99 protein-coding genes, 1 tRNA gene and 3 pseudogenes (2 of these 103 running past the window's edge) are annotated in these 115,343 nt (G+C 50.9%); 38 read left to right on the top strand and 65 right to left on the bottom strand.

The features are described 5' to 3' along the window. Positions 1–1,002: the 3' portion of a GntP family transporter gene (locus AACU94_RS02440; protein ID WP_130221535.1), read on the top strand. The gene continues 363 nt to the left of window position 1, outside the view; only the last 1,002 of its 1,365 coding nucleotides appear in the window; its start codon lies off the left edge, out of view; the stop codon is at positions 1,000–1,002. 38 nt (positions 1,003–1,040) lie between these two features. On the opposite strand, the gene AACU94_RS02435 is transcribed toward AACU94_RS02440, so the two are convergent. From AACU94_RS02435 to AACU94_RS02425, 3 genes are read right to left on the bottom strand one after another with little or no spacing between them, the layout of a single operon-like run. After that, positions 1,041–1,277 (bottom strand): non-oxidative hydroxyarylic acid decarboxylases subunit D, encoded by a 237-nt coding sequence (locus AACU94_RS02435; RefSeq protein WP_130221534.1) that lies wholly within the window; start codon positions 1,275–1,277, stop codon positions 1,041–1,043. Positions 1,278–1,287: 10 nt separating this feature from the next. Further along, on the bottom strand, positions 1,288–2,715 hold the full coding sequence (locus AACU94_RS02430; RefSeq protein WP_000863229.1) for a non-oxidative hydroxyarylic acid decarboxylases subunit C: 1,428 nt from the start codon (positions 2,713–2,715) through the stop codon (positions 1,288–1,290). Further along, on the bottom strand, positions 2,715–3,308 hold the full coding sequence (locus AACU94_RS02425) for a non-oxidative hydroxyarylic acid decarboxylases subunit B (protein WP_130221533.1): 594 nt from the start codon (positions 3,306–3,308) through the stop codon (positions 2,715–2,717). Before AACU94_RS02425 ends, AACU94_RS02430 begins: the two co-directional genes overlap by 1 nt. Positions 3,309–3,454: 146 nt before the next feature. On the opposite strand from AACU94_RS02425, the gene AACU94_RS02420 reads away from it, so the two are divergent. Next, positions 3,455–3,862 carry a MarR family winged helix-turn-helix transcriptional regulator gene (locus AACU94_RS02420; protein WP_135488869.1) on the top strand — a complete coding sequence of 136 codons (408 nt, stop codon included), beginning with the start codon at positions 3,455–3,457 and terminating at the stop codon, positions 3,860–3,862. Positions 3,863–3,981: 119 nt separating this feature from the next. Here AACU94_RS02420 and rpoS read toward each other — a convergent pair whose 3' ends face one another. The 12 genes from rpoS to cysD all read right to left on the bottom strand — a co-directional run bounded on the left by rpoS (position 3,982) and on the right by cysD (position 13,755). Continuing rightward, complete coding sequence (gene rpoS, locus AACU94_RS02415) at positions 3,982–4,974, bottom strand: RNA polymerase sigma factor RpoS (RefSeq protein WP_000081550.1); 993 nt, start codon at positions 4,972–4,974, stop codon at positions 3,982–3,984. Positions 4,975–5,036: 62 nt separating this feature from the next. Continuing rightward, positions 5,037–6,125, bottom strand: a complete 1,089-nt coding sequence (gene nlpD, locus AACU94_RS02410; protein ID WP_240726424.1) for a murein hydrolase activator NlpD — start codon at positions 6,123–6,125, stop codon at positions 5,037–5,039. A 193-nt stretch (positions 6,126–6,318) separates the two neighbouring features. Continuing rightward, positions 6,319–6,945, bottom strand: coding sequence for a protein-L-isoaspartate O-methyltransferase (gene pcm / locus AACU94_RS02405; protein ID WP_000254703.1), 627 nt, complete (start codon positions 6,943–6,945; stop codon positions 6,319–6,321). Then, positions 6,939–7,700, bottom strand: coding sequence for a 5'/3'-nucleotidase SurE (surE, locus tag AACU94_RS02400; RefSeq protein ID WP_001516955.1), 762 nt, complete (start codon positions 7,698–7,700; stop codon positions 6,939–6,941). The genes pcm and surE overlap by 7 nt, the downstream gene beginning before the upstream one ends. Further along, complete coding sequence (truD, locus tag AACU94_RS02395) at positions 7,681–8,730, bottom strand: tRNA pseudouridine(13) synthase TruD (RefSeq protein ID WP_130259329.1); 1,050 nt, start codon at positions 8,728–8,730, stop codon at positions 7,681–7,683. The genes surE and truD overlap by 20 nt, the downstream gene beginning before the upstream one ends. Continuing rightward, complete coding sequence (gene ispF / locus AACU94_RS02390; RefSeq protein WP_001219242.1) at positions 8,727–9,206, bottom strand: 2-C-methyl-D-erythritol 2,4-cyclodiphosphate synthase; 480 nt, start codon at positions 9,204–9,206, stop codon at positions 8,727–8,729. Before ispF ends, truD begins: the two co-directional genes overlap by 4 nt. Next, a complete protein-coding gene (ispD, locus tag AACU94_RS02385) occupies positions 9,206–9,916 on the bottom strand; it encodes a 2-C-methyl-D-erythritol 4-phosphate cytidylyltransferase (RefSeq protein WP_135488867.1) in 711 nt (236 codons plus the stop codon). The genes ispF and ispD overlap by 1 nt, the downstream gene beginning before the upstream one ends. A gap of 18 nt (positions 9,917–9,934) precedes the next feature. Beyond that, entirely contained in the window at positions 9,935–10,246 is a 312-nt protein-coding gene (ftsB, locus tag AACU94_RS02380) for a cell division protein FtsB (protein WP_000517476.1), read from the bottom strand. 193 nt (positions 10,247–10,439) lie between these two features. Then, positions 10,440–10,763, bottom strand: coding sequence for a DUF3561 family protein (locus AACU94_RS02375; RefSeq protein WP_064528120.1), 324 nt, complete (start codon positions 10,761–10,763; stop codon positions 10,440–10,442). A 49-nt stretch (positions 10,764–10,812) separates the two neighbouring features. Further along, positions 10,813–11,418 (bottom strand): adenylyl-sulfate kinase, encoded by a 606-nt coding sequence (gene cysC, locus AACU94_RS02370; protein ID WP_130221586.1) that lies wholly within the window; start codon positions 11,416–11,418, stop codon positions 10,813–10,815. After that, on the bottom strand, positions 11,418–12,845 hold the full coding sequence (gene cysN / locus AACU94_RS02365; protein WP_135488866.1) for a sulfate adenylyltransferase subunit CysN: 1,428 nt from the start codon (positions 12,843–12,845) through the stop codon (positions 11,418–11,420). Before cysN ends, cysC begins: the two co-directional genes overlap by 1 nt. A gap of 1 nt (position 12,846) precedes the next feature. Further along, a complete protein-coding gene (cysD, locus tag AACU94_RS02360; RefSeq protein ID WP_130214490.1) occupies positions 12,847–13,755 on the bottom strand; it encodes a sulfate adenylyltransferase subunit CysD in 909 nt (302 codons plus the stop codon). 250 nt (positions 13,756–14,005) lie between these two features. On the opposite strand from cysD, the gene iap reads away from it, so the two are divergent. Then, entirely contained in the window at positions 14,006–15,043 is a 1,038-nt protein-coding gene (iap, locus tag AACU94_RS02355) for an alkaline phosphatase isozyme conversion aminopeptidase (protein ID WP_135488865.1), read from the top strand. A gap of 167 nt (positions 15,044–15,210) precedes the next feature. Next, positions 15,211–15,447, top strand: coding sequence for a hypothetical protein (locus tag AACU94_RS02350; RefSeq protein ID WP_135488864.1), 237 nt, complete (start codon positions 15,211–15,213; stop codon positions 15,445–15,447). 35 nt (positions 15,448–15,482) lie between these two features. Here AACU94_RS02350 and AACU94_RS02345 read toward each other — a convergent pair whose 3' ends face one another. Beyond that, the gene (locus AACU94_RS02345) at positions 15,483–15,851 is read right to left on the bottom strand and encodes a hypothetical protein (RefSeq protein WP_135488863.1); all 369 of its coding nucleotides are present in this window, start codon (positions 15,849–15,851) and stop codon (positions 15,483–15,485) included. Positions 15,852–15,966: 115 nt separating this feature from the next. Here AACU94_RS02345 and cas3 point away from each other — a divergent pair. Beyond that, positions 15,967–17,022 (top strand): annotated as a pseudogene (cas3, locus tag AACU94_RS02340) (CRISPR-associated helicase Cas3'); the annotation flags it as partial. A 63-nt stretch (positions 17,023–17,085) separates the two neighbouring features. On the opposite strand, the gene AACU94_RS02335 reads toward cas3, so the two are convergent. The 4 genes from AACU94_RS02335 to cysJ form a co-directional block, all read right to left on the bottom strand. Beyond that, on the bottom strand, positions 17,086–17,238 hold the full coding sequence (locus AACU94_RS02335) for a Hok/Gef family protein (RefSeq protein ID WP_130214493.1): 153 nt from the start codon (positions 17,236–17,238) through the stop codon (positions 17,086–17,088). A gap of 263 nt (positions 17,239–17,501) precedes the next feature. Continuing rightward, positions 17,502–18,236 (bottom strand): phosphoadenosine phosphosulfate reductase, encoded by a 735-nt coding sequence (gene cysH, locus AACU94_RS02330; RefSeq protein ID WP_130214495.1) that lies wholly within the window; start codon positions 18,234–18,236, stop codon positions 17,502–17,504. Positions 18,237–18,309: 73 nt separating this feature from the next. Then, positions 18,310–20,022: an assimilatory sulfite reductase (NADPH) hemoprotein subunit gene (gene cysI / locus AACU94_RS02325; RefSeq protein WP_135488862.1), complete on the bottom strand. Its 1,713-nt coding sequence runs from the start codon at positions 20,020–20,022 to the stop codon at positions 18,310–18,312. After that, positions 20,022–21,821: an NADPH-dependent assimilatory sulfite reductase flavoprotein subunit gene (gene cysJ, locus AACU94_RS02320; RefSeq protein WP_135488861.1), complete on the bottom strand. Its 1,800-nt coding sequence runs from the start codon at positions 21,819–21,821 to the stop codon at positions 20,022–20,024. Before cysJ ends, cysI begins: the two co-directional genes overlap by 1 nt. A 315-nt stretch (positions 21,822–22,136) precedes the next feature. On the opposite strand from cysJ, the gene queD reads away from it, so the two are divergent. From queD to AACU94_RS02300, 4 genes are all read left to right on the top strand, one after another. Then, positions 22,137–22,502 (top strand): 6-carboxytetrahydropterin synthase QueD, encoded by a 366-nt coding sequence (gene queD / locus AACU94_RS02315; RefSeq protein ID WP_001329795.1) that lies wholly within the window; start codon positions 22,137–22,139, stop codon positions 22,500–22,502. A gap of 77 nt (positions 22,503–22,579) precedes the next feature. Next, complete coding sequence (locus AACU94_RS02310; protein ID WP_135488860.1) at positions 22,580–23,851, top strand: FAD-dependent oxidoreductase; 1,272 nt, start codon at positions 22,580–22,582, stop codon at positions 23,849–23,851. Further along, on the top strand, positions 23,842–24,102 hold the full coding sequence (locus tag AACU94_RS02305; protein WP_135488859.1) for a ferredoxin family protein: 261 nt from the start codon (positions 23,842–23,844) through the stop codon (positions 24,100–24,102). Before AACU94_RS02310 ends, AACU94_RS02305 begins: the two co-directional genes overlap by 10 nt. A gap of 16 nt (positions 24,103–24,118) precedes the next feature. Beyond that, entirely contained in the window at positions 24,119–24,694 is a 576-nt protein-coding gene (locus AACU94_RS02300) for a glycerol-3-phosphate responsive antiterminator (protein WP_130214505.1), read from the top strand. Positions 24,695–24,833: 139 nt separating this feature from the next. Here the strand turns inward: AACU94_RS02300 and AACU94_RS02295 are convergent, their stop codons facing one another. The 5 genes from AACU94_RS02295 to AACU94_RS02275 all read right to left on the bottom strand — a co-directional run bounded on the left by AACU94_RS02295 (position 24,834) and on the right by AACU94_RS02275 (position 30,188). Continuing rightward, entirely contained in the window at positions 24,834–25,694 is an 861-nt protein-coding gene (locus AACU94_RS02295) for an electron transfer flavoprotein subunit alpha/FixB family protein (protein WP_135488858.1), read from the bottom strand. Further along, positions 25,691–26,470, bottom strand: coding sequence for an electron transfer flavoprotein subunit beta/FixA family protein (locus AACU94_RS02290; RefSeq protein ID WP_135488857.1), 780 nt, complete (start codon positions 26,468–26,470; stop codon positions 25,691–25,693). Before AACU94_RS02290 ends, AACU94_RS02295 begins: the two co-directional genes overlap by 4 nt. Further along, positions 26,448–27,857: an MFS transporter gene (locus tag AACU94_RS02285; protein ID WP_167856176.1), complete on the bottom strand. Its 1,410-nt coding sequence runs from the start codon at positions 27,855–27,857 to the stop codon at positions 26,448–26,450. Before AACU94_RS02285 ends, AACU94_RS02290 begins: the two co-directional genes overlap by 23 nt. Positions 27,858–27,878: 21 nt before the next feature. Further along, complete coding sequence (locus AACU94_RS02280) at positions 27,879–29,333, bottom strand: FAD-binding oxidoreductase (RefSeq protein ID WP_000059300.1); 1,455 nt, start codon at positions 29,331–29,333, stop codon at positions 27,879–27,881. A gap of 69 nt (positions 29,334–29,402) precedes the next feature. Then, positions 29,403–30,188: an SDR family oxidoreductase gene (locus AACU94_RS02275; protein WP_000021321.1), complete on the bottom strand. Its 786-nt coding sequence runs from the start codon at positions 30,186–30,188 to the stop codon at positions 29,403–29,405. Positions 30,189–30,507: 319 nt separating this feature from the next. Between AACU94_RS02275 and AACU94_RS02270 the strand changes: the two genes are divergently transcribed. The 7 genes from AACU94_RS02270 (at position 30,508) to AACU94_RS02240 (ending at position 39,933) form a co-directional block, all read left to right on the top strand. After that, a complete protein-coding gene (locus AACU94_RS02270; protein ID WP_135128632.1) occupies positions 30,508–31,785 on the top strand; it encodes an MFS transporter in 1,278 nt (425 codons plus the stop codon). A gap of 26 nt (positions 31,786–31,811) precedes the next feature. Further along, complete coding sequence (locus AACU94_RS02265) at positions 31,812–33,290, top strand: FGGY-family carbohydrate kinase (protein WP_135488856.1); 1,479 nt, start codon at positions 31,812–31,814, stop codon at positions 33,288–33,290. Positions 33,291–33,454: 164 nt separating this feature from the next. Next, positions 33,455–34,372 (top strand): aminoimidazole riboside kinase, encoded by a 918-nt coding sequence (locus AACU94_RS02260; protein WP_130221518.1) that lies wholly within the window; start codon positions 33,455–33,457, stop codon positions 34,370–34,372. A gap of 170 nt (positions 34,373–34,542) precedes the next feature. Further along, positions 34,543–36,060, top strand: coding sequence for a carbohydrate porin (locus AACU94_RS02255; protein WP_130221517.1), 1,518 nt, complete (start codon positions 34,543–34,545; stop codon positions 36,058–36,060). A 60-nt stretch (positions 36,061–36,120) separates the two neighbouring features. Continuing rightward, the gene (locus AACU94_RS02250) at positions 36,121–37,491 is read left to right on the top strand and encodes a sucrose-specific PTS transporter subunit IIBC (RefSeq protein WP_130214525.1); all 1,371 of its coding nucleotides are present in this window, start codon (positions 36,121–36,123) and stop codon (positions 37,489–37,491) included. After that, complete coding sequence (locus AACU94_RS02245) at positions 37,491–38,900, top strand: sucrose-6-phosphate hydrolase (protein WP_135488855.1); 1,410 nt, start codon at positions 37,491–37,493, stop codon at positions 38,898–38,900. Before AACU94_RS02250 ends, AACU94_RS02245 begins: the two co-directional genes overlap by 1 nt. Before the next feature lie 25 nt (positions 38,901–38,925). Beyond that, positions 38,926–39,933, top strand: coding sequence for a LacI family DNA-binding transcriptional regulator (locus AACU94_RS02240; protein ID WP_001232702.1), 1,008 nt, complete (start codon positions 38,926–38,928; stop codon positions 39,931–39,933). A gap of 85 nt (positions 39,934–40,018) precedes the next feature. Here the strand turns inward: AACU94_RS02240 and queE are convergent, their stop codons facing one another. Continuing rightward, complete coding sequence (queE, locus tag AACU94_RS02235; protein WP_130214529.1) at positions 40,019–40,690, bottom strand: 7-carboxy-7-deazaguanine synthase QueE; 672 nt, start codon at positions 40,688–40,690, stop codon at positions 40,019–40,021. Positions 40,691–40,862: 172 nt separating this feature from the next. Here queE and AACU94_RS02230 point away from each other — a divergent pair, with 172 nt between their 5' ends. The 3 genes and pseudogenes from AACU94_RS02230 to AACU94_RS02220 all read left to right on the top strand — a co-directional run bounded on the left by AACU94_RS02230 (position 40,863) and on the right by AACU94_RS02220 (position 43,303). Then, positions 40,863–41,465, top strand: coding sequence for a LemA family protein (locus AACU94_RS02230; protein WP_130221515.1), 603 nt, complete (start codon positions 40,863–40,865; stop codon positions 41,463–41,465). A gap of 13 nt (positions 41,466–41,478) precedes the next feature. Continuing rightward, positions 41,479–42,150: pseudogene (locus AACU94_RS02225) on the top strand (TPM domain-containing protein); the annotation flags it as partial. Positions 42,151–42,383: 233 nt separating this feature from the next. Continuing rightward, positions 42,384–43,303 (top strand): annotated as a pseudogene (locus AACU94_RS02220) (TPM domain-containing protein). Positions 43,304–43,362: 59 nt separating this feature from the next. Here the strand turns inward: AACU94_RS02220 and eno are convergent. From eno to rlmD, 5 genes are all read right to left on the bottom strand, one after another. After that, positions 43,363–44,661 (bottom strand): phosphopyruvate hydratase, encoded by a 1,299-nt coding sequence (gene eno, locus AACU94_RS02215; protein WP_064528183.1) that lies wholly within the window; start codon positions 44,659–44,661, stop codon positions 43,363–43,365. 87 nt (positions 44,662–44,748) lie between these two features. Further along, positions 44,749–46,386: a glutamine hydrolyzing CTP synthase gene (gene pyrG / locus AACU94_RS02210; RefSeq protein WP_130207680.1), complete on the bottom strand. Its 1,638-nt coding sequence runs from the start codon at positions 46,384–46,386 to the stop codon at positions 44,749–44,751. A gap of 227 nt (positions 46,387–46,613) precedes the next feature. Continuing rightward, positions 46,614–47,405 carry a nucleoside triphosphate pyrophosphohydrolase gene (gene mazG / locus AACU94_RS02205; RefSeq protein WP_112912024.1) on the bottom strand — a complete coding sequence of 264 codons (792 nt, stop codon included), beginning with the start codon at positions 47,403–47,405 and terminating at the stop codon, positions 46,614–46,616. 95 nt (positions 47,406–47,500) lie between these two features. Continuing rightward, positions 47,501–49,735: a GTP diphosphokinase gene (gene relA, locus AACU94_RS02200; protein ID WP_130207682.1), complete on the bottom strand. Its 2,235-nt coding sequence runs from the start codon at positions 49,733–49,735 to the stop codon at positions 47,501–47,503. A gap of 47 nt (positions 49,736–49,782) precedes the next feature. Next, positions 49,783–51,084, bottom strand: a complete 1,302-nt coding sequence (gene rlmD / locus AACU94_RS02195; RefSeq protein ID WP_130214539.1) for a 23S rRNA (uracil(1939)-C(5))-methyltransferase RlmD — start codon at positions 51,082–51,084, stop codon at positions 49,783–49,785. Positions 51,085–51,140: 56 nt separating this feature from the next. On the opposite strand from rlmD, the gene barA reads away from it, so the two are divergent. Beyond that, a complete protein-coding gene (gene barA / locus AACU94_RS02190; RefSeq protein ID WP_130207684.1) occupies positions 51,141–53,897 on the top strand; it encodes a two-component sensor histidine kinase BarA in 2,757 nt (918 codons plus the stop codon). Between the two features lie 231 nt (positions 53,898–54,128). Here barA and gudD read toward each other — a convergent pair whose 3' ends face one another. The 7 genes from gudD to syd all read right to left on the bottom strand — a co-directional run bounded on the left by gudD (position 54,129) and on the right by syd (position 61,364). After that, positions 54,129–55,469, bottom strand: a complete 1,341-nt coding sequence (gene gudD, locus AACU94_RS02185; protein ID WP_135488853.1) for a glucarate dehydratase — start codon at positions 55,467–55,469, stop codon at positions 54,129–54,131. A 20-nt stretch (positions 55,470–55,489) separates the two neighbouring features. Further along, positions 55,490–56,830 carry an enolase C-terminal domain-like protein gene (locus tag AACU94_RS02180; protein ID WP_135488852.1) on the bottom strand — a complete coding sequence of 447 codons (1,341 nt, stop codon included), beginning with the start codon at positions 56,828–56,830 and terminating at the stop codon, positions 55,490–55,492. Position 56,831: 1 nt separating this feature from the next. Further along, positions 56,832–58,184, bottom strand: a complete 1,353-nt coding sequence (gene gudP, locus AACU94_RS02175; protein WP_042096643.1) for a galactarate/glucarate/glycerate transporter GudP — start codon at positions 58,182–58,184, stop codon at positions 56,832–56,834. 434 nt (positions 58,185–58,618) lie between these two features. Then, positions 58,619–59,068, bottom strand: a complete 450-nt coding sequence (locus AACU94_RS02170) for a flavodoxin (protein ID WP_130207688.1) — start codon at positions 59,066–59,068, stop codon at positions 58,619–58,621. Positions 59,069–59,085: 17 nt separating this feature from the next. After that, positions 59,086–59,868, bottom strand: coding sequence for a tRNA pseudouridine(65) synthase TruC (gene truC / locus AACU94_RS02165; RefSeq protein ID WP_135488851.1), 783 nt, complete (start codon positions 59,866–59,868; stop codon positions 59,086–59,088). Beyond that, a complete protein-coding gene (locus AACU94_RS02160; RefSeq protein ID WP_135405613.1) occupies positions 59,868–60,197 on the bottom strand; it encodes a YqcC family protein in 330 nt (109 codons plus the stop codon). The genes truC and AACU94_RS02160 overlap by 1 nt, the downstream gene beginning before the upstream one ends. 621 nt (positions 60,198–60,818) lie before the next feature. Further along, positions 60,819–61,364, bottom strand: coding sequence for a SecY-interacting protein (gene syd / locus AACU94_RS02155; protein WP_130214549.1), 546 nt, complete (start codon positions 61,362–61,364; stop codon positions 60,819–60,821). Positions 61,365–61,431: 67 nt separating this feature from the next. On the opposite strand from syd, the gene queF reads away from it, so the two are divergent. From queF to xni, 5 genes are all read left to right on the top strand, one after another. Further along, entirely contained in the window at positions 61,432–62,280 is an 849-nt protein-coding gene (gene queF / locus AACU94_RS02150) for an NADPH-dependent 7-cyano-7-deazaguanine reductase QueF (protein ID WP_135488850.1), read from the top strand. A gap of 111 nt (positions 62,281–62,391) precedes the next feature. Then, positions 62,392–63,756 (top strand): nucleotide 5'-monophosphate nucleosidase PpnN, encoded by a 1,365-nt coding sequence (gene ppnN / locus AACU94_RS02145; RefSeq protein ID WP_130214553.1) that lies wholly within the window; start codon positions 62,392–62,394, stop codon positions 63,754–63,756. Between the two features lie 557 nt (positions 63,757–64,313). Continuing rightward, positions 64,314–65,603, top strand: coding sequence for an HAAAP family serine/threonine permease SdaC (sdaC, locus tag AACU94_RS02140; protein ID WP_064528228.1), 1,290 nt, complete (start codon positions 64,314–64,316; stop codon positions 65,601–65,603). A gap of 57 nt (positions 65,604–65,660) precedes the next feature. After that, the gene (gene sdaB / locus AACU94_RS02135; protein WP_130207700.1) at positions 65,661–67,028 is read left to right on the top strand and encodes an L-serine ammonia-lyase II; all 1,368 of its coding nucleotides are present in this window, start codon (positions 65,661–65,663) and stop codon (positions 67,026–67,028) included. Between the two features lie 284 nt (positions 67,029–67,312). Then, positions 67,313–68,068 (top strand): flap endonuclease Xni, encoded by a 756-nt coding sequence (xni, locus tag AACU94_RS02130; RefSeq protein WP_135488849.1) that lies wholly within the window; start codon positions 67,313–67,315, stop codon positions 68,066–68,068. A 104-nt stretch (positions 68,069–68,172) separates the two neighbouring features. Here xni and fucO read toward each other — a convergent pair whose 3' ends face one another. The 7 genes from fucO to AACU94_RS02095 all read right to left on the bottom strand — a co-directional run bounded on the left by fucO (position 68,173) and on the right by AACU94_RS02095 (position 76,337). Beyond that, the gene (gene fucO, locus AACU94_RS02125; RefSeq protein ID WP_135488892.1) at positions 68,173–69,321 is read right to left on the bottom strand and encodes a lactaldehyde reductase; all 1,149 of its coding nucleotides are present in this window, start codon (positions 69,319–69,321) and stop codon (positions 68,173–68,175) included. Between the two features lie 27 nt (positions 69,322–69,348). Beyond that, on the bottom strand, positions 69,349–69,996 hold the full coding sequence (fucA, locus tag AACU94_RS02120) for an L-fuculose-phosphate aldolase (RefSeq protein WP_130221505.1): 648 nt from the start codon (positions 69,994–69,996) through the stop codon (positions 69,349–69,351). Positions 69,997–70,129: 133 nt separating this feature from the next. Next, complete coding sequence (locus tag AACU94_RS02115; protein ID WP_130221504.1) at positions 70,130–71,128, bottom strand: LacI family DNA-binding transcriptional regulator; 999 nt, start codon at positions 71,126–71,128, stop codon at positions 70,130–70,132. A gap of 64 nt (positions 71,129–71,192) precedes the next feature. Further along, positions 71,193–72,773 carry an FGGY-family carbohydrate kinase gene (locus AACU94_RS02110; protein ID WP_130258138.1) on the bottom strand — a complete coding sequence of 527 codons (1,581 nt, stop codon included), beginning with the start codon at positions 72,771–72,773 and terminating at the stop codon, positions 71,193–71,195. 53 nt (positions 72,774–72,826) lie between these two features. Continuing rightward, positions 72,827–73,777, bottom strand: coding sequence for an ABC transporter substrate-binding protein (locus tag AACU94_RS02105; RefSeq protein ID WP_135488848.1), 951 nt, complete (start codon positions 73,775–73,777; stop codon positions 72,827–72,829). 73 nt (positions 73,778–73,850) lie between these two features. Continuing rightward, the gene (locus AACU94_RS02100) at positions 73,851–74,834 is read right to left on the bottom strand and encodes an ABC transporter permease (protein ID WP_135488847.1); all 984 of its coding nucleotides are present in this window, start codon (positions 74,832–74,834) and stop codon (positions 73,851–73,853) included. 3 nt (positions 74,835–74,837) lie between these two features. Continuing rightward, positions 74,838–76,337 carry a sugar ABC transporter ATP-binding protein gene (locus AACU94_RS02095; RefSeq protein ID WP_135488846.1) on the bottom strand — a complete coding sequence of 500 codons (1,500 nt, stop codon included), beginning with the start codon at positions 76,335–76,337 and terminating at the stop codon, positions 74,838–74,840. Between the two features lie 468 nt (positions 76,338–76,805). Between AACU94_RS02095 and fucI the strand changes: the two genes are divergently transcribed. From fucI to fucR, 4 genes are all read left to right on the top strand, one after another. Then, the gene (gene fucI / locus AACU94_RS02090) at positions 76,806–78,581 is read left to right on the top strand and encodes an L-fucose isomerase (protein WP_135488845.1); all 1,776 of its coding nucleotides are present in this window, start codon (positions 76,806–76,808) and stop codon (positions 78,579–78,581) included. Between the two features lie 107 nt (positions 78,582–78,688). Beyond that, complete coding sequence (fucK, locus tag AACU94_RS02085; protein ID WP_135488844.1) at positions 78,689–80,107, top strand: L-fuculokinase; 1,419 nt, start codon at positions 78,689–78,691, stop codon at positions 80,105–80,107. A gap of 1 nt (position 80,108) precedes the next feature. Then, a complete protein-coding gene (fucU, locus tag AACU94_RS02080) occupies positions 80,109–80,531 on the top strand; it encodes an L-fucose mutarotase (RefSeq protein WP_130221499.1) in 423 nt (140 codons plus the stop codon). A 57-nt stretch (positions 80,532–80,588) separates the two neighbouring features. Beyond that, the gene (fucR, locus tag AACU94_RS02075) at positions 80,589–81,332 is read left to right on the top strand and encodes an L-fucose operon activator (protein WP_130221498.1); all 744 of its coding nucleotides are present in this window, start codon (positions 80,589–80,591) and stop codon (positions 81,330–81,332) included. A 31-nt stretch (positions 81,333–81,363) separates the two neighbouring features. Here the strand turns inward: fucR and rlmM are convergent, their stop codons facing one another. The 4 genes from rlmM to AACU94_RS02055 all read right to left on the bottom strand — a co-directional run bounded on the left by rlmM (position 81,364) and on the right by AACU94_RS02055 (position 84,366). Then, positions 81,364–82,464, bottom strand: coding sequence for a 23S rRNA (cytidine(2498)-2'-O)-methyltransferase RlmM (gene rlmM, locus AACU94_RS02070; protein ID WP_130214557.1), 1,101 nt, complete (start codon positions 82,462–82,464; stop codon positions 81,364–81,366). After that, on the bottom strand, positions 82,457–82,852 hold the full coding sequence (locus tag AACU94_RS02065) for a DUF423 domain-containing protein (protein WP_000203905.1): 396 nt from the start codon (positions 82,850–82,852) through the stop codon (positions 82,457–82,459). The genes rlmM and AACU94_RS02065 overlap by 8 nt, the downstream gene beginning before the upstream one ends. 18 nt (positions 82,853–82,870) lie before the next feature. After that, positions 82,871–83,788 (bottom strand): glycine cleavage system transcriptional regulator GcvA, encoded by a 918-nt coding sequence (gene gcvA / locus AACU94_RS02060; protein ID WP_130207706.1) that lies wholly within the window; start codon positions 83,786–83,788, stop codon positions 82,871–82,873. Positions 83,789–84,138: 350 nt separating this feature from the next. Continuing rightward, positions 84,139–84,366 carry a YgdI/YgdR family lipoprotein gene (locus AACU94_RS02055; RefSeq protein ID WP_000750396.1) on the bottom strand — a complete coding sequence of 76 codons (228 nt, stop codon included), beginning with the start codon at positions 84,364–84,366 and terminating at the stop codon, positions 84,139–84,141. A 192-nt stretch (positions 84,367–84,558) separates the two neighbouring features. Here AACU94_RS02055 and csdA point away from each other — a divergent pair, with 192 nt between their 5' ends. Beyond that, positions 84,559–85,764 (top strand): cysteine desulfurase CsdA, encoded by a 1,206-nt coding sequence (gene csdA, locus AACU94_RS02050; protein ID WP_130214559.1) that lies wholly within the window; start codon positions 84,559–84,561, stop codon positions 85,762–85,764. Then, positions 85,764–86,207: a cysteine desulfurase sulfur acceptor subunit CsdE gene (gene csdE / locus AACU94_RS02045; RefSeq protein ID WP_130221497.1), complete on the top strand. Its 444-nt coding sequence runs from the start codon at positions 85,764–85,766 to the stop codon at positions 86,205–86,207. The genes csdA and csdE overlap by 1 nt, the downstream gene beginning before the upstream one ends. A 56-nt stretch (positions 86,208–86,263) precedes the next feature. On the opposite strand, the gene tcdA is transcribed toward csdE, so the two are convergent. Together tcdA and mltA are read right to left on the bottom strand one after the other, a co-directional pair. Further along, on the bottom strand, positions 86,264–87,070 hold the full coding sequence (tcdA, locus tag AACU94_RS02040) for a tRNA cyclic N6-threonylcarbamoyladenosine(37) synthase TcdA (protein WP_000117724.1): 807 nt from the start codon (positions 87,068–87,070) through the stop codon (positions 86,264–86,266). Positions 87,071–87,308: 238 nt separating this feature from the next. After that, on the bottom strand, positions 87,309–88,406 hold the full coding sequence (gene mltA, locus AACU94_RS02035; protein WP_130214565.1) for a murein transglycosylase A: 1,098 nt from the start codon (positions 88,404–88,406) through the stop codon (positions 87,309–87,311). 208 nt (positions 88,407–88,614) lie between these two features. Here mltA and AACU94_RS02030 point away from each other — a divergent pair. Continuing rightward, a tRNA-Met gene (locus AACU94_RS02030) sits at positions 88,615–88,691 on the top strand. A gap of 74 nt (positions 88,692–88,765) precedes the next feature. On the opposite strand, the gene amiC is transcribed toward AACU94_RS02030, so the two are convergent. Then, on the bottom strand, positions 88,766–90,019 hold the full coding sequence (gene amiC / locus AACU94_RS02025) for an N-acetylmuramoyl-L-alanine amidase AmiC (RefSeq protein ID WP_044189882.1): 1,254 nt from the start codon (positions 90,017–90,019) through the stop codon (positions 88,766–88,768). Between the two features lie 231 nt (positions 90,020–90,250). Between amiC and argA the strand changes: the two genes are divergently transcribed. Beyond that, the gene (gene argA, locus AACU94_RS02020) at positions 90,251–91,582 is read left to right on the top strand and encodes an amino-acid N-acetyltransferase (protein ID WP_135488843.1); all 1,332 of its coding nucleotides are present in this window, start codon (positions 90,251–90,253) and stop codon (positions 91,580–91,582) included. A gap of 233 nt (positions 91,583–91,815) precedes the next feature. On the opposite strand, the gene recD is transcribed toward argA, so the two are convergent. The 13 genes from recD to AACU94_RS01955 all read right to left on the bottom strand — a co-directional run bounded on the left by recD (position 91,816) and on the right by AACU94_RS01955 (position 110,658). Beyond that, positions 91,816–93,642, bottom strand: coding sequence for an exodeoxyribonuclease V subunit alpha (gene recD, locus AACU94_RS02015; RefSeq protein ID WP_135488842.1), 1,827 nt, complete (start codon positions 93,640–93,642; stop codon positions 91,816–91,818). Then, positions 93,642–97,184, bottom strand: a complete 3,543-nt coding sequence (gene recB / locus AACU94_RS02010; RefSeq protein WP_135488841.1) for an exodeoxyribonuclease V subunit beta — start codon at positions 97,182–97,184, stop codon at positions 93,642–93,644. Before recB ends, recD begins: the two co-directional genes overlap by 1 nt. Next, positions 97,177–100,065: a pitrilysin gene (ptrA, locus tag AACU94_RS02005; RefSeq protein ID WP_135488840.1), complete on the bottom strand. Its 2,889-nt coding sequence runs from the start codon at positions 100,063–100,065 to the stop codon at positions 97,177–97,179. Before ptrA ends, recB begins: the two co-directional genes overlap by 8 nt. Positions 100,066–100,240: 175 nt before the next feature. Then, complete coding sequence (recC, locus tag AACU94_RS02000) at positions 100,241–103,609, bottom strand: exodeoxyribonuclease V subunit gamma (protein WP_135488839.1); 3,369 nt, start codon at positions 103,607–103,609, stop codon at positions 100,241–100,243. A gap of 12 nt (positions 103,610–103,621) precedes the next feature. Beyond that, positions 103,622–103,945, bottom strand: a complete 324-nt coding sequence (locus AACU94_RS01995; protein WP_130207726.1) for a prepilin-type N-terminal cleavage/methylation domain-containing protein — start codon at positions 103,943–103,945, stop codon at positions 103,622–103,624. After that, the gene (locus AACU94_RS01990) at positions 103,930–104,337 is read right to left on the bottom strand and encodes a DUF2509 family protein (protein WP_135488838.1); all 408 of its coding nucleotides are present in this window, start codon (positions 104,335–104,337) and stop codon (positions 103,930–103,932) included. The genes AACU94_RS01995 and AACU94_RS01990 overlap by 16 nt, the downstream gene beginning before the upstream one ends. Next, positions 104,334–104,897, bottom strand: coding sequence for a prepilin peptidase-dependent protein (locus tag AACU94_RS01985; RefSeq protein WP_135488837.1), 564 nt, complete (start codon positions 104,895–104,897; stop codon positions 104,334–104,336). Before AACU94_RS01985 ends, AACU94_RS01990 begins: the two co-directional genes overlap by 4 nt. Continuing rightward, positions 104,888–105,358 carry a prepilin peptidase-dependent protein gene (locus AACU94_RS01980; protein ID WP_130217877.1) on the bottom strand — a complete coding sequence of 157 codons (471 nt, stop codon included), beginning with the start codon at positions 105,356–105,358 and terminating at the stop codon, positions 104,888–104,890. Before AACU94_RS01980 ends, AACU94_RS01985 begins: the two co-directional genes overlap by 10 nt. Positions 105,359–105,542: 184 nt before the next feature. After that, positions 105,543–106,337, bottom strand: a complete 795-nt coding sequence (gene thyA, locus AACU94_RS01975; protein WP_000816232.1) for a thymidylate synthase — start codon at positions 106,335–106,337, stop codon at positions 105,543–105,545. A gap of 6 nt (positions 106,338–106,343) precedes the next feature. Continuing rightward, a complete protein-coding gene (gene lgt / locus AACU94_RS01970; protein ID WP_032239304.1) occupies positions 106,344–107,219 on the bottom strand; it encodes a prolipoprotein diacylglyceryl transferase in 876 nt (291 codons plus the stop codon). A 150-nt stretch (positions 107,220–107,369) separates the two neighbouring features. Next, positions 107,370–109,616: a phosphoenolpyruvate--protein phosphotransferase gene (gene ptsP, locus AACU94_RS01965; protein ID WP_135488836.1), complete on the bottom strand. Its 2,247-nt coding sequence runs from the start codon at positions 109,614–109,616 to the stop codon at positions 107,370–107,372. Between the two features lie 12 nt (positions 109,617–109,628). Continuing rightward, positions 109,629–110,159 carry an RNA pyrophosphohydrolase gene (gene rppH, locus AACU94_RS01960; RefSeq protein ID WP_130207736.1) on the bottom strand — a complete coding sequence of 177 codons (531 nt, stop codon included), beginning with the start codon at positions 110,157–110,159 and terminating at the stop codon, positions 109,629–109,631. Between the two features lie 352 nt (positions 110,160–110,511). Continuing rightward, on the bottom strand, positions 110,512–110,658 hold the full coding sequence (locus AACU94_RS01955) for a hypothetical protein (protein ID WP_276319965.1): 147 nt from the start codon (positions 110,656–110,658) through the stop codon (positions 110,512–110,514). A gap of 185 nt (positions 110,659–110,843) precedes the next feature. On the opposite strand from AACU94_RS01955, the gene mutH reads away from it, so the two are divergent. From mutH to AACU94_RS01930, 5 genes are all read left to right on the top strand, one after another. Next, positions 110,844–111,545: a DNA mismatch repair endonuclease MutH gene (gene mutH / locus AACU94_RS01950; protein ID WP_130221488.1), complete on the top strand. Its 702-nt coding sequence runs from the start codon at positions 110,844–110,846 to the stop codon at positions 111,543–111,545. A 57-nt stretch (positions 111,546–111,602) separates the two neighbouring features. Next, a complete protein-coding gene (locus tag AACU94_RS01945; RefSeq protein WP_064529833.1) occupies positions 111,603–112,316 on the top strand; it encodes a TerC family protein in 714 nt (237 codons plus the stop codon). 141 nt (positions 112,317–112,457) lie between these two features. Then, a complete protein-coding gene (gene ygdR / locus AACU94_RS01940) occupies positions 112,458–112,676 on the top strand; it encodes a lipoprotein YgdR (RefSeq protein WP_000758660.1) in 219 nt (72 codons plus the stop codon). A 107-nt stretch (positions 112,677–112,783) separates the two neighbouring features. Beyond that, positions 112,784–113,824, top strand: coding sequence for an NADP(H)-dependent aldo-keto reductase (locus AACU94_RS01935; RefSeq protein ID WP_130217886.1), 1,041 nt, complete (start codon positions 112,784–112,786; stop codon positions 113,822–113,824). Between the two features lie 147 nt (positions 113,825–113,971). Beyond that, positions 113,972–115,343, top strand: partial view of a DUF4139 domain-containing protein gene (locus tag AACU94_RS01930; RefSeq protein WP_135488835.1) — the 5' portion only. Its footprint extends 293 nt past the window's final position; 1,372 of the gene's 1,665 nt are visible here — the first part of the coding sequence; the start codon lies at positions 113,972–113,974; the stop codon falls past the right edge of the window.

Raw genomic sequence — 115,343 nt, 5'->3', positions numbered from 1 at the left:
TTTATTATTCTTGCGCCAATCATTTACGGTTTTGCCAAGGTTGCCAAAATATCGCCGCTTAAATTTGGCCTGCCGGTCGCCGGGATAATGCTTACTGTTCACGTGGCAGTACCGCCGCATCCAGGCCCCGTTGCCGCTGCCGGGCTACTCCACGCAGACATCGGCTGGCTGACCATAATCGGTATCGCAATTTCTATTCCTGTAGGCATTGTCGGCTATTTTGCAGCGAAAATAATCAATAAGCGCCAATATGCGATGTCGGTGGAAGTACTGGAACAGATGCAGCTGGCACCAGCCAGTGAGGAAGGCGAGACAAAATTAAGCGATAAAATAAATCCGCCGGGCGTCGCGCTGGTCACCTCATTAATTGTTATTCCTATCGCGATTATTATGGCGGGTACGGTTTCCGCAACGCTAATGCCAGCCTCGCATCCCCTGCTTGGTACGCTGCAACTGCTCGGCTCACCGATGGTGGCTCTGATGATTGCGCTGGTGCTGGCATTCTGGTTACTGGCCTTACGTCGCGGCTGGAGCTTACAACACACCAGCGACATTATGGGCTCAGCCCTTCCCACTGCGGCGGTAGTGATTCTGGTTACTGGTGCCGGTGGGGTATTTGGCAAAGTGCTGGTGGAGTCTGGCGTCGGTAAAGCCCTTGCCAATATGTTACAAATGATTGACCTGCCTCTGTTGCCTGCGGCATTTATTATTTCTCTGGCGCTGCGCGCATCGCAGGGTTCAGCCACCGTAGCAATCCTGACAACCGGTGGATTACTCTCGGAAGCGGTGATGGGATTGAATCCGATTCAGTGCGTACTGGTGACACTGGCGGCCTGCTTTGGTGGGCTTGGCGCGTCACATATTAATGACTCAGGGTTCTGGATTGTGACCAAATATCTGGGGTTGTCGGTAGCAGACGGTCTGAAAACCTGGACAGTGTTAACGACCATTCTCGGTTTTACCGGATTCTTAATTACCTGGTGCGTATGGGCGGTAATTTGACCTTAATAAAAAGGTCCGATGGGCATCGGACCTTTTATTTAGCGCTTATCTTCCGCCAGCAGCGGCGGAATGCTCGGCACCATCGGCGCGTCATCAATATCTTTTTGCGTCATGTGGAACGCTTCCGGATAATGTTCACGGCTGGTGCGGCGTAGCGGTTCTGTATCGCGCCAGGTATAAAGGCAATGCTGGCACTGGTAGACCGTCCAGACATCTTTCACCGGCGATTTTGCCATCACTTCAATCTGTTCATCGGCACAACGTGGACAAATCATCTTGTTCTCCTTATTTGCGTGCGGCCAGCATAGCGGTCAGTTTTTCAGCCCAGGCTTTGGTTTCCGGTAAATCCACCACCGGCTGGCTGTAGTGACCACGGTTGTCCGGGGCGACAGGCGTGGTTGCGTCGATAATCAGCTTGTCGGTGATCCCCGCCGGGCTTGAGCCTGGGTCGAGCTCCAGCACGGACATATTCGGCAACTGCACCAGGTCCCCTGCCGGGTTCACTTTCGAGGAGAGCGCCCACATCACCTGCGGCAGGTTGAACGGGTCAACGTCTTCATCGACCATAATCACCATCTTCACGTAGCCCAGACCGTGCGGCGTGGTCATCGCACGCAGGCCCACCGCGCGGGCAAAGCCGCCGTAGCGTTTTTTGGTGGAGATAATCGCCAGCAGGCCGTGGGTGTACATGGCGTTTACCGCCTGTACTTCCGGGAACTCAGCTTTCAGTTGCTGATACAGCGGCACACAGGTGGCTGGCCCCATCAGGTAGTCGATTTCGGTCCACGGCATACCGAGATAGAGCGATTCGAAAATCGGTTTCGTGCGGTAAGAGACTTTATCGATGCGCACCACGGTCATGTTGCGCCCGCCGGAGTAGTGGCCGGTAAACTCACCGAACGGCCCTTCAATCTCGCGTTTACGGCTTTCGATAACCCCTTCGAGGATTACTTCCGAGCCCCACGGCACATCAAAACCGGTCAGCGGGGCGGTAGCGATCGGGTATGGGCTTTCGCGCAGTGCGCCCGCCATTTCGTACTCAGACTGATCGTATTTCAGCGGTGTAGCGCCCATCAGCGTGATGATCGGATCATTACCAAGGGTGATGGCTATCGGCAAATCTTCGCCGCGCTCTTCCGCTTTATGCAGATGCAGGGCGATATCGTGCATTGGCACCGGTTGCAGGCCGAGCTTACGCTTGCCCTTCACTTCCATACGGTAGATGCCGACATTCTGCTTGCCGAAGTTATCCGAGTCGAGCGGATCGCGGGAAACCACGCAGGCTTTATCGAGATAGAAACCGCCATCGCCATCGTTCAGGCGAAACAGCGGCAGAATATCGAACAGGTTGATCTCGTCGCCATCGACGGTGTTCTGCGCCCAGGCTGGATTTGCGCGGCGCTCCGGGGCAATCGGGAAGTTATCCCAGCGGCGGATAAACTCATCAATCTGTTTTTTAACCGGCGTGTTCGGCGGCAGGCCGAGGGAAATCGCGTGGTTCTGCCAGGACCCAATGGTGTTCATCGCCACGCGGGCATCGGTAAAGCCGCGAATATTATCAAACCACAGCGCGGGTGCGCCGTCGCCGATACGCCCGGTGGCGTTGGCAGCAGCGGCCAGATCTGGCTCGGCGTTAACCTCTTCACTGATTTTCAGCAATTGCCCCTGGTCGTCAAGTGCCTGTAAAAAGCTGCGTAAATCATCAAAAGCCATTATTCATTCTCCAGAGAAAAACTCCCGGACTGCGGCAATCCTTGCCAGCGCCTGGCTTGAGGATGTTCGAGGCCAAACTGATCCATCACGCGGGCAACCACGTGGTGAACAATGTCATCTACCGTTTCGGGATGGTTATAGAAGGCAGGCATGGGCGGTATCATCGCCACGCCCATACGGGAAAGCGCGAGCATATTTTCAAGGTGGATAGTACTGAGAGGCATTTCACGCGGCACCAGCACCAGCTTGCGCCCTTCTTTGAGAACAACATCAGCAGCGCGCCCCACCAGCCCATCGGCATAGCCAGCACGGATACCAGCCAGCGTCTTCATGCTGCACGGAATAACGATCATGCCATCGGTACGAAAGGAACCTGAAGAGATAGTCGCCGCCTGATCCGCCGGGTTATGGCAATAGTCTGCCAGGGCAGCGACATCGTGGACGCTGTAGGGCGTTTCCAGTTCAATGGTAGTTTTCGCCCACTTCGACATCACGAGATGTGTTTCAACACCGGGCATCTTCTTTAGTGCTTGCAGTAATGCCACACCAAGAGGCGCACCTGTAGCCCCAGTCATCCCGACAATCAGTCTCATTTTTTATTTCCTTAATTGTTCGTACACGAACGTTATTATTAACATACCCTTCTATTCACGTAGCGGCAAGTGCAGAAAAGTAACAACATCCCCTTCGTCACTGAAAAACAGCTATGATAGCGACAGAAAGTTAGCCCGGAGTTTACATGGCGTTACGAAATAAAGCGTTCCATCAGTTACGACAGCTTTTTCAGCAACACACGTCTCGCTGGCAGCATGAGCTACCTGACCTGACTAAACCGCAGTACGCGGTAATGCGCGCTATTGCTGAACAACCCGGTATAGAGCAGGTTGCGCTGATAGAAGCAGCTGTCAGCACTAAGGCTACGCTGGCGGAAATTCTGGCAAGAATGGAAAATCGTGGCCTGGTCAGACGAGAGCATGACACCGTCGATAAGCGGCGTCGCTTTGTCTGGCTGACTGCCGAAGGAGAAAAGGTACTTGCTGCGGCGATACCGATTGGTGACGGCGTGGATGAAGAATTTTTGGGGCGTTTGAGTGCAGAAGAGCAGGAGCTGTTTATGCAGCTGGTGCGCAAGATGATGAACACATAGGGTGCAAATTGCCGGATGCGACGCTATCGCGTCTTATCCAGCCTGCAAACACACCGACTCACCAACCAAAAGAAAAAGGCCAGCCTCATATGAGACTGGCCTTTCTGACAGATGCTTGCTTATTCGCGGAACAGCGCTTCGATATTCAGCCCCTGAGTCTGCAAAATCTCACGCAGACGGCGCAGGCCTTCAACCTGAATCTGGCGAACACGTTCACGGGTTAGGCCAATTTCACGCCCTACATCTTCCAGTGTTGCCGCTTCGTACCCCAGCAAACCGAATCGACGTGCCAGCACTTCACGCTGCTTGGCGTTCAGTTCGAACAGCCATTTGACGATGCTTTGTTTCATATCGTCATCTTGCGTGGTGTCTTCCGGACCGTTCTCTTTTTCATCGGCCAGGATATCCAGCAACGCTTTTTCGGAATCACCACCCAGCGGGGTGTCTACCGAGGTAATGCGCTCGTTAAGACGAAGCATACGGCTGACGTCATCAACTGGCTTATCCAGTTGCTCTGCGATCTCTTCCGCGCTCGGTTCGTGGTCCAGCTTATGGGACAACTCACGTGCGGTTCGCAGGTAAACGTTCAGCTCCTTTACGATGTGAATCGGCAAACGAATAGTACGGGTTTGGTTCATAATGGCCCGTTCGATCGTCTGGCGAATCCACCAGGTTGCGTAAGTTGAGAAGCGGAAACCACGTTCCGGGTCAAACTTCTCAACCGCGCGGATCAGCCCCAGGTTACCCTCTTCGATAAGGTCCAGCAGCGCCAGACCACGATTGCCATAACGGCGGGCAATTTTTACCACCAGACGCAAGTTACTCTCGATCATCCGGCGGCGAGAGGCGACATCACCACGCAGTGCGCGACGCGCAAAATAAACTTCTTCTTCGGCCGTTAACAGTGGCGAATAACCAATCTCACCAAGATAAAGCTGAGTCGCGTCCAGCACACGCTGTGTTGCGCCCTGCGATAACAGCTCCTCTTCGGCCAAATCGTTATCACTGGGTTCCTCTTCAACTAAGGCCTTTTCGTCAAAAACCTCAACTCCATTCTCATCAAATTCCGCGTCTTCATTTAAATCATGAACTTTCAGCGTATTCTGACTCATAAGGTGACTCCTACCCGTGATCCCTTGACGGAACATTCAAGCAAAAGCCTGGCTCCGCCGATTTATCGCTGCGGCAAATAACGCAGCGGGTTTACGGATTTCCCCTTGTAACGAATTTCAAAATGCAAGCGTGTTGAACTGGTTCCGGTGCTACCCATGGTCGCTATTTTTTGCCCCGCCTTAACTTCTTGTTGTTCCCGGACCAGCATTGTGTCGTTATGGGCGTAGGCACTCAGGTAATCATCATTATGTTTGATGATAATCAGATTACCGTAGCCGCGCAGCGCATTACCGGCATAAACAACGCGGCCATCTGCGGTCGCGATAATTGCCTGTCCTTTGCTACCTGCGATATCAATCCCCTTGTTGCCTCCCTCAGAAGCACCAAAGGTTTCAATCACTTTGCCCTCAGTCGGCCAGCGCCAGGTGGAGATCGGCGTACTGGTTGTTGTACTGCTGACAGTTGGCTCGGTTGTGCTTGCTGTTGGTACCGTTACAGGCGCTGTGACCGTGGTCGCAGTTGGCTTGTTGTTCGGCAACATTTTGTTAGCACTCTGTTCACCCGAAGACTCAGAATACGTAATTGTCGGTTGCGACGCAACAGCAACGGTGGAATTTTGTGCAGGCTTGATCACAACTCCTTGCTCTGCTGCGTCGGCCTGGGTAATGGCATTTCCGCCAGTGATTGGCGTACCGGAAGCATTCCCCACCTGTAAGGTCTGACCTACGTTCAGAGCGTAAGGCGCCTGAATATTATTGCGTTGGGCAAGGTCACGGAAATCGTTGCCGGTAATCCAGGCGATATAGAAAAGCGTGTCGCCTTTTTTCACGGTGTAAGTACTGCCGCTATAACTGCCTTTCGGAATATTCCCGTACTGACGGTTATAGACGATGCGTCCGTTTTCCATTTGCACAGGTTGTTGGGCAACAGGCTGTACCGGTTGGATTTGCGGCTGTTGAGCCGATTGAATTTGTGGCTGTTGTACCGGCTGAATTTGCGGTTTCTGCGTTGTAGACGTCGTCCCCATTTTCGGTGGCGGCGTAATCAACATACCAGAATTGGTATTTGCAGGCGCATTGCCATTGACAGAGCTGACCGGTGCCGGTGGATTTGAAGTGTCAGAACAGCCAGCCAACCATAGCGAAACCAGTGACAAAGCCGCAATACGGCGAACGGTGAATTTTGGGCTTCCCGCGCTCATTTATCCCCCAGGAAAAAAATTGGTTAATAACCAGTGACATAATTACCGTGCAAGGCACCCTACTGAACACTGGAAAAGATGTTCACGATACGCTGACCTGCTGCAAAATAACCAGGAAAATTCCAGGTATTTTCCTCACGCGCTAAGCCAGCTCCCCCTTTACTAAGGGAACAAAGCGCACAGCCTCCACGGTGTCGATAATAAATTCGCCTCCCCGACGACGCACCCGCTTTAAATACTGGTGCTCTTCCCCTACGGGTAAGACGAGAATGCCGCCTTCATCCAGTTGCGTCATTAACGCTGTCGGAATTTCGGGCGGAGCAGCCGTTACAATGATAGCGTCAAACGGCGCACGTGCTTGCCAACCTTGCCATCCATCGCCGTGACGGGTTGAAACATTGTGTAAATCAAGATTTTTCAGACGTCTGCGCGCCTGCCACTGCAATCCTTTAATCCGCTCGACCGAGCATACATGCTGGACAAGATGTGCCAGAATTGCTGTTTGATATCCTGAACCAGTGCCGATCTCCAGCACTCGCGACTGCGGCGTCAGTTCGAGTAATTCAGTCATTCGCGCCACCATATACGGCTGCGAAATTGTCTGCCCCTGACCTATCGGCAACGCGATATTGTCCCAGGCTTTTTGTTCAAACGCTTCATCGATGAATTTTTCACGCGGCACGGCAGCAAGTGCATTAAGCACCTGCTCATCCTGAATACCTTGCGCACGTAATTGATCCAGAAGTGCTTGTACGCGTCTGCTTACCATTGCGTGCCAACTCCCACGCTGTTTAACCAGTCTGAAACCACATCTTGCGCGTTGTGCGCGGTTAAATCTACATGCAGCGGCGTGATGGAGACGTAGCCTTCATCTACCGCAGCAAAATCGGTCCCCGGACCGGCATCACACTTACCGCCCGGCGGGCCAATCCAGTACAGCGTATTACCGCGCGGATCCTGCTGCGGAATCACTTGATCTGCCGGATGTCGTGTACCGCAGCGAGTCACGCGGATACCTTTAATCTGATCCAGCGGTAAATCAGGTACGTTGATATTGAGAATACGTCCGGTACGCAGCGGCTCTTTACACAGTGCGCGCAAAATGGAACAGGTGACCGCTGCAGCAGTGTCGTAATGTTTATGCCCGTCAAGTGAAACGGCCAGCGCCGGAAAGCCTAAATGACGGCCCTCCATCGCGGCGGCTACCGTGCCGGAATAAATAACATCATCACCCAGATTCGGCCCGGCGTTAATACCCGAAACCACAATATCCGGGCGCGGACGCATCAGAGCATTCACGCCAAGATAGACACAATCGGTCGGGGTTCCCATTTGCACGGCAATATCACCATTTTCAAAGGTAAACGTGCGCAGGGAGGATTCCAGCGTCAGGGAATTTGAAGCGCCGCTGCGATTACGATCGGGGGCGACCACCTGAACGTCAGCAAACTCACGCAGAGCTTTCGCCAGCGTTTGTATACCGGGCGCATGTACCCCGTCATCATTACTCAGCAATATGCGCATAATCACCTGTTGTGTTGATAAGTTCCCTGACAACGCTGGTTGCAAAGCTTCCTGCCGGAAGCCAGAAACGGATTTCGACGGTGACGTCATCCCACCAGTTCCAGCTTAATTGTTGCGGATATAACAGCATCGCTCTGCGCGCTGCCTCAACTTTTTCGCGCAGCAGTAAGGCTTGTAATTCAGTTTCTTCGGCGACAGCTGCTTGTTCGAATGCTAGCGCCTCACGCTGGGTTCCCCATTCGCCGCTACCCGGCATTGCAGCTGTAATTAACAGCTCTTTATCGTTCACGCGACGCTGTAATTCCGCCAGTTCTTCGTTAGTGGCAACAAACCAGCTGCCGCGCCCGGCTAATTGTAGCGCATCACCGTCAACAACCTGATTAACTTCTGCTTTTTTGAGACGCTCAGCAACAATCTGATTAAACAACGCACTACGAGCTGCCGACAACCAAAAACTACGCTTATTGCGATCGCGCACCGGAGTATTGGTTTGCGCCCAGCGCAACGCGCCCTGCAAATTACTACCACCAATACCAAAACGTTGCGCGCCAAAGTAATTCGGTACACCTTTCACGCAAATATCGATCAATCGCTGTTCAACGTCATCACGATTGCTCACTTCTCGCAGCACCAGGGTAAAGGCATTACCTTTCAGCGCCCCTAAACGCAGTTTACGTTTGTGGCGCGCATACTCCAGTACCTGGCAGCCTTCCAGTTGAAACGCGCTCAGATCAGGCATCTCTTTACCCGGTACCCGAGCGCATAACCACTGTTCCGTAACGGCATGTTTGTCTTTCTGCCCAGCGAAGCTGACTTCACGGGCATGAATTTTCAGGAATTTCGCCAGTGCGTCGGCCACAAAACGGGTATTGCAACCGTTTTTGAGGATTCGCACCAGGATATGCTCACCTTCACCATCAGGCTCAAAGCCTAAATCTTCCACCACCACAAAGTCTTCCGGGTTGGCTTTCAGCAGCCCGGTTCCTTGCGGTTTGCCGTGGAGGTAAGTGAGATTATCAAATTCAATCATTTTGTTGCCTTAATGAGTAGCGCCACCGCTTCACAGGCAATCCCTTCCCCACGTCCGGTAAATCCGAGTTTTTCCGTAGTAGTGGCTTTCACGTTAACATCATCCATATGGCAGCCGAGATCTTCGGCAATAAACACGCGCATTTGTGGAATATGTGGCAGCATCTTCGGTGCCTGAGCGATGATAGTGACATCGACGTTGCCGAGGGTATAGCCCTTCGCCTGAATGCGTCGCCAGGCTTCGCGTAGCAGCTCGCGGCTGTCAGCGCCTTTAAATGCCGGATCTGTATCCGGGAATAGCTTGCCAATATCCCCCAGCGCCGCTGCACCAAGTAATGCATCGGTCAGCGCGTGCAGCGCCACGTCGCCATCAGAATGTGCCAGCAGCCCTTTTTCATAAGGGATGCGCACGCCACCAATGATAATTGGGCCTTCGCCGCCAAAGGCGTGAACATCAAAACCGTGTCCAATTCGCATTATGTATTCTCCTGATGGATGGTTCGGGTGAGGTAAAATTCGGCAAGCGCCAAATCTTCCGGGCGCGTGACTTTAATGTTATCCGCTCGGCCTTCGACAAGCTGCGGATGAAAACCGCAGTATTCCAGCGCTGAGGCTTCGTCGGTAATGGTAGCGCCTTCATTTAGAGCGCGCGTCAGGCAGTCATGTAACAGCTCACGAGGGAAAAATTGCGGCGTAAGCGCGTGCCACAAACCGTTGCGATCAACGGTATGAGCAATGGCATTTTTGCCTGGCTCGGCGCGTTTCATCGTATCGCGCACCGGCGCGGCGAGGATCCCTCCCGTGCGGCTGGTTTCGCTCAACGCCAACAGGCGCGCGAGGTCATCCTGATGCAGACAAGGGCGAGCGGCGTCATGCACCAGTACCCACTGCACATCGCCAGCGGCTTTCAGACCTGCCAGCACGGAATTAGCACGCTCTTCACCACCATCAACAACGGTGATTTGCGGATGATTCGCCAGAGGAAGTTGAGCAAAGCGGTTATCGCCAGGGCTTATTGCAATGACGACACGCGTCACCCGGGGATGCGCCAGCAGCGCATGCACCGAGTGTTCAAGAATGGTTTGATTACCGATTGAGAGATATTGCTTAGGACATTCCGTTTGCATTCGGCGGCCAAATCCGGCCGCCGGAACCACGGCGCAAACATCCAAATGAGTGGTTGCCATGTTAATTCCTGGGCTGATTTATCGATTGTTTTGCCCCGCAGACTGCGCGCGCTTCGACGCGTCAGGCACCAGACGATAAAAAGTTTCGCCCGGCCTGGTCATGCTGAGTTCATTACGCGCACGTTCTTCGAGCGCCTCCTGGCCGCCATTGAGATCGTCAATTTCGGCAAAAAGCTGATCGTTTCGCGCTTTAAGTTTCGCGTTTGTAGCTTGCTGTGCCGCCACATCATCATTGACGCGGGTATAGTCATGTATACCGTTCTTACCGAACCACAGCGAATACTGTAGCCAGACCAGAATAGCCAGCAACAGCAGCGTTAGTTTACCCATCCTGCCCCCTGAAAAACGGCATCCTCATCCCATGCATCCGAAGACGACTCTACATCCTCTGTTGGGGATACCGCGACAACGCGGGCAAATGTACCACATTTGTCCACTGTTACGTATACCCAGGGCGCGCAGAACATAATCTCATTATTGGTTACGGTTTGAATTATGGACAGAATGAACAGGAAAGAACAGATTAGCCCAACAACCACATAAACAGTGCACCAAACATAATGCCAACGGTGATAAAAGTGAAAACAATACTGTAGCGTAATTTCCCGTCCATCAAGGAATGCAGCGCAATACCTACCACCACCGCAACAGGCATCAGCGCCAGAAAGAAAGGCCAGGTGTAGATAAAGAAAAACAGCGTGTTAGAGCCATAAATCAACATCGGAATCGCCAGTGCACACAGCCAGGACACAAAACCGACCACGGCCCCTGGTAGCGACCATGTGGTTTCTTCATCCTCGGTAAGGCTATCACTATTTGTTAGTGTAATGTTATGGCTATTACGCATATCAGATCCTGTTACTTTGACGAACCGGGCATGAAAACCCGGTGGTGTCTCAGGATCTGATAATATCGTTCTGTCTCAGTAGATCTAATAATTGCTGAACCAAATTTGTTACTAATTGTTCACCATTGAGATGAATTTCTGCCGATTCAGGCGCTTCGTAAACGGAATCTATTCCGGTAAAGTTACGCAGTTCACCAGCGCGTGCTTTTTTATATAAGCCTTTTGGATCGCGAGACTCACAAATCGCCAGCGGCGTATCGACAAACACTTCGATAAACCGCCCTTCTCCTACACGTTCGCGAACCATCTGCCGTTCGGCGCGGTGTGGTGAGATAAACGCCGTCAGCACCACCAGTCCGGCTTCGACCATTAAATTCGCCACCTCACCGACCCGACGGATATTTTCTTTGCGATCGGCATCGCTAAAACCGAGATCGCTGCATAAACCGTGGCGGACATTGTCGCCATCCAGTAAATATGTACTGACGCCAAGTTTATGTAACGCCTCCTCCAGCGCCCCCGCGACCGTTGATTTACCGGAACCAGAGAGGCCGGTAAACCACAGCACAACACCTCGATGACCGTGGTGTTGTTCACGCTGTTGCGGAGTTACTGGGTGGCTATGCCAGACGACGTTTTCGTCATGCAGCGCCATCATTTACCTCCCAGTAAATCGCGCACGCCCCAGTGCGGGAAGTGGCGGCGTACTAACGCATTTAGTTCCAGCTCGAACGCGCTAAATTCCGACGGCGCAACGGCGGCCTCGTTTTTCGGCTCATGCACCATACCGGCACCCACGGTCACATTGCTCAGGCGATCGATAAAAATCAGCCCACCCGTCACCGGATTTTGTTGATAACGATCTAACACCAGCGGCTCGTCAAAGGTGAGATCCACGAGGCCGATCCCATTCAGTGGCAGGTTTTCAACTTCGCGTTGGGTAAGGTTATTAATATCAACCTGATAGTGAATACCATCAACGCGGGCGCGCGTCTTCTTACCGGCGATTTTGATGTCGTAACTCTGCCCAGGGGAAAGCGGTTGCTCCGCCATCCATACCACATCCACCGACGCGCTCTGCACTGCCGGTAACGCTTCATCTGCTGTCAGCAGCAGATCGCCACGGCTGATATCGATCTCGTCCGTCAGCACCAGGGTGATCGCTTCTCCAGCAAAAGCTTCTTCGCGATCGCCATCAAAAGTGACGATCCGCGCGATGCTTGACTCCACACCAGAGGGCAGCACTTTGACACGTTGCCCGACTTGCACGCTGCCGGAAGCCAGCGTTCCGGCGTAGCCACGAAAATCGAGATTAGGGCGGTTAACGTACTGAACCGGGAAGCGCATCGGCTGGGCATCAACCACTCGCTGAATCTCCACGGTTTCCAGCACTTCAAGTAATGTTGGGCCGCTGTACCACGGCATTCTTTCACTTTGCGAAGCTACATTGTCGCCTTCCAGCGCAGAGAGCGGCACAAAGCGAATATCCAGATTGCCCGGCAATTGTTCGGCAAAAGTCAGGTAGTCTTCACGAATGCGGGTGAATGTCTCTTCACTGTAATCCACCAGATCCATTTTGTTGATCGCTACGACCAGATGTTTGATCCCCAACAGCGTGGAGATAAAACTGTGACGACGGGTTTGATCGAGCACGCCTTTACGGGCGTCGATCAATAAGATCGCCAGCTCACACGTTGACGCGCCAGTCGCCATATTGCGGGTGTACTGCTCGTGCCCAGGGGTATCGGCGATAATAAATTTACGCTTCTCGGTGGAGAAATAGCGATAAGCCACATCGATTGTGATGCCCTGTTCGCGTTCCGCTTGCAGGCCGTCCACCAGCAGCGCCAGATCCAGTTTTTCGCCCTGGGTGCCGTGACGTTTACTGTCGTTATGCAGCGATGAGAGCTGATCTTCGTAGATTTGGCGGGTATCGTGCAGCAGGCGACCAATCAGGGTACTTTTGCCGTCATCGACGCTACCACAGGTCAGAAAACGCAGCAGGCTTTTATGTTGTTGCGCAATCATCCAGGCTTCGACGCCGCCTTCATTGGCGATTTGTTGTGCAAGTGCGGTGTTCATCTTAAAAATACCCCTGACGTTTTTTCAGCTCCATAGAGCCTGCCTGGTCGCGGTCAATCACGCGCCCCTGACGTTCACTGGTGGTGGAAACCAGCATCTCTTCGATGATCTCCGGCAGCGTTTGTGCATTTGACTCCACCGCACCGGTCAGCGGCCAGCAGCCCAGCGTGCGGAAGCGAACCATCCGTTTTTTAATCACTTCACCCGGTTGCAGGTCGATACGGTCGTCATCAATCATCATCAACATACCGTCGCGTTCCAGAACCGGACGTTCCGCAGCGAGATACAGCGGAACAATGTCGATATTTTCCAGCCAGATGTATTGCCAGATATCCTGCTCGGTCCAGTTAGAGAGCGGGAAGACGCGGATACTTTCGCCTTTGTTGATCTGCCCGTTATAGTTGTGCCACAACTCCGGACGCTGGTTTTTCGGATCCCAGCGATGAAATCGGTCACGGAAAGAGTAGATTCGTTCTTTGGCGCGGGACTTCTCTTCATCGCGACGTGCGCCACCGAAAGCGGCATCAAAACCGTATTTATTCAGTGCCTGTTTCAAACCTTCGGTTTTCATAATGTCGGTATGTTTGGCGCTGCCGTGCACGAATGGATTAATCCCCATCGCCACGCCTTCCGGGTTTTTATGCACCAGCAGCTCGCAGCCGTAAGCTTTAGCCGTACGATCGCGGAACTCATACATCTCGCGGAATTTCCAGCCGGTATCGACATGCAGCAGTGGGAACGGCAGCGTACCTGGATAAAACGCCTTGCGCGCCAGATGCAGCATGACGCTGGAATCTTTACCGATAGAGTAGAGCATCACCGGATTTGAGAATTCTGCCGCCACCTCGCGAATGATGTGGATGCTTTCCGCCTCCAGTTGCCGCAGGTGGGTAAGTCGTTTTTGATCCATAACCGTTCCTTTGCAATACCGCTATTTTCTTGCCATCAGATGTTTCGACTATAGGGAGCCCAGGAGAACGAATGAAATTACCAATTGGAATGAGTAGTTCCTTAACGGAATAACGCTTTGGCAAAGCAAATATCAAAAAGTGCTTAAGCTACCGAATTTCGGGCGTTTAGGAAGATTTGAAATTGTTTTAGCGCAGCGGCAGTTTCATACTATGGCGGTAAAAATTTTGCATGGTATTTAAGGACTCACTATGTTTTCCGCATTGCGCCACCGTACCGCTGCCCTGGCGCTCGGCGTATGCTTTATTCTCCCCGTTCACGCCTCATCACCTAAACCTGGTGATTTTGCCAATACACAGGCGCGACATATTGCCACTTTCTTTCCGGGACGAATGACCGGAACACCCGCAGAAATGTTATCTGCCGATTATATTCGGCAACAGTTTCAGCAAATGGGTTACCGCAGTGATATTCGAACATTTAATAGCCGATATATTTATACCGCACGCGATAACCGCAAAAACTGGCACAACGTGACGGGAAGTACGGTGATTGCCGCTCATGAAGGCAAAGCGTCGCAGCAGATCATCATTATGGCGCATCTGGATACCTATGCCCCGCAGAGCGACGCAGATGCAGATGCCAATCTCGGCGGGCTGACGTTACAAGGAATGGATGATAATGCCGCAGGTTTAGGTGTCATGCTGGAGCTGGCTGAACGCCTGAAAGATATTCCGACTGAGTATGGGATTCGTTTTATTGCCACCAGTGGTGAAGAGGAAGGGAAATTAGGCGCTGAGAATTTACTCAAGCGCATGAGTGATACCGAAAAGAAAAATACTTTATTGGTGATTAACCTCGATAATCTGATTGTTGGCGATAAGCTGTATTTCAACAGTGGCGTAAAAACACCTGAAGCAGTAAGGAAATTAACGCGCGACCGGGCGCTGGCAATTGCCCGCAGTCATGGAATTGCCGCCACCACAAATCCAGGTTTGAATAAAAACTATCCGAAAGGCACCGGGTGTTGTAATGACGCAGAAATATTCGACAAAGCGGGAATTGCTGTACTTTCGGTGGAAGCGACAAACTGGAATCTTGGGAATAAGGATGGTTATCAGCAACGAGCAAAAACAGCCGCATTCCCTGCAGGAAATAGCTGGCATGACGTAAGACTGGATAATCAACAGCATATAGATAAGGCACTTCCTGGAAGAATAGAACGCCGCTGCCGTGATGTTATGCGGATAATGTTACCGTTGGTGAAGGAGCTGGCGAAGGCGTCTTGATGGGATTGAAAATGGGAGTTGGGAGTTCCCCGCTGGCGCGGGGAACTCAATCGAACATGGTCACGATAGCTGCGCAAGTTCTTCTCGCCAGCGTCGGATCTGGTGTGCTGATTTGGTTCTCTGCAAAAATAGCCTAGGCATTAGGCGGCGCGGCGGTTCAAGCGACGATGCAAGCTATCTCAAAAGCTGGCCTCAGTACTGCGGCATCCGCCGGAGTAGCCGCCGGAGGGGCTGCCATCAAAGCAGTGACACCGCACGTCGTAGCCGCAGGGAAAGATGCAATGAAGGCCGCCGGTGCGGCGTACTCGTCAATTGGTAATACGATGGCGATGTGGCGAGTTAATCCAGCATGGGGACGTAGAGCAGCATCAATTCAGAACATGCAGCGCATAAGTAAATTTTGAAGAAAAGACCGGAGTGGTACCCGGTCTTTAGTCACTTATTCCTGCTCTGTTTGACTCTGCTTCGAATGAGCGAAGTACAAATAGATTAGACCAACAGGAGCAATACAAAACGCAAAAAACCAACATGCCAGCATCATTCCCAGCTTGACGCTCAACATGAATATGGCGTTTATATAGAAAACATTGTCCCCCATGATAAATGAAACAATGCTCTCATACACGAACCTCGAATATGGATAGATAAAAGCATTTGCCACAATAATCATTATTGTTGGAATATTTATCCCATGATTAGTTTGGGTGCCAAGCCAAATCAAAAATGCTGCTATAGCACCGCCAAATACGAGTTGGCGGAAGTAGTATGACGAGTTTAGTCCACCAAATGTTTTTCTAAAAAAATCCATTTCCCATCCTCTGTATAACTGAAAGCTGAATATATAGATTACACACCGTGTTTGTTTAAAGGAATCCGAAATGAAATATAACATCCTTTTGACCTTATGCGCGTTAGCGCATGGGAGGCGCGGGGAACTCTTTGAGATTATACATCGCGCAGTGGCTGCCGGGCAGTGTATTTGTTGGATTCGTAACACGGTGGATGATGCTTTGGAAATATTCCAGACACTCATTCAACAGGGGCAAATTGCTGAAGATGATATTCTGTTATTTCACAGCCGTTTTGCCTTTGCCGATCGCATGTCGATAGAAGAGAAGACATTGGATTGGTTTGGCAAAAATGCCAACTCATCCACTCGAGGAGGAAAAATATTAATCGCCACCCAGGTTGTTGAGCAAAGCCTCGATCTTGACTTCGACTGGATGATCTCGGATCTCGCACCTATAGATTTACTTATCCAACGTGCCGGTAGACTCCAGCGTCATATCCGCAATGCTCAGGGCGATCGTAAGGACTTTCTTCCCGACGAACGCCAACCGCCGCTACTGTATATATTAGCCCCCGAATGGCAATCTGATGCCAAAGCGGGATGGCTTGGAGCTGAACTAAAAGGTACAGGCTATGTTTATCCTGATCATGCCACCCTTTGGCGAACACAAACATTATTACGGCAGTACGGTGAAATAAGAATGCCTGATCTTGCCCGTACTTTAGTAGATGGCGTCTATGAATCAAAAATCACAGCGCCGGCGAGTTTAGAGACAATATCTGATCTGGCTTTCGGTAAAGTACTGTGTCAGCGTTCCGTTGCTGGTCAAAATTTATTGCGTCACGAAAAAGGTTACGACCGGGAAGCCAGCGATTTTTTATGGGATACCGAAAGGGAGTTTTCGACACGATTGGGGGAAGAAAGCGTGGATGTCTATCTTGCCTGGAAAGACCAGCACAGTGAACTACATCCCATTGTTACGACAGGATATTTTCGTTGGGAAATAAGTCGTCTTTCCGTAAGGCTTTCGTGGTGGAAAAAGATGTCATCCAAATTTCAGCTTCTGAATGACGAAGAACTGGAGCTATTTCGCACAAAACAACATCGCCCAACGGGGCAAGTTATTCTGGTGTCTGAAGCAGGTGAGTCACCTTATTACAACAAACACATCGGTTTAACAGGGTCTTAAAAAAGGGTGCAGGAGACCAAACCATCACAATTCAATACGCGGGGTTTTACCCCCGCGTGGTGGCTACTTCTTCGATTCGTAAGCGAGAACAGCCTTAAACTCCATACCACGTTCTCTGATACTCAACTCACACAACGAGTCGCCTACCATCAGCGTGAATCCCAGTACTGTACAACACAGTACGATGATTGCCGCAAGGGCATATTTTGTCAGCATGTCTTGCCTCCCTGCAAAGAAGAGACTAACATTCGAATTGTTGGGTTCGAACGTAAGCCTCAGGTTGATAGAAATATCGCCTGGGGCTTTTGTCCATCTGGAACCTCGCGAATGCTTAACGCCAGACAGCCTCAAGCACCCAACGCCATTCTATACCTGTTAATTCTTCCAGCGGCGTTCACGTTTAAAATCAGGAATGCTGCTCGCAAAATAAAAACGCCCCCATCATTTCTGACAGAGGCGTTTATTTTATCCGGCAATATTTACCCTTCGTGTAACCCACATTCTCTTTTTAAGCCAAAGAAACGCGTTTCTTCTTCCGCCATGCCGGGTTCCCATTTACGGGTTGTATGGGTATCGCCCACCGATAAATATCCTTCGTCCCATAATGGGTGATATTTCAGGCCATGTTTTTGCAGGTACTGATAAATAGTTCGGTTATCCCAGTCGATAATCGGCAGCACTTTAAATACGCCACGCTGAATTGCCAGCACCGGTAAATTGGCACGGCTGCCAGATTGTTCACGCCGCAGGCCAGCAAACCACGTTTGCGCATTCAGCTCTTTCAGCGCCCGGTTCATCGGTTCGACTTTGTTGATGTCATTGTATTTTTCAATGCCTTCAACGCCCTGCTCCCACAGTTTGCCGTAGCGTGCTTCCTGCCAGGCGGCGCTTTCGGTAGCGCGGTAAACTTTCAGGTTGAGCTTGAGTTTGTCCGTTAACTCGTCAATAAAGCGGTAAGTTTCCGGGAACAAGTAACCCGTATCAGTGAGGATCACCGGAATATCCGGGCGAATCAGATTCACCAGATGCAGGCTCACCGCCGCCTGAATGCCAAAGCTGGAAGAAAGCACATATTCACCGGGCAGATTATCCAGCGCCCAGGCAACGCGGCCTTCAGCGTCCAGTTTTTCCAGTTCGGCGTTAGTTTCCGCCAGCGCCAGAATCCGGTCTACCTTTGGCAGTTCGTTCAGGGCGTTTAGATCGAGTTTGGACATAAGTTCCTCACTGTTTGCCTTGCCGGATGCGACGCTTATGCGTCTTATCAGGCCTACAAGACCGGGCTGATGGTTAATCCCACAGATCCCGCGCCGGGTCGAGCACCGGGCGAATGATGCCCGCACGCACCGTAAAGTCGCCGAAGCCTTCTCCCGCTTCACGCTCTTTCGCCCAGCGCCCTATCAGTTCATCAAGCGACGCCAGGATTTCCGGCTCGGTGATGTTTTCTTTATACATCCGTGGGATACGTGTCCCAATGCGGTTGCCGCCAAGATGCAGGTTGTAGCGACCCGGCGCTTTACCCACCAGGCCCACTTCCGCCAGCATCGCGCGGCCACAACCGTTCGGGCAGCCTGTTACACGCATCACGATATGCTCATCGCTGACACCATGTTTCGCCATTAAATTATCGATGTTGTCGATAAAAGACGGCAGGAAACGCTCCGCTTCCGCCATCGCCAGCGGGCAAGTCGGGAATGACACGCAGGCCATTGAGTTTTCACGCTGCGGCGTGACGGCATTCATTAACCCGCTCTCTTTGGCGATCTTCTCGATCTTCGCTTTCTCGCTTTCCGGCACACCGGCGATGATCAGATTCTGGTTCGCCGTAATGCGGAAATCACCTTTGTGGATCTTCGCGATCTCCAGCAGGCCGGTTTTCAGCGGACGCCCCGGATAATCAAGGATGCGACCATTTTCGATAAACAGCGTCAGGTGCCAGTTATCATCAATGCCCTTAACCCAGCCAATACGATCGCCTCGTCCGGTGAACTCATATGGACGGATCGGTTCAAATTTGATCCCCGCGCGACGCTCCACTTCCGCTTTAAACGTCTCAACACCCACGCGCTCCAGCGTGTATTTGGTTTTGGCATTTTTACGATCGGTTCGGTTACCCCAGTCACGCTGAGTTGTCACGACGGCTTCCGCCACCGCCAGCGTATGCTCCAGCGGCAGATAGCCAAACTCGCTCGCCGTGCGGGCGTAGGTTTTCTTGTTGCCGTGTTCGATAGAAAGCCCACCGCCCACCAGCAGGTTAAAACCTACCAGCTTGCCGTTTTCGGCGATCGCCACGAAGTTCATGTCGTTGGCGTGCAGATCGATATCGTTCTGCGGCGGGATCACTACCGTGGTTTTGAACTTACGCGGCAGGTAAGTCTGACCGAGGATCGGTTCTTCATCAGTGGTGGCGACTTTCTCCTGATCGAGCCAGATCTCCGCGTAAGCGCGAGTACGCGGCAGCAGATGTTCAGAAATTTTCTTCGCCCATTCATACGCTTCCGCATGCAGTTGCGACTCGAACGGGTTCGAGGTGCACAGCACGTTACGGTTCATGTCGTTGGCGGTGGCTAACGCATCCAGACCGACCGAGTGCAGCATCTGGTGCGCAGGTTTGACGTTCTTTTTCAGAATACCGTGGAACTGGAACGTCTGACGGTTGGTCAGACGGATGCTACCGTAAATGGTGTTTTCCACCGCAAATTTGTCGATCGCCTGCCACTGTTTGGTGGTAATAACGCCTCCCGGCAAGCGACAGCGGAGCATCATGGCGTGACGCGGTTCCAGCTTCTGTTCAGCACGTTCGGCGCGAATGTCACGGTCATCCTGCTGATACATACCGTGGAAACGGATCAGCAGAAAGTTATCGCCCTTAAACCCACCGGTCAGGCCGTCATTTAAATCTTCAGCAATCGTGCCGCGCAGATAGTTGCTTTCAAGCTTCATGCGCTCGGCGTCTGCCAGTTTACCTTCGACCACTAAAGGCCCTGGATGTTTTTCGCTCATTAGTAGACATCTCGCTGATAACGGCGCTCTACGCGCAGCTCACTTAAAAATTCATCCGCCGCTTCGGTGTCCATGCCACCAAATTCGGCAATCACTTCCAGAAGTGCCTGTTCAACGTCTTTCGCCATGCGATTAGCGTCGCCGCAGACATAAATGTGGGCACCGTCATTGATCCAGCGCCACAGTTCTGCGCCCTGTTCGCGCAGTTTGTCTTGTACGTAAATTTTTTCTTTTTGATCGCGCGACCAGGCAAGATCGATACGTGTCAGCACGCCTTCTTTCACGTAACGCTGCCATTCCACCTGGTAGAGGAAATCTTCCGTAAAGTGTGGGTTGCCGAAGAAAAGCCAGTTTTTGCCCGGCGCTTCGTCGGCGGCACGTTGCTGCATAAAGGCGCGGAACGGCGCAATACCTGTACCTGGGCCAATCATAATCACCGGGGTTTCCGGGTTAGCGGGCAGGCGGAAGTTGTCGTTATGTTCGATAAAGACGCGGACTTCGCCCTCTTCTTCCACGCGGTCCGCGAGGAAGCTGGAGGCACCACCGGCACGGGCGCGGCCTTCCACGTCGTAACGCACCACGCCAACGGTGACGTGTACTTCGTTCTCGACTTCAGCCTGCGAGGAGGCGATGGAATACAGGCGCGGGGTCAGCGGGCGCAGCAGGTTAATCAGCGCTTCGGCATCCAGCTGTGCGGGAGAGAAACGCACCATGTCGACAATCGGCGTGGTCGCGGCGTAATGCTGCAACTTCGCTTTATCGCCCACCAGCGGCAGCAGCGTTTCGCTGCGGGTAAGCGTGGCATAGTTCTCAACGATATTGGCGGTGTTGACGGTCAGTTCGAAGTGCCACTGTAGCGCCTCGTTCAACGGCAGGGTTTTGCCCTCAACGGTGACAGGTTCATCGCCTTTCAGCCACAGCAGTTCGACAAGTTCTTTCACCAGTGCCGGATCGTTCTGATACCAGACGCCCAGCGCGTCACCCGGCTGGTAACGCAGGCCCGAGTCACCTAAGTCAATTTCGATATGGCGAACGTCTTTTTCAGAGTTACGCCCGGTAATTTTCTGGTTAACCGAAAGGCTCGCCACCAGCGGCGCGTCTTTGCTGTACGGGCTGGTGTGGATTTCATTTACCGCGCCAGTAGCGACGGATTGTGAAGGTGCTGTGACAGGCGCGCGCGATTTAAGCGCATCAACCACGCGGGCGCGCCACTCGCTGGCAGCGGCCTGGTATTCCACATCCGCATCAACGCGATCGAGCAGGCATTCACCGCCCAGTTCCGCCAGCTTGCTGTCAAAATCTTTCCCGGACTGGCAGAAAAATTCATAAGAGCTATCGCCAAGGCTAAACACGGCAAACGCGGTGTTTTCCAGCTTCGGCGCTTTTTTGGAGAACAGAAACTTATGCAGCGCGACGGCTTCTTCCGGCGGTTCCCCTTCCCCTTGTGTTGACGTCACCACGATAAGCAGTTTTTCACTGGCGATTTGTTTGAATTTATAGTCGCCCGCGTTCACCAGCTTAACGTTCAGTTTTACCGCTAATAAGTCATCGCGTAACGCTTCGGCGACCCGACGCGCATTGCCGGTTTGCGAAGCGGAGATAATAGTAATACCCGGCATTTCTGCGGCGGGCGCTGGCGTCGCTGCAAGCGTAGCAGGCTGCTGATTGAGCACGCCCCAGAAATAGCCAGAAACCCAGGCAAGCTGGGCGGGCGTTAAATCGGTAGTGGCCGCCTGAAGGCGTGCCAGTTGCTCCGGGTTCAACGGAAGCAACGCGGAAGGTGGGACCTGTGTCGTCATGCGTCGTTATGTTCCAGTAAGCAAAGCTGTTTATCGGCCCTGTCAGCGCCCATAAAACAGAAGAGAAGGTAAGGTTAACGGCGCGAAGGGGGTGGATTAAAGACGGGATAGCGATAACTAATAACCAAATCGACTAACCTGTTTTAGCAATAGTCTTTAACAACAAAATAGATTTATTAACTCAATGAAAAATAAATAAATATCGACCGCAATTAAGTTAAATCGGTCATTTTGCGCAACAAACCCGTTTTTAGTAATGCGAAAAAACAGGCTTTCCGGTACTCTACGGCGGTTTTATCGTCCTGTAGAGAAATTATGATGTCCACCACGTTATTTAAAGATTTCACCTTCGAAGCCGCTCACCGTCTGCCGCACGTCCCAGAGGGACATAAGTGCGGGCGCTTACACGGGCATTCTTTTATGGTGCGCCTGGAAATTACAGGGGAAGTCGATCCGCATACGGGCTGGATTATCGATTTCGCTGAACTGAAAGCGGCGTTTAAACCGACCTACGATCGCCTCGACCACTATTACCTCAATGATATACCCGGTCTGGAAAACCCAACCAGCGAAGTTTTAGCAAAATGGATTTGGGATCAAGTTAAACCCGTTGTGCCGCTATTAAGTGCAGTGATGGTGAAAGAAACCTGCACTGCAGGCTGTATCTATCGCGGCGAATGATAAGAGTGTGTCGGCGGTCAATTTCCCTTAAGTAACGCTATGTTAGGGTGTTGTGTTCTGGATATCTGGGGCATGACATGGAAGACGACTGCGACATTATTATTATTGGTGCCGGTATTGCAGGCACCGCTTGCGCGTTACGCTGCGCGCGAGCGGGTTTATCCGTTCTGTTACTGGAACGCGCTGAAATTCCCGGCAGTAAAAACCTTTCCGGCGGGCGTTTATATACCCATGCGCTCGCGGAACTCCTCCCTCAGTTTCACCTGACCGCGCCTCTTGAACGACGCATCACTCACGAAAGTCTTTCTTTATTAACACCAGATGGTGCCACGACATTTTCCAGCTTACTGCCCAGCGGTGAATCATGGAGCGTGTTACGCCCGCGATTCGATCCGTGGCTGGTTGCCGAAGCCGAAAAAGAAGGTGTCGAGTGTATCCCTGGTGCGACGGTAGATGCGCTGTATGAAGAAAACGGCAGAGTATGTGGCGTTATCTGTGGTGACGATATTCTCCGCGCCCGTTATGTCGTCCTGGCAGAAGGTGCCAATAGCCTCCTGGCAGAACGCCATGGATTAGTTACCCGCCCTGCTGGCGAATCAATGGCGTTAGGAATCAAAGAAGTGCTGTCGCTGGAAACATCCGCTATTGAAGAACGTTTTCATCTGGAGAATAACGAAGGCGCAGCGTTGCTGTTCAGCGGCGAAATCTGTGATGACTTGCCCGGCGGCGCATTTCTTTATACTAATCAACAAACGCTCTCGTTAGGGATTGTTTGCCCGCTCTCTTCCCTTACGCAAAGTCGTGTTCCGACAAGCGAGCTGCTGGCTCGCTTTAAAACGCATCCAGCAGTGCGCCCGCTTATCAAAAACACGGAATCGCTGGAGTATGGCGCGCATCTGGTGCCAGAAGGTGGCCTGCACAGTATGCCGGTGCAATACGCCGGTAACGGCTGGCTACTGGTGGGCGATGCGTTACGCAGTTGCGTCAATACCGGAATTTCCGTACGCGGCATGGATATGGCGCTGACTGGCGCACAGGCGGCGGCACAAACGCTGATAAGCGCCTGCCAGCACCGCGAGCCGCAAAATCTGTTTCCGCTTTATCATCAAAACATAGAACGCAGTCAGCTGTGGGATGTTCTACAACGTTATCAGCATGTTCCGGCGCTTTTGCAACGCCCAGGATGGTACCGTGCGTGGCCTGCGTTAATGCAGGATATTTCCCGTGATTTATGGGATCAGGGTGATAAACCTGTTCCGCCGCTGCGCCAGTTACTCTGGCGTCATTTACGTCGTCACGGCTTGTGGCATCTGGCGGGCGATGTTATCAGGAGTCTGCGATGTCTGTAGCCCGTAATCTCTGGCGCGTTGCTGATGCGCCGCACATTGTTCCGGCTGACTCCGTTGAGCGTCAGACGGCAGAACGGTTGATTAACGCCTGTCCGGCAGGTCTTTTTTCGCTCACACCAGAAGGTGACTTATGTATTAATTATCGCAGTTGCCTTGAGTGCGGAACCTGCCGTTTGCTGTGCGACGAAAAAACACTACAACAGTGGCGCTATCCACCTTCCGGATTCGGCATCACCTACCGCTTTGGATAAATAACAAGGATAATTTATGTCCCTCTTACACCTGCTCCGCCAGAATCCGGTGATTGCTGCCGTTAAAGACAATGCCAGCCTGCAACTGGCAATCGACTCTGAATGCCGGTTTATTTCCGTGTTGTACGGCAATATCTGCACCATCAGTCATATCGTCAAAAAGATTAAAAATGCCGGGAAATATGCTTTTATTCATGTTGATTTGCTGGAAGGCGCATCGAACAAAGAAGTGGTGATTCAGTTTCTGAAACTGGTGACCGAAGCGGACGGCATTATCAGCACGAAAGCATCGATGCTGAAAGCGGCAAGAGCGGAAGGTTTTTTCTGTATTCATCGCCTGTTTATTGTCGATTCGATTTCGTTTCACAACATTGATAAGCAGGTTGCGCAATCGAACCCAGATTGTATTGAGATCCTCCCAGGCTGCATGCCCAAAGTGCTGGGCTGGGTAACGGAGAAAATCCGCCAACCGCTGATTGCTGGCGGGCTGGTGTGCGATGAAGAAGATGCGCGTAATGCGATTAACGCAGGTGTCGTGGCGCTTTCCACCACGAATACCGGGGTCTGGACGTTAGCGAAAAAATTGCTTTGACGGGATAATCGTAACGAATTGAATTTGTGCGATTTGTAGGCTGCACGCCAAATCTGGCATTCAGCGCCTGATGCGACGCTTGACGCGTCTTATCAGGCCTACAAGCCCGAAAGCCGTCCACGCAGCATCCGGCTGTACGTTATTGGCAATCTGCGTGAATGTTTGTCACCAGTGCCTCCAGCACGGCTTTCCAGTCATCTACCACGCCAACATCTGCCTGCGAAAATACCGCCGCGCTGGCGTCATGATTAATCGCCACCACAAACTTACTATTACGTACGCCCGCCATTAACGCTGCCGCACCGGATGCGCCCGCCACAATGCAAACATCTGGCGCCAACAAATGCCCGGAAATACCAATGACCTTTTCGGCTTCAAAGCCACCGTTCATCACTCGCGCCCGACTGTAGCCCACTTCTGCCCCCAGCTTTTCAGCCAGCGTAGCGATGTCATGGCTATCTGCCTCGCCGCCCTGCCCCACTACCAGTACTCGTCTGGCCTCAGCTAATGGGTCACGGGTAACATTTTTCAGGTTTTCTATGTTAACCAGCCACTCGGGAAGCGCTCCGGGAACAATATTCAGTTGTTGCATACCAGAGGGCAACGTGACGTTTTTCGCCGCTCCAACCTGGCGCGCCAGGGAAAGACATAGCGGGCGTTTTTCTGTTTGCAGCGTCGCCGTTAGCGCATTTCCCCAGTGGGATTTGCGCACGCTTGCGGTCGGTATATCTAATGAAATCACCTGGCAGACACAGGCTCCATGTAAACGCCAGGCCAGCCGGGTCGACAGTTCATCACCAAACGTTCCCGGCGGAAAGAGAACAACGTCCACAGGCGTTCGCTGCCACTGTTCTACCAGCGCATCCAGCACCTGTTCCGCGACCATCGGCTGCGGCTCGATTTGCCAGTGCGTTAGTGTGCTGCCGCTGAAATCCTGCTCCGCCAGCCAGCCCGCTATTGCGGCATGTTCCTGATTTATTGTCACAATTGCGATATTCATGGCTGCATCCTTTGGCGTAAATAGTCCTGCCATAGCTTTTGCGCTTTTTCTGCTACCGTTTGCCCATCAATCAGCGTCGCTCTGCGTCGTTGCTCTGGCCTTGCCAGTTGCAGGCACTGCATCGCTGGCGATTCAGCAGCAACTGTTTTGCGGATAATTTCCGCTTTCCCCGCCGCCATTCGCTGGCGCATTCCCGGTACTGGCAAGGCCACTTCGCCACACTGGCGCACAGCAATCACCGCGGGCAAGCGGACACGACAACAGCGCACCCCATTTTCAGTACGCTGTTCGAGGGTGATAAACGGCGCGTCGAATGTGAAACGCTCCACCTGGGTGAAGCAGGGCCAGCCCAGCATTTCCGCCAGCAAAAATGGCGTTTGTCCATTCTGCCCTTCGCTGCTTTGGCAGCCGGTAATGATCAGATCCAGCGGATTCTGGTACTGCCATTCGGCAATATGGCGAGCGACAAATTCCGGCGCAAAGCGCAGATCTGCCGCCGTCTCCAGCAATATAGCTTCCTCAAACCCAAGAGCCATGAGATAGCGCAGCCAGTGCAACGCCCGTTCATCGCCTATGCTCAACGCGGTTAAAGTCATCGGCGTGCCATTTTTTCTCTGCGCCAACAGCAGCGCGGCAGCGGCCTGTTCATCAGCACCGAGTAAACTTCGCAGTAGCGAAACATCCGGTCCGCTATTACCCTGAGCCGCCGCCAGCCACTCTTTTTCCGCCAGCATCCCGGCATCCGGTTCGGCTTTAAACGCTAACAGTATGTTCATTCGCACCTCCTACATTTCCCGCCGCCACCAGCGGGAGGGCTTTAGTTTCTGGTGCCCATAGCCAGGTCACGACAAAGCCAACTAACAACACTGCCGCCAGGATCAATAAGGTGACTTGCATCCCCCACTGCGCCAGAATCCACGGCAGCAGGCCAGTACTTACCGCCGCGCCAAGTCGACTCATGGCGGTGGCAAAACCGACGCCCAGCGAGCGAATGTCAGTAGGAAAACTTTCCGCAGGCAAAATGCCCACCAGATTACTGACCGCCGAAATGGTGGTGCTGAAGAGAACAAAAAGCAGCAGCGTTAATGAACTGCCGGAAGGCAAACAGGCCATCACTACCAGCGTTGCCGCCAGCAGCAAAAAACTTCCCAGCAAAAATTTGCGATGTGCCAGCAGGTGCGTCAGAACTAATCCCAGCAGCGCGCCAACAATTAACAACGCATTAAGCATCAGACTGGCGGTCAGCGCATCTTCCAGACCAATAGTTTGGGCAATGGTCGGCAGCCAGGTATAAATCACAAACCATGGGATTACGAGGCAGACAAAGAAGACGCTGTTAAACGCTGTGCGCCGCCAGTAGCGCGAAGAGAACAAGGTTTTGATGTGTTTATGGGTCGCCGTTGCCACTTCATCGCCCAGTAAAACATGGGGACCAAAATAGCGATGCACGATAGCGTGAGCTTCTGCAAAACGCCCCTGGCGCAGTAGCCAGCGTGGCGATTCTGGCGTTCCCCAGCGTAATAACGTAATCAACAACGCGGGCAGAGCTGCCGATGCCAGCAGCCAGCGCCAGGCTTCCGGGTTTTCGGAAATAAAGTGATGTCCGGCAATACTTGCCAGCACATAGCCTACGGTCCACACCACGCTGAATGCGCCCAGCAAAATACCGCGGTGGCGGCGCGGGGAAAATTCAGCCAGCAAGGTGTGACCGACTGAGTAATCGCCTCCCAGACCAATGCCGATCAAAATGCGCAGTCCAATAAGATGCTCTGGCGTGGTGGCAAAAAATTGTAAAAACGAAGCAAGCGTAATCAGCAAAAAGCTGAAGGTGAAGATTTTTTGTCGCCCAATATGGTCGGAGATCCAGCCCAGAACCAGGCTGCCAAGAAACAAACCAAGGAGTGCTGAGCCACCAATCATTCCCGCCATAAACGGCGTCAGTTGCATGGCTGGAGTAAGCTGAATAATGGCGTAACCAATGACGCCGAGGACATAACCGTCAGTCAGGTGCGCACCGAAAGTGAGCGCAGCAATGCGGCAGTGAAAACGGTTAAGTGGTAAATCATCCATTCGCACCGGTGAAGTGTTCATCTTTACCCCTTCATTGTCCGGTAATAAGAACGGCTTCTCGCCTGAGAAGCCGAAAAGGCAACGCCCCTTCATCGCGGAACGCTGCCTGATACATTATTTTTCAATCGGATAGATAGTACCCGTATTCATAATGCCATTAGGATCGAACTGCTTTTTCAGCCCTTCCAGCAACGCCCACGCGCTGCCGTGTTCCAGTTTGCTCCAGTGAACGCGATGTTTACCGATACCGTGGTGGTGCACCATCGAACCGCCGAGGCGAATGGTTTCTTCGCAGATGATTTTGTTGAGCGGATTGTGGTACTTGTCGATTTCCTCTTCCGGCTTACAGTCAACGACGTTGTAGTCGTAGACGAAGTACATGTTGGTGCCGTTCTGGTAGCTATGAGAGGAGTGACCGCCCAGCATGGTAATGTCGTCGGCGTGCGGGAACTCGGTACGAATACGGTTAATAACGCTTTCGTAGATTTCGTGGATGCAGCTCCAGCAGCCGGAGACTTCGGTGGTAAAGCCCATGTTGCCGGTTTTGAGGATCTGTACACGTTCGGCGGCAACTTTATCTGGTCCCCAGTTCAGATTGTTAAACCAGGTTTCAATCAGTTTGCTGTCTACACGCTGGCATTGCGGGTAGCGGGCAACGATTTCCGCAATCCCTTCGCCCGTCGCCTTCGCAATGCGAGGGTTACCTTCAGCCATAAAGATCAGCACGCATTTTCCGTCGGCAAAATGGGTGAAGTGTTGGGTGCCATCTTCGGCGTCATACAAACGAGCGATCGACGGACGATACCCTTCCACCATGATTTCACGCAGGATGTTGAAGCCGGTTTTCATGTCTTCCAGGATATAGCCGTAGAAGAGGTTGTTTTCTGGGGTGAATTTAAAGATTTTCACTGTTACTTCAGTGATATAGCACAATGCACCTTCGTTGCCGATGATGATGTGACGAATGTCCGGGCCAGCCGCGCGACGTGGCACGTTTTTAATGCGTGTCACGGTGCCATCAGCCAATACTGCTTCCAGACCAACGACCATATCTTCGATTGCGCCGTAGAGTGTGGAGAACTGCCCAATACTGCGGGTTGCTACCAGGCCGCCCATCTGCGCCAGCGGTTTTGATTGCGGAGAATGCCCTGTGGTGTAACCTTTTTCACGCAACGCGTTTTCCAGCACTTCCAACGGAACACCACATTGCGCCGTGGCCTGCATATTCTCAATATCAATATTAATGATTTGATTCATGGCGGAGCCGTCGAGCACCACCGAGTTTTCCACAACGGTTTCCAGCCCACCTTCAGTGGCGGAAGCGCCGGTACGCGGCACACCGTTAATTTTGTGCGCATTCATAAAATTCAGCACACGGGAGACTTGTTCTGTGGAACCGAGTTTTACGACCGCTGCCGGAATCGGCAAAGTATAAATGCCATGAATATCCGGAAATTTACGAAAACGGTCAATACTGTTTTTCTTTAATACTGTTTCATCGGTAATTACGCGATCTGCACCAACAATTTCCTTTAGCTGGTCGACAATCGCTGCGCGAGATAAAGACATAGTAATTCCTTCCTGATAATAAAAATGGAATAATCATTAATAAGAGAAAACAGAAACCACCGTTATGGATTAGCGCACTAAATAACCGCCATCAACCACTAATAAATGTCCGTTGACATAATTCGATGCCGGACTTGCGAGGAATACGGCTGCGCCCATTAAATCCTGAGTATCGCCCCAACGGTTTGCCGGAATATGATCAAGAACGCGCTGGTTAGTTTCTGGATTACTACGGGTCGCCAGAGTGATATCGGTAGCGTAATATCCCGGGGCAATACCATTCACCTGAATATTATATTGACCTAATTCATCGCAATAGGCTTTGGTGAATCCGGCAAGAGCATGTTTAGTGGCAGAATAAGCAGGTGACCATTGTCCACCTAAGTAAGAGAACAATGAACAGATATTAATAATTTTACCGCTTTTCTGCGGGATCATAATTTTTGCCGCTTCGTAGCTTAACTCGAATGCGGCGGTCAGGTTCACATCAATCATTGGATCCCAGTCGGCACGACCGAAGTCCAGCACCTTATTCAGCTTACAAATACCGGCATTGTTAACCAGAATATCGACGGTACCGAAGCGCTCACAGCAGGCAGCGATAATCTTCTGCGGTGCGCCTTCTGCGGTGATATCCACCTGCATGAAGTCCACTTCAACACCCTGTTTTTCAATCATTTCCTTTGTTTCGCCGTTATCTTTGACAAAACTTGGAATAAAAATATTTGCGCCAGCTTTGGCCAACGCCATTGCAAATGCCTGACCTAAACCGCTATTCCCGCCGGTAACAATTGCTGTTTTACCTTTCAGGGAGAAAAAATCCATTGAGAACGCATTGAGAGATTCGATTGACATAGTTAGCTCCAATTTCCGTAAGGCAAAAAAAAAAGAAAGGTAACTTCCCCCGCGAGAGGGAAGTTACCTTTCTCATTATCTCTGGTAACTGGAGATAATTTTTAGCATAAGGGCATAACTGCTAATGTGATCGTAATCACAGAGTGATGTTCGTATTATCAAATAGTTTTAAAAAGCAGAAGCGTGATTACTCTCACACAACACCTTTTCTTTCCATGTTATTTCTTATTGCAATTACTAGAGAGCTGAGAAAAGTAATCCACCTGAAAGGGCGGCTTACTTTTCTCTTTTTTTTGTCTATTACAAATGGGAATACGATATGCAACACAACTCATATCGCCGTTGGATAACCCTCGCGATAATTAGTTTTAGCGGCGGCGTTAGTTTTGACCTGGCTTATTTACGTTATATTTATCAAATTCCCATGGCGAAATTTATGGGATTCAGCAATACCGAGATAGGTTTAATAATGAGTACATTTGGTATTGCGGCCATTATTCTTTATGCCCCCAGCGGCGTTATTGCCGATAAATTTTCACACCGCAAAATGATTACTTCCGCGATGATCATTACCGGATTGCTGGGCCTGATAATGGCAACATATCCACCACTGTGGGTAATGCTCTGTATTCAGGTCGCCTTTGCGATAACCACTATTTTAATGCTGTGGTCGGTGTCGATTAAAGCCGCCTCATTGCTGGGCGATCATAGTGAGCAAGGGAAAATTATGGGCTGGATGGAAGGGCTGCGCGGCGTCGGTGTAATGTCGCTGGCGGTGTTTACCATGTGGGTCTTTTCTCGCTTTGCACCGGATGACAGCGCCAGCCTGAAAACGGTCATTATCATCTATAGTGTGGTTTACATCTTGTTGGGGATTCTGTGCTGGTTTTTTGTTAGCGATAACAACAACCTGCGCAGTGCCAATAACGAAGAAAAACAATCATTCCAGCTTAGCGACATCCTGGCCGTTTTGCGCATCAGCACCACCTGGTATTGCAGCATGGTGATTTTTGGTGTCTTCACCATCTACGCCATTCTGAGTTACTCCACCAACTATCTCACCGAAATGTACGGCATGTCGCTGGTGGCGGCGAGCTACATGGGGATTGTGATCAACAAAATCTTCCGCGCGCTGTGTGGTCCACTTGGCGGCATTATCACCACCTACAGTAAAGTGAAATCCCCTACCCGCGTGATCCAAATCCTTTCCATCATCGGCCTGCTGGCACTGACTGCCCTACTCGTTACCAACTCTAACCCGCAATCGGTCGCGATGGGGATTGGCCTGATTTTACTGCTGGGATTCACCTGCTACGCCTCACGTGGACTGTACTGGGCCTGCCCCGGCGAAGCGAGAACACCGTCTTACATTATGGGCACCACGGTAGGTATTTGTTCGGTGATTGGATTCCTGCCGGATGTCTTCGTTTACCCGATTATCGGCCACTGGCAGGACACCCTGCCCGCAGCAGAAGCCTACCGCAACATGTGGCTGATGGGCATGGCGGCACTCGGCATGGTGATCGTCTTTACCTTTTTGCTGTTCCAAAAAATTCGTACTGCTGATAGCGCCCCCGCAATGGCTAGCAGCAAGTAAGCCAGGAAAATTACAGGAGAAAAATCATGTCGAAAAAATACATCATAGGGATTGATGGCGGAAGTCAGAGCACAAAAGTGGTGATGTACGATCTGGAAGGTAACGTGGTTTGCGAAGGCAAAGGTTTATTGCAGCCGATGCACACGCCGGATGCCGATACCGCAGAACATCCTGACGACGATTTATGGGCATCATTATGTTTTGCCGGTCACGATTTGATGAGTCAGTTTGCCGGGAATAAAGAAGATATTGTTGGCATCGGCCTGGGATCCATCCGTTGCTGTCGTGCGTTGTTGAAAGCCGATGGCACGCCTGCTGCGCCGTTGATTAGCTGGCAGGATGCACGCGTTACACGCCCTTACGAACATACGAATCCTGACGTGGCGTATGTCACCTCTTTTTCGGGTTATCTGACACACCGTTTAACGGGCGAATTTAAAGATAATATCGCCAACTATTTTGGTCAGTGGCCAGTGGATTATAAGAGCTGGGCATGGAGCGAAGATGCTGCGGTAATGGAGAAGTTTAATATCCCCCGTCATATGCTGTTTGATGTGCAAATGCCTGGCACTGTTCTTGGGCATATCACACCACAAGCCGCGCTGGCGACACATTTCCCGGCAGGACTGCCTGTTGTTTGTACCACCAGTGATAAACCGGTAGAAGCTCTGGGAGCCGGGTTACTGGATGATGAAACTGCGGTAATTTCTCTTGGCACTTACATCGCATTGATGATGAACGGCAAAGCACTGCCGAAAGATCCGGTAGCGTACTGGCCGATTATGTCTTCTATTCCGGAAACATTGCTGTATGAAGGTTACGGTATCCGAAAAGGCATGTGGACGGTGAGCTGGCTGCGCGACATGTTAGGCGAGTCGTTAATTCAGGATGCCAAAGCACAGGATCTTTCACCGGAAGATTTGCTCAACAAAAAAGCTTCTTGTGTGCCGCCTGGCTGTAATGGTCTGATGACGGTGCTGGACTGGCTGACCAATCCGTGGGAACCGTACAAACGCGGGATTATGATCGGTTTTGATTCCAGCATGGATTACGCATGGATATACCGTTCAATACTGGAAAGCGTGGCGCTGACGCTGAAGAACAATTACGACAATATGTGTAATGAAATGAATCACTTTGCCAAACATGTGATCATTACTGGCGGCGGTTCAAACAGCGATCTGTTTATGCAAATTTTTGCCGACGTGTTCAACCTTCCGGCACGCCGTAACGCCATTAACGGTTGTGCAAGCCTGGGGGCAGCGATTAATACGGCGGTAGGTCTGGGGTTGTATCCGGATTACGCAACGGCTGTCGACAAAATGGTTCGCGTGAAAGATATCTTTATGCCTGTTGAGGGCAATGCCAAACGCTACGACGCGATGAATAAAGGCATTTTCAAAGATTTAACCAAACACACTGATGTGATTCTGAAAAAATCGTATGAAGTGATGCATGGTGAGCTGGGAAATGCGGATTCTATCCAGAGCTGGTCGAATGCGTAAGTGAGATAAACAGTGCCGGGTAAATGATTAATCCCGGCATATTCACGTTCCCACCACAAAATACCGGGTAACCATTGATGAATATTGTTCTCTCCTGAGCAGCGTTTATGCTTTAATTGCTAAACCGATTTAATTGATTTAGCAATTAGTGTAATGGAGCCTTTATGAGCGCAAGAGTATGGGTACTCGGTGATGCGGTTGTTGATTTATTACCCGAAAGCCAGGGGAGGCTACTACAGTGTCCTGGTGGGGCGCCGGCTAATGTTGCAGTCGGTATCGCAAGGCTGGGGGGAAAAAGTGCCTTTATTGGCAAAGTTGGCGATGATCCTTTCGGTCGTTTTATGTATCAGACTCTGAGTGCAGAAAATGTTGATACACGTTATATGTCACTTGATCCCCAACATCGCACCTCAATTGTGGCTGTAGGACTTGATGAGCAAGGAGAAAGAAACTTTACCTTTATGGTACGTCCAAGTGCCGATCTTTTTTTACAACCTGATGACCTTCCTGCATTCGGACCGGGTGAATGGCTCCATCTTTGTTCCATCGCGCTTAGTGCAGAACCTTCCCGAAGTACCGCATTTCTGGCTATGGAGAAAATACGCCAGGCTGGCGGAAACATCAGTTTTGATCCCAATATTCGCAGCGATCTCTGGCAGAGTGAAGCGCTATTAAGAAAATACCTTGATCGCGCACTTTCGCTGGCGAATATCGCTAAATTGTCCGAAGAAGAGTTGCTATTCATCAGTGGCAAAAGCCAGGTTCAGCAAGGCGCGCATTCATTAGTGCAGCGTTATTCGTTGACTTTATTGCTTATTACACAAGGAAAAAATGGCGTACTTGTGTATTTTCAGGGGCAGTTTATCCACTATCCAGCCAGGCCTGTTTCTGTCGTCGATACGACCGGGGCAGGAGATGCTTTTGTCGCAGGATTACTTGCTGGCCTGGCCGACTCCGGAATCCCAACAAATACCAGATTGCTTGAACGGATCATCGCACAAGCTCAGACTTGTGGTGCTCTGGCAACCACGGCTAAGGGCGCCATGACAGCCTTACCCCGACAACACGATCTCCCTTCATAATAGTGATCCTGCTGCTGTATCTGTAACCCGATTTGTCGTGCTTGTCACATTTACTAAACCGGTTTAGCGAAAATGATTGCTCTGGCTAAAAAGTCAGCTTTATCATCAAAACCTAAACCGGTTTAGCATTTTAGCAAAATTTATAATTCTCTGATGGGACGCGACAAATTATGTATAAAAAAACAACCTTGGCAGTGTTAATTGCTTTGCTGACCGGTGCAACAACGGTACATGCACAAACGGATATTAGCAGTATCGAATCTCGACTGGCTGCGTTGGAACAACGTTTAAAAAATGCGGAATCCCGCGCCCAGGCGGCAGAAACAAGGGCAAAAACGGCTGAATTGCAGGTGCAGAAACTGGCTGAAACACAACAACAAAATCAGGTAACAACTCAGGAAGTAGCACAGAGAACAGTCCAACTCGAACAGAAATCCGCAGAGAACAGTGGCTTTGAGTTTCATGGCTATGCCCGTTCCGGGTTACTGATGAATGATGCCGCTTCCAGCAGCAAAAGTGGGCCGTATCTGACTCCCGCAGGTGAAACCGGTGGAGCTGTTGGCCGTCTGGGAAATGAAGCCGATACCTACGTCGAATTAAATGTAGAACATAAACAAACACTGGATAACGGTGCGACCACGCGCTTTAAAGCGATGCTGGCTGACGGACAAAGAGATTACAACGACTGGACTGGCGGTTCCAGTAACCTGAATATCCGACAGGCTTTTGCCGAACTGGGCACATTGCCAAGTTTTACCGGAGCATTCAAAGACAGTACTGTCTGGGCTGGTAAACGCTTTGATCGCGACAATTTTGATATTCACTGGTTAGATTCCGATGTCGTATTTTTGGCGGGAACGGGCGGTGGTATCTATGACGTAAAATGGAACGATACATTCCGCAGTAACTTTTCTCTCTACGGACGCAATTTCGGCGATCTCGATGATATCGACAATAACGTTCAGAACTACATCCTCACCATGAATCATTATGCTGGCCCCTTCCAGTTGATGGTTAGCGGATTACGGGCAAAAGATAATGATGATCGAAAAGATGCCAATGGTGATCTCATTCAGACTGATGCTGCAAATACTGGCGTACATGCGTTGGTTGGTCTGCACAATGACACTTTCTATGGCCTGCGTGAAGGGACGGCAAAAACAGCACTGCTATATGGTCATGGCCTGGGTGCGGAAGTCAAAGGTATTGGCTCCGATGGCGCCCTGCTGTCTGAGGCGAATACCTGGCGCTTCGCATCTTATGGCACAACACCTCTGGGAAGCGGTTGGTATGTTGCACCGGCCATTCTCGCGCAAAGCAGTAAAGATCGTTACGTCAAAGGCGATAGCTATGAATGGGTTACCTTCAATACACGCCTGATCAAAGAAGTAACACAGAATTTTGCTCTGGCCTTTGAGGGTAGCTATCAATATATGGATCTGAAGCCGAAGGGGTATCAGAACCATAACGCCGTGAACGGCAGCTTCTATAAACTCACCTTTGCACCAACTCTAAAAGCTAACGATATCAATAATTTCTTTAGCCGTCCGGAGCTTCGCCTGTTTGCCACCTGGATGGACTGGAGCAGCAAACTTGATGATTTTGCCAGCAATGACGCTTTCGGCAGCAGTGGGTTCAACACTGGCGGAGAGTGGAATTTTGGTGTCCAAATGGAAACCTGGTTTTAATACCAGACAGCCTCACGAATGTGAGGCTTTTACTGAAATAACAATGAATTAGAGGGTTATATGGATTTCGATAAAATCGCCCAATCGTTGCTTCCTTTATTAGGTGGTAAGGAGAACATCGCCAGTGCAGCACATTGTGCTACTCGCCTACGACTGGTACTGGTTGACGACACACTTGCCGATCAAGATGCCATTGGCCAGATTGATGGAGTGAAAGGTTGTTTTCGTAATTCAGGGCAAATGCAGATCATCTTTGGCACCGGCGTGGTTAATAAAGTCTATGCTGCCTTTATTCAGGCCGCGGGCATTAGCGAATCCAGTAAATCAGATACCGCGCGTATTGCCGCTCAAAAACTCAATCCTTTTCAGCGAATTGCACGCTTACTGTCGAATATTTTTGTACCCATCATTCCTGCCATTGTTGCTTCTGGTTTATTAATGGGACTTCTGGGAATGGTAAAAACGTATGGCTGGGTGAATGCCGATAATGCGATTTATATCATGCTGGATATGTGCAGTTCAGCCGCATTTATTATTCTTCCCATCCTGATAGGCTTTACTGCTGCTCGTGAATTTGGTGGTAATCCTTATCTTGGCGCGACCTTAGGAGGTATCCTGACTCACCCAGCACTCACGAATGCCTGGGGCGTTGCTGCGGGATTTCAGACAATGGACTTCTTCGGTTTTGAAATCGCTATGATTGGTTACCAGGGAACGGTTTTCCCCGTGCTTTTAGCCGTGTGGTTTATGAGCATAGTGGAAAAACAGTTACGCAGGTTTATCCCTGATGCCCTGGATCTCATTCTGACGCCATTTCTGACAGTCGTCATTTCTGGCTTTATCGCTCTTTTAATCATTGGTCCAGCAGGACGAGCGTTAGGCGATGGTATCTCTTTCGTTCTCAGCACGCTGATTGCACACGCTGGCTGGTTAGCAGGGTTGTTATTCGGTGGGCTATATTCAGCCATTGTAATTACTGGCATCCATCATAGTTTTCACGCAATTGAAGCCGGGCTTTTAGGAAATCCTGCAATTGGTGTCAATTTCCTGCTGCCTATTTGGGCAATGGCAAACGTTGCGCAAGGCGGTGCATGTCTGGCGGTATGGTTTAAAACCAAAGATACAAAAATTAAAGCAATCACCCTGCCCTCGGCCTTTTCCGCAATGTTAGGTATAACTGAAGCCGCTATTTTTGGTATCAATCTTCGTTTTGTTAAACCTTTTATTGCTGCCTTAATTGGTGGCGCTGCCGGCGGTGCCTGGGTTGTCTCTGTTCACGTTTATATGACTGCCGTTGGTCTGACAGCAATACCCGGCATGGCAATAGTTCAGCCAACATCGTTGGTTAATTATATTATTGGAATGGCGATTGCTTTCGCTGTCGCTTTTAGTCTCTCTTTATTACTCAAATACAAAACGGACGAGGAATAATGTCGATGCCTTCACAAATGCCCGCGATTTTACAGGCAGTTATGAAAGGTCAGCCCAAAGCACAGGCAGATGCCCACTATCCTTGTTGGCATCTCGCTCCAGTCACCGGACTAATGAACGATCCAAATGGCTTTTGCTGGTCAGGAGGCCGCTATCATCTGTTTTATCAGTGGAATCCACTGGCTTGTGATCATAAGTACAAATGTTGGGGGCACTGGAGTTCGACGGATTTATTGCACTGGCAGCATGAACCATTAGCGCTAATGCCTGATAAAGAGTACGACCGTAATGGTTGTTACTCAGGAAGCGCGGTTAATAATCAGGGAGTTCTCACACTTTGCTATACCGGTAATGTTAAGTTTGATGATGGTAGCAGAACAGCATGGCAATGTCTGGCCACCGAAAATAACCAGGGTGGGTTTGATAAATTAGGCCCGGTAATACCGTTACCTGATGGTTACACCGGGCATGTTCGTGATCCAAAAGTCTGGAAGCACAACAGCCGATGGTACATGGTGCTTGGCGCACAAGATAAAGAGAAACGGGGGAAAGTGCTGCTGTATTCCTCTGTCGATCTGAATACCTGGTCTTTTCATGGAGAAATTGCTGGTAACGGTCTGAATGAAATAGATAATGCAGGATACATGTGGGAATGTCCTGATCTTTTCGCTCTTGATGGTGAATACATTCTCCTCTGCTGCCCCCAGGGAATAGCGCGCGAACATGAGCGCTATCTGAATACTTATCCCTGCGCCTGGCTACATGGACAGTTTGATCACGAGACAGGCAAATTTACGCATGACGCTTTCTCAGAGCTGGATGCGGGGTTTGAATTCTATGCGCCACAGACGATGGAAGCCCCGGACGGGCGACGATTGCTGGTTGGTTGGATGGGGGTTCCTGATGGTGAAGAGATGTTGCAACCAACCAGAAAACATCATTGGCAGCATCAAATGACCTGTTTGCGCGAACTCTCATTCCAGAAGGGAAAATTGTTGCAGATGCCAATCAGGGAACTCGCGCAACTGCGTGAAGCTGAACACTTCTGGCAAGGAAAAGCGGATTATGCGCCGCATGTCGAAATTGAACGCCTGGAAATGGACATCATTCCGTCGGGTGAGCTGTATCTGAATTTTGGCAACGCACTGGCACTACATCTCAATGCCGATGGTATTCAACTACAGAGGAAAAGCCTTGCAGGGCAAGAGAAACTAACTCGTTACTGGCGAGGAAGCGTAACGTCACTGAAGATTCTCTGTGACAGTTCCAGCGTAGAGATATTCATCAATAATGGCGAAGGTGTAATGAGCAATCGTTATTTTCCCCATCATCCAGCTTCGCTGATATTACAGGGTGAGTCTGACGTCACGTTACGCTACTGGTCGCTACGCGCCTGCATGGTAGAATGAGGGTTTTGAATTACGGATCCTCGTCGTGAGAAAAACCAAACGCGTTACTATTAAAGACATTGCTGAACTGGCGGGAGTGTCTAAAGCAACCGCCAGTCTGGTTCTCAATGGTCGTGGCAAAGAGTTACGTGTTGCGCAGGAAACGCGTGAGCGTGTGCTGAGTATTGCCCAACAGCAGCATTATCAGCCCAGTATTCATGCCCGCTCATTACGGGACAACCGCAGTCATACCATTGGTCTTGTCGTTCCTGAAATCACTAACTACGGATTTGCAGTATTTTCCCATGAACTGGAAACATTGTGTCGGGAAGCGGGCGTCCAGCTCCTCATATCCTGTACTGATGAAAATCCTTCACAGGAAACAATGGTGGTGAACAATATGATTGCCCGCCAGGTTGATGGGTTAATCGTCGCATCCAGTATGCTGCATGATAATGACTATCAAAAACTTAGCGAGCAATTACCTGTTGTGTTGTTCGATCGCCACATGAACGGCAGCACATTGCCATTGGTAATTACTGACTCTGTTTCTCCCACCGCCGCCCTGGTGGCAGATATTGCACGGAGTCACCCGGATGAATTCTATTTTCTGGGCGGACAACCCCGTTTGTCACCGACACGCGATCGACTGGAAGGATTTACACAAGGCTTGCAGCAAGCCGGAGTAACGCTACAACCTGAATGGATTATTCACGGTAATTATCATCCGAGCTCAGGATATGAAATGTTTGCCGCACTATGCGCTCGTTTAGGACGTCCCCCTAAAGCATTATTCACCGCCGCTTGTGGGTTACTGGAGGGCGTTCTGCGCTATATGAGCCAATATAATTTACTCGACAGTAAAATCCACCTGGCAAGTTTTGATGATCATTACTTGTATGATTCACTTTCGGTAAGAATCGACACGATACAACAGGATAATCGCCAACTTGCTTTTCACTGCTTTGAGCTTATTTCGCAACTGATTGAAGGTGAAACACCATCCCCGTTACAGCGTTATCTTCCTGCCAGTCTACAAAAACGCTATCGATAATCCCGTCACTATCTTGCATCGCCCCTGTAAAACGGGGCGATTGTTTTTCAACCTGAACGTTAAATATTAATGATGAATAATCAAATCAGGCAATATTTAAATATTTATGTGTTTGCATCGACAAACGCCAGTTACGCGCAATGCAAGTTTCAATGCACAAACGCGTAGCATCTTCCTTCTGGCTAATTGGCTGAAGTGCAATGACTCGCGGTTTATCATCGGTCAGCGTCGCCAGCAATTCATCCAGTGCTTCGATATCCCGTACGCGTCCAACTGGGTGTTTGATTTCGTTAGCTCGCTCCAGGGCTTGCGACAATACTTCATAACCGCCACGCATATTCAGTTTTGGCGACACGGTGACCCAGGTATTCGGCGTACAACGCACTTCATGAGTACCGCTGGTTTCTATCTGGCAACTGAAACCGTTCTTTTCGAGCAGGTCAGTTAGTGGCATCAAGTCATGAATACAAGGCTCACCACCCGTAATCACCACGTGACGCGCGGTGTATCCCTGACGACCGATGACTGCGAGCAAGTCTTCACTGCTTGCTGCTCCCCACTTATCACTCTCTTTCGTTTTACCCAGAATGCTGAAAAGGGAAACTTCCCGATCCTCAAGCTTTTCCCATGTGTGTTTGGTGTCGCACCAGGCACAGCCGACCGGGCATCCCTGTAAACGAATAAAAATGGCGGGGACGCCGGTAAAGTAACCCTCACCTTGCAGGGTCTGGAACATCTCGTTAATCGGGTACTGCATAGCATTCTCTGAGAAGTGGATAATTGTTAATTATTGCAGATCCTGCCGCAACAATCATGTCTTATTAACATTCTGTTACAGGCGGGTTTAAGGTAAAAAGTGAATCAGATCATTAAGAATAAAATGAAGCGGCGTATTATGTTTTAAAGGATTAAATAAAAGGGATTTAAACATGTTTAGAATATTCATCGTATTTATATTTATTTTCAATTTATCAGGTTGCGGTTATAACGATATTCAAACCTATGATGAGCAGGTTAATGCCTCCTGGTCAGAAGTACTGAATCAGTATCAACGTCGCGCCGATCTTATTCCTAATCTTGTCGCAAGTATTAAAGGTTATTCCAGCCATGAAAAAGAGGTACTGGAGGCCGTTACGTTAGCCCGTAGTCAAGCTAATCGTGCCAGCAGCGATCTTCAGCAAGCTTCGGGAGATGAGCAAAAATTACAAGCCTGGCAACAAGCTCAGGCGCAGGTGACTCGCGCTCTCGGGCAGTTAACGATTATTAGTGAACGTTATCCAGAATTAAAGGCTCAGGAACTCTATCAAAATTTAATGGTACAACTCGAAGGAAGCGAAAATCGAATTGCTGTCGCGCGAGGAAGATATATTAAAGCCATTGAACAATATAATGTCACTATCCGCAAATTTCCCGCAGTGTTAACCGCAAAGGTCATGGATTACACACCAAAGAAAAATTATTTGCCGGATGATGTCGCCGCAGTAAGCAAAGCCCCAACAATAGATTTTAGCCAGAATGCGAGTGCTCATTAGGCGAGTTAATTATATGAAAAATTTTATCTTACTTCTTGTTCTGGTCTGTTCATCTGCGTTTGCAGTACAAGTTCCAGTACCTGAATTACCTAAATATATAAATGATTTAACAGGGACATTAACCAGAGGGGAAGTAAGTACGCTGACCAGCCAGATTAAAGCCCTGACGCAAAAAGAACAGACGCAGCTTGTGGTATTGGTGGTTGAAACCACAGGCGAAGAAACCATCGAGCAATATGCAACACGTGTGTTCGAAAGTTGGCAGCCCGGCCATAAAGGTCGTGATGACGGTATTTTACTGTTAGTTGCCTGGCAAGATCATACAGTTCATATTGAAATCGGTTACGGGCTTGAGGGTATTCTTACTGATGCACAGTCCGGGCAAATTATTCGCAACAGTATTATTCCCGCGTTTAAAAAAGGCGACCTTGCTGGCGGCTTGCAACAGGGTATCAGTGATATTGAAACCCGACTATCAGGAAATGATTTAGTCAATAACACATCGCCCGATCACCCTTTGCCCTTTAGCGGTTGGTGGGCTTTGTTAGTCTGGGCGATAGTACTGACGTTTATTTCTGCCAGAGGATATGTCAAAACGCTGGGAGTAATTTGCTTTGCTGCCATAATATTGGCCTTTGTACTTCCCATCGCTGGATATAGCGGGAGCTGGGGAGTTCTTGCCACATTATTATGTTTCGCCACACCGTTCCTGGTCGTAGCTATCGCTTTCACACCTTTCGGCAGAAAGGTGCGTGATTCAATGCGTAGTGCCAACCGACCGTCACGTTACGAAAGAAGCAACTCGGCCTCCAGGCATTCTTCATCATCGTCGTCATCTTCCTCTTCATCGTCTTTCGACAATGACAATTTCAGCGGTGGCGGCGGTTCATCTGGTGGCGGTGGCGCTTCCGGGCGTTGGTGATCGTAATGCGCTTAATCTTTATTTTACTCGCTTTGTGGTGCCTTCCGGTGCTTGCCCAGCAAATTGCTGTGCCGGAGCTGCGCCAACAGGTGACCGATATTACTGGTACGTTAAGCTCGTCTGAACAACAATCACTGACACAGCAGCTGCAGGATATTACACAAAAAACACGAGCCCAGGTCGCCGTATTAATTGTGCCATCCACCGGGGACGATACCATTGAACAATATGCAACTCGCGTTTTTGATAGCTGGAAACTGGGGGATGAGCGGCGTGACGATGGTATTCTGATCCTGGTCGTCTGGGAAGATCGTAAAGTTCGCATTGAAGTGGGCTACGGGCTGGAAGGGGTGGTTACCGACCTGCAAGCGGCGAAGATTATCCGTGATATATTAATCCCTGCTTTTAAAAGTGATGACCTTATGGGTGGGTTAACACTGGCAAGCGAAAATATTGGCGCGCTTCTGTTGAATGGTGAATTACCGGAAAACAGGGGGAATTACTACAGTATCAATCCCCCTATTCCATTATCGCTTGCTGTAATTATATTACTGGCGGTGCTTTCATATTTTATTGTTTTTACCGATCCGTCAAATCTCCCTGGATAGCACTCACTGGCGCAATTTACGGGATGGTATTCCTTTATGTTGCAGAGCCAGGACCATGGACGAATTTAATCGTTGCCTGCGGTATGTTAACGCCTTTCGCGATCGTAGCGCTGCTTATCTTTTGGCTTATAGTTAGTAAAAAACTACGCGCCAAATATAAGAAACTCGGTAAAGAAAGGGCTTCAAGAAAAGGTTCTTCTTCATCCTCTTCCGGTGGAGGCTCAAGTGGTGGTGGGTTTAGCGGCGGTGGCGGGTTTAGCGGTGGCGGTGGTTCATCTGGAGGCGGTGGTTCCTCAGGCCGCTGGTAACTCAACCATAAAAAACGCCAGCCCGAAGGCTGGCATTTTTAAATCAGATAAAGTCAGACTTATGCCTGGCCTTTGATCTCTTTACGACCGTTGTACGGTGCTTTTTCGCCCAGAGCTTCTTCGATACGAATCAGCTGGTTGTATTTAGCAACACGGTCAGAACGGCTCATAGAACCAGTTTTGATCTGGCCTGCAGCAGTACCAACAGCCAGGTCAGCGATGGTAGCGTCTTCAGTTTCGCCAGAACGGTGAGAGATAACTGCAGTGTAGCCAGCGTCTTTCGCCATCTTGATTGCAGCCAGAGTTTCGGTCAGAGAACCGATCTGGTTGAATTTGATCAGGATGGAGTTAGCGATACCTTTTTCGATACCTTCTTTCAGGATCTTGGTGTTGGTTACGAACAGGTCGTCACCAACCAGCTGGATTTTGTCGCCCAGTACTTTGGTCTGGTATGCGAAACCGTCCCAGTCAGATTCATCCAGACCGTCTTCGATAGAAACGATCGGGTACTGTTTGGTCAGTTCTTCCAGGAAGTGAGTGAATTCTTCAGAGGTGAAAGCTTTGTTGCCTTCGCCAGCCAGAACGTATTTACCGTCTTTGTAGAATTCAGAAGCTGCACAGTCCATCGCCAGAGTGATGTCTTTGCCCAGTTCATAGCCAGCAGCTTTAACAGCTTCAGCGATAACAGCCAGAGCTTCAGCGTTGGAACCCAGGTTCGGCGCATAGCCACCTTCGTCACCAACTGCAGTGTTCATGCCTTTCGCTTTCAGAACTTTTGCCAGGTGATGGAAAACTTCAGAACCCATGCGGATGGCTTCTTTCACAGTTTTCGCGCCAACCGGCTGAATCATGAATTCCTGGATATCAACGTTGTTGTCAGCGTGCTCACCACCGTTGATGATGTTCATCATCGGAACCGGCATAGAGTATTTGCCCGGAGTGCCGTTCAGTTCAGCGATGTGCTCATACAGAGGCATCCCTTTAGCGGCAGCAGCAGCTTTGGCGTTAGCCAGAGATACAGCCAGGATTGCGTTCGCGCCGAAGTTAGATTTGTTTTCGGTGCCGTCCAGGTCGATCATGATCTTGTCAATGCCAGCCTGATCTTTGGCATCTTTGCCAATCAGCGCCTGAGCGATCGGGCCATTAACCGCAGCAACAGCTTTGGTTACGCCTTTGCCCAGGAAACGGGATTTGTCGCCATCGCGCAGTTCCAGTGCTTCACGGGAACCAGTAGAAGCACCTGATGGAGCAGCTGCCATACCGACGAAACCACCCTCCAGATGTACTTCGGCTTCAACAGTCGGGTTACCACGGGAGTCGATGATTTCACGACCGATGATTTTTACGATTTTGGACATTAGGTTTTCCTCAAGTCACTAGTTAAACTGAAACTCCAGACAAACAACGCGTACCCAGGGTACGCGTTGCCGTTCTAACTTTTTTACTTACTTCGCCTGACGTTTCTGGAACTCGCTGGCGGCTTTTACAAAGCCAGCAAACAGCGGGTGTCCATCACGTGGAGTAGAAGTAAACTCCGGATGGAACTGACAAGCCACGAACCACGGGTGATTCGGAACTTCGATGATCTCGACCAACTGATCATCCCCGGAACGGCCCGCAACGCGCAGACCTGCATCTTCAATCTGTTTCAGCAGCATGTTGTTGACTTCGTAGCGGTGACGATGACGCTCAACAATTGTCGGCGCATTGTACAGCTGGCGAACCAGGCTATTGTCAACCAGCTGGCACTGTTGTGCGCCGAGACGCATGGTGCCGCCGAGATCGCTCTTCTCGCTACGAACTTCAACGTTGCCGTTTTCATCGCGCCACTCGGTAATCAGCGCCACAACCGGGTACTTACAGTCTGGCACAAATTCCGTAGAGTTGGCGTTCTCCATGTTGGCAACATGGCGAGCGTAATCAATTAACGCCACCTGCATACCCAGGCAAATGCCCAGATAAGGAATATTGTTCTCACGCGCAAAGCGCGCGGTAGTAATCATGCCTTCTACGCCACGATAGCCGAAACCGCCAGGTACGAGGATCGCGTCCAGACCTTTAAGGATTTCAACACCGCGCGTTTCAACATCTTGTGAATCGATCAGTTTGATGTTGACGCTGACACGATTCTTCAGCCCACCGTGTTTCAGTGCTTCGATCACGGATTTGTAAGCGTCCGGCAGTTCAATGTACTTGCCGACCATACCGATAGTGACTTCACTCACCGGATTCGCTTCTTCGAAGATAACCTGTTCCCATTCGGACAGATTCGCTTCCGGGCAGTTTAAGCTGAATCGTTTACAAATATAATCGTCCAGCCCCTGAGATTTCAACAGGCCCGGAATTTTATAGATGGAATCGACATCTTTCAGAGAAATAACCGCTTTTTCCGGAACATTACAGAACAATGCAATCTTCGCACGTTCGTTAGCCGGAACGGCGCGATCTGAACGACAAATCAGGATGTCAGGCTGGATACCGATGGAGAGCAGCTCTTTTACAGAGTGCTGGGTCGGTTTGGTTTTGACTTCACCAGACGCTGCCATGTACGGCACCAGCGTCAGGTGCATAAACAGAGTGTGCTCACGGCCAATTTCAACAGCCAACTGGCGAATCGCTTCGAGGAACGGCAGGGATTCGATGTCACCTACGGTACCGCCGATTTCGACCAGAACCACGTCGTGGCCTTCACCACCTGCAAGAACGCGTTCTTTGATAGCGTTAGTGATGTGTGGAATAACCTGTACGGTTGCGCCGAGGTAGTCACCGCGGCGTTCTTTACGCAGAACGTCTGAGTAGATACGACCCGTGGTGAAGTTGTTGCGGCGGCTCATTTTGGTACGAATGAAACGCTCGTAGTGACCCAGGTCCAGGTCGGTTTCAGCGCCGTCTTCAGTAACGAACACTTCCCCGTGTTGGATTGGGCTCATAGTACCTGGATCGACGTTAATGTACGGATCCAGTTTCATGATGGTCACATTGAGGCCACGGGCTTCAAGAATGGCTGCGAGGGAGGCTGCGGCAATGCCTTTACCCAGAGAGGATACGACCCCGCCGGTCACAAAAATATAGTTCGTTGTCATGCTGAACCTGAGAAGTTAGGTTGAAAAGACGATGGAATAACCAGGACGGGAAAGCAGTATACCCGAACATGACCTGTGCCACAAACTTTCATTATCCCTCCTCTTCGCCAGCGCACTATTGAAATCAGGAGTGAGAAAATAGCCCCTTTGGGGTAAATGTTTTTGACGCAAATCAAGCGCTTGTCATTTAAAAAATGACACAAATGGCGCTTGACCGCGTAATTCCCTTAGAGATCAATTTCCTGCCGTTTTACCTGTTGCCAGACTTCTTCCATTGTTTCGAGGTCAACACCTGTCATTTCCAGTCCACGCGCGGCAACAATACGCTCCACTTCGCGAAAACGACGCTCGAATTTTTCATTCGCTTTTTGCAATGCGATTTCTGCTTTCGTCCCTAAATGGCGAGCCAGATTAACCGTTGCAAACAGCAGGTCGCCCATTTCCTCCTCCAGTTTAGCCTGGTCGACAACAGCCTGCCGCGCCTCGTACATCACCTCGTCGATCTCTTCGTAGACTTTATCGACCACCGGGCCAAGCGTCGTCCAGTCAAAACCAACGTTGGCGCAACGTTTCTGGATTTTTTGCGCACGCATTAAAGCCGGTAAACTACGAGGAATATCATCCAGCGCCGAATGCTGTGCTTTCTGCGCGCGTTCTTCAGTTTTGATTTGCTCCCAACGGGCGAGCACTTCACTACTGTTTTCGGCAGAACTGTCAGCAAAAACATGCGGATGGCGACGCTCTAATTTATCGCTGATCGCAGCACAAATATCATTAAAGTCAAAGCGCCCTTCTTCCTGGGCCATTTGCGCGTAAAACACCACCTGGAACAACAGATCGCCGAGCTCACCGCGCAGATCGTCAAAGTCTTCGCGGGCAATGGCATCCAGCACTTCGTAGGTTTCTTCAAGTGTGTAAGGTGCTATAGAAGCAAATGTCTGCTCTTTATCCCACGGGCAGCCGTTTTCCGGATCGCGCAGGCGCTGCATGATGGTGAGCAAACGGTCGATTTGATTCATTAGAATGTCCTGAAAATTGCGGGTCTGTCAGGTGTAATACCTTCGAGTAAAAGATATCGCTGGATACGGCTGACGCCATATCCAGCTATGTAAGACTAACTCCCGTGCAGTCGACGCGCGTCGATAACATCCGGCACCTGGTTGAGTTTACCCAGCACGCGGCCCAGCACCTGCAGGTTATAAATCTCAATGGTCATGTCGATGGTTGCCAGTTGCTGTTTGGTGTCGCTACGGCTGGCAACGCCAAGCACGTTCACTTTCTCATTGGCGAGAATGGTCGTGATATCACGTAACAACCCACTACGATCATTAGCCAGCACGCGGACCACCAGCGAATATCCGGCGGAGTAGCTCTCGCCCCATACAGCATCAACAATGCGTTCTGGCGCATGGGAGCGTAGCTCCACCAGTTGTTCGCAATCGGCGCGGTGCACAGAAATACCGCGTCCCTGAGTAATGAAACCAACAATTTCATCACCAGGAATCGGCTGACAGCAGCGCGCGATGTGGTGCATCAGATTGCCGACACCTTCTACTACCACGCGCCCGTTATCTTTACTGCGGTTTTGCGGGGCATGGCTTTTTTGCTGAAGCTGCTTCAGCGCGGCGGCGTCCTGCTCTTCGGCACTCGGCTTATTAAATTGCGATTGCAGGAAATTCACCATCTGATTGAGACGGATATCCCCGCCACCAATCGCCGCCAGCAACTCGTCGACATCATTGAAGTTGTAACGCGGCAGCAGGTGTTTTTCTGCTTCTTTCAGGCTGATCCCAAGATGTTCCAGCTCGTCATCAAGGATTTGTCGTCCAGCCAGAATGTTTTTGTCACGATCCTGTTTACGGAACCAGGCATGAATTTTCGAACGCCCACGGCTGGTTGTGACGTAACCGAGGTTTGGGTTTAACCAGTCACGGCTGGGATTGGGCTGTTTCTGGGTGATAATTTCAATCTGGTCACCCATCTGTAACTGGTAGGTGAATGGCACAATCCGCCCGCCAATTTTTGCCCCGATGCAGCGGTGTCCGACATCGCTGTGGATGTGATAAGCGAAGTCCAGCGGCGTTGATCCCGCAGGCAAATCAACGACATCACCTTTCGGCGTAAAGACGTATACCCGGTCGTCAAACACCTGGCTGCGTACTTCGTCGAGCATTTCGCCGGAATCAGCCATCTCTTCCTGCCACGCAATCAGTTTACGCAGCCAGGCAATCCGGTCTTCATGTCCCGAACGCGCCCCGCCAGCAGCCGCACCTTCTTTGTATTTCCAGTGCGCAGCGACACCCAGTTCTGCATCTTCATGCATCTGTTTGGTGCGGATTTGGATCTCAACGGTTTTGCCACCCGGCCCCAGTACCACAGTATGAATAGACTGATAGCCGTTTGGTTTCGGATTTGCGACGTAATCATCAAATTCATCCGGCAAGTGGCGATAGTGAGTGTGCACTATCCCCAGCGCGGCGTAGCAGTCTTGTAAACGCTCGGCAACAATACGTACTGCACGGACATCAAACAGCTCATCGAAGGCGAGGTTCTTTTTCTGCATTTTGCGCCAGATGCTGTAGATGTGTTTCGGACGACCATACACTTCAGCTTTAACGCCTTCAGCTTTCATCTCAGCGCGCAGATGACCGACAAACTCTTCGATATAGTGTTCGCGGTCGAGACGGCGTTCATGCAGCAATTTGGCGATGCGCTTGTATTCGGTCGGGTGGAGATAACGGAAGCAGTAATCTTCCAGTTCCCATTTCAGTTGCCCAATCCCGAGACGGTTCGCCAGCGGCGCGTAGATATTGGTGCACTCTTTTGCTGCAAGTACGCGTTCATCTTCTGGCGCGTCTTTCACTTCGCGCAGATGGGCAATTCGCTCCGCCAGTTTGATGACCACGCAACGGAAGTCATCGACCATCGCCAGCAACATCCGGCGAACATTATCGACCTGCTCGGAGGAAACAGAATCGGTGTGTGTGGCTTTAAGCTGGCGGATTGCCGCCATATCGCGCACACCGTGAATAAGATTAACGACCGACTTACCGACGCTCTCGCGCAGTACGTCTTCGCTGACTACGTTGGCATCGGCCAGAGGGAACAGTAGCGCCGCCCGCAGCGTGTCAATGTCCATACTTAATGTCGAGAGGATCTCCACCATCTCGACACCACGCCACAACAGTAAACTGGCATCCGGATGCCCCTGCGTCTGCTGCAGACAATACGCCCAGGTTTCGGCTAAGCACTCACACGACTTCTGGCTGGCAATCCCCAGACTTGCGATCCATTTGTCCGGATCAAATTCACCAGCCTTATTGATATGTGCACTTCTTACCGCAACCATTGTCCTCTCCTTTAGGGACCTGACCTGCCGAAATCAGCAAATCGTAACTATTTAACGCGCGAAAAAAGCACCATCGATTCCAGATGCCCCGTGTGTGGGAACATATCCAGCATCGCCAGTCGCGCAATGGTATATCCTGCTTTTAATAACGCCTCGCTATCCCGAGCCAGCGTCGCAGGGTTACAGGATACATAAACTATACGAATGGGTTCCAGTTTTATAATTTGCTGCATGACGCCAGCAGCACCTGCTCGCGCCGGGTCCAGCAACACTTTGTCAAAGCCGTTTTTAGCCCACGGCTGCTTTGTGACATCATCTTCAAGATTTTCATGATAAAACGTCACATTTTGTAAACCATTAAGTCGCGCATTTTCCTGACCTTTCTCCACCAGCGCCGCAACACCTTCTACCCCTACCACGCTAGCCGCTCGTGTCGCTAATGGCAGTGTGAAATTGCCCATACCGCAGAATAGATCAAGCACGCTGTCTTCAGCCTGCACATCCAACCACTCCAGCGCGCGCGCCACCATTTTCTGGTTCACACCCGCGTTGACCTGAATAAAATCACGCGGGCTAAAAGTTAAACGCAATCCGTTTGAGTCATACCAGGGCATCTCGCCAGAGACGGTTTCGAGTATCTCACTATCGGGGGCGAGAAACAGATCCAGGCCTTCAGAATGCGAAAAGCGTTCCAGTTTTTCACGATCAGCCGAACTTAGCGGTGCGGTATGGCGTAAAATCATCAGCGTGCCGCTGGTTGCCTGCACCAGTTCAACGTGACCAAGATGGCGCATGGCTTGTAAGCTGCCCAGGCATGCCCTGACTTTGGGCAGCAATGCTTCAAGTTGGGGCGCTAAAATGGGGCATTGCTTAACATCGACAATGTCACTGGAACCCGCTTTGCGAAATCCCATCTGTAATTGTTGTTTTTTCGGCTGATAGTTCAGGCTTAAGCGCGCGCGGCGACGGTATCCCCAGGGAACATCGGCGATCACTTCAGAGACGTCATGCTTCATTAACCGGGCGAGCGCCGCACTTTTGCTTCGCTGCTGTAGTTCGATGCTGGCGTGTTGTTGCTGACAGCCGCCGCATACGCCAAAATGAGGGCAGCGTGGCGTTTCGCGTTCCGGGCTGTCGCTTAGCCTGCGCACGACTTTAGCGCGGGAATACTGTTTTTTATCTTCAGTAACAGTAACTTCCGCGTCTTCCTGCGGCAATAGCCCGGGGATAAATAACGCTTTTCCGTTATGTCGTGCCACGCCCTGACCAAAAGAGTCGAGGTCGTTGACTGAAACGGTTATGATCTGACGCGTCGTCACGCGTCGTTTTGCAGAGTAGAATTGCGCCATTGGCGAGACTTTCTCAATTTAACAGTGTGACCTTAATTGTCCCATAACGGAACTCCATGACCAACTACAGCCTGCGCGCACGCATGATGATTCTGATCCTGGCGCCGACCGTCCTTATTGGTTTATTGCTCAGTATCTTTTTCGTCGTGCATCGCTATAACGACTTGCAGCGTCAACTGGAAGATGCCGGTGCCAGCATTATTGAGCCGCTTGCAGTTTCTACTGAATATGGCATGAGCCTGCAAAATCGCGAATCTATCGGTCAGTTGATAAGCGTTTTGCATCGTCGCCATTCTGATATTGTTCGCGCCATTTCAGTTTACGATGAAAATAACCGACTCTTTGTCACCTCCAATTTTCATCTCGACCCTTCAGCAATGCAGCTCGGTAGTAACGTGCCATTTCCGCGCCAGCTCACTGTCACACGTGATGGCGATATTATGATTTTGCGTACGCCGATTATCTCCGAGAGTTATTCTCCCGACGAATCGCCCATTAGCGATGCCAAAAATAGTCAGAATATGCTGGGGTATATTGCCCTTGAGCTGGACCTTAAATCGGTGCGCTTACAGCAATATAAAGAGATTTTTATTTCCAGCGTGATGATGCTGTTTTGTATTGGTATTGCGCTTATTTTTGGCTGGCGACTCATGCGCGATGTAACCGGCCCGATTCGCAACATGGTGAATACTGTCGACCGCATCCGCCGAGGACAACTCGACAGCCGGGTGGAAGGATTTATGCTCGGCGAGTTGGATATGCTGAAAAACGGCATCAACTCGATGGCAATGTCTCTGGCGGCTTATCACGAAGAGATGCAGCACAATATCGACCAGGCGACGTCCGATCTGCGTGAAACGCTGGAGCAGATGGAAATTCAGAACGTTGAGTTGGACCTGGCGAAAAAGCGCGCCCAGGAAGCTGCGCGTATTAAGTCCGAGTTTCTGGCGAATATGTCACATGAGCTGCGTACACCGCTGAATGGAGTTATTGGCTTTACCCGCCTGACGCTGAAAACAGAATTAACGCCAACGCAGCGCGATCACCTGAACACGATTGAACGCTCGGCAAATAATTTGCTGGCAATTATTAATGATGTTCTCGACTTCTCGAAACTGGAAGCGGGCAAGCTGATCCTGGAAAGTATTCCGTTCCCGCTGCGCAGCACGCTGGATGAAGTGGTTACTCTTCTGGCGCATTCTTCTCACGATAAAGGGCTGGAATTGACGCTCAATATTAAGAGCGACGTGCCAGATAACGTGATAGGCGATCCACTGCGTTTACAGCAAATTATCACTAACCTGGTGGGGAATGCGATTAAATTCACCGAGAATGGCAACATCGATATTCTGGTGGAAAAACGAGCGCTGAGTAATACCAAAGTTCAGATTGAAGTGCAGATCCGCGATACCGGTATTGGTATTCCTGAACGCGATCAATCGCGCCTGTTCCAGGCCTTCAGGCAGGCAGATGCCAGTATTTCACGCCGTCATGGCGGCACCGGGCTGGGGCTGGTAATTACGCAAAAACTGGTTAATGAGATGGGCGGAGATATCTCGTTCCATAGCCAGCCGAATCGTGGCTCAACCTTCTGGTTCCATATTAATCTCGATCTGAACCCGAATATTATTATTGAAGGACCATCCACCCAGTGCCTCACCGGCAAACGCCTGGCTTATGTCGAACCGAACTCGGCAGCCGCGCAGTGCACGCTGGATATTTTAAGCGAAACACCGCTTGAGGTGGTCTACAGCCCAAGCTTCTCGGCCCTCCCTCCCGCGCATTACGACATGATGTTGTTAGGGATTGCGGTGACTTTCCGCGAACCGCTAACGATGCAACATGAGCGGTTAGCGAAAGCGGTGTCGATGACCGATTTTCTGATGCTCGCCCTTCCGTGCCATGCACAGGTCAATGCCGAAAAGCTCAAGCAAGATGGTATCGGCGCGTGTCTGCTGAAACCCCTGACGCCTACACGTCTGTTGCCTGTACTGACCGAGTTTTGTCATCAAACACAAAATACGCTGTTGCCTGTCACCGACGAAAGTAAGCTGGTAATGACGGTTATGGCTGTTGATGATAACCCAGCAAACCTGAAACTTATCGGCGCATTGCTGGAAGACATGGTTCAGCATGTGGAGTTGTGCGATAGCGGACATCAGGCGGTTGAACGAGCAAAACAGATGCCGTTCGATTTAATCTTAATGGATATTCAAATGCCGGACATGGACGGCATTCGTGCATGCGAACTTATCCACCAGCTTCCGCACCAGCAACAAACGCCAGTCATCGCGGTGACTGCACATGCGATGGCTGGGCAAAAAGAGAAATTACTTGGCGCGGGGATGAGCGATTATCTGGCGAAACCGATAGAAGAAGAGCGATTGCATAATTTGCTGCTGCGCTACAAACCCGGCAGCGGCATTTCTTCCCGCGTTGTGACGCCAGAAGTGAACGAAATTGTGGTGAACCAGAATGCGACTCTGGACTGGCAACTGGCGCTACGCCAGGCCGCTGGCAAAACCGATCTGGCGCGCGATATGCTGCAAATGTTGCTCGATTTCCTGCCTGAAGTTCGCAACAAAGTTGAGGAACAACTGGTTGGGGAAAATCCAGAAGGCCTGGTTGATTTGATTCATAAACTGCATGGCAGTTGCGGCTATAGCGGTGTGCCGCGTATGAAGAATCTCTGTCAACTTATTGAACAACAGCTACGAAGCGGTACTAAAGAAGAAGATTTGGAGCCGGAGCTACTGGAATTGTTGGACGAGATGGATAATGTGGCACGCGAAGCCAGTAAAATTCTTGGGTAATGGACGTCTTGTCGAGTAGCAATCGGCTTTTTATGAAGCTGGTTTCAGATTGGTGACAAAGTGCCTGTGTTTATGCCGGATGCGGCGTTAACGCCTTGTCCGGCCTACAAAACCAATTAAATTCAATGAATTAAAAAATGATGTAGACCTGATACGTAGCGCAACAGGCAATTTTGCGTTTGGCATCAGTCTCAAACCGGCTCCAGATAGAGCCGGTTTTGGTTTTCTGTCTTAACGCACCATGCACGGACGCTTGTTATCGAACGTCCAGCCAGGAATCAGGTACTGCATCCCCATCGCATCATCACGCGCGCCAAGCCCGTATTTCTGATACAGCTCATGGGCTTTCATCACTTGATCCATATCGATTTCTACACCCAGCCCCGGTTTTTCTGGCACTTGTACCAGACCGCCTTTGATCTCAAAAGGCTCTTTGGTCAGGCGCTGATTACCTTCCTGCCAGATCCAGTGCGTATCAATAGCAGTAATTTTACCCGGTGCAGCAGCGGCAACATGGGTAAACATCGCCAGGGAAATATCGAAGTGGTTGTTAGAGTGTGAACCCCAGGTCAGGCCAAATTCATGGCACATTTGCGCCACACGTACCGAACCCTGCATCGTCCAGAAATGCGGATCCGCCAGCGGGATATCAACGGATTGTAACGAGAGCGTATGGCCCATCTGCCGCCAGTCGGTGGCTATCATATTGGTTGCAGTCGGCAGGCCAGTTGCGCGACGGAACTCTGCCATCACTTCACGCCCGGAGAAACCTTGCTCCGCACCACACGGATCTTCTGCATAAGCCAGCGAACCTTTCAGGTATTTACCAATTTTAATCGCTTCGTTCAGCGACCAGGCACCGTTAGGATCGAGCGTAATACGCGCCTGCGGGAAGCGTTGCGCCAGTGCCACAATAGATTCGGCTTCTTCTTCCCCGGCCAGTACACCGCCCTTCAGTTTGAAATCGTTGAAGCCATATTTTTCATACGCCGCTTCCGCCAGGCGCACCACCGCATCCGGCGTCATCGCTTCTTCGTGACGAAGACGATACCAGTCGCATTTGTCATCCGGCTGGCTTTGATACGGTAACGGTGTGGCTTTGCGATTGCCGACAAAGAACAGATAACCGAGCATTTCGACTTCGCTACGCTGTTGACCATCGCCCAGCAGGGATGCCACGTTAACCCCAAGGTGTTGCCCAAGCAGATCCAGCATTGCCGCTTCGATCCCGGTTACCACGTGGATAGTGGTACGCAGATCAAAAGTCTGTAAACCACGCCCGCCAGAATCACGATCGGCAAAAGTATTACGCACCAGCGTCAGAACGTTTTTGTATTCACCCAGCGTTTTACCTACCACCAGCGGAATCGCATCTTCCAGCGTTTTACGGATTTTCTCGCCGCCGGGAATTTCCCCTACGCCGGTGTGACCAGAATTATATTTGATGATCACAATATTACGCGTGAAGAACGGTGCGTGTGCGCCACTCAGATTCATCAGCATACTGTCATGACCCGCCACCGGGATGACCTGCATTTCAGTAACAACAGGCGTCGTAAATTGAGAATTCATATTTATGTCCTTTTTCAGAATCAATGACGGCCGAAAACGGGACGTTTACGGTCAAAGGTCCAGCCGGGGATCAGGCACTGCATCGGGCCTGCGTCGTTACGCGCACCGCCAGGCAGACGTTTATAGGCCTCATGTGCCTTTTGTACCTGTTCCCAGTCCAGTTCCACGCCCAGGCCGGGCGCATCAGGAACGGCAATTTTTCCGTTTTTAATCTCCAGCGGATTTTTGGTCAGGCGACAATCGCCCTCCTGCCAAATCCAGTGGGTATCGATAGCGGTGGGATTACCTGGTGCCGCCGCGCCCACATGGGTAAACATCGCCAGAGAGATATCGAAGTGGTTGTTGGAATGACAGCCCCAGGTCAGCCCCCAGTCGTCGCAAAGCTGCGCCACGCGGACTGCACCGGAAAGCGTCCAGAAGTGCGGATCGGCAAGTGGAATATCTACTGCATTGAGCATCACCGCATGACCCATTTCACGCCAGTTGGTGGCGATCATATTGGTCGCGACGGGCAAGCCGGTCGCCCGCCGAAACTCCGCCATCACTTCGCGACCGGAGAAACCCTGTTCTGCGCCGCATGGATCTTCGGCATAGGTAAGAACATCATTCAGCCCTTTGCATAGAGAAATGGCTTCATCAAGTAGCCAGGCACCGTTGGGATCAACGGTAATCCGCGCATCAGGGAAGCGTTTCTTCAATGCACGAACGGTGTCGATTTCTTGCTCGCCAGGTAATACGCCACCTTTGAGTTTGAAATCTTTAAAGCCATAGCGATCCTGTGAGGCTTCCGCCAGACGCACAACGGCTTCGCTGTTCATCGCTTTCTGGTGGCGCAACTGATACCACTCATGGTTGCCTGGCGTACTGTCCAGATAAGGAAGATCGGTTTTAGTCCGATCGCCGATATAAAACAGATAACCGAGGACGGTAATAGCATCGCGTTGCTTGCCTGGGCCAAGCAGTTCACAGACCGGAACATTCAGCGCCTTACCTAACAGGTCAAGCAAAGCGGCTTCCAGCGCCGCCACGGCGTTAACGCGCAATTCAAAGGTCCAGGCACCTTTGCCGAAGGTATCAAAATCGGCGGCCTGATTACCTTTATGCACCTGCTGGACCACTTTATTCAGGCGCGCAACTTCCTGGCCCAGCACCATCGGAATAGCTTCGACCAGTGTTTGATAAATCACCTCTCCGCCCGGCGCTTCACCAATGCCGGTATGCCCGGCATTATCGGTGAGTACCACAATATTGCGGGTGAAATATGCGTTATGTGCACCACCAATATTGAGCAACATGCTGTCATGTCCGGCGACCGGAATGACTTTCATATCAGTAATGACTGGACTGGATTGTGTCGTCATCTTATTGCCCCGCGACAGGTTTCAGCTCGATACGCTTAATATCGCCCACCAGCACCAGGTAGCTCAGCACCGCGATTAAGGCATGAACCCCAACATAAATCAGCGCCCCATTAAAGGAGCCAGTCGTGCCAACGATATAACCAATTGCGATTGGCGTGACGATACCGGAAATGTTACCGAACATATTGAACAGGCCGCCGGAAAGACCGCTAATCTCTTTCGGCGCAGTATCTGCCATTACCGCCCAACCCAGCGCCCCGATGCCTTTACCGAAGAAGGCCAACGCCATGAAACCGATGATCATCCACTCAACATCGACGTAGTTACAGAACACCATCACCATCGACAGCAACATGCCCATCACGATCGGTGTTTTACGCGCAATGTTCAGCGAGCCCGTGCGGCGCATTAGCCAGTCGGAAATAATCCCCCCCAGCACGCCGCCGATAAAACCACAAACAGCAGGAACGGAAGCCACAAAGCCCGCTTTCAGAATCGACATCCCGCGCGCCTGCACCAGATAAACCGGGAACCAGGTAATAAAGAAGTAAGTCAGGGCGTTGATACAATACTGACCGATATAAACACCGATCATCATCCGCGACCCGAGCAGCTGTTTGATCTGCCCCCACTTCACGCTGAACGGCACTTTAACTTTGGTGTTTTGCTGATCCATATTGATCAGCGCGCCGCCAGCGGCGATGTACTCCAGCTCTTTCTGATTTACACCCGGATGCTGGTTTGGCTCGTGGATGACTTTCAACCAGATAAAGCTGATGACAATGCCCAGACCGCCCATAAAGAAGAAGACGTGTGACCAGCCCACTTCATGAGTTAGCCAGCCCATAATCGGCGCGAAGATCACCGTTGCGAAGTATTGGGCGGAGTTAAAAATCGACACCGCCGTTCCCCTTTCCTGCGCCGGAAACCAGGCCGCAACAATGCGGCTGTTGCCAGGGAAAGATGGCGCTTCAGCAAGCCCGACCAGGAAGCGCAGCGTAAACAGGGCAACGATAATGCCGAATCCACTAAAGATATCGACGAAACCTTGCAGCAAGGTAAACATCGACCAGATAAAGATTGACCAGAAGTAGACGCGTTTTGAACCAAAGCGATCCAGCAACCAGCCGCCAGGGATCTGCCCAATAACATAAGCCCATGAGAAAGCAGAGAACACATAGCCCATACCCACTGGATCAAGGCCGATATCTTTGGCCATTTCCGAACCGGCGATCGAGAGCGTAGCGCGATCGCCGTAGTTGAAAGATGTGACGATAAACAGCATCACCACTATCCAGTAACGAGCATTCGTGCGTTTTTCCACACTGCTCGCAGCCTGACTTAAAGAACTCATTGTTGCACTCCTGAAAATTCGCGTTAGCCACGCTCACTCTGGACTGCGACATCGCCAGGAAATCAGAGGTGACGTAGGGTGTTTTTGCCGTTTTTATAGGTCGTTCGCCGAATGCGGCGCGTGTTTATATCTGGCAATAGCAGTATAAAAAGCGCGCCATAGCGGCTCACCGTGCAACAACACAACATTAATACGTTCAATGAGGCTCGATTTTGGCATTAGCCCTGGACGGTGGAATCCACTTCACGGAAATGAAAACAAGAACAAGAAAGGAAGGGTTAAATCGGAGAAATAAAGAAGAGTATGAAATAGATCGCTTGACTCCAGGCAAACGCCAGTAAAAATCCGCGCTAAGAAGCAGTTTTTACAGGCATTTGCCTGAAAAGATTCGATTCAGCACCGCTAAAACGGTATTTTGCCGATCGCTGAACAAATCAGGGCAACAGCGTCCCCCACTGTTCAACCCACGGATTGGATTCCGTTTCTGGTTCCGGGGTTTCACTGGCATCGATCAGCAGCATTTCCCCTACCCGCTGCGCGCTCTGTTCCTGTAACAAAGCATCAAACTGTTTGCCACCGTTGCAGAAATTCACATAACTACTGTCGCCGAGCGCAATCACGCCGTAGCGCAGGTTCGGCTGGAAACCGAGGTTATCCTTTATGCCCAGAAAGAGCGGCACAATGCTATCAGGAAGGTCGCCCTGCCCGGTGGTGGACGTAACTACCAGAACATACTTGTCCTGATAGGGTAACCAGTCGCTTAATTCTGGGTCTTCAAACACCGTTGCTTTGTGGCCCTGTGCGGTCAGAATCGCTTCCGCTTCTTCGGCCACTAGCAGTGAATTCCCGTACATGGTGCCTACAAAAATACCAATTTCCGCCATACCGTTTTCTCCCTGGATTAGGAACTTATCTCATCATCCTGACCCGATGGCGCGCTGAACTCAACCCTTTCATTTTCAGGAAGCAGACCGCGCCAGCCAAATTGTGATAATGCCTGCATCCAGGTGTCGTCCAGACCGGCGTGGATAGTCAGCGGCTCGCCAGTAAAAGGATGCGTCAATGACAACTGACTGGCGTGCAACATCAACCGATGGAGGCCAAAATGTTCAGCCGCGCTGCGATTCTGGCGCAAATCGCCATGTTTGCTGTCGCCAATAATCGGATGGCGCAAATGGGCGAGATGGCGACGAAGCTGATGTTTGCGTCCGGTTTTCGGCTCCAGTTCCACCAGACCGTAGCGTGTCGTCGGGTAACGCCCGGTCGCGACTGGCATTTCAACCATCGCCAGACCGCGATAATGCGTCACTGCTGGCTGCGGGCCTTTATCTTCGCGGGCATACTTATCGGCGATTTTATCCAGTTCTTCCACCAGCGGATAATCCAGCACCGCTTCTTCCATCAGCCAGCCACGCACAATCGCATGGTAACGTTTCTGGATTTGGTGCTGTTCAAACTGTTGCGCTAACAGCCGTCCGGCCTCGCTGGATAATCCCATCAGCAATACGCCGGAAGTCGGTCGGTCCAGCCGATGCGCGGTAAACACGTGCTGACCAATCTGGTCACGTACGGTTTGCATGACCACCACTTTTTCGTCGCGATCCAGCCAGCTGCGGTGAACCAGCCAGCCAGACGGTTTGTTAACCGCAACCAGCCATTCATCCTGGTAGAGTATTTCCAGCATCAGTTTGTATCATCCGCAAAAAGCGCATCCAGTTTTTCCAGCTCCGCCAGAATAAGCGCGCGCTGGGGGTGGTCCGTCGCCAGCGCCATTTCATAATACGGCGCCACGGCGAAAGCCCCTGGCAATGGCTGATTATTATCTAAGAGATCGTGCATTCGTGGGATCAGTACCCATTGCAACCACTCCAGTGGCTCCATCGTATCCATAAAGAAAGGTTGGGTACTGTTAAATTGATGCGGCTGCGGTTCATCGCTCCGCCAGTACTGATGTTCACGCAGTAATGTTTCAAGTGCCTGCAACTGAAGACGAACGCGGTCATGAGTGGTCATAAAACAACCTCAAGAAGAAAAAACTGCCGCGAAGGATAGCAGGAATAAAAAAAGGGAGCACTGTATTAACAGTGCTCCCGGTTCGTTTCGCAGCATTCCAGCTACTTTTGTTGCTCCCTGCTCATCCTTGACAACTTTTCCTGTGGCCTTGCGACCAATCGTTCATCCTGAACTAATGCTTCCTGCTCACACCACCCCGATGTGATACTTCATCCTGAAGTGTCCCTGGCCTTCCTGACCCACCGAATCATCCTGACCGGTTCTCATTCTCCGTCCTGGAGGTGTCCTTTAACGCATCCAGCGTTTTCCTCTTCGCTTCATCCAGAAGCCTTTCCCTGAAACACCATCCTGGCGTGTCCTTTAGAAGTGTCATCATCCTGATGTTCACTTCGTTGTCTGACTCCCTGTCGACGAAGATAGAATCGTCTTTTTCACTGAGTCTTACAAGGCGCTTACAGACAATGCCTTAAGGAAAATTTCATACGAAAGTTAAGGATACTCAGTCAACTCATTGATTTAAAATAGAAATATGATTCTTATCTTTTTAAGTATTCACTTACTTTCTGGCGATCTCCTACAGGGTCTGTAAGAGATCTCTCACAACCAGACGGGGTAATTGGATTACAGAAGAGGCTTAAGCTGCGTAAGGAATTCCGCAAGATTTGAGGCTAAATGGGTACGATTCCGCGTACCCAGCGTCTCTTTGCATACTTCGCCAGAGAGATTACACACCGAAATCACTTCCAGCTCTTCTTCCAGTGTGGCGATAAATAACGTGGGGGGCAGTTTCAGACGTTTCTGGGTAACCAGATGTCCAATCAGGTTTTCCTGCACCCGGCGGAAGTCATCTTCGCTCCAGGTTTGCAGTAATGTCAGTTTGATATCGCCAAACTGCGCATGCATATCCCCGGCAAGCTGGGTCGTATAGAAGGTATGAATTGCGGGTTGTATCACAATATCAAACGCACGCTCAACCGCGTTTACATTTTGCTCACCGCTAAACGGCTGCGGTTGCCAGAACACAGCATCATTAGTGGTTGAAATAATGCACGGTGAAGGAACGCCATACAGCTCCTCGCTTAACGGCCAACTATTGTGCTGTTCGTGCCAGGCATCGCAGTAACGCGTGGTAAAATCTCTCAAGGCTTGTGCGGTCAATTCGTCCACTAATTTCTCTCTTCACTTAAACCAGATACACTTGTCGTTTAGTTTATCTGGTTTATGACGGTGAAACATGTCTTCTTATGCAAACCATCAGGCACTTGCGGGCCTGACTCTTGGAAAATCAACCGATTACCGGGATACCTATGACGCCAGCCTGCTACAAGGCGTTCCACGTAGTTTGAATCGCGATCCGCTGGGCCTGAAAGCAGATAATCTGCCTTTTCACGGTACGGATATCTGGACGCTATATGAACTCTCCTGGCTGAATGCGAAAGGTTTGCCGCAGGTTGCCGTGGGTCATGTTGAACTTGATTACACCAGCGTAAATCTCATTGAGTCGAAGAGTTTTAAGCTCTATCTCAACAGCTTTAACCAGACACGCTTTAACAATTGGGAGGAAGTGCGCCAGACGCTGGAGCGCGACTTAAGCACTTGCGCCCAGGGTAACGTTAGCGTGGCGTTATATCGTCTTGATGAACTGGAAGGCCAGCCGGTGGGGCATTTCAACGGCACCAGCATTGATGAGCAGGATATCGCTATCGATAACTATGAATTCACCACTGACTATCTTGAGAATGCCACCAGCGGCGAGAAAGTGGTGGAAGAAACACTCGTTAGCCACCTGCTGAAATCAAACTGCCTGATTACTCATCAACCAGACTGGGGGTCTATCCAGATTCAGTATCGTGGACGCAAGATTGACAGGGAAAAACTGCTGCGTTATCTGGTTTCTTTCCGTCATCATAACGAGTTCCATGAACAGTGCGTAGAACGCATTTTTAATGACCTGTTACGCTTCTGCCAGCCCGAGAAATTAAGTGTTTACGCACGTTATACCCGTCGTGGCGGTCTGGACATTAACCCGTGGCGCAGTAACTGTGATTTTGTCCCATCGACAACCCGTCTGGCACGGCAATAAAATTTTTCTCAATTTTGCGTGCTGGATTCACGCATAAGGTTGTGAAAGGTCATCAGGCAGGGCTATTGTAATCAAAGGGAATGACGATAATCGTCCCATAAGGAGTTTTTCTTGATTACACATATTAGCCCGCTTGGCTCCATGGATATGTTGTCGCAGTTGGAAGTGGACATGCTTAAACGCACCGCCAGCAGCGACCTCTATCAACTATTTCGCAACTGTTCACTCGCTGTTCTGAACTCCGGTAGCCTCACCGATAACAGCAAAGAATTGCTGTCCCGTTTTGAAAATTTCGACATTAACGTGCTACGCCGTGAACGCGGCGTGAAGTTAGAACTGATCAATCCCCCGGAAGAAGCTTTTGTCGATGGGCGTATCATTCGCGCCTTGCAGGCCAACTTGTTCGCTGTCCTGCGCGACATTCTCTTCGTCTATGGGCAAATCCATAACACCGTTCGTTTTCCAAATCTGAATCTCGACAACTCTGTTCATATTACCAACCTGGTCTTTTCTATCTTGCGCAATGCTCGCGCGCTGCACGTGGGCGAAGCGCCCAATATGGTGGTGTGCTGGGGTGGTCACTCCATCAACGAAAACGAGTATTTGTATGCCCGTCGCGTTGGTAATCAGTTGGGGCTGCGTGAGTTAAATATCTGCACTGGCTGTGGCCCAGGCGCGATGGAAGCACCGATGAAAGGCGCGGCGGTCGGACACGCCCAACAGCGTTACAAAGACAGCCGTTTTATTGGTATGACTGAACCATCGATTATCGCTGCTGAACCGCCTAACCCGCTGGTTAACGAACTGATCATCATGCCGGATATCGAAAAACGTCTGGAAGCGTTTGTCCGTATCGCCCACGGCATCATTATCTTCCCAGGCGGTGTGGGTACAGCGGAAGAGCTACTGTATTTGCTGGGAATTTTAATGAATCCGGCCAACAAAGATCAGGTCTTGCCATTGATCCTCACCGGCCCGAAAGAGAGTGCTGATTACTTCCGCGTACTGGACGAGTTTGTCGTGCATACGTTGGGAGAAAACGCGCGCCGCCATTATCGCATCATCATTGATGACGCTGCAGAAGTAGCCCGTCAGATGAAAAAAGCGATGGCGCAGGTGAAAGAAAACCGTCGCGATACGGGCGATGCCTACAGCTTTAACTGGTCAATGCGTATTACGCCAGATTTGCAAATGCCGTTTGAGCCGTCTCACGAGAATATGGCTAATCTGAAGCTTTACCCGGATCAGCCCGTTGAAGTGCTGGCTGCCGACCTGCGTCGTGCATTTTCTGGCATTGTGGCGGGGAACGTAAAAGAAGTCGGTATTCGCGCTATTGAAGAGTTTGGGCCATATAAAATCAACGGTGATAAAGAGATCATGCGCCGTATGGACGACCTGCTTCAGGGGTTTGTTGCCCAACATCGTATGAAGTTACCAGGTTCTGCCTACATCCCTTGCTACGAAATCTGCACCTAATTCCCCCTTCCCCGGTAACGTTTGTTGCCGGGTTTTTCTCTTTTTTTGGTCGCTCACTAATCAATCTATTTCATTTGTTATATGAATGTTTCTGTGCGCCATCATGTCATTAATATCACCACCTACAATATGTCATACAATTTATGTTGTAGCGCAAACGTTTCCCTTCATTTGAAGACCGCATTTTATCTCCGCAAAAAAGAAAATCTTGCAATCATTAACTAAAAGTATTGATTTTTGCAGTTCAACCTACATATATTGCGCGCCCCGGAAGAGGCCAGATGTCGTTAATCTGCCAAATATTGCCCTTAAATTCTCTTTTACTTTTGATTTACAGAGTAAAGCGTTGGGATTATCTATCTTCCAAGTAGATTATTGTATTTGAGATCAAGATCACTGATAGATACATAACTTGTGTGTATCTTTCCGCCCTCAAATTATTACGGCGGAAAATGATTAAGCCATCGCCGATAGACAGATTTCATTTTACGGCCAGGCACCTTCCCGGGCTGAACTGGCTAAAAGCTGAATTATTTGCATTCCTCCAGGAGAAATAGATGGAAACGACTCAAACCAGCACGATTGCGTCGAAAGACTCTCGCAGTGCCTGGCGCAAGACAGATACCATGTGGATGCTGGGCCTTTACGGCACGGCAATCGGCGCGGGCGTGCTGTTCCTGCCAATCAACGCCGGTGTTGGCGGTATGATCCCGCTGATCATCATGGCTATCCTTGCGTTCCCGATGACGTACTTTGCGCATCGTGGCCTGACTCGCTTCGTGCTGTCTGGTAAAAACCCAGGCGAAGACATCACCGAGGTAGTAGAAGAACACTTTGGTATTGGCGCAGGTAAACTGATTACCCTGCTCTACTTCTTCGCTATCTACCCGATTCTGCTGGTTTACAGCGTGGCAATCACCAACACGGTTGAAAGCTTCATGTCTCACCAGCTGGGTATGACGCCGCCGCCGCGTGCGATTCTGTCACTGATCCTGATCGTGGGTATGATGACCATCGTTCGCTTCGGTGAGCAGATGATCGTTAAGGCGATGAGTATTCTGGTATTCCCGTTTGTTGGCGTACTGATGCTGCTGGCTCTGTACCTGATCCCGCAGTGGAACGGCGCAGCACTGGAAACTCTGTCTCTGGACACTGCATCTGCAACCGGAAACGGTCTGTGGATGACCCTGTGGCTGGCAATTCCGGTAATGGTGTTCTCGTTCAACCACTCTCCGATCATCTCTTCTTTCGCCGTTGCGAAACGTGAAGAGTACGGCGATATGGCTGAACAGAAATGCTCGAAGATCCTGGCATTCGCTCACATCATGATGGTGCTGACCGTAATGTTCTTCGTATTCAGCTGCGTACTGAGCCTGACTCCGGCAGACCTGGCTGCGGCTAAAGAGCAGAACATCTCGATTCTGTCTTACCTGGCTAACCACTTTAACGCGCCGATCATCGCGTGGATGGCTCCGATTATCGCGATTATCGCTATCACCAAATCCTTCCTGGGCCACTACCTGGGCGCACGTGAAGGCTTCAACGGTATGGTGATCAAATCACTGCGTGGTAAAGGTAAGTCTATCGAAATCAACAAGCTGAACCGTATCACTGCGCTGTTCATGCTGGTAACGACCTGGATTGTTGCCACCCTGAACCCGAGCATCCTGGGTATGATTGAAACCCTGGGCGGCCCAATCATCGCAATGATCCTGTTCCTGATGCCGATGTACGCCATTCAGAAAGTACCGGCAATGCGTAAGTACAGCGGTCACATCAGCAACGTATTCGTTGTCGTGATGGGTCTGATTGCAATCTCCGCAATCTTCTACTCTCTGTTCAGCTAAGTCCTTTCGCGCCGCTTTCGGGCGGCGCTTCCTCCGTTTTAACGCGATGTATTTCCTATGATTAGCGTATTCGATATTTTCAAAATCGGCATTGGCCCTTCCAGTTCTCATACCGTTGGACCAATGAAAGCGGGTAAACAATTTACCGACGATCTGATTGCCCGTAACCTGCTTAAAGACGTGACCCGCGTGGTGGTTGACGTCTATGGTTCGCTCTCTCTGACCGGCAAAGGGCATCACACTGATATCGCCATTATTATGGGCCTGGCAGGGAATCTGCCGGATACCGTGGATATCGATTCCATCCCTGGTTTTATTCAGGATGTGAATACTCACGGTCGCCTGATGCTGGCAAACGGTCAGCACGAAGTCGAGTTTCCGGTTGATGAATGCATGAACTTCCATGCCGATAACCTTTCTCTGCATGAGAATGGCATGCGCATTACCGCGCTGGCGGGCGATAAAGTTGTTTACAGCCAGACGTATTACTCCATCGGCGGTGGCTTTATCGTTGATGAAGAGCATTTTGGCCAGCAGGATAGCGCACCGGTTGAAGTTCCATATCCGTACAGTTCTGCTGCCGATCTGCAAAAACATTGCCAGGAAACCGGGCTGTCACTCTCTGGTCTGATGATGAAAAACGAGCTGGCGCTGCACAGTAAAGAAGAGCTGGAACAGCACCTGGCGAACGTCTGGGAAGTGATGCGTGGCGGTATTGAACGCGGTATTTCCACCGAAGGCGTGTTGCCAGGCAAACTGCGCGTTCCACGTCGTGCCGCGGCACTGCGCCGGATGCTGGTCAGCCAGGATAAAACCACCACTGACCCGATGGCGGTTGTTGACTGGATCAACATGTTCGCACTGGCAGTGAACGAAGAGAACGCTGCGGGCGGTCGTGTGGTGACTGCGCCGACTAACGGTGCGTGCGGGATTATCCCGGCAGTGCTGGCGTACTACGACAAGTTTATCCGCGAAGTGAACGCTAACTCACTGGCTCGTTACCTGCTGGTAGCCAGCGCCATTGGTTCTCTTTATAAGATGAACGCGTCGATTTCTGGTGCCGAAGTGGGTTGCCAGGGTGAAGTTGGCGTAGCGTGCTCAATGGCGGCGGCTGGTCTGGCAGAACTATTAGGCGCAAGCCCGGCGCAGGTGTGCATCGCGGCGGAAATCGCTATGGAGCATAACCTCGGCCTGACGTGTGACCCGGTTGCTGGACAGGTACAGGTACCGTGCATCGAGCGTAACGCCATTGCGGCAGTAAAAGCGGTGAACGCCGCGCGTATGGCACTGCGCCGTACCAGCGAACCGCGCGTCTGCCTCGATAAAGTTATCGAAACCATGTACGAAACAGGTAAAGACATGAACGCCAAGTACCGCGAAACCTCTCGCGGCGGCCTGGCGATGAAGATCGTTGCCTGCGATTAATCGTTCTCCAGAGGCCTCGTTTTGCGAGGCCTCACATTGTTGAGAATGTGCCTGTTGTTTATGTCGGATGCGGCGTAAATGCCTCATCCGACCTACAAAACAGCGCAAATTCAATAGATTGCGATTCTTTTGTAGGCATGATAAGCGTAGCGCATCAAGCAATTTGGCGTTGTCATCAATATCAGATCTCGTTTTGCGAGCCCTCTTCCTGTTTTCTCATCCAGTCGTAGCCTGTTCCGGTGACCAATGTTACCCTTATCGCCTGATCTTTAAGGGGGAATATTGTGGCTGTTCATTTGCTTATCGTCGATGCACTGAATCTTATTCGTCGCATTCATGCCGTGCAGGGGTCACTCTGTGTCGAAACCTGCCAGCACGCCCTTGATCAACTTATTATGCACAGCCAGCCGACCCACGCCGTCGCCGTTTTTGATGATGAAAACCGCAGTAGCGGCTGGCGTCATCAGCGCCTGCCTGATTACAAAGCGGGTCGCCCGCCAATGCCGGAAGAGTTGCACAACGAAATGCCCGCGTTACGCGCAGCCTTTGAGCAACGCGGTGTCCCGTGCTGGTCAGCCAGTGGCAACGAAGCCGATGACTTAGCTGCCACGCTGGCGGTCAAAGTGACACAGGCCGGGCATCAGGCAACCATCATTTCGACAGATAAAGGCTACTGTCAGCTACTTTCACCTACATTACGTATTCGCGATTACTTCCAGAAACGCTGGCTGGATGCACCGTTTATCGATAAAGAATTTGGCGTTCAACCGCAGCAATTGCCCGATTACTGGGGGCTAGCGGGGATCAGCAGTTCAAAGGTGCCAGGCGTTGCGGGAATTGGGCCCAAAAGCGCCACGCAGTTGCTGGTCGAGTTTCAGAGTCTGGAAGGGATCTATGAGAATCTGGAAGTGGTTGCCGAAAAGTGGCGCAAGAAATTAGAAGCCCATAAAGAGATGGCGTTCCTGTGCCGTGATATCGCCCGCTTACAGACTGATTTGCATATCGACGGCAATTTACAGCAATTGCGGTTGGTACGGTAACGGCGTGCCGGATGCAAACGATTATCAACACATTGAATTTAATGCACTTATATGCCGGATAAGACGCGGCTAGCGTCGCATCCGGCATTATCACATCAGCGCATTTACCAGGCGGTATGGTAAATCTCTACAATATCCTCAAGCGTTGCTTCACGCGGGTTGCCACCGGTACAAACATCATCCAGTGCCGCCTGCGCCAGTGCCGGAATGTCTTCCTTGCGTACACCAACATCACGCAAATGTGGCGGAATACCGACATCACAGTTGAGAGCAAACACCGCTTCAACAGCGGCATTACGCGCCTCTTCCAGGCTCATACCTTCCACTTTCACGCCCATAACGCGCGCGATATCGCGGTACTTCTCACCGGTAAAGTCAGCGTTATAGCGCATGACATGCGGTAACAGGATGGCGTTCGCAACACCGTGTGGAGTGTTGTAAAACGCGCCCAGTGGATGCGCCATACCATGCACCAACCCTAACCCAACATTCGAGAAGCCCATACCCGCAACATACTGCCCGAGCGCCATTTCTTCTCCGGCATCCTTATCACCAGCAACCGATCCTCGCAGCGCCCCAGCAATGATTTCAATCGCTTTAATGTGCAGCGCATCGGTTAACGCCCACGCGCCACGGGTAATATACCCCTCAATAGCATGAGTGAGCGCATCGACACCCGTCGCAGCTTTCAGCGCTGGAGGCATACCATCCATCATGTCAGCATCAATAAACGCCACCTGCGGGATATCATGCGGATCAACGCAAACAAACTTGCGCCGTTTTTCTTCGTCAGTGATCACGTAGTTAATGGTCACTTCTGCCGCAGTGCCTGCTGTGGTGGGGATTGCCAGAATCGGTACGCTGGGTTTATTGGTCGGGGAAAGCCCTTCCAGGCTACGCACATCGGCAAACTCCGGGTTGTTGCTGATAATGCCAATCGCTTTACAAGTATCCTGTGGAGAACCACCACCAATAGCGATCAGGTAATCCGCGCCGCTATTCTGGAATACACCGAGCCCTTCTTTGACGACAGTAATTGTTGGGTTGGGCACTACACCGTCGTAAATCGCCCATGCCAGCCCTGCAGCATCCATCTTATCGGTCACTTTCGCCACCACGCCGCATTGCACCAGCGTTTTATCGGTGACGATCAGCGCCTTCTGATAACCACGGCGTTTCACCTCATCGGTTAAAGCCCCAACAGCACCCCGACCAAACCATGCCGTTTCGTTCAGAATCATTCTGTTAGCCATCATCCTTCTCCTTGTTGCTTTACGAAATTACTCTTCAATCCGTAACCCATAGGTTTTGAATTTCTCCAGCACTACGGCAATCTCTTCATCGCTCAGCGCTGGCACCGGGTCCGTAATCGCCAGGGTCGTCAGGTAAAGTTGCGCCAGCACTTCAACTTCATGCGCCAGCCATAACGCTTTTTCCAGATTCACCTCACAAGCGATAAGCCCATGATGTTGTAACAAAGTTGCCTTACGATTTTTGAGAGCCAGCGCAACATGTTCAGAAAGTTCGCGTGTTCCAAAGGTCGCATAAGGCGCGCAAGGAATAGAATTACCCCCAGCCGCCGCAATCATGTAGTGAATAGCGGGGATCGGTCGGTTAAGAATGGAAACTGCCGTGCAGTGAACGGCATGATTGTGAACAACCGCGTTGGCATCTGGTCTGCTTTGATAGGCCGCCATATGGAAACGCCATTCGCTGGAAGGAATCTTACCTTCTTCGTATTTGCCGTTGCCATCAACATAGACAATCATATTCTCCGTCATTCTTTCATAAGGAATACCGCTGGGAGTAATCAACATGCCGTTTTCAAAACGTGTGCTGACATTCCCCGCAGTCCCCTGATTTAACCCAAGGCGCGTCATTTCCAGACAGGTTTCAATTATTTCACGGGATAAACGTGTTCTTTCCATCTTTATTCTCCAGATACAGTTCCAGCTCGCCTTGTTGCGTAAAACAGCACCGCAAATGAAGACGGGGTTATTTTTAGTAAGGGGAGGCCACTGAATATCATTGTTCAATAGCCTGATTATCTTTTGGCGATTATTATTTTTTTCTTATGCGCTTAATTAATTTCATTTCTACTTTGACTGTTTTTTTGACTGGTCTTTCTTCGATCGCGCTTAACATCATTTCGAACGCTTTTTCTGCCCAGGCATTTTCATCCTGCTGCATTGACCAGACATTGTTGGCGAGAAATCCCAGCATGGGATGTTCATCGAAAGTGCCAATATTGATTTCTGGCGGTACAGCGCCAAGACGGTCGCGAATCGCGCGGACAGCGCCTTCAAGTACAGGTAAAGACGAGGCGATAAATGCCTGCGGGCATCCCTGCTCTTCAATGAGTTTTTCCATAATGACATAGCCGCCTTCCGGAGTATTTACCGGGCCTTCCCGCACCCAATCGCGATGGGTAATCCCTTTTTTTGCCAACGCATTCAAATAACCTGCCAGACGATCGCTGATACTCGGCAAACCGGCATCTCCCAGCAAAAACCATACTGGAGCCTGCCCGGCCTCAAGAATATTTTGCGTCAGCTTTTCTCCGCCAGAAATATTATTACTCTCTACCAATGCGTTATCGGTATATTTAAAATCACGATCGAGTAAAACCATTGGCTTACGAATTTTGCGTAAATGATGCTGCTGATTTTCCAGCGTCGAAGGAACAATAAAAAGACCATCTACATTTCGTGCGATAAATGCTTTCGTCAATTTATTTTCATAGTCAACATCATCATAAGTACAACTGATCGTAAGTTGATATCCGGAACGTCGACAGCGTTGTTCGAGTTTTTCTGCCAGCGTAGCAAAAAAGACGTTGGATATGTTGGGAACAATCAACCCTAATGTATCAGTTTTGTTAAGTTTAAGGCTGCGAGCGGAATGATTAATGATATAACCATAGCGTTCAACATATTCATTGATACGCGTTTGGGTTTTGACGCTGATTCGATATTGTTCCGCTTTTCCATTTAGCACCAGTCGCACGGTCGTAACCGATAAATTCAGGTCGCTGGCTATCTGCTCTACTGTTTTAGCCATAGGTATTTCCCAGTTAACATCCAGACGTCAAATCACAATCATAAAAGTATTTTCAACTTTTGTCTTATTGCATCAGTTGGTTAACCGCCTGTTGTTGCTCCCAAAGCGTCAGGTAAACCCGGTATTTACGCTCTAAAAATTCACGGCGTTGTGGATTTACCTGAATAACCTCTCCGGCTTCAACCATTGCTTTACACGCAGATGTAAAATCCCCCCATGCGCCGCTGGCAACAGCGCCGCTAATTGCTGCGCCCAACGTAACGGCATCTTCTTCTTGCATCAGGTGGATATCGCAGCCTGTCACGTCTGCATATTCGCGTAGCCATAAAGGGTTGTGCGTTGCACCACCACATAATGTTAATCGGGTAATGGTATGCCCATTTTCCCTGAGAGTTTCAATAATATGTCTGGTGCCAAAGGCTATTGCCTGTAAAGTCGCAAGATAAAGCCGCGCGAGCTGATTTTCACCACGCTCCAGTGTTAAACCATAAACACTGCCTCTGGCATCGGGCCGCGCTCGTGGCGAACGGTTGCCGTGATGATCGGCAAGCACATGTAAATTTCGTGTGGGTTCTGACTCGTTAGCTTCCAGGGCGGCTACCCATTCATTAATCAGTTGAATCGGATGACACCCGCGTTGCTGCGCCTTGTTAAAAAGATTTGCGCTTGCCCCGGACTCCTGAAGCGTCCACTCCACCAGCGCCCCTGCGGCGCTTTGCCCGCCTTCAGTTAGCCAGTAATTTGGCAACATAGCCGACCAGTATGGCCCCCAGACGCCAGGGGTGAATATTTCTTTTTCACTGCACAACATATGGCAATTCGACGTTCCGCTTATCAATGCCAGCGTTCCTGATGGCTGCGCGCCAGCCAGCGCCATGCCACCGGCATGGGCATCAATCAAACCACTGGCCACGATAACATTGGTCGTTAATCCTAATTCTTCAGCAGCTGTGGCAGTTAAAGTTCCCACGGCAGCGCCAGGCGGAAGAATTTCGGCGGGAATTCTTTCGAGCATGTCGGTCAGGTCTACCGATTCCAGTAAGCTATGGCTAAAGCGTTGTTCATGGGCCAGATAATTCCATTTACACGTTAGCGTGCACAATCCCGCGACGTCTCGCCCTGTTGCTTTCCAGACCAGAAAATCCGCCAGATCGAAAAAGCGATGAGCGGCCTGCCAGGTTTGCGGTAGATGCGTCTTCAACCAACGTAACTTTGGTAACTCCATCTCGACGCTCACTTCGCCGCCAACGTAGCGCAATGCGGGATCCTTCGTTGCGTTAATCTGTGCCGTCTCGACAGTTGCACGATGATCCATCCACATAATAATGTCGTGATTCGCAGATCCACCGGGCGAAACCGCTAAACCCTGGCCTTGTTCATCAAGAACAACCAGCGAGCAGGTAGCGTCAAAACCCAGTGAGCGAATTGCGGAAATGGGGATGCCTGCCAAAGCTGTCGCCTCTTTCACCGTTTTACAAACTTGTTGCCAGATCTCCGCCGAAGACTGTTCGACACGCTCGCCGCCAGGGCGAAACTGGGAGACGGGCGCAGTAGCGAATGCCAGCCTGTGGCCACTGGCACTGTAAACGCCTGCCCTGACACTGGCCGATCCGACATCGACACCGAGAAAATAACCGTTGTGCATAAAGCCTCCCTGACGCTGGAGATAACGGGGATGAAAATTCATCCCCAATTTTTTTATTTCTTACCGAATGGGTGCAGGAGTTTGTCGATTTCTGGCGTGTTAATATTCTCGGCATTAACAAATTTCACGGGAATATCGATCTCTTTTTCAACGGCTTGCCCCGAAAGGGCCGCGTTCAACGTTTTGATCCCTTGATAGCCAATCTGGTATGCATCCTGAACAACAAAGCCCTGAATGACGCCGTTCTTCAGGAAGTTAATAATCGCTTCCGTACTATCAAAACCAATGACTTTCACCTTACCTTTCAGATTCTGGCTATCAATGGCATTCGCCACCCCGAGCGTTGAACCTTCATTGGTGCCATAGATCCCAGCAAGATCGGGATTGGCCTGAATCATATCGATAGTTTTATCCATCGCTTTTTGCGGGTCACCATCGCTGTACTGAACGGATAATACTTTGATGTCAGGATATTTTTCTTTCATACGCTCCATGAAGCCTTCCGAGCGTTCAATAGCGGAAGATGTTCCTGCAACGTGCGCGATAATCCCAACTTTCCCTTTATTATTTACCTGCGCGGCTAAGGCATCAGCTGCCTGAGCGCCTGCTTTACGGTTATTGGTGGCGACAACACTCACCGGAATGTCTGAATTGATGCCTGAATCAAAGGTCACCACTTTGATACCGCGTGAATTTGCCGTTTCTACCAGTGGGGCGAGCGCATTCGCGTCGAGGGCTGCCAGAAGCAAGCCATTCGGTTTCTGCGCCATCGCATTTTCGACTAACTGAATTTGCTCGGCTATTTGCGTTTCATCAGCCGGGCCAACATAGCTGGTTTTATCCCCCAACTCTTTAGCCGCAGCTTCAGTTCCCATTTTTACGGTTTGCCAGAATTCATGTTGGAAACCTTTACTAACAACCGGAAGATTTAAATCCTTAGCCAGTGCGCTGGAACTTACGCAAGCCAGCAGAGATAACGCATAGATAAAATGCCTGGTTTTCATTGTTGTACTCCGTTCTGAGTGAATCACCCTTAACGTCAGGGCAGTTGTTTCCCGATAAAACAGGGAGCCTAAGTCAACGAATCTTTTTGCGTAATGTATCGAGGTAAACGGCAGCGACTACAACTACGCCCATCGCGACCATTTGCCAGAACTGGGAGACGCCCATTAAATTGAGGCCATTCTTCAATACACTCATAATGAAAGCGCCAATGATTGTGCCGCCAATAGTGCCAATACCGCCCATTAAGCTGGTTCCGCCGATCACTACCGCGGCAATAGCTTCCAGTTCGTAACCCACACCTACCGTCGGTTGTCCGGAGTTGAGACGAGATGCCAGAATGACACCTGCAATCCCCGTTAATAATCCACAGAAGGCATAGACGAAAATTTTCACGCGCTGAACTTTAATACCAGAAAGATGAGCAGCAACTTCATTACTGCCTACGGCATAGACATAGCGACCAATGACGGTTTTCTTCAGGATGTAAGCGCCGACAAGCGCTACAATGACAAGGTAGAAAACAGGATAAGGCAGCACATCAAATAAGCGTCCCTGAGCGAGCGTTTTGAACATCGGGTAATCTGCAAAATAGATGGCGCGCCCGTCAGTCATCACCATATTGATACCTCTGACGGACATCATCAGGCCCAACGTAGCGATAAACGGTGGAATGGTCATTTTAGTGACCAACAAACCATTCACATAGCCGCACAATCCACCGGCCAAAACACCAGCAATAATACACACAGGCAGCGGCAGGCCCAGCGTGGCGCAAATACCTACGGCGACACCAGAAAAAGCCACCACGGAGCCCAATGAAAGATCGATGCCAGCGGTAATAATGACGAAAGTTACCCCAATGGCCATAATGCCGATTACCGACGTTTGTAGAGCAATCGTCATGATATTTTCGGTATTAAAGAAAAAGGGAGAACTGAAACTAAAAAACAGCACTAATATAATTAAACTAAAAAGAGGCGCAAGGCGCATCAAAAGTTCTTTATTTATCTTTATTCTCTTATTATTACTGTCTGGAGAGGTTACAGAGATAGTCATAATTTAATCCTCTAACGTCGCGTATTGCATGATTTTTTCTTGTGTCGCTTCTTTTGCGCTAAGTTCGCCGGTAACTCGACCACTGCGCATCACTAAAATACGGTCGCACATTCCTAACACCTCTGGCAATTCAGAAGAGATCATGATGATTGATTTCCCTTTTGCCACCAGGCGATTCATTAACTCATAGATTTCCAGTTTGGCGCCAACATCAATGCCGCGAGTGGGTTCATCGAAGATTAAAATATCAGTATCTTTACACACCCAACGTGCAATTATAATTTTTTGCTGGTTTCCTCCACTTAGATTTAATGCGGCCTGTTCAAGATTTGGCGTTTTAATCCTTAACGCTTTTACCTGTTCCTCACTGGTTTGTTGGCAACGACGCGAATCGACATTTCCCAAACGATCGGAATACTCAGGGTAGTTTCCTAACATAATATTTCGTTCAACAGATAAATTCAGCGCCAGCCCTTCTTTTTTTCGGTCTTCCGTTAAATAACTTATCCCTTGCTGAATAGCATCCGAAATATCTTTAATAACGGTTTCCTTACCATTTAATTTTAGCGTTCCGCTGTCAATGGAGTCCGCACCAAAAATCGCACGCGCAAGTTCAGTACGCCCCGCCCCCATCAGTCCGGCAAAGCCGAGGATCTCGCCACGATAAAGCGTAAAATTAATATCGTTCAGTACGCCTTTGCGCGTCAGTCCGTTGACCTCCAGGACCGGCATCCGCTGCTGTAAGGCCTCGCGGCGGGGATAGATATTCCCTAAATCGCGACCAACCATCATGGCAATTAGATCGCTGATTTTTACGCACTCATAATCCACCGTGCTGATGTACTGACCATCTCGCATGACTGTCGCGCGGTCGGCAATTAGCGCCAACTCCTCCAGACGGTGGGAGATATACACAATGCCGGTCCCCTGCTCTTTCAATAACCGGGTGACGCGAAACAAGCTTTCAATTTCAGTTTCTGTTAACGCCGCAGTAGGTTCATCCATAATGAGAATCCTGGCGTTAACCGAAATGGCCTTGGCAATTTCTACCATCTGCTGTTGAGCTACCGTCAGGTCAGCAACCAGAGTATCTGGTTTGATTGCCAAATTTAATTTTTGCAAAATTTCAATCGTCGCCTGGCGTTGCTGTTTTTCATCCAGACGCCAGCGATTTTTTTTACAAAACTCCCTGCCGATAAAAATATTTTCTTCTACTGTAAGCTCGGGGAATAAATTAAATTCCTGGTGAATAATAGTAATACCTACGTTTTGCGCACTTAACGGATCAGAAAATGAGACTGTTTTATCTTCAAAAATTATTTCACCTTCATCAGGTTGATAAACCCCCGACAAAATTTTCATTAAGGTGGATTTTCCTGCACCATTTTCACCTAATAATGCATGAACCTCGCCCCGGCGTAGGGTAAATTGCACGTCATTAAGCGCCAACACTCCAGGAAAGCGTTTGGTGATATGCTTCATTTGCAAAAATGTTTCAGACATTGCAGCTTTCCTCAATAATCAGAAACTGAAAATGTGAAGTACGGCATAAATGTCGCTACTAAGCCATCTCCACTATGATACGAATAACGCTCGAATAGACATTCATCGCATCAATTTATTCTTCGCATTTTGCTAACTCGAGTTAGCGATCGACTTTTAAAGCTATTTTAGGTATACAAATTAGCCAAATCATTTGAGCTAAAACTGTGATGCATAACCATTAAAATCTTATAACTTAATGATTAATAAAAATATTATTTTTCACACTGACAAATAACAATTTGACAGAGATCGAATTTTAACCACTTCTCGTGAACCCCCTCACATTTCAACAACAAAAAAGTTGTGTATAAAAAGCCTATAAACCTAAGCTAACTCGAGTTAGCAAATAATGACAAATACTACTGCTTCGGTGGTTTCCTTTCTCCGCCTTAGCAGTGCGCCAATAAAGCGAGATGAGGAATCCTGATGAAAATTAATACGTTACCGAAAATTGGTATCCGCCCGGTTATTGACGGTCGTCGCATGGGTGTTCGTGAGTCGCTTGAAGAACAAACAATGAATATGGCGAAAGCCACGGCCGCACTGCTGACCGAGAAACTGCGCCATGCCTGCGGAGCTGGCGTCGAGTGTGTCATTTCCGATACCTGTATCGCGGGTATGGCTGAAGCCGCTGCTTGCGAAGAAAAATTCAGCAGTCAGAATGTAGGCCTCACCATTACGGTAACGCCTTGCTGGTGCTATGGCAGTGAAACCATCGACATGGATCCAACCCGCCCGAAAGCCATTTGGGGCTTTAACGGCACTGAACGCCCCGGCGCTGTTTACCTGGCAGCGGCTCTGGCAGCTCACAGCCAGAAAGGCATCCCGGCATTCTCCATTTACGGTCATGACGTTCAGGATGCCGATGACACATCGATTCCTGCCGATGTTGAAGAAAAACTGCTGCGCTTTGCCCGCGCCGGTTTGGCAGTCGCCAGCATGAAAGGTAAAAGCTATCTGTCGCTGGGCGGCGTTTCGATGGGTATCGCCGGTTCCATTGTTGATCACAACTTCTTTGAATCCTGGCTGGGAATGAAAGTCCAGGCGGTGGATATGACCGAACTGCGTCGCCGTATCGATCAGAAGATTTACGACGAAGCCGAACTGGAAATGGCGCTGGCCTGGGCTGATAAAAACTTCCGCTATGGCGAAGATGAAAATAACAAACAGTATCAACGCAATGCCGAGCAAAGCCGCGCTGTTTTGCGCGAAAGTTTACTGATGGCGATGTGTATCCGCGACATGATGCAAGGCAACAGCAAACTGGCCGATATCGGTCGCGTGGAAGAATCACTTGGCTACAACGCCATCGCTGCGGGCTTCCAGGGGCAACGTCACTGGACCGATCAATATCCCAATGGCGACACCGCCGAAGCGCTCCTCAACAGTTCATTTGACTGGAATGGCGTACGCGAACCCTTTGTCGTGGCGACCGAAAACGACAGTCTTAACGGCGTGGCAATGCTGATGGGCCACCAGCTCACCGGCACCGCTCAGGTATTTGCCGATGTGCGTACCTACTGGTCACCAGAAGCAATTGAGCGTGTAACAGGGCATAAACTGGACGGACTGGCAGAACACGGCATCATCCATTTGATCAACTCCGGTTCTGCTGCGCTGGACGGTTCCTGTAAACAACGCGACAGCGAAGGTAACCCGACGATGAAGCCACACTGGGAAATCTCTCAGCAAGAGGCTGACGCTTGCCTCGCCGCTACCGAATGGTGCCCGGCGATCCACGAATACTTCCGTGGCGGCGGTTACTCTTCCCGCTTCCTTACCGAAGGCGGCGTCCCGTTCACCATGACTCGTGTCAACATCATCAAAGGCCTGGGACCGGTACTGCAAATCGCGGAAGGCTGGAGCGTGGAGCTACCGAAGGATGTGCATGACATCCTCAACAAACGCACCAACTCAACCTGGCCAACCACCTGGTTTGCACCGCGCCTCACCGGTAAAGGGCCGTTTACGGATGTGTACTCGGTAATGGCGAACTGGGGCGCTAACCACGGCGTTCTGACCATCGGCCACGTCGGCGCAGACTTTATCACTCTCGCCTCAATGCTGCGTATCCCGGTATGTATGCACAACGTTGAAGAGACCAAAGTGTATCGTCCTTCTGCCTGGGCCGCGCACGGCATGGATATTGAAGGCCAGGATTACCGCGCTTGCCAAAACTACGGTCCGCTGTACAAACGTTAATACGTTACTCCCTGATGCTATGCCCGGTCGCTCCGGCTACCGGCATGAACAAGCAAGAGTGGATAGCCGGATAAGTGATGTTATCCGGCTATATTTCAGGAGCGATTATGAAACAAGAAGTTATCCTGGTACTCGACTGTGGAGCGACCAATGTCAGGGCTATCGCGGTTAATCGGCAGGGGAAAATCGTTACCCGCGCCTCAACGCCAAATGCCAGCGATATCGCCATGGAAAACAGCACCTGGCACCAGTGGTCTTTAGACGCCATTTTGCAACGCTTTGCTGATTGCTGTCGGCAAATCAACAGTGAACTGACTGAATGCCACATCCGCGGTATCGCCGTAACGACCTTTGGCGTGGACGGCGCTCTGGTTGATAAGCAAGGCAATCTGATCTATCCGGTCATTAGCTGGAAATGTCCGCGAACAGCCGCGGTAATGGACAATATTGAACGGTTGATCTCCGCACAGCAGTTGCAGGCTATTTCTGGAGTCGGAGCCTTTAGTTTCAATACGTTATATAAGTTGGTGTGGTTGAAAGAAAATCATCCACAACTGCTGGAACGCGCGCACGCCTGGCTCTTTATTTCGTCGCTGATTAACCACCGTTTAACCGGCGAATTCACTACTGATATTACGATGGCCGGAACCAGCCAGATGCTGGATATCCAGCAACGCGATTTCAGTCCGCAAATTTTACAAGCCACCGGTATTCCACGCCGACTCTTCCCTCGTCTGGTGGAAGCGGGTGAACAGATTGGTACGCTACAGAACAGCGCCGCAGCAATGCTCGGCTTACCCGTTGGTATACCGGTGATTTCCGCAGGTCACGATACCCAGTTCGCCCTTTTTGGCGCTGGTGCCGAACAAAATGAACCCGTGCTCTCTTCCGGTACATGGGAAATTTTAATGGTCCGCAGCGCCCAGGTTGATACTTCGCTGTTAAGTCAGTACGCCGGTTCTACTTGCGAACTGGATAGCCAGGCAGGGTTGTATAACCCAGGTATGCAATGGCTGGCATCCGGCGTGCTGGAATGGGTGAGAAAACTGTTCTGGACAGCTGAAACTCCCTGGCAAATGTTGATTGAAGAAGCTCGCCTGATCGCGCCTGGCGCAGATGGAGTGAAAATGCAGTGTGATTTATTGTCGTGCCAGAACGCTGGCTGGCAAGGAGTGACGCTTAATACCACGCGGGGGCATTTCTATCGCGCGGCGCTGGAAGGGTTAACCGCGCAATTACAGCGCAATCTACAGATGCTGGAAAAAATCGGGCACTTTAAAGCCTCTGAATTATTGTTAGTCGGCGGAGGAAGTCGCAACACATTGTGGAATCAGATTAAAGCCAATATGCTTGATATTCCGGTAAAAGTTCTCGACGACGCCGAAACGACCGTCGCAGGAGCTGCGCTGTTCGGTTGGTATGGCGTAGGGGAATTTAACAGCCCGGAAGAAGCCCGCGCGCAGATTCATTATCAGTACCGTTATTTCTACCCGCAAACTGAACCTGAATTTATAGAGGAAGTGTGAAATGCTGAAAACAATTTCGCCGTTAATTTCTCCCGAACTATTGAAAGTGCTGGCAGAGATGGGACATGGAGATGAAATTATTTTTTCCGATGCTCATTTTCCCGCCCATGCGATGGGACCGCAGGTGATCCGCGCTGATGGCCTGCTGGTGAGCGACTTGCTCCAGGCGATTATCCCGTTATTTGAACTGGACAGTTATGCACCACCGCTGGTGATGATGGCGGCGGTAGAAGGTGACACTCTCGATCCTGAAGTAGAACGACGTTACCGTAATGCGCTTTCACTACAAGCCCCATGTCCTGACATCATCCGCATCAATCGTTTTGCGTTTTATGAACGGGCGCAAAAAGCCTTTGCGATCGTTATCACAGGCGAACGAGCGAAGTACGGGAATATTCTTTTAAAAAAAGGGGTAACACCGTAATCTCATACCGGTACGCCCGCATGACGTGGGCGGTTATCGAATGATGGGGTGAAAAATATGAAAGCAGCACGCCAGCAAGCGATAGTCGACCTGCTGCTGAACCATACCAGCCTGACCACGGAAGCTCTCTCTGAACAGCTAAAGGTCAGTAAAGAAACCATTCGTCGCGATCTCAATGAATTACAGACGCAGGGTAAAATTCTGCGCAATCATGGACGCGCTAAATATATCAACCGTCAAAATCAAGACAGTGGCGATCCCTTTCACATCCGGCTGAAAAGCCATTATGCGCATAAAACAGATATCGCGCGCGAGGCGCTCGCGTGGATTGAAGAAGGGATGGTGATAGCCTTAGACGCCAGTTCAACTTGCTGGTATCTGGCACGCCAGTTGCCTGACATCAACATCCAGGTCTTCACCAATAGCCATCCGATTTGCCATGAACTCGGTAAACGCGAACGCATTCAACTGATCAGTTCCGGCGGCACACTTGAGCGCAAATATGGCTGTTACGTCAATCCCTCGCTGATTTCCCAACTTAAATCGCTGGAAATCGATCTATTTATTTTTTCTTGTGAAGGGATCGATAGCAGCGGTGCACTGTGGGACTCCAATGCCATCAACGCTGATTACAAATCGATGCTATTAAAACGTGCCGCGCAATCGTTGTTATTGATTGATAAAAGTAAATTTAATCGTTCAGGGGAAGCCCGCATCGGGCATCTGGATGAGGTAACGCACATTATTTCTGATGAGCGCCAGGTTGCAACTTCTTTGGTAACAGCCTGCCGGAAAGGGTAGCAGGCCGGAGACGACGCCCCGGCCTTGCCTGTTATCGTTCGTCGCGACGCCCACCCACCGCAGCCCAGATGCGACGGACATGCACCGTCACTTCTTCGCGATCGTGATACAACTGACGCGCCTGAATCTGGGCGTTAATGCCATGTTCATCAAGCTGTGCCTGAATGTACGCCAGATTGTGTGATACTTCTTCGTAGCGTTTTTTCATCGGCAATTTAAGGTTGAAGATAGTTTCACGACACCAGCCATTAACCAGCCACTGCGCCATCAAAGCCGCGACCTTCGCCGGTTTTTCCACCATGTCACACACCATCCACGAGATATTGCTACGTGTCGGGCGGAATTTAAAACCATCTTCCCGCAGCCACGTTACTTGTCCAGTATCCATCAGACTTTGCGCCATCGGGCCGTTATCAACGGAGTAAACCCACATGTTGCGCTTCACCAGTTGGTAGGTCCAGCCGCCCGGGCAAGCGCCCAAATCCACCGCCCACATCCCGTTCGCCAGGCGTTCATCCCATTCATCCGCAGGAATGAACACATGAAATGCCTCTTCCAGTTTGAGTGTGGAACGACTTGGTGCATCTGCCGGAAACTTCAGGCGCGGAATGCCCATATAGAACGGCGAGTTATTATTGCTGTAGGAATAGCCGGTATAACAGCAGCCTGGCGCGATAAAGAACACATGCACCACTGGACGCTTCGGCGTTTCATAGCTCGCCAGGACGCCCGCATCACGCAAGGCAGCCCGTAACGGTACTGTAAACTTGCGACAGAATTTCAGTAACTCTTTACTTTCGTTGGTGTCCGCGACTTCAACGCGAAGTTCGCCGCCCTTCTCTACCACACCCTGCAACATGCCAACTATTGGCGTGATGCGGTCTTCCTGCGGCAAATGCTGGAGCAGTTCTCCCACCACAAACCACTGGCGGGCAAAAATTAATGAACTAAATGGCAGCTCACGGATTAACTTATCGCCATCTTCCGCTTGATAACATTCATAAATCACATAACCCGCATTCTCTTTTACACGGGCAAAACCGAATATTTCCCGCTGCCCGGCTTTATCGGTAATTTCTGCGGCGCACTCTTTTTCAAAGCCCGGACGGCACAACAATACAACTTTATTCATGACTTACGCCCTTGCGCTTTAAACGGATAGCACCAACTAACATTAACGCCCAGCCCGCGAGAAAACTCACACCGCCGACCGGAGTGACAAACGCCCACAAACGCAGATGAGACAGCGCCAGGCAATAAAGGCTGCCGCTGAACAGCACCGTACCTAGCGCCAGAAAGACGCTACTCCAGTAAAACCAGATACTGATGCGACGCTGCATTGCCACCGCCAGACCTAAAATTGCCAGCGTATGAAATGCCTGGTATTCGAGGCCGGTCTGGATCCAGCCCATTTCAACGGCGCCCATGGTTTTACTTAAAACATGCGCACCAAAAGCACCCAGAGCGACAAAAATGAAGCCGCTAATGGCGGCGAAAATCAGCATAAAACGGCTGGTCATGGTCGTACCCTACATAAATTATTGTTCATAACGAAAGCGGAATTTTTCTTGTTCAGCAGCGGCTTTCGCCAGGATCCATTGGCGAAAGGCGGCTATTTTACCCAGTTCTGCCTGGCTGTCATGACATACCAGATAAAACGCATTTTTACTGACCAATACGTCATTAAACGGGCAAACAAGGCGTCCGGCCTCGATTTCAGATTGCGCCATCACGTTATTTGCCAGCGCCACACCCTGCCCGTGAATGGCTGCTTGTAGCACCATGGCGCTATGGCTGAAGATAGGCCCTTGCTGAACGTTAATATGAGTCAGCCCCAACTGGCGGGTATATGTCTGCCAGTCTCGCCGGGATGCATCGTGTAATAACGTATGTTTAGCCAGATCTTCCGGCGTCTTCAAGGATTTCTCACCGGTTAATAGTAAAGGCGAACACACTGGCAACAGGTATTCGGCGTAAAGCTTTTCCACCCGCAGCCCCGGCCAGTTGCCTCGACCATAAAATATCGCCACGTCGACATCATCCGCCAGTTTATCTTCCTGTCGGTCGACCGCCTGGATTCGAACGTCGATTCCCGGATAAGCTGAATTAAAGCTGGAAAGTCGCGGTACCAGCCAGTGGATGGCAAAACTGGGGAGTAAGCTGACCGTCAATGCCCCTTTGGCGCTACGGGCCTGGAGTTTACGCGTCGCTTCGGTTAATTGCGAAAATATCTCTTTGATATCGAGAAAATAGCTTTGCCCTTCCTCGGTCAATAGAAGTGAACGATTACGGCGGCGGAACAGTTTTAGCCCCAAAAAATCCTCAAGGGACTTGATTTGATGACTTACTGCGGCCTGGGTCACAAAAAGCTCTTCTGCTGCACGCGTGAAGCTTAAATGGCGGGCTGCGGCATCAAAAACTCGTAAGGCATTTAGCGGTGGTAATCGTTTAGACATGGCTTTTAAACTTTGATGTTAAATGAATTTAACAATTAGATCACGCTGTGTAACCTATTAGTTTTTTTAATCTGAGCCATTATAAATTGTCCGTTGAGCTTCTACCAGCAAATACCTATAGTGGCGGCACTTCCTGAGCCGGAACGAAAAGTTTTATCGGAATGCGTGTTCTGGTGAACTTTTGGCTTACGGTTGTGATGTTGTGTTGTTGTGTTTGCAATTGGTCTGCGATTCAGACCATGGTAGCAAAGCTACCTTTTTTCACTTCCTGTACATTTACCCTGTCTGTCCATAGTGATTAATGTAGCACCGCCTAATTGCGGTGCTTTTTTTTACCTTGCGATCGCGAATTACTGATCCAGTTCGACCATCTCTTTCACGTCGGTACGGTTGATCTGCTGTTTGTTGCCATTAGCGTCTTTATAAGAAATCATACCGGTTTCATCATCCGTCATCGGTTTGCCGTCAGCAACAATGGTGCGCCCATCGTTGGTGTGCATGACATAATTTGAACCGGAGCAGGCGCTAAGGGCAAAAGTCAGCATACAGGCAGAGATAATTGCGGCGGTCTTTTTCATCTTCTTCTCCTTAAAGCGATTATTAGCTCGCAATGAAAATCAATTAACAGGCTAAAATTTGCACCTGACACTATTCAGCATATGTCACTGCTGCGGTTTCGCCTGGATATCCAGACAATTCCGATGGTTAGCACTCACCTTGTATCAAAGTGAATTTTGCGTCACGATCGGCGAATCAAGCCGAGGAGTCTCATGAACGTTTTTAATCCCGCGCAATTTCGCGCCCAGTTTCCCGCGCTACAGGATGCGGGCGTTTATCTCGATAGTGCAGCGACCGCACTCAAACCCGAAGCTGTGGTTGAAGCAACCCGGCAGTTCTATAGCCTGAGCGCCGGAAACGTCCATCGCAGCCAGTTTGCCGAAGCCCAACGCCTGACCGCACGTTATGAAGCTGCACGGGAAAAAGTAGCGCAATTGCTAAATGCACCGGATGATAAAACTATCGTCTGGACGCGCGGCACCACCGAATCCATCAACATGGTGGCACAATGCTATGCCCGTCCGCGTCTGCAACCGGGCGATGAGATTATTGTCAGCGTGGCAGAGCATCACGCTAACCTCGTTCCCTGGCTAATGGTTGCCCAACAAACCGGAGCCAAAGTAGTGAAACTGCCGCTTAATGCGCAGCGGTTGCCGGATGTCGATTTATTGCCGGAGTTAATTACTCCCCGTAGTCGAATTCTGGCGTTGGGCCAAATGTCGAACGTCACTGGCGGTTGCCCGGATCTGGCGCGAGCGATTACCTTTGCTCATTCAGCCGGGATGGTGGTGATGGTTGATGGTGCTCAGGGCGCAGTGCATTTCCCTGCCGATGTTCAGCAACTGGATATCGATTTCTATGCTTTCTCTGGTCACAAACTGTATGGCCCGACGGGTATCGGCGTGCTTTACGGCAAACCAGAACTGCTGGAAGCGATGTCGCCCTGGCTGGGCGGCGGCAAAATGATTCACGAAGTGAGTTTTGACGGCTTCACTACTCAATCCGCGCCGTGGAAACTGGAAGCCGGAACGCCAAATGTCGCTGGTGTCATAGGATTAAGCGCAGCGCTGGAATGGCTGGCAGATTACGATATCGACCAGGCAGAAAGCTGGAGCCGTAGCCTGGCGACGCTTGCAGAAGACGCTCTGGCAAAACGTCCAGGCTTTCGTTCATTCCGCTGTCAGGACTCCAGCCTGCTGGCCTTTGATTTCGCGGGTGTTCATCACAGCGATATGGTGACGCTACTGGCGGAATATGGTATTGCACTGCGCGCCGGGCAGCACTGTGCTCAACCGCTGTTGGCAGAATTAGGCGTAACCGGCACTCTGCGCGCCTCTTTTGCGCCATATAATACAAAGAGTGATGTGGATGCGCTGGTGAATGCCGTTGACCGCGCGCTGGAATTATTGGTGGATTAATGACGAACCCGCAATTCGCCGGACATCCGTTCGGCACAACCGTTACCGTAGAGACGTTACGCGATACTTTCGCGCCATTGACGCAATGGGAAGACAAATATCGCCAGCTGATTATGTTGGGGAAACAGCTTCCTGCGTTGCCAGACGAATTAAAAGCACAGGCCAAAGAAATTGCCGGATGTGAAAACCGCGTCTGGCTTGGATATAACGTCGCAGAAAACGGCAGGATGCATTTCTTTGGTGATAGTGAAGGACGCATTGTGCGCGGTCTGCTGGCCGTATTGCTGACTGCCGTTGAGGGCAAAACTGCCGCCGAGTTAAAAGCACTGTCGCCGCTGGCATTGTTTGATGAGCTGGGATTGCGTGCGCAACTTAGCGCCTCTCGCAGTCAGGGATTGAATGCGTTAAGCGAGGCAATTCTCGCCGCGGCGAAGCAAGCTTGATGTTACACAGATACTGGTCGGATAAGACACACCAGACGTCGCATCCGACCTAATGTTTACCCCTGACGCGCCGCTTTCGCCATCATCTTCTTCAGCGCATGAGAAACCGCAACAAACCCAAAGGTGGCGGTTACCATTGTCGCGGCGCCAAATCCAGATGCGCAATCCATCCGCTTTGGCCCTTCCGCCGTGGCTTTCATTGCACAGACCGTGCCGTCTGACTGCGGGTACACCAGTGCTTCGGTAGAGAACACGCAATCCACGCCGAGCTTACCTTTACTGTTTTTCACCACGCCGAAATCGCTTTTCAGGCGCTCGCGCAGCTTCGCCGCCAGCGGATCCTGAATCGTTTTCGCCAGATCGGTAACCTGAATCTGCGTCGGATCAATCTGCCCGCCAGCGCCACCGGTCGTGACTAGCGGGATTTTATTGCGCCGACAATAAGCTATCAGCGCCGCTTTGGGTCGCACGCTATCAATGGCATCAATTACATACGAATAACCTGCACTCATGTATTGCGCTACGTTATCCGGCGTCACGAAGTCATCTACTACTGTTACACGGCACTCAGGGTTAATCTGGCGAATGCGCTCCGCCATCACTTCCGCTTTTGCCAGCCCGACGTTATCGCGCAGCGCGTGAATTTGCCGATTGGTATTAGTGACACACACATCATCCATATCGATAAGCGTGATTGCGCCAATCCCCGTGCGCGCCAGCGCTTCCGCCGCCCAGGAACCGACACCACCGATACCCACCACACAAATATGCGCATCAGCGAACAGTTGCAACGCTTTTTCACCATACAGACGCGCAGTGCCACCAAAACGCTGACGCCATGCATCACTAATTACAACAGACATAGCACCTCAGAATTAAAAAGGGCGAGGTTATCCCTCACCCTAAACGCATAAATGCCTGATGCGCTACGCTTATCAGGCCTACATAACTCCTACAATATATTGAATTTGCATGATTTGTAGGCCGGATAAGGTGTTCACGCCGCCTCCGGCATGAACAACGCGCACTTAGTTAATAACCAGGATGTGAGGTTATCCCTCACCCTGCCTTATCCGTAAAAACGGCATAAAGAATAACACATCAACCACTAAAGACGTTACCTGCGCCCGGGGCCGTTTTCAGCACCCAAACACGTCCATAGTGATTATACCAACCTGCGCGGTGTCCGGCTTCCGGCCCGATTCCTTGATAGATATCGAAGTGTTGGCCTTTGATTGCACCACCAACATCTAACGCCACCATCAGACGCAGTTCGTACTGACCATTAAATTTGCCGTTATTATCCAGCAGCGGCACTTCTGCCAGCAAGGTTGTACCTGGCGGGATAATGGAACGATCGGAGGCAACTGAAGCGCGACCAACCAGCGGCACCGCACTTGCCCCTTTCACCGGTGCAAAAGACTGCGGCTTAAAGAAGACGAAAGACGGGTTCTGTTCCAGCAGCTCGCGAACTTCGGCTTCACTGTGTGTTTCACCCCAGTGACGAATCGCCTGCATCGACATATCTTCTTTTTTCACTTCGCCACGGTCGATCAGCACCTTACCAATACTGCGATAGGCATGACCATTCTTTCCGGCATAGCTGAAGAAGTTAAGCGGACTGCCATCACCAAAATCAATATACCCGCTACCCTGCACATCCATAATGAAGTTATCCATCAGAGAGTTGCTGTAAGCGAGGATATATTTATCACTCAATGCTCCCGCGTAGATCTCCGCGCGAGACGGCAAACGCCCACGTTTTGGCGGCATTCGATAAATAGGATACTGGAACTCGCCCTGACGAGTATGGCGCGCCTGAATCACCGGCGTGTAATAGCCCGTAAACTGCACGTTACCGTAATTATCCGCACCTTCCATCTGCCAGGCGTCAATGCCGAACTGGCGCATATTGCGGGTATCACCGCCTGCACGCAGCCACTCCTGCACGGCGTTATAAACGCTACTCTGGTTGCCATACAGACGCGGCGACGCGTTGCGGATATGGTTAATTTGTTCGGCAAAATCACCGGCGTTAATCGGCGCGCCAACAGCATCTGGTTGGTTCACCAGAGAGAAAGGCTGGGTAAATTTCCCGTCTTTATATTGCTGTCCGCGATCGGTTGGTTTGGAGGAGCAGGCGGCCAGTATCGTCACAACCGCGCCCATAAGAAGGTACTTTACCCAACGTCCTTTCATTGTTCTCTTCTTCAGGTTAAAAAATAAGGCGTTAATGAAGATAACAAACCGCCGCCTTTAATGAAATCCGTAGTGTTCCCCGATGCAAATTTCGTACAAAAAATAGACTTCAATGCTTTGTTTTTGTTCAAAATCATGCCAAATCCGTGATCAGAGTAAAAAAAAGGTTGCATGAAAACGCGAGCGGAGTATAGTGCGCATCCACGGACGCGGGGTGGAGCAGCCTGGTAGCTCGTCGGGCTCATAACCCGAAGGTCGTCGGTTCAAATCCGGCCCCCGCAACCAATTATTGAACACCCTAACGGGTGTTTTTTTGTTTCTATTCTCCCATAAAAAAAGCGCCATTCAGCGCCTTTTTATCATCCCCTTCTCGCCAGCGTCGCCCCATCGGCAAAATACGCTTTAATTCCCGCAAGAATAGACTCCGCAACTTCCTGCTGGAAAGTCGCCGTTTTCAATTTGCGCTCTTCCTCAACGTTACTGATAAACGCCGTTTCGACCAGAATGGAGGGAATATCGGGCGCTTTCAGCACAGCAAACCCGGCCTGCTCAACCTGATTCTTATGCAGTTTGTTGATTTTCCCCAGCTTATTTAGCACGGCCTTACCAAACTTCAGGCTGTCGGCAATGGTCAACGACTGCACCATATCGAACATGGTGTGGTCGACATAGCGGTCGCCGCTTTTGCTCACGCCACCAATCAAGTCCGAGGCGTTCTGGGTTTGCGCCAGATATTTTGCCGCAGTACTGGTTGCGCCTTTGGTAGAGAGCGCAAACACCGAGGAACCGCTCGGCTGGCGACTGGTAAAGGCGTCGGCATGAATAGAGACAAACAAGTCAGCACGCTGTTTCTGTGCTTTTGCTACGCGCACTTGCAACGGAATGAAGATATCTTCATTACGCGTCATGTAAACCTTCATATTGCCCTCTTTCTCGATCAGAGAGCGCAGACGGCGAGCTATTTGCAATACCACGTCTTTTTCGCGCGTTTTGTATTTCCCCACCGCGCCGGAGTCTTCGCCGCCGTGGCCAGGGTCGAGCATAATGACAATCGGACGATCGCGCCCGGCCTTGCCTGGCTGTGGGCCACTCTGCGCAGGCGGCACCTGCTTTTCGAGGTCGCCTTTGTTGTAATCCTCCAGCAATGCCAGCAATGGGTCTTGCATGTCCTGAGCATTGGCCGGATAAAGGTCCATCACCAGACGTTCTTTAAACCCGGCGACCGGCGCGAGGGCAAACATCTGCGGTTTTACATTTTGCTTTAACTCAAAAACCATCCGCACGGTTTGCGGATCAAATTGGCCGACGCGTGCCGACTTGATGAACGGGTCGTCAGCGCGGATTTGCGCAGCCATCCCCTTGAGCACCGAGTTCAGGTTTACATCTTCGATATCCACCACCACGCGTTCAGGATTACTCAACGCGAACTGCTTATATTTCAGCTGACGATTTGATTCTACCGTCACGCGGGTGTAGCTGGACGCAGGCCAGACGCGCACCGCCACGACCTGGCTGACCGCAGCCAGACTCACCTGGCTTACGCTCAATAGCCACATGGCGCCCGCGCCTTGCAGTAAACGACGACGGCTGATTGCAGTGTTGGATCCTGACATGCCTCTCCCGAGCAAAAGAAATCTAAGCTGTGTAACAAGTAAACGACCAATTTGACCGGAAACTTTAGCGAAAGACGCATAATCTGTCATCTATAAAACGGTAAACATTCTATTTATATTCACGGTATTACTGATAAAAAAGTCGCACTCGCATAAAATTTGCACTTGCACACGGCTAAAAAACAGAATAAAAATACAATAATTTCGAATAATCATGCAAAGAGGTGTGCCGTGGTAAAGGAACGTAAAACCGAGCTGGTCGAGGGATTCCGCCATTCGGTTCCCTATATCAATACCCACCGGGGAAAAACGTTTGTCATCATGCTCGGCGGAGAAGCCATTGAGCATGAAAATTTCTCCAGTATTGTCAATGATATTGGGTTGTTGCACAGCCTCGGCATCCGTCTGGTGGTGGTTTATGGCGCACGTCCGCAGATCGACGCAAATCTGGCAGCACATCACCACGAGCCGCTATATCACAAGAATACGCGCGTGACCGACGCCAAAACGCTGGAGCTGGTGAAGCAGGCTGCGGGTACGTTACAACTGGATATAACCGCTCGCCTGTCAATGAGCCTCAACAACACGCCGTTGCAGGGCGCGCATATCAACGTCGTCAGCGGCAATTTTATTATTGCCCAGCCGCTGGGCGTGGATGATGGTGTGGATTATTGCCATAGCGGGCGCATCCGGCGGATTGATGAAGACGCGATCCATCGCCAACTGGACAGCGGTGCGATTGTGCTGATGGGGCCGGTGGCGGTTTCGGTCACTGGCGAGAGCTTTAACCTGACCTCGGAAGAGATTGCCACTCAACTGGCCATCAAATTGAAAGCTGAGAAGATGATTGGTTTTTGCTCTTCACAGGGCGTCACTAATGACGACGGTGATATTGTCTCCGAACTTTTCCCTAACGAGGCGCAAGCGCGGGTAGAAGCCCTGGAAGAGAAAGGCGATTACAACTCCGGTACGGTGCGCTTTTTGCGTGGCGCAGTGAAAGCCTGCCGCAGCGGCGTGCGTCGCTGTCATTTAATCAGTTATCAGGAAGATGGCGCGCTGTTGCAAGAGTTGTTCTCACGCGACGGTATCGGTACGCAGATTGTGATGGAAAGCGCCGAGCAGATTCGTCGCGCAACAATCAACGATATTGGCGGTATTCTGGAGTTGATTCGCCCGCTGGAGCAGCAAGGTATTCTGGTGCGTCGTTCTCGCGAGCAACTGGAGATGGAAATCGACAAATTCACCATTATTCAGCGCGATAACACGACTATTGCCTGCGCCGCGCTCTATCCATTCCCGGAAGAGAAGATAGGTGAAATGGCATGCGTGGCTGTACATCCGGATTACCGCAGTTCATCAAGGGGCGAAGTTTTGCTGGAACGCATTGCAGCCCAGGCGAAGCAAAGCGGCTTAAGCAAATTGTTTGTACTGACTACGCGCAGTATTCACTGGTTCCAGGAACGTGGATTTACCCCGGTGGATATTGATTTGCTGCCGGAGAGCAAAAAGCAGTTGTACAACTACCAGCGTAAATCAAAGGTGTTGATGGCGGACTTAGGGTAAGCGATGGAAATCGCCGGATGCGATATGCGTAACACTCGTAGGCATGATAAGACGCGCATGCGTCGCATCAGGCACCGGCACTCATCGTCGGATGCGGCGTGAACGCCTTATCCGACGGAAAATCAAAGTGTTGATGGCGGATTTAGGGTAAGCGATGGAAATCGCCAGATGCGACATGCGTAACACTTGTCAGGCATGATAAGACGCACATGCGTCGCATCAGGCAATCACATTTATCCCTGCGAACCAAACAACGCTGCCAGCCCGCTACGCCGCTCGGTGCGCGTGGCGATTGCCGCACTTAAAATGCGTTCATCGGCATACAATGACAAACGCCGACGCGCGCGGGTCACCGCGGTGTAAACCAGCTCTCGTGTTACTACCGGCGTGCGTTGGCTCGGTAAAATCAACGCCGCATGGTCGAACTCCGATCCCTGCGATTTATGTACTGTCATCGCCCACGTAGTTTCGTGCTCCGGCAGGCGACTCGGTTGCACCGACTTGATATTGCCATCCGGCATTGCAAACCAGACGCGTGTCCCCTGCCCGCGATCCAGAGCGACACCGATATCACCATTAAACAACCCAAGCGCACTGTCATTACGGGCAATCATCACCGGCCGGCCTTCGTACCAGCGCGAGTGCGGATGACGATGAATTTTGCGCTTCTGTTGCATAAACTGTTCAATTCGCTCATTCAGTCCAGCCACGCCAAACGGCCCTTCCCGCAGGGCGCACAAAAGCTGGTACTCATTGAACGCCTGAATGATTAAATCCGGCTCGGCACGCGATTGCAGCAGATCCAGATAGCGTCCGTAACCCGCAAGAGCTTCCTCAAGCATCGCAATATAATCTTCGCCGCTCTGTAAAAGCCGTTTTTCGATATCAGTAAAATCCTGCTGAAAAACGGTTTTCACTGCCGTCTTATCGCCACGATTAATAGCCGCCGCAAGCTGACCAATGCCAGAGTTGCTGCCGAAACGGTAACTCTTTTGCAGCAGGCAGAGACTATCGCGCAATGATGCCGCTTCTGTGCCGCTTCCCGCCGGAACGTGGCTTCCCGTCAGGCGGCTCAACTGCCCGGCACGCTCTGCGGTAAAGCCCGCATTGGCATAAGCGCAGATATCGCCCAGCACAGCTCCAGCCTCAACGGAGGCCAGTTGATCGCGATCGCCGAGGAAGATCACTCGCGCATGATCGGGCAAGGCGTCGATCAGCCGAGACATCATCGGTAGATCGATCATTGACGCTTCATCCACCACCAGCACATCAAGATGCAGCGGGTTACCCGCATGATGGCGTAAGCGCTGGCTACCTGGCTGCGCGCCCAGGAGGCGGTGCAAGGTGCTGGCGTCTTCCGGTATGCGTTTCTTTTGTTCATCGGTCAGCGGTAACTGGCGCAGAGCCTTGCCGAGAGATTCGGTTAAGCGCGCGGCAGCTTTACCCGTTGGTGCAGCCAGACGGATACGACAGCGTTCACCGTCGGCCATCTGAATTAACGCAGCCAACAACTTCGCCACGGTCGTCGTTTTACCTGTGCCGGGGCCGCCGGAAATTACCGAAATGCGCCGCGTCAGCGCCACTGCTGCCGCCACTTTTTGCCAGTTAATTTCATCACCAGGCGGAAAGAGTTTATCCAGCGTTTGCGCCAGCAACGCTTCATCCACCTCGATGGCATGATTCACCTCATTGAAGAAGCGCGCCACCGTACGCTCGTTACACCACATGCGATTCAGATAAAGGCGATCGCCACAAAGGATCATCGGCGTTGGTTCATCTCCCCGGCTGACCGCTTGTGAAGCCAGCAAGCATTCTTCCCAATTTTGTAGCTCACCGATTTCACTGACACAGGTCGCCAACAGCGGATGCGACGCCTCGTTATTTTCCAGTCGTGAGAGCGGTAAACAGACATGCCCTTCCCCGGCGTCGTGGCTTAACAGGGCTGCCGCGAGGGTGACGGCAGGATGTTCATCTCCCGCCACGGTCAGGGCAAATTGCACATCCAGCGGGCGTAGCTGTTTGTGCTCCACAGCTTCCAGTAATTGCTTTTGCAATTTCATTACGCCTCCTCCAGGGTCATACCGGCAAACATCTCATCCATCAGGTCAATCAACCCGGCGTTGGGTCGGGTTGTGTAAATCCCTTGTTGCGGATGTTCTTTATCAACGCCACGCAGGAACAGATAGATAACGCCGCCAAAGTGACGATCATAGTCGTAATCAGCAATGCGATGGCGCAGATAACGATGCAGCGCCAGGGTATAAAGCTGATATTGCAGATCATAGCGGTGTGCCTGCATCGCTGCTGCCATAGCCTGTTGGGTGTAAGCCGAACTGTCTTCACCCAGCCAGTTGGATTTATAGTCGAGCAGGTAATAACGCCCTTCGTGGCGGAATACCAGGTCGATAAAGCCTTTTAACATGCCGCGTACCTGCATGAACTCCAGCGGCGGGCAGCCAGCGGATAGCGGATCAAACTGGCGAATTAGTGCATCAAGCTGGCTGGCGATGAGCGGTTCACTAATCGGCAGGTAAAACTCCATCTCCACCTGTTTATCGCGGGCGGAAAGTTGACTCAGGCTTACGCCGGTTTCATTGAGCGGCGCCTGAAGAATAGCGGTGATCCACTCAGTTAACACAGGTTCCCAGTGCGCTTCAAAACCGCCAAGCTCCAGTTTTTCCCGCACCCAGTTAGGGTCAACCGGCTGGGTAAAATCCAGGTCTTCAAACAAACTGTGCAAGAACGTCCCCGGTGACGCACCGCGCGGGAACTGATGCGGTGTTAACGTCGGTTCTTCAACGACGCTGACCACGCCTGCGGCATCAACATCCAGCCGTGGCATCAGATCCTGAGCGATACCGTGACCACGCTGCTGCAAACCGGAGTAGCTGGTGACACGCCAGTTATCGCCGGGCAATCGTTGTAGCGTCTTCGCATTCAGTTCTGCAGTTAAAGCATCATTAACCTGCCAGGGCTGGTTATCACCAGTTTGTGCCGTTTGCCAGGCAATATCATCATCGCATAACGCTTCAATACAGGTGCGAAGCCCTGCCGCATCTTGCGGTTCTCCTTTTTGCAGCAAACGCCCGAGCGCACTTTGATGAACGTCGGTGTCACCTTTTTTATCGCCACGGCGGCGCACCAGCGGCGCAACACCGAGACTGCAATGCCAGACCGAACGCGTGAGCGCCACGTAAAGCAAACGCAGATCTTCAGCCAGACGTTCGGCTTCAGCAAGATCTACGCTTTCTGGCGCAGCGTTAAGATCCAGAACTGCTTCAAACGAGCCTCGATCGTGATAGAACGCCTGATCCTGTACACGGAAATTGGTGATAAACGGCAGCCAGACCAGCGGATATTCCAGCCCTTTCGATTTGTGGATCGTGACGATCTGCACCAAATGTTTGTCGCTTTCGAGGCGCATTTGTTGGCTGGAGGCATTACTGTCTGGCTCAAGGATATGTTGTGATAACCAACGCACCAAAGCATGTTCACTTTCCAGCTGCGTTCCCGCTTCTTGTAGCAGTTCGCTGATATGCAAGATGTCAGTAAGACGCCGCTCGCCACCGGCCGTTGCCAGCAGGTTTTCTGCAATGTTGCGCGCCGACATCAGCGCTCGCAGCATTGGCATGACGCCGCGTTTGCGCCAGATTTGCCGATAACCATCGAACTCTTCGACTACCGCGTCCCACGCATTTTCGTCATTGTTCAGCGTTTCGATATCCAGCGCGTTCAGCCCCATCATTGACGTTGCCAGCGCACTACGCAGGGTGTTCTCACGTTCGGGCGTCATCACCGCCTGCAACAACCAAAGCATTTCCTGCGCTTCCAGAGTTTCAAAAACACTGTCGCGGTTCGAAAGGTAAACGGAAGGGATTTCCAGCAACGTTAAGGCATCGCGCACCTGGGCGGCCTCCTGGCGGCTGCGCACCAGCACACTGATGTCCGAGGCACGCACCGGACGTGCATCATCGCCGTTCATCAGCAACGCTTCCCCGCGCTGCCCGGCCTGTAACCAGTCGCGTATTTGCGCGGCACATACCTGCGCCATCGTACTTTGATAATCGCCAACGCCGCAGCTTTCGCCTTCCATCAACCACATTTTCATCGCTGGCTGCGTTTCACCTTTAAATACAAAACGCAGTGCCTGATTTTTCCCGGCAGATTTCACAGGAATAAACGGTATTTCGCGAAACATGAATGCGTCATCAGTCTGGCTGAAAAGCTTGTTTACGCTGTTCACCATTCCTGGTGCGGAACGCCAGTTGGTATCTAAGGTGTAGTGCGCGTGAACTTCGCTACGCGCCTTCATATACGTGAAGATATCCGCACCACGGAACGCATAAATGGCCTGTTTCGGATCACCAATCAGCAGCAATGCGGTTTCCGGCTGATGGTGCCAGATACGGCGAAAAATCCGGTACTGCTGCGGGTCCGTGTCCTGAAATTCGTCGATCATTGCCACCGGGAATCGCGTACGGATCGCTGTCGCCAGAGCCTCACCGCTTTCGCTACGCAGCGCGGAATCGAGCCGACTTAACATGTCGTCAAAACCCAGTTCGCCACGGCGACGTTTTTCACGCGCTACCGTTTCGCGGATCTCAGCCAATGCGCGGGTGATCACCAGATCGCGGATCGACAATGGTTCTGCAAGCAGTTGATCGATCGCCTCAAACAGCGGATGTCGCGGGGTTTCCCCCCCGGCTTTCGTGCGATCTTCTAAGAAACGCTGAGAGAATTTTTCCAGCGACTCTGGCAACTGATAACTGTTTGTCTCTTCTTCTGCCCAGGCACTGATCTTGTCTATCCATTTAGCCTGATTGCTACGGTTAAACTTGCGTCGATCAATGCCAGAAGATTCGATCAGCGCATCCAGTTCACCCACTGCGTCGCGCCACTGCTGTTTTACCGTATCAATACGCGCCACAATTTGCGCGTGGCGGGAAGCCAGCGTTTCATCATCGGGCGGCGGTGCTTTGATAACCGGCGCTTCGCCTTGCAGATAACGATTAATATCGCGCAGTAACGCCTGCGGCCCTTTCCAGGTTTCAAAGACGACCTGAGCAATTTCACGCGGTAACGGGTAGCAATGGCGACGCCAGAAATCGGCGCAGGCCTGGTAGCGCAGTAGCGATTCATCTTCAATCAGTTGCTGCTCAAACAACATGCCGGATTCAAAGGCATTCAGGTTGAGCATACGCTGGCAAAAACCGTGAATGGTAAAGACTGCCGCTTCATCCATCTGCCGCTCGGCTAACAGCAACCACTGCGCGGCCTGTGCTTTATCGTCGATCTCTTCCAGCAGGCGTTTGTACAGTGGATTGTCGGTGGTTTCACGCAGACAGGCGATGCGCAGCTCGTGGATATTGCTACGGATACGACCGCGCAATTCTGCCGTGGCAGCCTCGGTAAAGGTCACCACCAGCAGTTCTTCAACGGTCAGCGGGCGGGGAAAGGCGGCAGAACCGCCTAGTCCAAGTAACAGGCGCAAATAGAGCGCCGCAATCGTAAAGGTTTTGCCTGTGCCAGCAGAGGCTTCAATCAGGCGCTCGCCCTGTAAGGGCAAGCGCAAAGGATCTAGAGTCTCGGCGACATCACTCATTCTTTTCACTCATCAGGGGCATTGTTTGCTGCAACGCGCTGACGTTCTCCCACACTTTCCAGCCTTCAGGGTGTACATATTCTGCTTTCCCATTCTGGCTGCCGGAAATCTGCGACAGGATAGCCATGCCTTGCGGCTCGACTACCGCCTGATGGAAGAAATCGGCCAGTTTTTGCGGCGTCAGCAGTTTAATCTGGGCCACGATTTTATCACGCGAATCGAAGCGCATATTGCCGCGATCGAAATCTTTACTTAACTTCGATGCTTCTTCGCCGAGCGTTTGCGGTGCCTGCAGCATCTGGGTAATTACCGCCTGCTGGATTTGCGCAAACTCTTCTGGCTTCATCGCCCGCAATTTTGCCTCTGCGGTTGGGAAAAACGCCTTGTAACGCTCCCACAAGAATGAAGGCTGTTTATCATTGCTTTGCAAAAGGAAGCCCATGCCCCACTGACGCCCCACGCTCATTGGGAATGCAAACACGGCATAGCCCAACTGTTCTTCGGTGCGCAACTGGTTGTAGAACCACGGCTGTACTATCTGCCCCAGCAGAGAACTATACGCTGAACTGGTGTATTCATCGTAGCCAGTCGGTACAAATACCGCTGCCAGCGCAGAGTCGGTGCTGTTACCGGCTTTTTCAAAGATGACGGATTGTTTTTTATCGACCAGTACATCTTTGTTGCGACACCACTCTGAGCCATCAGCGCCCAACTGTTTTTGCACATTGCGCGCCAGCGTTGTTGCCTGGGCTTCGGTCATGTTGCCAATAACCATAAACTCTGGTCGAGCCCCTGATTTTAAGGCGTCGCGATAGGCCAGCACCTCTTTCAAAGTGATGGAAGGCAAAATTTTGCGCCGTTCATCTCGCGAGAAGTACGGCACTTGCGAGAGCATCTGCGCGGGCATAATCGCCTGCTCAAACGCTTTGCCCTTTTCTGCGGAATCCATCATCTGGTTATACCAGGATTTTGCCTGCTCAAGCTGATCTTCCGTAGCAGTATAGCTAAAGTACCCCTCGAGCAATGCCTGGAACAGTTGCGGCAGACGCTGGGTGTAACCATTGGCATTAACCATAAGGCCGTTGTTAGCGTTGGTGGAAAAACTAATGCCGCCAACCGACGCCTGGTTGCTTAACTGATCAAGCGCCAGCCCTGCGAGATAATCATTGAGCGCAAACATCACCTGATTGCGGGCGCTATCCATGGCTTTCGGATTACGCAAAATCAGGCTGACATCGGCTTTTGGCTCGCTGGCAAAATAACGGCTCGGCGCATACACCACACGCAGGTTCGATTCATCCACAATCAGCTCTGGGTGGTCATATTTCTTCTCTGACTTAATTAGCGAGAAATCGTCAGGAATATAGGGGTTAAGCTCCGGTAAGGAGAGCGCAATATTGGCGGCTTTTTGCTGCCAGTCAGCGAAAGTTTGTTCGCTGATTTTATCGACCTGATACGGCGCATCGACAAAATAAGCCGTTTTATTGTGCGGCTCTTTCGGGCTGATATACCAGATACGCGCATTCTGTGGCGTCATCATCGCCAGACGTTCTTTTACCGCTTTAGCATCATACCGATCGGCAATATTTACCGCGTCCAGCGTATGCTCAACAGGAACGCGAATCATGGTATCTGCCAGCCATTCGACGTAATCCATATCACGGGTGATCGACGGATAACGGAAGTCGATATCCAGCACATTCGCCAGTTCATCGAAGTATTGTTTATCAATGCCTTTTTCACGTAACAGATTGAGATAGCTAAAAATTGCCGCCACAACCTGATCGCGATTAGCCAGGCCTTTATCGGTTAAAGAGGCTGAGATCGCTAAAACGCCGCTGTTGCCGTTGACGATAGGATCGGAGTTGGCGCTAATGCCCTCAACCAATCCCTGTTTTTGCAGCCAGTCAGAAAGTGTACCAGGGCTGCGATTACCAATCAGATAGGTAATCAATTCATCCGTTTTACTACGGAACTTCTCTGAGTTGTTATCGATGCGAAACTCAACGCGCAGAACTTTACGCGGCAGCGCCGGGACGTAATGAATGATAATGCCCTTTTGCGCGTCGGTGACTACCGGCACGGTGATTTCCGGTTTTTTGCTCTCTTTGTTCGGCACGCGACCAAAAGTGTCCGCCGCCATTTTTGCCAACTCCGGCAACGGTTTATTACTGTAAATAACCGCCTTCATCAGATTGGCGGAATAGTACTTCTCGTGGAAATCTTTCAGCGCCTGCTGCACCGGATTACCAGGTTTATCGCTTAAAGTTTCGAGGTTACCACCAGAAAACTTTGAACCGGGGTGTGCCGGGTTAATGGTTTCTGCGCTGACCTGTGCCATGCGCATCCCGTCACGCGTACGCGCCATGGTTAATTCAGCGTTCACCGCATTACGCTCACGTTCGGCATATTTCTTGTCGAGCAAGGGTTCAGCAATAGCATCGGCCAGGCGGTCTACCGCACCAGGCAAGGCGTCGTTCTCAACTTCCAGATAGAAAGCCGTGCGATACGGCGCAGTGCTGGCATTGTGACTGCCGCCATGCATTTTGAGATATTCGGCCAGGCTATCAGCTTGAGGGTATTTTTTCGACCCCATCAAACTCATGTGTTCAAGGTAATGCGCCAGCCCCTGATAAGCCTCAGGATCTTCCAGCGACCCAACGGGCACCACCAGCGCCGAAAGCGATTTAACCGCCTGCGGATCTGAAACCAGCAATACCACCATACCGTTATCCAGACGCACAGCCTGATACTGGCGGTTATCTTTATCACTTTTACGGATGGTTTCCTGAATCGGCTGCCATCCCGTTTCTGCCTGACTTAAGGGTGCCCAGAGGGCGACAAACAACAATAATGCTTTGAACCAGGTGCTGCGGGGCATTCACGGACCTCATTATCAACTTTATTTTCCAACCAGATTCAACACGTTAACGTAAATCATCTGCCAGAATTTAATCTTGTGCTGAACGAGTCAGCCTATGTCTATATATCCATCAGTCCGTGACTGGTGCGCATCATAAAGTAAGCTAATGAATTGCGCAATTTTTATACAGCACTCATGACTGATTAAAGCGAAACAGCGGTAACAGGAAACGTTGCGACTGTTTAACGATGGCTTCCATTGTCTCTGGCGTTAATTGCCGCCATAGCCGTTGATACCAGATATCATCACCTTCGCCACGCACCATCATGTTGCCTTCGTAAGCCTGAAGGAATTTCGAACGAGCTTTTTGCAACGTGGATTCGTCGTCCAGCATGGCATCGTTTTCTGCGTCATAACAGGTTTTTAACCATGCACCGCCGCTTTCAGGTAATACCAGCAATGGCGCGGACATACCTTCACGATACCCTTCAATCAGCTGTGAGAGGTAATGTAAAGCCTGTTCGGCTGCAAGCGGCGGAAAACGCCACTCGCCGTCTTTGCGTAGAAAAAGGCGACTTTCACCATTACCACCGCTGGCACAGTAGACAAGGTGTTCCAGCCAAAGTTGCATTCCCTGCGCCACACTTAACAAAGAGGGACGCCAGCGCAACAGGCCATCCGACTGGACCTGCGGCAACCAGCCCGTTATTTGCACGCCGTTGCAGGCGAGATCAATTTCCATGCTCTGGCCCGGCTGACGACAGGCAATGACTCTGTCGGCAAGTTGCTGCATCTCCTGACACTGCGTTTCCCAGAAAATTTCACCAAAGGCACCATACGGCAAATCACCTGCCGCCCGGAATCGGCGGAACAAGCGTTCGGCATCATCCTGCTCAACCAGTGCATTTAATAACTGCTGGTTGATTTGATAACGACTAAGCCCTTCAAGAATAAAAGGTTCGGTGTCGGGAATTTCGCTGTCTTCGGTACGGAAGTTCACCTGCAAACGCATCTGGAAAAACGCCCGCACCGGATGCGCCCAGAATCGTTGTAGCGTCTCCAGCGGCACAGTTTCCGGCAAGGTAAACGGTAGCGGCTGAACAAATTCAGAATGTGCCTTACCTGCCTGGCTGGCCGCGGGTAGCCACTCGCGCGCATAGCTTTGTAAGTTACCGGTCTGGTAGTTTTGCGGGTCAAACGGCATCCGGGTATGGTGGCAAGTAAGATGCGCTTTTACCCTTGCCTCGCTTTCATCACAGTTAAGCGCTTCATCGCCCGGTAGATAATGGCTTTGCCCGATATAGTCGATCAGTTCCTGCACCAGAACTGACGGGAATCGTTCGCTGTTATCCTGAATAGAGCGGCCGATATAGCTGATATAGAGTTTTTGTTGCGCGGAAATTAACGCTTCCAGGAACAGATAGCGGTCGTCATCACGACGGCTACGGTCACCGCGCTTCGGTTTCTGGCTCATCAGGTCAAAGCCCAATGGCGCAAGCTGGCGTGGGTAAACTCCGTCGTTCATCCCCAGCAGGCAAACCACTTTGAACGGAATTGAACGCATCGGCATCAGAGTACAAATGTTGACCGGGCCTGCGAGAAAACGCTGGCTGATACGTTCTTGATCCAGGCGTTGTGCCAGTTCATCACGCAACAACGATAGTGGCACTGCGTCGCCATACTGCGCACCTAAACCTTCAGCAATAATCGCCTGCCATTGTTGCTCAATAAGCGTCATCGCCGCTTCGGTTTCCGCATCCGGCAGGAAGAAGGCATTGAGCATATCGCGGCAAACCGGCAGCCACTCTTCAAGCGGGCGCTCCTGCGCCAGCCCGCGACGCCAGATGTTTAGCTGCATTAGCAGTGACGCCAGGTGTCCTACCAGTTCTGCAATTAAGCCGCTCGATTCATCATAAGGTAGAACCGATTGCCATTCCCCCTGAGCACTTTCCATCGCGTAGCCTAGTAACATACGCGTCAGGCCAAATCGCCAGGTGTGTTGTCCGGTAGCGGGGAGTTCCAGCTCACGAACGTTATCGTCATCTATGCCCCAACGAATGCCGGATTCGTTGACCCACTGGCGCAAGTAACGCAGCCCTTCTTCGGTAATGTCAAACCGCGCCGCCAGCACCGGCACATCCAGTAATGCCAGCACATCCTCCGATACAAAGCGGCTGTCCGGCAACGATAACAGGCTGATAAACGCTTCCAGCACGGGATGCGACTGCCGCGCCCGACGGTCGGAAATGGCGTAAGGCAGATACCGATCCGCTGGCGCACTGCCAAACACGGCCTGAATAAACGGACTGTAGCTGTCGATGTCGGCCACCATCACGATGATATCGCGCGGAGTAAGTGTCGGATCTTCCTCCAGCATCGCCAGCAGGCGATCGTGCAAAACTTCAACTTCACGCTGCGGGCTATGGCAAACGTGGAAGGTGATACTGCTATCCTGCGGGTCAAGCGGGCGTTTGTTGTCGCTACGGGAAAACTCTTCGAGGTTCACGCCCGCAACGGCGCGGTTTTCCAGTTCCAGAATGTCGGACTGTATGTTATGCAGCAGATTGTCTGGCGTGACATCGACAAAGGCGTCCAGCTCCTGACTGTTCTCCAGATCGGAAAGGAGATAGATATAGTCGCGCCCCAACTTGCCCCAGGAGGCCAGTAGCGGGTTGCCGACATCCTGTTCACCGTCACTGTTAAAGAGCTGTCCGGCATTTTCGCTATCGCGAAATAGCGGCAATTTGCGATCTTCAAAACTGTGTCGACGCTGGCGGGTCAGCAGTTTCGCCAGATAAGCAGGATCTTTAATATCGCCCCAGTAATAACGGCAAGGGTTGGTAAACAGGAGATGGATTTCAATATGTTTACCCAGCGCCTGTAGCGCCTGGAGATAAACAGGCGGTAACGCAGAAATACCGCATATAAAGACGCGCGAAGGTAAGCCGGGTGGGCAGGTCGTCGCAGACTCCAGTGTTTCGATAAAGCGTTGATAGAGATTGGCACGGTGCCAGCGCGGTTGCCCGAGTTCATGGGTATATTCCACCAGCGCCTTCCACAACGGAGCTTGCCAGACCTGCGCTTCTCCCAGCCCTTCAACCAGATGCCCGGCTTCCCACTGCGCCAGCCAGTCCGGGCGATAGACCAGATATTGGTCAAACAGGTCCGCCGCTTTTGAGGAAAGCTGAAACAGTTTTCGCTTGTCGCTATCGTCAGTCAGGTAATGACGCAATAGTGTAAAATCTTCGCGATCCAGCAGTTGCGGCAGCAGAGTCATCAGTTTCCAGCTCATACTCCGCTTGTTAAAGGCGCTCTCTTTGGGGATCTCCGGTAATACACGGACAAACATATCCCAGATAAAGCTCGCAGGCAGCGGAAAATCAATGTTTGCCGCAATGCCGAATTTCTGCGACAGAGTCATTTGCAGCCACTGCGCCATACCGGTACTTTGCACCAGAATCATTTCTGGCTCGAAAGGATCGTCCAGCCGTTCGCGTTCGACAATAAACTCCATCAACGCTTCCAGTACGTCCAGACGATTGGAATGGTAGACCCTTAACATAGCGGCTCCTGACTACTGACGATTCGGGCAATGCAGGCGGGTCATCTCGCCTTCTCTGCCCCCGGGTGAAAATAGCGTAACGCTGATGCTGACACATCCCGCCTGCGATGTCTGCATTCGGTTGACCTGCCAGTTTGCAGGTGGCGAAATCGCGCGCAGTTGTGCTTGCTGCCAGGCGTGCCGCCAGAGCTGCTGGTACTGGTTTCTGCTGGCAAGACTGGTGCTTAATGTTCGCTGGTAACCAGATAACGCAGTGACAATCATCACCATCAGTACCATCGCCAACATCACCTCCGGCAGGCTAAAACCTTGCTGATTCTTCAGGGAAGCTGACATAACGCCTCCTCTTTCAGCGGACAAAAATCACTCCAGCCATGTGGCGAAAATACGATATTCCCATCGATGACTTCCCCCATTCGCCATAATGAAACGTCTTCATAACCGGCTATTAGCAAGGCTTTATTATCCGCAAGTCTTCGCAGGCAAGCTTGAGCACCCGTTGCGGCGTATTGCGAACACTGAACAGCTTGCTGTACCTGCCAGGCATGCATTTTCCCCCACTCAAGCGCCGACTGCACAATGGCCTGTCGGCGCAATGACTGGCTTTCCATTGTCACGCGAGAGGCAAAACTACGATCCTGCTGACTCATTCCTTGTAACAGCAAGCTGCCCAAAACCAGCAGCATCAGAACCAGTGCCAGCGATGAAACTCCCCGTTCACGGTTCATAGGTTGAATCCTGTTACGCTATAGCTGGCATCCACCACGGTTTGTGGTTCAGCCTTACTGGCGCCGCGCATATTAACCGTCAACGTCGGCGAGAAACCGCTGACATCCTGACGCATGACCTGAAAAGTATCGATAATGATGGCATCCGGATTAGTGACTTTATCCCAGCCCTTACCTTCACAAGATGTCGCACCGCGTAGCGTTTCCAGCACATGTTCTTTCAGACGAAATCCAATCTGGTCGGATTCTTTTCCCGGCTCACGCTCCCAAATGCCGTTACTGTTCGCATCCCACTGCACAATGATACAGTCACCCTGCCCAACAATTTTCAGCCCTTCACCAGAGCAGGTTCCATGACAATAACCTGCTCTCTGGAGATGCTTCGCGACTGTAAATACCCGCAGCCAGATTTCATCTTCCAGCGCCAGCTTGCGAGTAGTAATCAAACTTTCACGCTGTAATGCGGGCAGAAATCGCGCAGCTCCCAGCAGCAGTACGCTACTGATTGCCATAGCAATCAGCACTTCCAGCAGAGAAAAACCTTGCTCTTTTACAGGCATCCTTCTGTTTCTCCTTGCTGACAAAGCCGGAGCCTTCCCCACGGAGAAACCACCAACCACCACTCGCCCGCTGAATTTTTGAAGCGAATATGTCCGGCCCATGCAGTATTGCGTAGGCCAAAGAAAGTGAGCGAAGGTGTCAGGTCGCTCATTTCGACTTCGGGCCAGCGAGGCACAAAGACCAGCGGTGAACTGCCATGACAGGTATTCGCCCCAGCGGCGGCACTCGCAAGACACCATGACGTTCCCTCCCTGATGACACCGATACTGTGGTCGCGGTTATGCCAGTTGGCATCCTCACGTAAATAGAGCAAATAGTCTCGCGCCTGGCTGGCGGTTTGCCATAACCGTTGCGACTGCTGCCAGTACTGCCAGCCATAGAGACCACTTGCACTTAGCATGACCAAAATCAGCATCGCGACCAGCGTTTCAATCAGCGTATAACCACGTTGTGTTTTCATGCCGGCAGTATGCGGCGCGGAGAAAAAAAGACGAGTGCCAGTTTCTATTTCTTCGGCACGTCTTCCGGACTATTTACCCTGTTGCAGGGCGTTGCAAAATTTCGGGAAGGCGTCTCGAAGAATTTAACAGAGGATAAAAAAAACCGACGCACACTGGCGTCGGCTCTGGCAGGATGTTTCGTTATTAGATAGCCACCGGTGCCTTAATGCCCGGATGCGGATCGTAGCCTTCAATCTCAAAGTCTTCGAAACGGTAGTCGAAGATGGATTCGGGTTTACGTTTAATAATCAGCTTCGGCAGCGGACGCGGTTCACGGCTTAATTGCAGATGGGTTTGATCCATATGGTTGCTGTACAGGTGCGTGTCGCCACCGGTCCAGACAAAATCACCCACTTCAAGATCGCACTGCTGCGCCATCATATGCACCAGTAACGCATAGCTGGCGATGTTAAACGGCAGCCCCAGGAAGACGTCACAGGAGCGTTGATAAAGCTGGCAAGAGAGTTTGCCGTCTGCGACATAGAACTGGAAGAAGGCATGGCATGGAGCCAGTGCCATTTTATCCAGTTCCCCCACGTTCCACGCCGAAACAATAATGCGGCGGGAATCCGGGTCGTTTTTCAACTGGTTCAGCACTGTGGTTATCTGGTCAATATGACGTCCATCCGGCGTTGGCCAGGCGCGCCACTGTTTGCCATATACCGGGCCGAGGTCACCGTTTTCATCAGCCCATTCGTCCCAGATGGTGACATTGTTTTCGTGCAGATAAGCAATGTTAGTATCGCCCTGCAGGAACCACAGTAGTTCGTGGATGATGGAACGCAGGTGGCAACGTTTGGTTGTCACCAGCGGGAATCCATCCTGCAGGTTAAAACGCATCTGATGACCAAAAATGGAAAGCGTTCCGGTTCCAGTACGGTCGTTTTTCTGTGTGCCTTCGTCGAGCACTTTTTGCATCAGTTCTAAATACTGTTTCATGGTTCCTCAGGAAACGTGTTGCTGTGGGCTGCGACGATATGCCCAGACCATCATGATCACACCCGCGACGATCATCGGGATGGAAAGAATTTGCCCCATGCTGATGTACTGCACCCAGGCACCGGTAAACTGCGCGTCGGGCTGGCGGAAAAACTCAACAATGATGCGAAACGCGCCGTAGCCAATCAGGAACAAACCAGACACGGCCCCCATCGGGCGCGGTTTACGAATATACAGGTTGAGGATAATAAACAGCACCACACCTTCCAGCAGCAGTTCGTACAACTGTGACGGGTGGCGAGGCAGCACGCCGTAAGTATCAAAAATGGACTGCCACTGCGGATTGTTTTGCAGCAACAGAATATCTTCGGTACGGGAACCCGGGAACAGCATGGCAAACGGGAAGTTCGGGTCAACGCGGCCCCACAATTCACCGTTAATAAAGTTGCCCAGACGCCCGGCGCCAAGACCAAACGGAATAAGCGGTGCGATAAAATCAGAGACCTGGAAGAAGGAACGTTTGGTGCGGCGGGCGAAGATAATCATCACCACAATCACACCAATCAGGCCGCCGTGGAAGGACATGCCGCCGTCCCAGACACGGAACAGATACAGCGGATCGGCCATAAACTGCGGGAAGTTGTAGAACAGAACATACCCAATACGTCCGCCAAGGAAAACGCCAAGGAAACCCGCATAGAGTAAGTTTTCAACTTCATTTTTGGTCCAGCCGCTCCCCGGACGGTTCGCACGACGTGTTGCCAGCCACATCGCAAAAATGAAACCTACCAGATACATCAGGCCGTACCAGTGAAGCGCAACGGGTCCTATTGAGAAAATGACCGGATCGAATTCCGGAAAATGCAGATAGCTACTGGTCATCTGTCACCACAAGTTCTTGTTATTTCGCTGAAAGAGAACAGCGATTGAAATGCGCGCCGCAGGTTCCAGGCGCTCCAAAGGTGCGAATAATAGCACAAGGGGACCAGGCTGGTTGCCGGATACCGTTAAAAGATATGTATACGATCCGCGCTATAGCCCCCCGCGAATCAGCCCACCCATGCCGCGACGCTCCATAAATGCCGCAACCTGATGACGAACTTCAGTCGCCAGTTGTGCTTCCAGGCTGCGCTGCGCAAGGTTTTCTGCTTCGGCAAAATCAATGCGCCGCAGCAAATATTTTACGCGCGCAACAGAACGCCCGTTCATAGACAGATGGCGATACCCAAGCCCAATGAGGATTGCTACGCACATAGGATCTCCCGCCATTTCGCCACACAAACGGAGATCTATTCCTTGCGTTTCCGCTTCCCGGGCGATCATTGCCAGCGCACGTAACATCGCAGGATGCAAGCTGTCATAAATGTTCGCAACTCGCGTGTTGTTACGATCAACAGCCAGGATGTATTGAGTCAGATCGTTGGTGCCAACAGAGATAAAATCGACCCGGTTTGCCAGATGCGGCAGCATAAACACCATCGATGGCACTTCCAGCATGATACCGATACGCGGTTTGGGGATCGCATAGCCGATCATCTCCTCGACTTCACGTCCGGCACGTTCAATCAGGCGGCGTGCTTCGTCAACTTCATCGAGGCTTGTGACCATCGGCAATAAGATGTTCAGGTTGCCCGTTGCTGCATTAGCACGCAGCATCGCCCGCACCTGGATCAAAAAGATCTCCGGCTGATCGAGCGTAATGCGGATCCCACGCCAACCCAGACATGGATTCTCTTCGCTGATAGGCATGTAAGGCAGTTGCTTATCAGCACCAACATCCAGCGTGCGCAGCGTGACAGGCTTATCATTGAACATTTGCAACATGCCCTGATATTGCGCCACCTGCTCTTCTTCCGACGGGAAACCGCTTTGCAACATGAAAGGAATTTCAGTGCGATAAAGGCCGATGCCATCAATACGGCTGCCCAGTTTTTCTTCATGTTCCGGGCTTAAACCCGCATTGAGCATGACTTTAATGCGCTCACCGCTTTTTAACTGTGCGGGTAAATTGACGTCATCTTCCGCCAGTCGGCTTAGCTCATTTTCTTCGCTAATTAGCCGTTGGTATTCTTGTAGCAGCACCGGTTCCGGGTCGACCAGTAATTCCCCGCGATAACCATCAACAATCAGCGTCCGATGATGCAGCACTGAAGGTTGAATGTCCGCCCCCATCACGGTAGGAATACCCAGCGCGCGCACCATAATCGCCGCATGGGAGTTGGCCGCACCATCGCGTACGACGACGCCGACTAAGCGATCCTGGGGCAACTCCGCAAGGGTCGTCGCCGACAATTCATCTGCCACCAGAATGAAACGTTCCGGCCAGGCGTTCGACCCCTGATTTGCATCATCAAGGTGAAACAGCAACCGCTGGCCCAGCGCGCGTAAATCGCCAGCGCGCTCTTTGAGATAGTTATCACTTAGCGCGGCAAACTGTTCAGCAAATTTTTCAATGACCGTTTTCACAGCCCACTCTGCGACCGAGCCTTTATCCACCTCGGCAAACAGTTCGCGACGCAAACGGGTGTCGGAAAGCAGGTGCGAGTAAAGATCGAAAATGGCCGCCGTTTCTTTCTGCGCCCCGGCAGCAAAGCGTTTGCTGTAACGACGAAATTCGTTAGCTGCCTCTTCCAGCGCTCCGGTCAGGCGCTCACGTTCCAGCGCTGGATCCAGCGTTGATGCCTGATACACCTGTTCCATTAAGGGTAAAGTAGCATCCTGCCAACCTTCGGCAATAGCCACGCCGGGTGCAGCCGGTAATGCGCGGATTCGCGTCTGGCGATATTGTCCGAATAAGGCAGTCAACTGCGACTGGGAAAGAATGGCCGCCATCTGGGTGGCGAGCGTCACCAGAAAGGATTCTTCGCTTTCATCGTACTGGCGTAGCTCTCGTTGCTGCACCACCAGCACGCCAAGCAATTGGCGACGCTGAATAATCGGAACGCCTAAGAAAGCACGGAAACGCTCTTCTTTTACGGAGGGGACATATTTGAAGCTGGGGTGTTTTTGCGCATCCGCAAGGTTTATCGGTTCCGCCAGCCTGCCAACCAGGCCGACGATCCCTTCATCAAACGCGAGCGTTACGGTGCGACCTCGCGGTTTTTTCAGCCCCCGAGTCGCCATCAGGTAGTAACAACGTCGGTCGTGATCGGCCAGGTAGACCGAACAGACTTCGGTATCCATCGCAAGACAGATGTCGGTAACCAGAATATTCAACGCCTCGTTAAGGCGGGGAGCACTGGCTACCTTTTCGACTATTTCGCGCAGGCGAGTGAGCATAATTGGCGTGACTTAACCTCTTTTACGTCGATAAGTAGATGCGTTTTGTGGTTTAGGCGTATTGTCCTGTAGCGCCATCACAACACTCGCAAACTCTTTCATTACCCTGCGGTAGACATCACGTTTAAATGACACCACCTGTCTGACCGGATACCAGTAACTTACCCAACGCCAGCCGTCAAACTCTGGTGTACTGCTGGTTTGCATATTGATTTCCGCATCGCCGCTCACCAGCTGCAAGAGAAACCATTTTTGTTTTTGGCCGATACACACCGGCTTCGTGTCCCAACGCACCAAACGTTTTGGTAATTTGTAGCGCAACCAGTTACGCGTTGAAGCAAGGATTCGAACGTCTTTACGGCTTAATCCTACTTCTTCAAACAATTCACGGTACATCGCCTGTTCTGCGGATTCTCCGGGGTTAATTCCGCCTTGCGGAAATTGCCAGGAGTGCTGACCAAATCGACGGGCCCACATTACTTGCCCCTGACGATTACAAATCACGATACCTACGTTTGGGCGGTAGCCATCGTCATCAATCACCGGACTACCTCAAAATAAAACTTTATATGCGAATGATTGTTTCATACTCCTGGAAGGCGGTAAACCACTCTCTGCAAGGCATTACACACTAATAACAATTGAATAACTCACAGTTAAGTGCAGAGTTATAAACAGCAGAGGGGGAACATCACCGTTTTTATTCACCTTTTCTGTGGATAGAGTTGTGAAGAACTACGGAATTACTACGGGAAAACCCAGAGCATTCTGAACACCCCTGATTCAGGCATTACAAAATAATAATTACTAATCAATGAACTAGGTGCTTAAATCGCTACCAAACAGGTAAAATCGTGACCTGTATCACACTCGCTGTATACGAGGTGGTGAAAGATCAACCAATGTCGTATTTATCCACAGAATGTGCCAATAAGTTAAGCACCGCATCACTAAAAATTGGAGTTTCGTCGCACGTCAAGGCTGTAAATGGAAACAGTAGTGAGGGTTTTTCACAGTTATCCCAGCTTTCTGTGGATAACATGGTGTAAGATCCTGTTTATTTTCAGTGACCAGATTTGGAAAACCTCCCCATACGTTGCGCAACGTGGTTATCTGAAGCCTAAAAAGCAATATAAATCATGCAATTGAATAACACGCGTGGAAAAAGTTACACTTGGCATATCCGGTATAAAATTGCTGCTCAATTTTTAATCAAGGTATAACACCATGCTCCAGCCTCGCCCATTGCTCTCTCCACCAGAAACTGAAGCGCAGTTATTTGCGCAAGCACAGCAACTTTCCGGTTACACATTGGGTGAGCTGGCGGCACTTGCCGGGCTGGTTGCACCGGAGAATTTAAAGCGCGATAAAGGCTGGATAGGCGTGTTGCTGGAAATTTGGCTTGGCGCAAGCGCAGGCAGTAAACCTGAACAAGATTTTGCGGCCCTGGGCGTAGAGCTAAAAACGATTCCTGTGGATAGCCTTGGCCGTCCTCTGGAAACCACTTTCGTTTGCGTGGCGCCTTTAACCGGCAATAGCGGCGTCACCTGGGAAACCAGCCATGTACGTCACAAGTTAAAACGCGTGCTGTGGATACCTGTAGAAGGCGAGCGCAGTATTCCTCTGGCGCAGCGGCGCGTAGGGTCGCCATTACTGTGGAGTCCAAATGACGAAGAGGAACGGCAGTTACGCGAAGACTGGGAAGAATTAATGGATATGATTGTTCTTGGTCAGGTTGAAAGAATTACCGCTCGTCACGGGGAATATTTACAGATAAGACCTAAAGCGGCGAATGCGAAAGCGCTCACCGAAGCCATTGGTTCCCAGGGTGAACCGATTCTGACACTGCCACGCGGCTTTTATTTAAAGAAGAATTTCACCAGTGCACTATTGGCTCGTCATTTTTTGATCCAGCACCCATCGCTTTGACCTGCCGCATTCCGGGCATATAATTACCGCTTCATTTTTTTGGCAGGGCTTTGTTTGATGTTATTTGCATGGGTAACCGATCCTAACGCCTGGCTTGCGCTCGGTACGCTGACGCTGCTGGAGATCGTTCTTGGGATCGATAATATTATTTTCCTCTCGCTGGTGGTGGCAAAACTACCCACAGCACAACGTGGCCACGCGCGGCGTCTGGGTTTGGCAGCGGCTATGGTCATGCGTCTGGCGTTGCTGGCGTCTATTGCCTGGGTCACGCGTCTGACGAATCCGCTTTTTACAATATTCAGTCAGGAAATTTCCGCTCGCGATTTAATTTTGTTACTCGGCGGTCTGTTCCTTATCTGGAAAGCCAGCAAGGAAATCCACGAATCCATCGAAGGTGAAGAAGAAGGATTGAAAACTCGCGTTTCATCATTCCTCGGCGCTATCGTGCAGATTATGCTGCTGGATATTATTTTCAGCCTCGACTCGGTGATTACCGCTGTAGGCCTGTCAGATCACTTATTCATAATGATGGCAGCAGTGGTGATTGCCGTAGGCGTGATGATGTTCGCCGCGCGCTCGATTGGTGATTTTGTCGAACGCCACCCTTCGGTAAAAATGCTGGCGCTCTCTTTCCTGATTCTGGTGGGCTTTACCCTGATTCTGGAAAGTTTCGATATCCACGTACCGAAAGGTTACATCTACTTCGCGATGTTCTTCTCTATTGCGGTTGAAAGCCTCAACCTGATTCGCAACAAAAAGAATCCGCTCTGATATTCCGTTCGCTCTCCTGCGGGAGAGCGTTCGGCCAGATCTCTTCCTCACAGTTTAAGATTTTCCTGCTTTCATGATGTATAACGTCAGATTATAAACAGTCTATTATCATTAATGGGCAAAATAGGTGAGGATGACCGGATGAAAAAATGGGCAGTATTAATTTCTGCAGTCGGACTGGCATTTGCCGTTTCCGGCTGTTCCAGTGATTACGTCATGGCGACCAAAGATGGCCGTATGATTTTGACAGATGGAAAACCGGAAATTGATGATGACACCGGGCTGGTGAGTTATCACGATCAGCAAGGTAACGCGATGCAAATAAACCGTGATGATGTTTCGCAAATTATTGAACGTTAAAAAATAAGGTCAGCATCCGGCTGACCTTAAGATTTTTCTCTTTCCCTTTTCCCTTCCCTCTGCCATTTTTATATTCCTTATGTCGTGATTATAAAAAGGAAACGGCTATGCAATATCACCGTATACCCCACAGCTCGCTGGAAGTCAGCACGCTGGGGCTTGGCACGATGACGTTTGGTGAACAGAACAGCGAAGCCGACGCCCACGCACAACTCGACTATGCCGTTGCTCAGGGCATTAACCTTATCGACGTTGCCGAGATGTACCCGGTACCGCCACGCCCCGAAACTCAGGGGTTAACCGAAACCTATGTCGGTAACTGGCTGGCAAAACATGGCAACCGCGAAAAGTTAATTATCGCCTCCAAAGTGAGCGGACCGTCGCGTAATAATGACAAGGGGATCCGCCCGGATCAGGCGCTGGACAGGAAGAATATTCGCGAAGCTCTGCATGACAGCCTCAAGCGTCTGCAGACTGATTATCTCGATCTCTATCAGGTGCATTGGCCACAGCGCCCCACCAACTGTTTCGGCAAGCTCGGTTATAGCTGGACAGATTCTGCGCCTGCAGTTTCGCTGCTGGATACGCTGGACGCACTGGCAGAGTACCAACGCGCGGGAAAAATTCGTTATATCGGCGTGTCGAATGAAACCGCATTTGGCGTAATGCGCTATTTACATCTCGCGGATAAACACGACCTGCCGCGTATCGTCACTATTCAAAACCCCTACAGCTTGTTAAATCGCAGCTTTGAAGTGGGCCTTGCTGAAGTCAGCCAGTATGAAGGCGTCGAGTTACTGGCTTATTCGTGTCTGGGTTTTGGTACGTTGAGCGGGAAATATCTCAACGGCGCAAAACCGGCTGGCGCGCGCAATACGCTCTTTAGCCGCTTCACTCGCTACAGCGGTGAGCAAACGCAAAAAGCCGTCGCGGCGTATGTTGATATAGCCAAACGTCATGGTCTGGATCCAGCTCAGATGGCGCTGGCCTTTGTGCGTCGTCAACCGTTTGTTGCCAGCACTCTGCTGGGCGCAACAACGATGGAACAGCTGAAAACTAACGTCGAAAGTTTGCATCTGGAGTTAAGCGAAGACGTGTTGGCAGAAATTGAAGCGGTGCATCAGGTTTATACTTATCCGGCACCGTGATCCTCTCGCCTGGCGTTTTGCGCCAGGCGTCTTTTTTCCCACTTTTCAGAATATATTCACTACTTTTCGCCGCATCTTTCCTGACAAAGCGCAATAGACTCTTTCGGTCAACGCCAGCGCGCGTTTCAATGCTTGTTAAGGATAACCATGTTGATTCTAAGACCACTTCCTCTCGCTATGCTGTTTGTCGGTTCCGTTTCTTCCGTTTGGAGTGCGCAATTAACCCAACCGTTAACGCTGAAAGACGTCACGGTTTATCTGCATGGTGCCAGCCTGCAAGGTGAAGAGACACTCAACTTACCGGCAGGTGAAAGCGAAATCATCTTCACCCATATTGCCAATTCAGTAACCGACGACAGCATCGCTATCTCTATCGATAACGGAGTGACGGTGCTTTCCTCACGTATCGCGCTAATGGAAACACAGCCGAATGCGTTGCCGTCAGAGATTCAGCAACAGTTAAAAGCAGCAAAGGTGGAACAGGCAAAACTAACCGCCGAGAAAAACAATATTGCGGCTCAAATTAAGGTATTAGAGGCAAATAGCACATTAACCAATAAAAGTGCCGCCGAAGTTGGCAAGTATCTGCAAATGGTGAAAGAGAAAAATGGTGAGTTACTACGAGCCGACAATGAGTTGACGCAGAAACTTGCTGATAACCAGCTTGAAATTGAAAAGCTGGAGCAACGCGAGAGTATGAGTAACGGCGATTCAGAGGCTGCCGATGATCCACAGGTTATTATCGCTAAGGTCTATGCCCCCCAAGCCGTCACGGCGAAGGCAGTGGTGCGCTATATGACGCCAAATGCCGCATGGACGCCGCTCTATGATGTTCACGCAAGTGCTATCAACCAACCGCTTCGTCTGGTTTATAAGGCTAATATTCGCCAGTACACCGGGCTTGCATGGAAAAACGTTAATCTCGTGCTCTCGACCAATGAACCTGATACTCATCTCACCTTGCCGCAACTGGAAACACAGTATGTGGATGTACCGGAGTATGGTGGCGGCTCGCTTTCAGCATCAACTTATAAGCGGGAACCCGTAATGGAACAGCGTTCGCGAGAGTCCTCTGACCAGGATGCCTCAGAATTGCAGAAAGCCCTGGAGACAGAGATGCAAAAAACAAGGGAGCAACGAGCCGGGCGCATGTATGCGGCATCGGCAGCGCCCGTTTCACCGCAACCAGAAAGTTTCACCGCGCAAAATGTTCGCTATGCACTTTCGCTGCCGTGGCAAATCGACAGCGATAATACCGCGCGCACGGTGGTCATTAAGGAAGAGTCGGTCAACGGTAAATATCGCTTCTTTGCTATTCCAAAGATCAGTAATGACGCCTGGCTCCAGGTGCAAATTAAAGAGTGGGAACAGTTAAATTTAATCCCCGGAGAAAGTCAGATCTTCTTTGGCAACAACCGTACCGGCGTGGGTTATTTGCAGCCGCCGGAAGATGGCAAGTCGCTGGATATTCAGCTTAACCGCGATCCTAAGTTGATTATTCAGCGTAAAGCCGCACTCA

This window comes from Escherichia sp. E4702, from assembly GCF_963883545.1.
Taxonomy (GTDB): domain Bacteria; phylum Pseudomonadota; class Gammaproteobacteria; order Enterobacterales; family Enterobacteriaceae; genus Escherichia.
Note: the sequence above shows the minus strand (reverse complement) of the source record. Positions and strands in the feature narration are given on the sequence as shown.

What these genes read in the sequence shown, in the direction of transcription:
- AACU94_RS02435 (WP_130221534.1), bottom strand. Translation starts at nt 1,277, where the DNA reads ATGATTTGTCCACGTTGTGCCGATGAACAGATTGAAGTGATGGCAAAA.
- AACU94_RS02430 (WP_000863229.1), bottom strand. Translation starts at nt 2,715, where the DNA reads ATGGCTTTTGATGATTTACGCAGCTTTTTACAGGCACTTGACGACCAG.
- AACU94_RS02425 (WP_130221533.1), bottom strand. Translation starts at nt 3,308, where the DNA reads ATGAGACTGATTGTCGGGATGACTGGGGCTACAGGTGCGCCTCTTGGT.
- AACU94_RS02420 (WP_135488869.1), top strand. Translation starts at nt 3,455, where the DNA reads ATGGCGTTACGAAATAAAGCGTTCCATCAGTTACGACAGCTTTTTCAG.
- rpoS (WP_000081550.1), bottom strand. Translation starts at nt 4,974, where the DNA reads ATGAGTCAGAATACGCTGAAAGTTCATGATTTAAATGAAGACGCGGAA.
- pcm (WP_000254703.1), bottom strand. Translation starts at nt 6,945, where the DNA reads ATGGTAAGCAGACGCGTACAAGCACTTCTGGATCAATTACGTGCGCAA.
- surE (WP_001516955.1), bottom strand. Translation starts at nt 7,700, where the DNA reads ATGCGCATATTGCTGAGTAATGATGACGGGGTACATGCGCCCGGTATA.
- truD (WP_130259329.1), bottom strand. Translation starts at nt 8,730, where the DNA reads ATGATTGAATTTGATAATCTCACTTACCTCCACGGCAAACCGCAAGGA.
- ispF (WP_001219242.1), bottom strand. Translation starts at nt 9,206, where the DNA reads ATGCGAATTGGACACGGTTTTGATGTTCACGCCTTTGGCGGCGAAGGC.
- ispD (WP_135488867.1), bottom strand. Translation starts at nt 9,916, where the DNA reads ATGGCAACCACTCATTTGGATGTTTGCGCCGTGGTTCCGGCGGCCGGA.
- ftsB (WP_000517476.1), bottom strand. Translation starts at nt 10,246, where the DNA reads ATGGGTAAACTAACGCTGCTGTTGCTGGCTATTCTGGTCTGGCTACAG.
- AACU94_RS02375 (WP_064528120.1), bottom strand. Translation starts at nt 10,763, where the DNA reads ATGCGTAATAGCCATAACATTACACTAACAAATAGTGATAGCCTTACC.
- cysC (WP_130221586.1), bottom strand. Translation starts at nt 11,418, where the DNA reads ATGGCGCTGCATGACGAAAACGTCGTCTGGCATAGCCACCCAGTAACT.
- cysN (WP_135488866.1), bottom strand. Translation starts at nt 12,845, where the DNA reads ATGAACACCGCACTTGCACAACAAATCGCCAATGAAGGCGGCGTCGAA.
- cysD (WP_130214490.1), bottom strand. Translation starts at nt 13,755, where the DNA reads ATGGATCAAAAACGACTTACCCACCTGCGGCAACTGGAGGCGGAAAGC.
- iap (WP_135488865.1), top strand. Translation starts at nt 14,006, where the DNA reads ATGTTTTCCGCATTGCGCCACCGTACCGCTGCCCTGGCGCTCGGCGTA.
- AACU94_RS02350 (WP_135488864.1), top strand. Translation starts at nt 15,211, where the DNA reads ATGCAAGCTATCTCAAAAGCTGGCCTCAGTACTGCGGCATCCGCCGGA.
- AACU94_RS02345 (WP_135488863.1), bottom strand. Translation starts at nt 15,851, where the DNA reads ATGGATTTTTTTAGAAAAACATTTGGTGGACTAAACTCGTCATACTAC.
- AACU94_RS02335 (WP_130214493.1), bottom strand. Translation starts at nt 17,238, where the DNA reads ATGCTGACAAAATATGCCCTTGCGGCAATCATCGTACTGTGTTGTACA.
- cysH (WP_130214495.1), bottom strand. Translation starts at nt 18,236, where the DNA reads ATGTCCAAACTCGATCTAAACGCCCTGAACGAACTGCCAAAGGTAGAC.
- cysI (WP_135488862.1), bottom strand. Translation starts at nt 20,022, where the DNA reads ATGAGCGAAAAACATCCAGGGCCTTTAGTGGTCGAAGGTAAACTGGCA.
- cysJ (WP_135488861.1), bottom strand. Translation starts at nt 21,821, where the DNA reads ATGACGACACAGGTCCCACCTTCCGCGTTGCTTCCGTTGAACCCGGAG.
- queD (WP_001329795.1), top strand. Translation starts at nt 22,137, where the DNA reads ATGATGTCCACCACGTTATTTAAAGATTTCACCTTCGAAGCCGCTCAC.
- AACU94_RS02310 (WP_135488860.1), top strand. Translation starts at nt 22,580, where the DNA reads ATGGAAGACGACTGCGACATTATTATTATTGGTGCCGGTATTGCAGGC.
- AACU94_RS02305 (WP_135488859.1), top strand. Translation starts at nt 23,842, where the DNA reads ATGTCTGTAGCCCGTAATCTCTGGCGCGTTGCTGATGCGCCGCACATT.
- AACU94_RS02300 (WP_130214505.1), top strand. Translation starts at nt 24,119, where the DNA reads ATGTCCCTCTTACACCTGCTCCGCCAGAATCCGGTGATTGCTGCCGTT.
- AACU94_RS02295 (WP_135488858.1), bottom strand. Translation starts at nt 25,694, where the DNA reads ATGAATATCGCAATTGTGACAATAAATCAGGAACATGCCGCAATAGCG.
- AACU94_RS02290 (WP_135488857.1), bottom strand. Translation starts at nt 26,470, where the DNA reads ATGAACATACTGTTAGCGTTTAAAGCCGAACCGGATGCCGGGATGCTG.
- AACU94_RS02285 (WP_167856176.1), bottom strand. Translation starts at nt 27,857, where the DNA reads ATGAAGGGGCGTTGCCTTTTCGGCTTCTCAGGCGAGAAGCCGTTCTTA.
- AACU94_RS02280 (WP_000059300.1), bottom strand. Translation starts at nt 29,333, where the DNA reads ATGTCTTTATCTCGCGCAGCGATTGTCGACCAGCTAAAGGAAATTGTT.
- AACU94_RS02275 (WP_000021321.1), bottom strand. Translation starts at nt 30,188, where the DNA reads ATGTCAATCGAATCTCTCAATGCGTTCTCAATGGATTTTTTCTCCCTG.
- AACU94_RS02270 (WP_135128632.1), top strand. Translation starts at nt 30,508, where the DNA reads ATGCAACACAACTCATATCGCCGTTGGATAACCCTCGCGATAATTAGT.
- AACU94_RS02265 (WP_135488856.1), top strand. Translation starts at nt 31,812, where the DNA reads ATGTCGAAAAAATACATCATAGGGATTGATGGCGGAAGTCAGAGCACA.
- AACU94_RS02260 (WP_130221518.1), top strand. Translation starts at nt 33,455, where the DNA reads ATGAGCGCAAGAGTATGGGTACTCGGTGATGCGGTTGTTGATTTATTA.
- AACU94_RS02255 (WP_130221517.1), top strand. Translation starts at nt 34,543, where the DNA reads ATGTATAAAAAAACAACCTTGGCAGTGTTAATTGCTTTGCTGACCGGT.
- AACU94_RS02250 (WP_130214525.1), top strand. Translation starts at nt 36,121, where the DNA reads ATGGATTTCGATAAAATCGCCCAATCGTTGCTTCCTTTATTAGGTGGT.
- AACU94_RS02245 (WP_135488855.1), top strand. Translation starts at nt 37,491, where the DNA reads ATGTCGATGCCTTCACAAATGCCCGCGATTTTACAGGCAGTTATGAAA.
- queE (WP_130214529.1), bottom strand. Translation starts at nt 40,690, where the DNA reads ATGCAGTACCCGATTAACGAGATGTTCCAGACCCTGCAAGGTGAGGGT.
- AACU94_RS02230 (WP_130221515.1), top strand. Translation starts at nt 40,863, where the DNA reads ATGTTTAGAATATTCATCGTATTTATATTTATTTTCAATTTATCAGGT.
- eno (WP_064528183.1), bottom strand. Translation starts at nt 44,661, where the DNA reads ATGTCCAAAATCGTAAAAATCATCGGTCGTGAAATCATCGACTCCCGT.
- pyrG (WP_130207680.1), bottom strand. Translation starts at nt 46,386, where the DNA reads ATGACAACGAACTATATTTTTGTGACCGGCGGGGTCGTATCCTCTCTG.
- mazG (WP_112912024.1), bottom strand. Translation starts at nt 47,405, where the DNA reads ATGAATCAAATCGACCGTTTGCTCACCATCATGCAGCGCCTGCGCGAT.
- relA (WP_130207682.1), bottom strand. Translation starts at nt 49,735, where the DNA reads ATGGTTGCGGTAAGAAGTGCACATATCAATAAGGCTGGTGAATTTGAT.
- rlmD (WP_130214539.1), bottom strand. Translation starts at nt 51,084, where the DNA reads ATGGCGCAATTCTACTCTGCAAAACGACGCGTGACGACGCGTCAGATC.
- barA (WP_130207684.1), top strand. Translation starts at nt 51,141, where the DNA reads ATGACCAACTACAGCCTGCGCGCACGCATGATGATTCTGATCCTGGCG.
- gudD (WP_135488853.1), bottom strand. Translation starts at nt 55,469, where the DNA reads ATGAATTCTCAATTTACGACGCCTGTTGTTACTGAAATGCAGGTCATC.
- AACU94_RS02180 (WP_135488852.1), bottom strand. Translation starts at nt 56,830, where the DNA reads ATGACGACACAATCCAGTCCAGTCATTACTGATATGAAAGTCATTCCG.
- gudP (WP_042096643.1), bottom strand. Translation starts at nt 58,184, where the DNA reads ATGAGTTCTTTAAGTCAGGCTGCGAGCAGTGTGGAAAAACGCACGAAT.
- AACU94_RS02170 (WP_130207688.1), bottom strand. Translation starts at nt 59,068, where the DNA reads ATGGCGGAAATTGGTATTTTTGTAGGCACCATGTACGGGAATTCACTG.
- truC (WP_135488851.1), bottom strand. Translation starts at nt 59,868, where the DNA reads ATGCTGGAAATACTCTACCAGGATGAATGGCTGGTTGCGGTTAACAAA.
- AACU94_RS02160 (WP_135405613.1), bottom strand. Translation starts at nt 60,197, where the DNA reads ATGACCACTCATGACCGCGTTCGTCTTCAGTTGCAGGCACTTGAAACA.
- queF (WP_135488850.1), top strand. Translation starts at nt 61,432, where the DNA reads ATGTCTTCTTATGCAAACCATCAGGCACTTGCGGGCCTGACTCTTGGA.
- sdaC (WP_064528228.1), top strand. Translation starts at nt 64,314, where the DNA reads ATGGAAACGACTCAAACCAGCACGATTGCGTCGAAAGACTCTCGCAGT.
- sdaB (WP_130207700.1), top strand. Translation starts at nt 65,661, where the DNA reads ATGATTAGCGTATTCGATATTTTCAAAATCGGCATTGGCCCTTCCAGT.
- fucO (WP_135488892.1), bottom strand. Translation starts at nt 69,321, where the DNA reads ATGGCTAACAGAATGATTCTGAACGAAACGGCATGGTTTGGTCGGGGT.
- fucA (WP_130221505.1), bottom strand. Translation starts at nt 69,996, where the DNA reads ATGGAAAGAACACGTTTATCCCGTGAAATAATTGAAACCTGTCTGGAA.
- AACU94_RS02115 (WP_130221504.1), bottom strand. Translation starts at nt 71,128, where the DNA reads ATGGCTAAAACAGTAGAGCAGATAGCCAGCGACCTGAATTTATCGGTT.
- AACU94_RS02110 (WP_130258138.1), bottom strand. Translation starts at nt 72,773, where the DNA reads ATGCACAACGGTTATTTTCTCGGTGTCGATGTCGGATCGGCCAGTGTC.
- AACU94_RS02105 (WP_135488848.1), bottom strand. Translation starts at nt 73,777, where the DNA reads ATGAAAACCAGGCATTTTATCTATGCGTTATCTCTGCTGGCTTGCGTA.
- AACU94_RS02100 (WP_135488847.1), bottom strand. Translation starts at nt 74,834, where the DNA reads ATGACTATCTCTGTAACCTCTCCAGACAGTAATAATAAGAGAATAAAG.
- AACU94_RS02095 (WP_135488846.1), bottom strand. Translation starts at nt 76,337, where the DNA reads ATGTCTGAAACATTTTTGCAAATGAAGCATATCACCAAACGCTTTCCT.
- fucI (WP_135488845.1), top strand. Translation starts at nt 76,806, where the DNA reads ATGAAAATTAATACGTTACCGAAAATTGGTATCCGCCCGGTTATTGAC.
- fucK (WP_135488844.1), top strand. Translation starts at nt 78,689, where the DNA reads ATGAAACAAGAAGTTATCCTGGTACTCGACTGTGGAGCGACCAATGTC.
- fucU (WP_130221499.1), top strand. Translation starts at nt 80,109, where the DNA reads ATGCTGAAAACAATTTCGCCGTTAATTTCTCCCGAACTATTGAAAGTG.
- fucR (WP_130221498.1), top strand. Translation starts at nt 80,589, where the DNA reads ATGAAAGCAGCACGCCAGCAAGCGATAGTCGACCTGCTGCTGAACCAT.
- rlmM (WP_130214557.1), bottom strand. Translation starts at nt 82,464, where the DNA reads ATGAATAAAGTTGTATTGTTGTGCCGTCCGGGCTTTGAAAAAGAGTGC.
- AACU94_RS02065 (WP_000203905.1), bottom strand. Translation starts at nt 82,852, where the DNA reads ATGACCAGCCGTTTTATGCTGATTTTCGCCGCCATTAGCGGCTTCATT.
- gcvA (WP_130207706.1), bottom strand. Translation starts at nt 83,788, where the DNA reads ATGTCTAAACGATTACCACCGCTAAATGCCTTACGAGTTTTTGATGCC.
- AACU94_RS02055 (WP_000750396.1), bottom strand. Translation starts at nt 84,366, where the DNA reads ATGAAAAAGACCGCCGCAATTATCTCTGCCTGTATGCTGACTTTTGCC.
- csdA (WP_130214559.1), top strand. Translation starts at nt 84,559, where the DNA reads ATGAACGTTTTTAATCCCGCGCAATTTCGCGCCCAGTTTCCCGCGCTA.
- csdE (WP_130221497.1), top strand. Translation starts at nt 85,764, where the DNA reads ATGACGAACCCGCAATTCGCCGGACATCCGTTCGGCACAACCGTTACC.
- tcdA (WP_000117724.1), bottom strand. Translation starts at nt 87,070, where the DNA reads ATGTCTGTTGTAATTAGTGATGCATGGCGTCAGCGTTTTGGTGGCACT.
- mltA (WP_130214565.1), bottom strand. Translation starts at nt 88,406, where the DNA reads ATGAAAGGACGTTGGGTAAAGTACCTTCTTATGGGCGCGGTTGTGACG.
- amiC (WP_044189882.1), bottom strand. Translation starts at nt 90,019, where the DNA reads ATGTCAGGATCCAACACTGCAATCAGCCGTCGTCGTTTACTGCAAGGC.
- recD (WP_135488842.1), bottom strand. Translation starts at nt 93,642, where the DNA reads ATGAAATTGCAAAAGCAATTACTGGAAGCTGTGGAGCACAAACAGCTA.
- recB (WP_135488841.1), bottom strand. Translation starts at nt 97,184, where the DNA reads ATGAGTGATGTCGCCGAGACTCTAGATCCTTTGCGCTTGCCCTTACAG.
- ptrA (WP_135488840.1), bottom strand. Translation starts at nt 100,065, where the DNA reads ATGCCCCGCAGCACCTGGTTCAAAGCATTATTGTTGTTTGTCGCCCTC.
- recC (WP_135488839.1), bottom strand. Translation starts at nt 103,609, where the DNA reads ATGTTAAGGGTCTACCATTCCAATCGTCTGGACGTACTGGAAGCGTTG.
- AACU94_RS01995 (WP_130207726.1), bottom strand. Translation starts at nt 103,945, where the DNA reads ATGTCAGCTTCCCTGAAGAATCAGCAAGGTTTTAGCCTGCCGGAGGTG.
- AACU94_RS01990 (WP_135488838.1), bottom strand. Translation starts at nt 104,337, where the DNA reads ATGAACCGTGAACGGGGAGTTTCATCGCTGGCACTGGTTCTGATGCTG.
- AACU94_RS01985 (WP_135488837.1), bottom strand. Translation starts at nt 104,897, where the DNA reads ATGCCTGTAAAAGAGCAAGGTTTTTCTCTGCTGGAAGTGCTGATTGCT.
- AACU94_RS01980 (WP_130217877.1), bottom strand. Translation starts at nt 105,358, where the DNA reads ATGAAAACACAACGTGGTTATACGCTGATTGAAACGCTGGTCGCGATG.
- thyA (WP_000816232.1), bottom strand. Translation starts at nt 106,337, where the DNA reads ATGAAACAGTATTTAGAACTGATGCAAAAAGTGCTCGACGAAGGCACA.
- lgt (WP_032239304.1), bottom strand. Translation starts at nt 107,219, where the DNA reads ATGACCAGTAGCTATCTGCATTTTCCGGAATTCGATCCGGTCATTTTC.
- ptsP (WP_135488836.1), bottom strand. Translation starts at nt 109,616, where the DNA reads ATGCTCACTCGCCTGCGCGAAATAGTCGAAAAGGTAGCCAGTGCTCCC.
- AACU94_RS01955 (WP_276319965.1), bottom strand. Translation starts at nt 110,658, where the DNA reads ATGTTATCCACAGAAAGCTGGGATAACTGTGAAAAACCCTCACTACTG.
- mutH (WP_130221488.1), top strand. Translation starts at nt 110,844, where the DNA reads ATGCTCCAGCCTCGCCCATTGCTCTCTCCACCAGAAACTGAAGCGCAG.
- AACU94_RS01945 (WP_064529833.1), top strand. Translation starts at nt 111,603, where the DNA reads ATGTTATTTGCATGGGTAACCGATCCTAACGCCTGGCTTGCGCTCGGT.
- ygdR (WP_000758660.1), top strand. Translation starts at nt 112,458, where the DNA reads ATGAAAAAATGGGCAGTATTAATTTCTGCAGTCGGACTGGCATTTGCC.
- AACU94_RS01935 (WP_130217886.1), top strand. Translation starts at nt 112,784, where the DNA reads ATGCAATATCACCGTATACCCCACAGCTCGCTGGAAGTCAGCACGCTG.